At 47.5% G+C, this 84,491-nt stretch carries 82 protein-coding genes, 1 tRNA gene, 1 pseudogene and 1 riboswitch; of the genes and pseudogenes, 41 read left to right on the top strand and 43 right to left on the bottom strand.

Annotation, left to right across the window (positions count from 1 at the left end):
• Positions 1-341: 341 nt before the first annotated feature.
• Both truA and HMPREF3139_RS02330 read right to left on the bottom strand, forming a co-directional pair.
• Entirely contained in the window at positions 342-1,187 is an 846-nt protein-coding gene (gene truA, locus HMPREF3139_RS02335; RefSeq protein ID WP_070460219.1) for a tRNA pseudouridine(38-40) synthase TruA, read from the bottom strand.
• Between the two features lie 160 nt (positions 1,188-1,347).
• On the bottom strand, positions 1,348-3,333 hold the full coding sequence (locus tag HMPREF3139_RS02330; protein ID WP_083290025.1) for a motility hub landmark protein FimV: 1,986 nt from the start codon (positions 3,331-3,333) through the stop codon (positions 1,348-1,350).
• 353 nt (positions 3,334-3,686) lie between these two features.
• On the opposite strand from HMPREF3139_RS02330, the gene HMPREF3139_RS02325 reads away from it, so the two are divergent.
• The 6 genes from HMPREF3139_RS02325 (at position 3,687) to dtd (ending at position 7,070) form a co-directional block, all read left to right on the top strand.
• A complete protein-coding gene (locus HMPREF3139_RS02325) occupies positions 3,687-4,220 on the top strand; it encodes a septation protein A (RefSeq protein WP_070460216.1) in 534 nt (177 codons plus the stop codon).
• Positions 4,220-4,510: a YciI family protein gene (locus HMPREF3139_RS02320; protein ID WP_004519663.1), complete on the top strand. Its 291-nt coding sequence runs from the start codon at positions 4,220-4,222 to the stop codon at positions 4,508-4,510. Before HMPREF3139_RS02325 ends, HMPREF3139_RS02320 begins: the two co-directional genes overlap by 1 nt.
• Positions 4,507-4,779 carry a BolA family protein gene (locus HMPREF3139_RS02315; protein WP_070460214.1) on the top strand — a complete coding sequence of 91 codons (273 nt, stop codon included), beginning with the start codon at positions 4,507-4,509 and terminating at the stop codon, positions 4,777-4,779. Before HMPREF3139_RS02320 ends, HMPREF3139_RS02315 begins: the two co-directional genes overlap by 4 nt.
• Positions 4,780-4,830: 51 nt before the next feature.
• Positions 4,831-5,703 carry a peptidylprolyl isomerase gene (locus HMPREF3139_RS02310; RefSeq protein WP_070460209.1) on the top strand — a complete coding sequence of 291 codons (873 nt, stop codon included), beginning with the start codon at positions 4,831-4,833 and terminating at the stop codon, positions 5,701-5,703.
• Between the two features lie 44 nt (positions 5,704-5,747).
• Positions 5,748-6,512 (top strand): peptidyl-prolyl cis-trans isomerase, encoded by a 765-nt coding sequence (locus HMPREF3139_RS02305; protein WP_070460208.1) that lies wholly within the window; start codon positions 5,748-5,750, stop codon positions 6,510-6,512.
• A gap of 96 nt (positions 6,513-6,608) precedes the next feature.
• The gene (gene dtd / locus HMPREF3139_RS02300; protein ID WP_070460225.1) at positions 6,609-7,070 is read left to right on the top strand and encodes a D-aminoacyl-tRNA deacylase; all 462 of its coding nucleotides are present in this window, start codon (positions 6,609-6,611) and stop codon (positions 7,068-7,070) included.
• A gap of 59 nt (positions 7,071-7,129) precedes the next feature.
• Here the strand turns inward: dtd and HMPREF3139_RS02295 are convergent, their stop codons facing one another.
• The 14 genes from HMPREF3139_RS02295 to hisC form a co-directional block, all read right to left on the bottom strand.
• Complete coding sequence (locus HMPREF3139_RS02295; RefSeq protein ID WP_070460206.1) at positions 7,130-7,648, bottom strand: gluconokinase, GntK/IdnK-type; 519 nt, start codon at positions 7,646-7,648, stop codon at positions 7,130-7,132.
• 90 nt (positions 7,649-7,738) lie between these two features.
• The gene (locus tag HMPREF3139_RS02290; protein ID WP_070460203.1) at positions 7,739-9,124 is read right to left on the bottom strand and encodes a GntP family permease; all 1,386 of its coding nucleotides are present in this window, start codon (positions 9,122-9,124) and stop codon (positions 7,739-7,741) included.
• Positions 9,125-9,680: 556 nt separating this feature from the next.
• The gene (tatC, locus tag HMPREF3139_RS02285) at positions 9,681-10,457 is read right to left on the bottom strand and encodes a twin-arginine translocase subunit TatC (RefSeq protein ID WP_070460201.1); all 777 of its coding nucleotides are present in this window, start codon (positions 10,455-10,457) and stop codon (positions 9,681-9,683) included.
• Positions 10,458-10,472: 15 nt separating this feature from the next.
• Positions 10,473-11,135, bottom strand: a complete 663-nt coding sequence (gene tatB, locus HMPREF3139_RS02280; protein WP_070460199.1) for a Sec-independent protein translocase protein TatB — start codon at positions 11,133-11,135, stop codon at positions 10,473-10,475.
• A 3-nt stretch (positions 11,136-11,138) separates the two neighbouring features.
• A complete protein-coding gene (gene tatA, locus HMPREF3139_RS02275; RefSeq protein WP_003679438.1) occupies positions 11,139-11,342 on the bottom strand; it encodes a Sec-independent protein translocase subunit TatA in 204 nt (67 codons plus the stop codon).
• A gap of 41 nt (positions 11,343-11,383) precedes the next feature.
• Entirely contained in the window at positions 11,384-11,707 is a 324-nt protein-coding gene (locus tag HMPREF3139_RS02270) for a histidine triad nucleotide-binding protein (protein ID WP_003748648.1), read from the bottom strand.
• 118 nt (positions 11,708-11,825) lie between these two features.
• A complete protein-coding gene (locus HMPREF3139_RS02265; protein WP_070460197.1) occupies positions 11,826-12,149 on the bottom strand; it encodes a phosphoribosyl-ATP diphosphatase in 324 nt (107 codons plus the stop codon).
• Positions 12,150-12,180: 31 nt separating this feature from the next.
• On the bottom strand, positions 12,181-12,579 hold the full coding sequence (hisI, locus tag HMPREF3139_RS02260) for a phosphoribosyl-AMP cyclohydrolase (RefSeq protein ID WP_107792367.1): 399 nt from the start codon (positions 12,577-12,579) through the stop codon (positions 12,181-12,183).
• Between the two features lie 53 nt (positions 12,580-12,632).
• The gene (gene hisF, locus HMPREF3139_RS02255; protein ID WP_070460193.1) at positions 12,633-13,400 is read right to left on the bottom strand and encodes an imidazole glycerol phosphate synthase subunit HisF; all 768 of its coding nucleotides are present in this window, start codon (positions 13,398-13,400) and stop codon (positions 12,633-12,635) included.
• Positions 13,401-13,440: 40 nt separating this feature from the next.
• A complete protein-coding gene (locus HMPREF3139_RS02250; protein ID WP_070460191.1) occupies positions 13,441-13,758 on the bottom strand; it encodes a multidrug transporter MatE in 318 nt (105 codons plus the stop codon).
• 164 nt (positions 13,759-13,922) lie between these two features.
• On the bottom strand, positions 13,923-14,660 hold the full coding sequence (hisA, locus tag HMPREF3139_RS02245; RefSeq protein ID WP_070460189.1) for a 1-(5-phosphoribosyl)-5-[(5-phosphoribosylamino)methylideneamino]imidazole-4-carboxamide isomerase: 738 nt from the start codon (positions 14,658-14,660) through the stop codon (positions 13,923-13,925).
• A gap of 73 nt (positions 14,661-14,733) precedes the next feature.
• Positions 14,734-15,378, bottom strand: coding sequence for an imidazole glycerol phosphate synthase subunit HisH (hisH, locus tag HMPREF3139_RS02240; RefSeq protein ID WP_070460187.1), 645 nt, complete (start codon positions 15,376-15,378; stop codon positions 14,734-14,736).
• A 168-nt stretch (positions 15,379-15,546) separates the two neighbouring features.
• The gene (hisB, locus tag HMPREF3139_RS02235; protein ID WP_070460185.1) at positions 15,547-16,500 is read right to left on the bottom strand and encodes an imidazoleglycerol-phosphate dehydratase HisB; all 954 of its coding nucleotides are present in this window, start codon (positions 16,498-16,500) and stop codon (positions 15,547-15,549) included.
• 19 nt (positions 16,501-16,519) lie between these two features.
• Positions 16,520-17,605: a histidinol-phosphate transaminase gene (hisC, locus tag HMPREF3139_RS02230; RefSeq protein WP_070460183.1), complete on the bottom strand. Its 1,086-nt coding sequence runs from the start codon at positions 17,603-17,605 to the stop codon at positions 16,520-16,522.
• Between the two features lie 218 nt (positions 17,606-17,823).
• On the opposite strand from hisC, the gene HMPREF3139_RS02225 reads away from it, so the two are divergent.
• The 9 genes from HMPREF3139_RS02225 to rplS all read left to right on the top strand — a co-directional run bounded on the left by HMPREF3139_RS02225 (position 17,824) and on the right by rplS (position 26,731).
• Complete coding sequence (locus HMPREF3139_RS02225; protein ID WP_049336736.1) at positions 17,824-18,180, top strand: DUF2069 domain-containing protein; 357 nt, start codon at positions 17,824-17,826, stop codon at positions 18,178-18,180.
• The gene (locus HMPREF3139_RS02220) at positions 18,177-20,009 is read left to right on the top strand and encodes a PglL family O-oligosaccharyltransferase (RefSeq protein WP_070460181.1); all 1,833 of its coding nucleotides are present in this window, start codon (positions 18,177-18,179) and stop codon (positions 20,007-20,009) included. Before HMPREF3139_RS02225 ends, HMPREF3139_RS02220 begins: the two co-directional genes overlap by 4 nt.
• A 207-nt stretch (positions 20,010-20,216) precedes the next feature.
• A complete protein-coding gene (gene misR / locus HMPREF3139_RS02215) occupies positions 20,217-20,894 on the top strand; it encodes a two-component system response regulator MisR (protein ID WP_003748666.1) in 678 nt (225 codons plus the stop codon).
• 15 nt (positions 20,895-20,909) lie between these two features.
• Complete coding sequence (locus tag HMPREF3139_RS02210) at positions 20,910-22,307, top strand: HAMP domain-containing sensor histidine kinase (protein ID WP_070460179.1); 1,398 nt, start codon at positions 20,910-20,912, stop codon at positions 22,305-22,307.
• Between the two features lie 55 nt (positions 22,308-22,362).
• Positions 22,363-24,753: a bifunctional acetate--CoA ligase family protein/GNAT family N-acetyltransferase gene (locus HMPREF3139_RS02205; protein ID WP_070460177.1), complete on the top strand. Its 2,391-nt coding sequence runs from the start codon at positions 22,363-22,365 to the stop codon at positions 24,751-24,753.
• Positions 24,754-24,828: 75 nt separating this feature from the next.
• Complete coding sequence (gene rpsP, locus HMPREF3139_RS02200; protein ID WP_003679465.1) at positions 24,829-25,077, top strand: 30S ribosomal protein S16; 249 nt, start codon at positions 24,829-24,831, stop codon at positions 25,075-25,077.
• Positions 25,078-25,092: 15 nt separating this feature from the next.
• Positions 25,093-25,602 carry a ribosome maturation factor RimM gene (rimM, locus tag HMPREF3139_RS02195; protein ID WP_070460175.1) on the top strand — a complete coding sequence of 170 codons (510 nt, stop codon included), beginning with the start codon at positions 25,093-25,095 and terminating at the stop codon, positions 25,600-25,602.
• Positions 25,602-26,351 carry a tRNA (guanosine(37)-N1)-methyltransferase TrmD gene (gene trmD / locus HMPREF3139_RS02190; protein WP_070460173.1) on the top strand — a complete coding sequence of 250 codons (750 nt, stop codon included), beginning with the start codon at positions 25,602-25,604 and terminating at the stop codon, positions 26,349-26,351. Before rimM ends, trmD begins: the two co-directional genes overlap by 1 nt.
• A 14-nt stretch (positions 26,352-26,365) precedes the next feature.
• Positions 26,366-26,731, top strand: a complete 366-nt coding sequence (rplS, locus tag HMPREF3139_RS02185; protein WP_003679470.1) for a 50S ribosomal protein L19 — start codon at positions 26,366-26,368, stop codon at positions 26,729-26,731.
• 211 nt (positions 26,732-26,942) lie between these two features.
• Here the strand turns inward: rplS and HMPREF3139_RS02180 are convergent, their stop codons facing one another.
• Positions 26,943-28,352, bottom strand: coding sequence for a PepSY-associated TM helix domain-containing protein (locus tag HMPREF3139_RS02180; protein ID WP_070460171.1), 1,410 nt, complete (start codon positions 28,350-28,352; stop codon positions 26,943-26,945).
• A gap of 345 nt (positions 28,353-28,697) precedes the next feature.
• Here HMPREF3139_RS02180 and greA point away from each other — a divergent pair, with 345 nt between their 5' ends.
• Both greA and HMPREF3139_RS02170 read left to right on the top strand, forming a co-directional pair.
• Positions 28,698-29,174 (top strand): transcription elongation factor GreA, encoded by a 477-nt coding sequence (gene greA / locus HMPREF3139_RS02175; RefSeq protein WP_003684304.1) that lies wholly within the window; start codon positions 28,698-28,700, stop codon positions 29,172-29,174.
• A gap of 98 nt (positions 29,175-29,272) precedes the next feature.
• Positions 29,273-29,701, top strand: a complete 429-nt coding sequence (locus tag HMPREF3139_RS02170) for a DUF4149 domain-containing protein (RefSeq protein WP_070460169.1) — start codon at positions 29,273-29,275, stop codon at positions 29,699-29,701.
• A 135-nt stretch (positions 29,702-29,836) separates the two neighbouring features.
• Here HMPREF3139_RS02170 and HMPREF3139_RS02165 read toward each other — a convergent pair whose 3' ends face one another.
• The gene (locus tag HMPREF3139_RS02165; RefSeq protein WP_049336752.1) at positions 29,837-30,598 is read right to left on the bottom strand and encodes an OmpA family protein; all 762 of its coding nucleotides are present in this window, start codon (positions 30,596-30,598) and stop codon (positions 29,837-29,839) included.
• A gap of 442 nt (positions 30,599-31,040) precedes the next feature.
• Between HMPREF3139_RS02165 and HMPREF3139_RS02160 the strand changes: the two genes are divergently transcribed.
• The gene (locus tag HMPREF3139_RS02160; protein WP_070460167.1) at positions 31,041-31,991 is read left to right on the top strand and encodes a CysB family HTH-type transcriptional regulator; all 951 of its coding nucleotides are present in this window, start codon (positions 31,041-31,043) and stop codon (positions 31,989-31,991) included.
• An 86-nt stretch (positions 31,992-32,077) separates the two neighbouring features.
• On the opposite strand, the gene fnr is transcribed toward HMPREF3139_RS02160, so the two are convergent.
• Positions 32,078-32,812, bottom strand: a complete 735-nt coding sequence (fnr, locus tag HMPREF3139_RS02155) for a fumarate/nitrate reduction transcriptional regulator Fnr (RefSeq protein ID WP_039862092.1) — start codon at positions 32,810-32,812, stop codon at positions 32,078-32,080.
• 162 nt (positions 32,813-32,974) lie between these two features.
• On the opposite strand from fnr, the gene hemN reads away from it, so the two are divergent.
• The 3 genes from hemN (at position 32,975) to HMPREF3139_RS02140 (ending at position 35,736) form a co-directional block, all read left to right on the top strand.
• Positions 32,975-34,396: an oxygen-independent coproporphyrinogen III oxidase gene (gene hemN, locus HMPREF3139_RS02150; protein WP_070460164.1), complete on the top strand. Its 1,422-nt coding sequence runs from the start codon at positions 32,975-32,977 to the stop codon at positions 34,394-34,396.
• Between the two features lie 69 nt (positions 34,397-34,465).
• Positions 34,466-34,711, top strand: coding sequence for a DUF1289 domain-containing protein (locus tag HMPREF3139_RS02145; RefSeq protein ID WP_070460222.1), 246 nt, complete (start codon positions 34,466-34,468; stop codon positions 34,709-34,711).
• A 38-nt stretch (positions 34,712-34,749) separates the two neighbouring features.
• Positions 34,750-35,736, top strand: coding sequence for a TraB/GumN family protein (locus tag HMPREF3139_RS02140; protein ID WP_070460161.1), 987 nt, complete (start codon positions 34,750-34,752; stop codon positions 35,734-35,736).
• Positions 35,737-35,834: 98 nt separating this feature from the next.
• Here the strand turns inward: HMPREF3139_RS02140 and argF are convergent, their stop codons facing one another.
• The 7 genes from argF to HMPREF3139_RS02105 all read right to left on the bottom strand — a co-directional run bounded on the left by argF (position 35,835) and on the right by HMPREF3139_RS02105 (position 41,598).
• Positions 35,835-36,830, bottom strand: coding sequence for an ornithine carbamoyltransferase (argF, locus tag HMPREF3139_RS02135; protein WP_070460158.1), 996 nt, complete (start codon positions 36,828-36,830; stop codon positions 35,835-35,837).
• A 136-nt stretch (positions 36,831-36,966) separates the two neighbouring features.
• Positions 36,967-37,722: a methylated-DNA--[protein]-cysteine S-methyltransferase gene (locus HMPREF3139_RS02130; RefSeq protein WP_070460155.1), complete on the bottom strand. Its 756-nt coding sequence runs from the start codon at positions 37,720-37,722 to the stop codon at positions 36,967-36,969.
• A gap of 96 nt (positions 37,723-37,818) precedes the next feature.
• Positions 37,819-38,952, bottom strand: a complete 1,134-nt coding sequence (dapE, locus tag HMPREF3139_RS02125) for a succinyl-diaminopimelate desuccinylase (protein ID WP_070460152.1) — start codon at positions 38,950-38,952, stop codon at positions 37,819-37,821.
• A 112-nt stretch (positions 38,953-39,064) separates the two neighbouring features.
• Entirely contained in the window at positions 39,065-39,685 is a 621-nt protein-coding gene (locus tag HMPREF3139_RS02120; RefSeq protein ID WP_070460149.1) for a glucose-6-phosphate 1-dehydrogenase family protein, read from the bottom strand.
• Positions 39,686-39,719: 34 nt separating this feature from the next.
• On the bottom strand, positions 39,720-40,229 hold the full coding sequence (locus HMPREF3139_RS02115) for a hemerythrin domain-containing protein (protein ID WP_070460146.1): 510 nt from the start codon (positions 40,227-40,229) through the stop codon (positions 39,720-39,722).
• Between the two features lie 85 nt (positions 40,230-40,314).
• Positions 40,315-40,884: an azurin gene (azu, locus tag HMPREF3139_RS02110; RefSeq protein WP_070460143.1), complete on the bottom strand. Its 570-nt coding sequence runs from the start codon at positions 40,882-40,884 to the stop codon at positions 40,315-40,317.
• Positions 40,885-41,175: 291 nt separating this feature from the next.
• Entirely contained in the window at positions 41,176-41,598 is a 423-nt protein-coding gene (locus HMPREF3139_RS02105; protein ID WP_070460140.1) for a DciA family protein, read from the bottom strand.
• Between the two features lie 154 nt (positions 41,599-41,752).
• Here HMPREF3139_RS02105 and secA point away from each other — a divergent pair, with 154 nt between their 5' ends.
• The 3 genes from secA to HMPREF3139_RS02090 all read left to right on the top strand — a co-directional run bounded on the left by secA (position 41,753) and on the right by HMPREF3139_RS02090 (position 46,294).
• The gene (gene secA / locus HMPREF3139_RS02100) at positions 41,753-44,506 is read left to right on the top strand and encodes a preprotein translocase subunit SecA (RefSeq protein WP_070460137.1); all 2,754 of its coding nucleotides are present in this window, start codon (positions 41,753-41,755) and stop codon (positions 44,504-44,506) included.
• Between the two features lie 132 nt (positions 44,507-44,638).
• Entirely contained in the window at positions 44,639-45,739 is a 1,101-nt protein-coding gene (gene aroC / locus HMPREF3139_RS02095; protein WP_070460134.1) for a chorismate synthase, read from the top strand.
• A 117-nt stretch (positions 45,740-45,856) separates the two neighbouring features.
• A complete protein-coding gene (locus HMPREF3139_RS02090) occupies positions 45,857-46,294 on the top strand; it encodes a ProQ/FINO family protein (RefSeq protein WP_070460131.1) in 438 nt (145 codons plus the stop codon).
• 333 nt (positions 46,295-46,627) lie between these two features.
• Here the strand turns inward: HMPREF3139_RS02090 and HMPREF3139_RS02085 are convergent, their stop codons facing one another.
• Positions 46,628-48,202: an inorganic phosphate transporter gene (locus HMPREF3139_RS02085; RefSeq protein WP_070460128.1), complete on the bottom strand. Its 1,575-nt coding sequence runs from the start codon at positions 48,200-48,202 to the stop codon at positions 46,628-46,630.
• Between the two features lie 153 nt (positions 48,203-48,355).
• Between HMPREF3139_RS02085 and HMPREF3139_RS02080 the strand changes: the two genes are divergently transcribed.
• Positions 48,356-49,459 carry an anhydro-N-acetylmuramic acid kinase gene (locus HMPREF3139_RS02080; RefSeq protein WP_070460125.1) on the top strand — a complete coding sequence of 368 codons (1,104 nt, stop codon included), beginning with the start codon at positions 48,356-48,358 and terminating at the stop codon, positions 49,457-49,459.
• A 63-nt stretch (positions 49,460-49,522) separates the two neighbouring features.
• On the opposite strand, the gene HMPREF3139_RS02075 is transcribed toward HMPREF3139_RS02080, so the two are convergent.
• The 9 genes from HMPREF3139_RS02075 to rlmD all read right to left on the bottom strand — a co-directional run bounded on the left by HMPREF3139_RS02075 (position 49,523) and on the right by rlmD (position 58,148).
• Positions 49,523-51,082, bottom strand: coding sequence for a TerC family protein (locus HMPREF3139_RS02075; RefSeq protein ID WP_003684289.1), 1,560 nt, complete (start codon positions 51,080-51,082; stop codon positions 49,523-49,525).
• 260 nt (positions 51,083-51,342) lie between these two features.
• Positions 51,343-52,134, bottom strand: a complete 792-nt coding sequence (locus HMPREF3139_RS02070; protein ID WP_070460121.1) for a fimb protein — start codon at positions 52,132-52,134, stop codon at positions 51,343-51,345.
• Positions 52,135-52,332: 198 nt separating this feature from the next.
• Positions 52,333-52,408, bottom strand: a tRNA-Asn gene (locus tag HMPREF3139_RS02065).
• Between the two features lie 98 nt (positions 52,409-52,506).
• The gene (locus tag HMPREF3139_RS02060; RefSeq protein ID WP_070460119.1) at positions 52,507-52,866 is read right to left on the bottom strand and encodes a roadblock/LC7 domain-containing protein; all 360 of its coding nucleotides are present in this window, start codon (positions 52,864-52,866) and stop codon (positions 52,507-52,509) included.
• A 39-nt stretch (positions 52,867-52,905) separates the two neighbouring features.
• Entirely contained in the window at positions 52,906-53,547 is a 642-nt protein-coding gene (locus HMPREF3139_RS02055) for a peptidase M23 (RefSeq protein ID WP_070460116.1), read from the bottom strand.
• Position 53,548: 1 nt separating this feature from the next.
• The gene (locus HMPREF3139_RS02050; RefSeq protein ID WP_003748733.1) at positions 53,549-54,085 is read right to left on the bottom strand and encodes a GTP-binding protein; all 537 of its coding nucleotides are present in this window, start codon (positions 54,083-54,085) and stop codon (positions 53,549-53,551) included.
• A gap of 10 nt (positions 54,086-54,095) precedes the next feature.
• The gene (locus HMPREF3139_RS02045) at positions 54,096-55,199 is read right to left on the bottom strand and encodes a response regulator (protein ID WP_070460113.1); all 1,104 of its coding nucleotides are present in this window, start codon (positions 55,197-55,199) and stop codon (positions 54,096-54,098) included.
• A gap of 23 nt (positions 55,200-55,222) precedes the next feature.
• Positions 55,223-56,698 carry a 23S rRNA methyltransferase gene (locus HMPREF3139_RS02040; RefSeq protein ID WP_070460110.1) on the bottom strand — a complete coding sequence of 492 codons (1,476 nt, stop codon included), beginning with the start codon at positions 56,696-56,698 and terminating at the stop codon, positions 55,223-55,225.
• Between the two features lie 124 nt (positions 56,699-56,822).
• On the bottom strand, positions 56,823-58,148 hold the full coding sequence (gene rlmD / locus HMPREF3139_RS02035) for a 23S rRNA (uracil(1939)-C(5))-methyltransferase RlmD (protein WP_070460107.1): 1,326 nt from the start codon (positions 58,146-58,148) through the stop codon (positions 56,823-56,825).
• Positions 58,149-58,287: 139 nt separating this feature from the next.
• Here rlmD and HMPREF3139_RS02030 point away from each other — a divergent pair, with 139 nt between their 5' ends.
• Positions 58,288-59,349, top strand: coding sequence for a L,D-transpeptidase (locus HMPREF3139_RS02030; protein WP_070460104.1), 1,062 nt, complete (start codon positions 58,288-58,290; stop codon positions 59,347-59,349).
• Between the two features lie 95 nt (positions 59,350-59,444).
• Here the strand turns inward: HMPREF3139_RS02030 and queC are convergent, their stop codons facing one another.
• The gene (gene queC, locus HMPREF3139_RS02025) at positions 59,445-60,104 is read right to left on the bottom strand and encodes a 7-cyano-7-deazaguanine synthase QueC (protein ID WP_070460101.1); all 660 of its coding nucleotides are present in this window, start codon (positions 60,102-60,104) and stop codon (positions 59,445-59,447) included.
• Between the two features lie 3 nt (positions 60,105-60,107).
• Positions 60,108-60,153: riboswitch (PreQ1 riboswitch) on the bottom strand.
• Between the two features lie 71 nt (positions 60,154-60,224).
• Between queC and HMPREF3139_RS02020 the strand changes: the two genes are divergently transcribed.
• Positions 60,225-60,824, top strand: coding sequence for a CDP-alcohol phosphatidyltransferase family protein (locus HMPREF3139_RS02020; RefSeq protein WP_070460099.1), 600 nt, complete (start codon positions 60,225-60,227; stop codon positions 60,822-60,824).
• 139 nt (positions 60,825-60,963) lie between these two features.
• On the opposite strand, the gene HMPREF3139_RS02015 is transcribed toward HMPREF3139_RS02020, so the two are convergent.
• Positions 60,964-62,808, bottom strand: coding sequence for a Pycsar system effector family protein (locus tag HMPREF3139_RS02015; RefSeq protein WP_070460096.1), 1,845 nt, complete (start codon positions 62,806-62,808; stop codon positions 60,964-60,966).
• Between the two features lie 165 nt (positions 62,809-62,973).
• Positions 62,974-63,258, bottom strand: coding sequence for a PepSY domain-containing protein (locus tag HMPREF3139_RS02010; protein ID WP_070460093.1), 285 nt, complete (start codon positions 63,256-63,258; stop codon positions 62,974-62,976).
• A 440-nt stretch (positions 63,259-63,698) separates the two neighbouring features.
• Here HMPREF3139_RS02010 and HMPREF3139_RS02005 point away from each other — a divergent pair, with 440 nt between their 5' ends.
• The 9 genes from HMPREF3139_RS02005 (at position 63,699) to HMPREF3139_RS01965 (ending at position 72,359) form a co-directional block, all read left to right on the top strand.
• A complete protein-coding gene (locus tag HMPREF3139_RS02005; protein WP_070460090.1) occupies positions 63,699-65,441 on the top strand; it encodes a bifunctional alpha/beta hydrolase/class I SAM-dependent methyltransferase in 1,743 nt (580 codons plus the stop codon).
• Positions 65,442-65,506: 65 nt separating this feature from the next.
• Entirely contained in the window at positions 65,507-66,793 is a 1,287-nt protein-coding gene (locus HMPREF3139_RS02000) for a phosphatase PAP2/dual specificity phosphatase family protein (protein WP_234395985.1), read from the top strand.
• A 2-nt stretch (positions 66,794-66,795) separates the two neighbouring features.
• Positions 66,796-67,170 (top strand): hypothetical protein, encoded by a 375-nt coding sequence (locus HMPREF3139_RS01995; RefSeq protein WP_070460084.1) that lies wholly within the window; start codon positions 66,796-66,798, stop codon positions 67,168-67,170.
• Positions 67,171-67,233: 63 nt separating this feature from the next.
• Positions 67,234-67,941, top strand: a complete 708-nt coding sequence (locus HMPREF3139_RS01990) for a lysophospholipid acyltransferase family protein (RefSeq protein WP_070460081.1) — start codon at positions 67,234-67,236, stop codon at positions 67,939-67,941.
• On the top strand, positions 67,938-68,927 hold the full coding sequence (locus HMPREF3139_RS01985) for a phosphatidate cytidylyltransferase (protein ID WP_070460078.1): 990 nt from the start codon (positions 67,938-67,940) through the stop codon (positions 68,925-68,927). Before HMPREF3139_RS01990 ends, HMPREF3139_RS01985 begins: the two co-directional genes overlap by 4 nt.
• Positions 68,928-69,035: 108 nt before the next feature.
• Positions 69,036-69,656: a DUF2238 domain-containing protein gene (locus tag HMPREF3139_RS01980; protein ID WP_070460075.1), complete on the top strand. Its 621-nt coding sequence runs from the start codon at positions 69,036-69,038 to the stop codon at positions 69,654-69,656.
• A gap of 334 nt (positions 69,657-69,990) precedes the next feature.
• On the top strand, positions 69,991-70,998 hold the full coding sequence (locus HMPREF3139_RS01975) for a ubiquinone anaerobic biosynthesis protein UbiU (RefSeq protein ID WP_070460072.1): 1,008 nt from the start codon (positions 69,991-69,993) through the stop codon (positions 70,996-70,998).
• A gap of 10 nt (positions 70,999-71,008) precedes the next feature.
• Complete coding sequence (locus tag HMPREF3139_RS01970) at positions 71,009-71,926, top strand: U32 family peptidase (protein ID WP_070460069.1); 918 nt, start codon at positions 71,009-71,011, stop codon at positions 71,924-71,926.
• Positions 71,913-72,359, top strand: a complete 447-nt coding sequence (locus HMPREF3139_RS01965; RefSeq protein WP_049323906.1) for a ubiquinone anaerobic biosynthesis accessory factor UbiT — start codon at positions 71,913-71,915, stop codon at positions 72,357-72,359. Before HMPREF3139_RS01970 ends, HMPREF3139_RS01965 begins: the two co-directional genes overlap by 14 nt.
• A 136-nt stretch (positions 72,360-72,495) precedes the next feature.
• On the opposite strand, the gene ccoP is transcribed toward HMPREF3139_RS01965, so the two are convergent.
• From ccoP to ccoN, 4 genes are read right to left on the bottom strand one after another with little or no spacing between them, the layout of a single operon-like run.
• The gene (gene ccoP, locus HMPREF3139_RS01960) at positions 72,496-73,860 is read right to left on the bottom strand and encodes a cytochrome-c oxidase, cbb3-type subunit III (protein ID WP_083290024.1); all 1,365 of its coding nucleotides are present in this window, start codon (positions 73,858-73,860) and stop codon (positions 72,496-72,498) included.
• Entirely contained in the window at positions 73,860-74,057 is a 198-nt protein-coding gene (locus HMPREF3139_RS01955; RefSeq protein ID WP_003748776.1) for a cbb3-type cytochrome oxidase subunit 3, read from the bottom strand. The genes ccoP and HMPREF3139_RS01955 overlap by 1 nt, the downstream gene beginning before the upstream one ends.
• Before the next feature lie 4 nt (positions 74,058-74,061).
• The gene (ccoO, locus tag HMPREF3139_RS01950; RefSeq protein WP_063075589.1) at positions 74,062-74,673 is read right to left on the bottom strand and encodes a cytochrome-c oxidase, cbb3-type subunit II; all 612 of its coding nucleotides are present in this window, start codon (positions 74,671-74,673) and stop codon (positions 74,062-74,064) included.
• Between the two features lie 24 nt (positions 74,674-74,697).
• Positions 74,698-76,131: a cytochrome-c oxidase, cbb3-type subunit I gene (gene ccoN, locus HMPREF3139_RS01945; RefSeq protein WP_199900391.1), complete on the bottom strand. Its 1,434-nt coding sequence runs from the start codon at positions 76,129-76,131 to the stop codon at positions 74,698-74,700.
• Positions 76,132-76,463: 332 nt separating this feature from the next.
• Between ccoN and HMPREF3139_RS01940 the strand changes: the two genes are divergently transcribed.
• The 5 genes and pseudogenes from HMPREF3139_RS01940 to HMPREF3139_RS01920 all read left to right on the top strand — a co-directional run bounded on the left by HMPREF3139_RS01940 (position 76,464) and on the right by HMPREF3139_RS01920 (position 84,432).
• On the top strand, positions 76,464-78,215 hold the full coding sequence (locus HMPREF3139_RS01940; protein ID WP_070460061.1) for a M61 family metallopeptidase: 1,752 nt from the start codon (positions 76,464-76,466) through the stop codon (positions 78,213-78,215).
• A gap of 78 nt (positions 78,216-78,293) precedes the next feature.
• Positions 78,294-78,734, top strand: coding sequence for a TIGR01244 family sulfur transferase (locus HMPREF3139_RS01935; RefSeq protein WP_070460058.1), 441 nt, complete (start codon positions 78,294-78,296; stop codon positions 78,732-78,734).
• A gap of 432 nt (positions 78,735-79,166) precedes the next feature.
• Positions 79,167-79,700: pseudogene (locus tag HMPREF3139_RS01930) on the top strand (aspartate/glutamate racemase family protein); the annotation flags it as partial.
• A gap of 137 nt (positions 79,701-79,837) precedes the next feature.
• A complete protein-coding gene (locus tag HMPREF3139_RS01925; protein WP_070460055.1) occupies positions 79,838-81,616 on the top strand; it encodes a transferrin-binding protein-like solute binding protein in 1,779 nt (592 codons plus the stop codon).
• An 86-nt stretch (positions 81,617-81,702) separates the two neighbouring features.
• A complete protein-coding gene (locus HMPREF3139_RS01920; protein ID WP_070460052.1) occupies positions 81,703-84,432 on the top strand; it encodes a lactoferrin/transferrin family TonB-dependent receptor in 2,730 nt (909 codons plus the stop codon).
• Positions 84,433-84,491 lie beyond the last annotated feature (59 nt).

Genomic DNA, 84,491 nt, shown 5'->3' with positions numbered 1-84,491 from the left:
GAGTCAGGGCAATCAGGGATTTTTTCATTGCTGTATTCCTTTTCTATTGTGAAGAAATAACTTAAGCAGACCGGACAATCCGCTTAGGCTTACTTTATCGCTGGAATCAGCGATTCCATGACTGTCACTATAATTGTTCCTTTCTAAAAAAACAAACTTTATTCAATTCCCCCCCACTACCGTAGAAACCAAATAAAGGTAGAGACAACCCAAATAATGGAAATTTATTATTTAAAATCAATGATAAATTTCTTCAAAACCCAAATTTGCATTTTTACAACACTTTATCAGTTTACACATCAATTACGCTATTTTGTTGCTTTTATACCAACAATCCGCAGTCAGGCCGTCTGAAAATCATTACCTAGAACGCTCATCCACTCGGGCAAAGATAGTTGTGTCACCCCAAACTCATCAGGATAGTCAACACCTGTTAAATATAGACCATCAGACATAAAAGTTGGCGGAGCCTTCAATCTGCTTTTTGCATGAAAGACCGACTCAAACTCATCTACACTGATTCTGCCACTACCTACGTACACCAATGCCCCCATAATATTGCGTACCATATGATGCAAGAATGCATTTCCATGCAAATCAAGGCACAGATAGCGAGAAGTTCCACTAATCTTTGTACTATATAGTGTCTTTATAGGGGACTTCGCCTGACATTCGGCCGCTCGAAAGCTGGAAAAGTCATGTTCCCCCTCCAACAAGGCAGCAGCCTGCCTCATCAGATTTAAATCTAATTTCAAATGCGTCCACCCTACTCTGCCAACTAATAATGGAGAACGAACCGGTGAAGATTCCAATAAATAGCGATAATGGCGGCCATAAGCATCAAATCGGGCATGGAAATGAGGTACAACTTTTTGCGCAACCAACACAGCAACACCATCAGGCAAATGTGCATTGACACCACGCACCCATGCTTGCTCCGGACGACTTACTGACGTATCAAAATGCACCACTTGAGCAGTTGCATGCACACCCGTATCCGTCCTTCCCGCAACAATAGTATTAATTTGCTCCCTTGCTATTGAAGACAACGCCTGCTCTAAGGCCGTCTGAACAGTCGGCAAATCTCCCGCCTGTTTTTGCCAACCATAAAAACGGCTACCGTCATAAGAGAGGGTCAAAGCCCAACGCTGCACGAGATGCCCTGTTGTATTTCCTTTTTCAGTCATTTCTTATACTTCTTGTAAATTGATATTGTTGCCTACGCTTAAGTAACAAATATTAAAAAGGCGTGATTAACACACGCCTCTCATGTATTTCAGACGGCCTTCATCTTAATTTACCATAAAAAAGATGCCGTCTGAAACGGCATCTTCATTTTACTAGTACTTATACGCCAAGCTCTTTCATCAGTTTTTGGGCTTTATACAGAATATCTCCTTCAGCCTCTTCAATCAGCGCTTGCAATGTTTCTCGAGCCGCTTCAGGATCACCGATTTCGATATACATCTTAGCCAAATCATATTTGGCTTCAAGCGGTGCAGTCATACCGACTGATTCTGAAACAAAGCCTCTTTCACTATTGCTTTTATCGGCAGCCACTGAAACATCTTCAGCTCCCCATTCCAATGCACCTTCTTCAATCACAAACTCAGAAGCAGCTTCTTCTTTCTCTACTTCTTCTTTGGTTTCTTGAATTTGCAAGTCTTGATCTTGCTTGATATCGAATGGCAACACATGGCCGTCTGAATCTTCAGGGGTATCTACCGTAAACTCGAGTGGCTCTTCATTTCTTGACTCGAAGACTTTTGTTTCTGTCGCAAAATCAAACTCATCAAATGTATTTACCTGCTCTTCTTTACGTTCAGGCATAACAACGGATACCGGCTGATATGGATTTTCCGGTTCAGGCTCGTACACGCTTTCTGTTGATTCGATACTATCCCAATCAGCATAGCGACGTTGCTCTGTCTCTGCATCATGCGTTACTGCACCTGAAAGAATACCTGTCTGACTATTGTCAATCTTACCCAAATCAAGTTTAACATCATTAATAGTGGAAGATTCTTCTACTTCATTGATGACCACATCATCTTCGAAATCGTCTTCGATAAACAGACCGTCTTGAATTTTTTCAGACGGCGTTACTTTAGTTGTAGCAACCGCAGCAGCTGAAGCAGCAACATTTTTCTGTACAGCCTTTTCTTCATCCTTACGGCTTACAGGCGCTGCTTCCGGCTCATCTTTACGTTTACCGGCAGCTTTCAACAACAACCAAGCAGCAATAAGGGCTGCACCGCCTGCCAATAACCATTTCCATAAATTACCATCTGATTCGCTTTCTGTTTGCTCCGCGACAGAATCAGTGGTTGCAACAGGCTCAGAAGCCACTATATTCTCTTGAGCATCGGAAGCCATAGCTTCTTGAATATCGGACGCAGGAACAGTCGATGCGGCTTTTTCATTAACCGCTGCAGATGCTGCTTGTTCTGTTTGTTCAGCTGAAGCTTGTTTTACTTCTTCCTGTTGCTGTGTATTTACGCCAGCATCTTTAACCTGAGCTTCAGTTTGAGCATCAGGCTGAACAACAGGTTTTTCTGTTTTAGCCTCTGTTGTATTAGCGGTTTCATTAGCTTTTTCTGTTGCCGTATTAGTTTTAGCAGGAGCAGAAGCAGCCAAGCGTTGCAATTCGCTACGGTTTGGAATATTCAGTACTTTACCTGCCAACATACGGTTGGCATTATTATCAATAAACACATCCGGGTTGGCATTTACCAAAGCCTGGATGGTTTGATCCAAGGTCATACCTTGCGGACGGATGCTCGACGCAATGGCCATCAGGGTTTCACCCGTACGCACCAAATGCTGTCTGCCTAAACGTGAGGCAGTGTCGTTTTTAGCAGAGGCCGTCTGAACTTGTTTTTTCTCAGCCTTACGCTGCACATCCTTACGCACCTGAGTGGCCTGATTACCTGCTGCTTTATTATTTTTCGTTGCAGGCTGTTGGACATTACGTGTCGGCTCGGAGGATTGAGATTCAGTGGCCGGACGGGTACGAGCAGATGCAGCATCTTTAGAATCATATCCGGCCGGATCGATAATGGCGGTGTATTCACGCGATTGCGCGCCGATACCTACTTGGAAAACCAAAACAGGATCTTTGATGGCTTGAGAAGAGCGGATAGTAACGACTGCCTTATCGCCTGATTTGCGTACCGCCGCGCGCAAATTGCCATTTGAAATAGTGGCCTTACCGCCATTGAGCAGAGCCTGAGCTTCCTCACCAGTCACAGTGATACTGCCTGTAAAAGGCTCACCCAAATGAGATTGAACATTCAAGCCCCCCAAACCCGCAGAGGCACTGAGCGATGTCATTAAAGCGATAGAAGCTGTAATTAATTTAATATTGTGATGTTTTTTCAAAACGGATCCCCTGTTCGAAAATTATGGTACTAACCAATGTGCGCGCATTCAACCATATATTTACTAGATATTACGTCATGATATATTTTTAACCTATTCCTGCCAAGCAATAGAGGCTATTCAGCCTAAAATTCCTTAGCAAATCTATTACTTTTGCATGCTTGTGTTTCTTTTTTACAAATTTCGCTAACCCAAAACAAATATTTTATATAAATATATGTGGTATTAAAGTCATGGGGAAAGGTGCAAAAAAACACATCTCCCTGTATGATTAGCATTTACTCAATTAGTTTCATCATTAATATATGAAGATTTTGAGCGACTTATTCGCCGTATTCTTATTTTTCATCACATATATCATCACCAAAGACATGATTGCCGCAACAGCTGTTGCGGTTATAGTCGGCATTGCCCAAGCTGCGCTGACCTTTTGGAAACACCGTAAACTGGATACCATGCAATGGGTCAGCCTGATTTTGATTGTCTTTTTTGGCGGCGCAACGATTCTGCTGAAAGACAACCGCTTTATCATGTGGAAACCGACCGTTCTGTTTTGGATCGGTGCCATCGTCATGCTGTTCAGCCACCTTGCCGGTAAAAACGGGCTTAAAGCCGTCATGGGCAAAGAAATGCAGCTCCCTGATTTTGTATGGACGCACCTGACTTATGCATGGATTGGCTTCCTGATTTTTATGGGTGCGGCCAACCTCTTTGTCTTTACATATTTTCCAGACCAATGGGTCAATTACAAACTGTTCGGCACATTGGGTTTCACAATCATTTTTTCCATCGCACAGGGTATGTATCTGATGCGTTTTCAGCCTAAGGAGGATCAATAATGGAATATTTCATGCTTTTGGCTACTGATGCCGAAGATGTCCACGAAGCACGCATGGCAGCACGCCCTGCCCATTTAGCACGCTTAGAAGAATTGAAAGCGCAAGGCCGTCTGCTGACTGCCGGCCCCAATCCTCTACCAGATAATCCGGAACGCGTTTCCGGCAGCCTGATAGTGGCTCAATTTGAATCTTTGGACGCTGCACAAGAATGGGCTGAACAAGACCCTTACGTCGATGCCGGCGTATACGCAGAAGTATTGATTAAACCCTTTAAAGCCGTATTCAAATGAGCAATATGCGTCAAATTATCGAGGAACGCCTGCAGGCGCTTGAGCCTGAGTTCTTCGATTTTGAAGATGAAAGCCACCTGCACGCCGGCCATGCCGGTAATAAAGGCGGCGGGCATTACGCCATAGTGGTGGTCAGCAACGCATTTGAAAACATTGGCCGCCTCCAGCGGCAACGTATGATTAAGCAGCTTTTACAGGACTTGTTTTCAGACGGCCTGATTCATGCACTCAGTATCAAAGCAGCCACGCCGGACGAATACTTCCATTAAGATTACTGCCCAAACTTTGATTTCCAATCATTAATTTAAAAGAGAAATACGATGAAAAAAACCTACTTTGCTTCAGCCTTGATGCTTGCTCTGACTTCCGGCACCCTGTTTGCCCAAACTTTGGTGACCGTCAACGGCCAAGCCATCGACAGCAGCGTTATCGATGACCAAATCGCTTCCGTACGCGCCAGCAACCCGAACGTTCAAGACACTCCTGAATTGCGTCAAATGCTGACTGAACGCCAAGTTATCAGCACTGTTGTTACCCAAGAAGCTAAAAAATTAAAACTGGATCAAAGCGCTGAATTCAAAACTGCATTGGAGCAAGCGCGTGCCGATGCCGCCAAACAAGGTGCAGATAAAAAAGCCACATTCAAAACCGAATGGGCAGTTTTCGAAAATGATTTGTTAGGCCAAGCTTTCGCGGCGCATATCGTCCGTCAATATCCTGTCCAAGAAAAAGATGTCAAAGCCGCTTACAACGACTTCAGCAACTTCTATAAAGGTACTCAGGAAGTCCAACTGGGCGAAATCGTGACCGACAGCAGCAGCAATGCCCAAAAAGCCATTGCCGATTTGGATGCGAAAAAAAGCTTTGTTTCGATATTGAACCAATACTCAATTGACGAAGCGGCCAAAAAAGCCGGCGGCATCCCTAAAGCTTATGTTCCGCTTAAAGATTTGCAAGAATCAGCGCCTCCGCTTTACGCTGCTGTCAAAGACCTGAAAAAAGGTGCACACACTAAAACTCCACTGCAAAACGGTAATTTGTACGCCGTTTTCTATGTCAATGACCGTCGTAACGTTACTGTACCTTCTTACGAAGCCGCTAAAAACGAGATTGGCAACGACTTACAGGCAGCCCGTGTTGATGCGGCCATTCAATCATTACTGAAAAAAGCCAGCATCAAAGTCAACAAATAATATAAGGTGCCCGCCGTGATAGCGGCGGGCAATAAGGAACTCACATGAACATCAAGCCCAAAACTGCCGTTTTGGCTATCCTCGCCTTGTCAACCGTGAGCTTAGCAACCGCCAAAGCGCCTGAAATCGATCCCGCCCGTATCGACAGCATGGTCGCCGAAGTATTGAGACAGGCCGATCAACATCCCAACCAGACTGCCAAACCCGATGGCCAGGCAATCCGCAAAGATGTGGTTACACGTTTGCAGACTTTGGAAATTTTGAAAAATGAAGCCATCAAGGCTGGTTTGGACAAAGATGCGGAAGTGCAGAATCAGCTTAAAAACGTTGAAGCTGAGTTTTATGCCAACCAATACGCTGCCTATCTAGAACGCCAAACCGCGGTTGACGATGCTGAGTTGCGCCGTTTCTACGACCAGCAAACACGCATTATCAAGCTGCAACAAGTCAGCTTTGCTTCAGCCGACGAAGTACGCGCCGCGCAAGAACTGCTGCTCAAAGGCTTGTCATTTGAAGAGCTGATGAAACGCTATCCCAACCCCGAACAAGAGTTCGACGGCTTCATCTCTCCGCAGCAGCTCTCTCCTCAACTGGCTACCGCTTTTGCTGACATGAACCGAGGCGATGTAACGCATGAGCCGATTCAGATGGAAAGCCGTTTTTATCTGTTTAAACTCAGTGCAGTAGAACGCGATCCCAATGCCGAACCTTTCGAACTGGTACGCAATCAGATTGCCCAAGCCGTTAAACGACAAAAAGTCGAGAATCAGATCGAACGTATCTTAAAAGAAAACGACATTAATCCGTAAATTAATTCAATGGTTTCAGGCCGTCTGAAACTATATTTAAACCCCAAGGGCGTATCTTACGCCCTTTTTTACAAACTTCTTTTATTCAAAAACATCATGCGCGCTGTTATCCAAAAAGTTACCCAAGCTAAAGTTGACGTTTTGTCCGAAAACTCCTGCGAAACCTGTGGCGAAATCAACAACGGATTTATGATATTGATCGGCGTTACCCACACCGATACAGAAGCGGACGCCAAATACATTGCGGATAAAACCGCCAACCTACGTATCTTTGAAGACGAAAACGGCAAATTAAATTTATCGCTCAAAGATGTCGGTGGCTCGATATTACTGGTTTCTCAGTTTACCCTTTACGCCGATGCGCGCAGCGGCCGCCGTCCGTCCTTCTCCAATGCTGCCCCTGCCGAACAAGCAGACAAGCTTTATCAATACACCGCGCAACTTTTGCGCGAACATGGATTGACTGTCGAAACCGGCAGATTCCAAACCCATATGCAGGTCTCCCTTTGCAATGACGGGCCGGTTACCTTATTGCTTGATTCGCAAAAAACATTCTAAATCCCATAGGAAAAGGCCGTCTGAAATATTTCAGACGGCCTTTCCATTTCTGATCATTACTAAATCAAGCCTTGCGCTTTCACCCAGTTCACAATATCTGCCTCAACGGCTTCAGGCGAACCCGGATTGTCAATTTTGACACCGTACTCATCAGCACCCAGCTCTTCCAAAATCTCCAGCTGAGAATCCAGCATTCCGGCTTTCATATAATGCCCCTGACGCGACAGCATACGCTCAAGATTGATTGCTTGAGGCGGAGTCAAATGGATAAAAGCCACCTTCCCTTCTGCACCACGCAGAATATCGCGGTATTGGCGTTTGAGTGCGGAACAAGTAACGATGGAATATGTTTCCCCATTTTTTGCCTGCTCCGTCATCCAGTCACGCAAATTGCCGAGCCATGGGTAGCGGTCTTCATCCGTTAACGGAATACCTGCACCCATTTTATCGCGGTTGGCTTGGGTATGAAAATCGTCGCCTTCAGCATACGGACATTGGTTGAGATGTTTTTGCAAAGACAGCGCGGCAGTGGTTTTACCGCAACCGCACACGCCCATCATGACAAAATGTGTCGTCATTTTTCTACTCCTTGTTTATCTAGATTTTAACGGTATTTAAAAACGGGCGGATTGTGTTATCTCAAAAACACTATCCGCCCGTTCTTCCGATTAAACCAAAACAAACAACACTGACGATAAAGCAAAACCGATGAGTGCGATAAGTGTTTGGTTGACCGTCCATGTCTTCAAGGTCGTCGGCACATCCATATTCAACAGACGGCCGACAAGCCAGAAACCGGAGTCGTTAAAGTGGCTGCAACCAACGGAACCTGCCGCCGTAGCCAATACCACGCAAGTAATCTGCCAATCGCTGAAACCTGCCGCCGCAACGGCCGGTGCCATCAACGCGGCAGCGGTAGTCAATGCAACGGTCGCAGAACCTTGCGCAATACGCAAAGCCAAAGCCACCAAGAAACAACCCAGCAAAACAGGGATACCCAAGTCCGCCATACTGTCGGCCAAAGCCTTACCGATACCGGAAGCACGCAACACTCCGCCGAACATACCGCCCGCACCGGTAATCAAAATGACCGAGCAAACCGGACCCAATGCGCCATCAATGGTTTTCTCCAAAGCGCTGGCTTTTTCGCCACGTTTGCCACCCAATACATACAGGGCTACCAAAACAGAAATCAGCAAAGCAATCGGTGTCGAACCGATCATGCGACCAAATTGCACCCAGCCTTCATCTGCACTGACAACTTTCTCACTGATTAAAGTGGACAAACCGGTATTTAAGAAAATCAACAGCATAGGAATCAGCATAATACCAACAACGGTAGATGCTTTTGCAGGCGCTTTCGGTTGGTCATTATCTTGCGTACCACCACTGATCAGATCAGGAACAGGTACATGAATGCTGCGACCCAAAACTTTACCCAATAAATAGCCGCTGAAATACCAAGTAATCAAGGCAACAGGCAAACCCAAAATCAGCAGTTGACCAATATTTGCGCCATAGAACTCAGAAGCAGCAATCGGGCCAGGATGAGGCGGCAGGAAGACGTGCATGACCGAAAATGCGCCAATAGACGCCATCGCGTATGGCAGAACGGTCTGCTTCATACGGCGTGCCGTTGCAAACACAATCGGCAACATCACCACCAAGCCGGCATCAAAGAAAATCGGGAAACCAAAAATCAAAGAAGCCACGCCTAAAGCAAATGGTGCACGATTCTCACCAAAAATCTGAATCAGCGCATCTGCCAAAGACTGAGCGCCACCGGAAGTTTCCACCAAACGGCCGAGCATTGCGCCCAAACCGACCAGCAACGCCACGCTGCCGAGCGTACCGCCGAAGTTTTTGACCAATACATCATTAACAATGCTGCCCATAGGCAGACCTGTTACGATGGCAGTCAGCAGGCTGACCAATACCAACGTCAGCAAGGCATGAACGCGCAGTTTTACAATCAAAATCAAGATTAGCAAAATCGCTGCCGCGGCGATACCGAGCAAGGTACCGGCACTCAGCGTTTGAGTCCATCCATCCATTTTGAAGCCTTTCTCTGTAAGAAAAATACAAACTTATTAATGTTTCTTAACACACTTAGATAAGATAACACATTTCACTATGGGTTCATATGGATGGATTTAGTCAAAATATAAATTTCTCTTTTTCAAAACCCTTTTTGCAAGATGCTTGATAACTAAGAATAGCAAAGAAAAAACAAAGGCAATAAAAAGGCCGTCTGAAACGTAGTTAATTTTCAGACGGCCTGACATCATTCTTCTCGATAAAATAGAAACGAATATTTTTTCAATTACCTAAAATCAGTATTTTCGGCTTATGCCTTGGTAAAAATCACCCCATTTCCCAAACGTAATTCCGGCAGTTTGGTATTAAAATCCAGCCCATTGAGGCATGAGGGACTGTTACACATTACTGCTTCGATTTCGGCAAAATCCTCGGTCAAAAATTTTAGCCGAATCAAAAGAATCTGGGCAGTAATGTTTTACGACTCCCCAAACATCCATCATACTTTTTCTTAAAAACTGAAGTGCGATGATACAAAGGCCGTCTGAAAAATTCTTCAGACGGCCTTGATTCTTAAACTTCTGCCGGTGGTTGCGGTGTATCTTCATCTTCCTGCTGCGTTTTCGCTTTGATAAAGCGGCTGAACCAAATGCCTGCTTCGTAGAGCAGAATCAGCGGAACAGCAAGCAGGGTTTGAGAAATTACGTCAGGCGGCGTGATGATTGCAGCCACGACAAACGCACCGACAATCACATACGGACGCGCATTCTTAAGCTGTTCAGTCGAAACAATGCCCATTTTTGCAAGTAACACCACAACGACGGGAACTTCAAACGTCGTACCGAATGCAACAAACATGCCCAAAATAAAGGACAGGTATTTGTCGATATCGGTCGCCATATTGACGCCGACAGGGGTTACCCCGGCCAAGAATTTGAAAATAACGGGAAATACCAAAAAATAGGCAAACGCCATACCGACAAAGAAAAGCGTCACGCTGGACAACACCAGCGGCGTAATCAAGCGTTTTTCGTTTTGGTATAAGGCAGGAGCGACAAACGCCCAAACTTGATACAGCGTGTGCGGCAACGACAGCAGAAATGCCGCCATCAGAGTAACCTTGACCGGCACAAAAAACGGCGCGATCACATCGGTTGCAATCATGCTGGTATCTTTAGGCAGATTGGCCATCAATGGTTCGGCAACAAAGGTATAGAGCTGCTGGGCAAACGGCATCATACCCAAAAAGCAGACGACGATACCGATGACGATCCACATCATGCGGCGGCGCAGCTCGAGAAGATGCTCGATAAGCGGTTGGACGGGTTGTTCGTGTTGAGGTTCGGACACCGGTTGACTCACTTTTTACTTACGGACGCGCAGTTTGGGTTTGGCGTGGAATTTCGGACGCATATCGCGTTTGCGGCTCATCGCCTGCTTACGCAAAGAAGTCGTATGCAGCGAAGGAACATCGGCGACAGGGGCTTCGACATAGCTGACTTCGACCGCCGGAGTGGGTGAAACCGATGCGGTCAAATACTCACGCCAAGCGCGGTCTTGCTCGGACTCGGCATTTTCAGCCCCGACAGGCTCTTGAGTTTGCGCTGCTCCACCCTCTTCAGGAACTTGGGCCGCACTTTCATTTTCAGTGCTGCTTGAAGCCAAATCAGGCAGAGGATTACCGAACTCGTCCACGCCAAAATCGGCAGGCGTTTTCTGTTCGGGCAGGCGTTCCCACGGCTTGAGGCCGTCTGAAATATCGCTCAGATTTTTTTGTGCATCGTTGCCCAAGTCTTTGATACCGTCGCGAAACTCGGATGCGGCGGTTTCAAATTCCTGCTTCACCTTGCGCAATTCGTCCAACTCAGCCTGAGTGTTGAGTTCCTGCTTGACGTTATTGACGAATCCTTGCAATTTACCGACCAAACGCCCAGCCGTACGCGCGGCTTGCGGCAGACGTTCGGGGCCAAGCACTATCAGGGCAACAACGCCGACCAGCAGCAATTCGCCCAAACCGAAATCAAACATGGATTATGCTTTGTCTTCGTCTTTTTTGTGTTCGATGACTTCGTCTTTTTTGGCATCTTTGCCGTCTGTACCTTCGTTCAGGCCTTGTTTGAAGTCATGCACTGCGCCGCCGAGATCTTTGCCGACGTTGCGCAATTTTTTGGTACCGAATACCAAAACGACGATAATCAGTACGATAATCCAGTGCCAAAGAGAGAAGCTACCCATGATAAGTCCTTGAATTTGTTTAATTTAAAAAGAGATAATAATTATGCGGGCGTACCCATGATATGGATATGCAGGTGGAAGACTTCTTGTCCGCCGCCTTTGCCTGTGTTGATCAGGGTTTTGAAACCGTCGGTCAAACCTGCCTCTTGGGCGATTTGAGGGACTTTCAACATCATTTTACCCAACAGGGTTTGATGTTCGGCAGTGGCGTGTGCCAGTGAATCGAAGTGTACTTTCGGAATCAGCAGCAGATGTACCGGCGCGGCAGGACGGATGTCTTTGAAACAAAGCATCTCATCGTCTTCGTAAACGGTTTGTGCCGGAATATCTTTGGCGGCGATTTTGCAGAAAATACAATTATCCATAATGGCTCCAATGGCCGTCTGAAAACGGGTGCAACGGGTTTCGCCAAACAAAGTGAAATCGTTTTTGCCCCAAGAGACGGATTCTGAAACAGGTCAAATACGGGATTGTAATATAAATTCAAGATTCTTTGCGAGAAGCTTTTTCCACCAATCCCGACAAACCTTGACGGCGCGCAAGCTCGTTGACCACATTTTCGGCGCGCAATCCGTGATGCGCCAATAAAACCATGGTGTGAAACCACAAATCCGCCACTTCGTAAACCAAATGTTCGCCGCCGCCATCTTTAGAAGCCATCAAGGTTTCGCCCGCTTCCTCGATGACTTTTTTCAGAATCTTGTCTTCGCCTTTGTGCAACAGTTGGGCAACGTAAGAAGCATCGGGATCGCCGCCTTTGCGCGAATCGATGACGTTTTGGATTTGGGTAAGGATGGTATCGGTCATGGTCGGTTTCTCTTATTTCTTTCAGACGGCCTTAAGGATGTTTATATCCGTAAATTGCTTCTTCGTCTTTCAACACGGCATCCACTGTCTGCCATGCACCCTCTTGCCAAACTTTGTAAAAGCAGCTTTCACGCCCGGTATGACAGGCAATGCCGCCGTTTTGTTCAATCAACATAACCACAGCGTCGCCATCGCAATCCAGGCGCAATTCGTGTACTTTTTGCGTATGCCCCGACTCTTCGCCCTTCATCCATTGTTTTTGGCGGGAACGGCTGTAATAGTGGGCAAAACCGGTTTCTACGGTTTTTTGCAGGGCTTCTGCGTTCATCCAGGCGACCATCAGCACACGGTGTGTCTGCCAATCTTGGGCAATGGCGCAAACCAAACCTTTTTCATCAAATTTTACGGCATTCAGCAGCGTTTCGTTTATATTCGACATTCGCGTTTTTCTCCCATATTTTTCAGACGGCCTTTGGGTAGCAATCACAAACGCACTTCAATTCCTGCTTCACGCATGGCCAGTTTCGCTTCGCGGATACTCGCTTCGCCAAAGTGGAAAATACTGGCGGCCAATACCGCATCTGCCTTTCCGTCTTTAATGCCGTCCACCAAGTGTTGTACCGAACCGACGCCACCGGAAGCAATGACCGGAATATCGACCGCTTCACTGACCGCGCGTGTCAAAGGCAGGTTAAAACCTTGCTTGGTGCCGTCCCGATCCATACTGGTCAGCAAAATCTCGCCCGCACCGCGCCGCTGCATTTCGACAGCCCATTCCACCGCATCCAAACCGGTCGGATTACGTCCGCCGTGGGTAAAGATTTCCCAACGGGTATTTTCAGGGTTGACCGCTTTGGCATCCACGGCAACGACAATCGCTTGTGAACCAAAAAAACCGGCCGCTTCATTTACCAAATCAGGATTGGTTACAGCGGCCGTATTGATGCTGGCCTTATCGGCACCGGCATTAAGCAGGCGACGGATATCGGCAACCGTACGCACACCGCCGCCGACCGTCAATGGAATAAAAACTTGTGATGCGACTGCCTCAATAACGTGCAAAATAGTATCGCGATTGTCGCTGGAGGCAGTAATGTCCAAAAAGGTCAATTCATCCGCGCCTTCATCGTTGTAGCGTTTGGCAACGTCAACCGGATTGCCTGCATCGCGTAAACCCAAAAAGTTGACACCTTTTACCACGCGACCGTCTTTTACATCCAGACAAGGAATAATTCGTTTTGCCAATGTCATACTCAATACCTCTTATCCGTTCTCAGGCCGTCTGAAACCGTCAGGCCAAAAATTTGCTCAACCAATCCGGCAAATGTTGCAACAGCTGAAAATAACCAATCCCCGCCATCATCGCCAAAACGCAGGAAATAATGAAATTGCTGTCGATGCGACCGACGATGGAAAAAATCAAACCGGCAAATGCCCATATTATCCCGTTGAAAATCATCCAATAGGTATCGATAATCGGCAAATCAAACGCCGTCAGCTGCCGCAATATCACTGCAATCAGTGTAAACCACAAACTTTCACTTAGTGGATACACTTCGCGGTCGGATGACCAGATAATCCAAAAACCCAAAACAAACGCTTCAAGCATACTAATCCCTTAATAAAATATCGATTGGGTTGTTTTTATAATTATTTCAAACAGATATAAACCCATGACCTATACAGGCAATCCCTTTGAGTGCATTTTTGTGTGCTGCGTCAGCCGCTGCGTTTTAATGGCCTGCAAGGTCTTATCCGCATAATCTGACACACTTAAGCCAAAGAATCGGCCAGTTTTTGCGCCTGTGCAAAATCAATGCTTCCCTCATAAATTGCACGGCCGGTAATTGCACCGCTCACGCCTTCGTTTTCAACGGCACACAATGCACGGATATCATCCAAATTCGTCAAACCGCCGGAAGCGATAATCGGAATATTCACGGATTGGGCCAATTTGACGGTAGCTTCGATATTCACGCCGCTCATCATGCCGTCGCGGCCGATATCGGTATAAATAATGCTGTTGACGCCATCGTCTTCAAAACGCTTGGCCAAATCGACGACATGATGCTCCGTTACCGTTGCCCAACCGTCTATCGCCACCATACCGTCTTTGGCATCCAAGCCGACGATAATCTGACCCGGAAAGGCCTTACATGCTTCGCGCACAAATTCAGGATTTTTTACCGCGGCCGTACCGATAATCACATCGGTCAGACCCAAATCCAAATACTTTTCGATGGTGCCCAAATCACGGATACCGCCGCCAAGCTGTACCGGAATATCTTTGGCTACGGCGGCCAAAATTTCTTTAATCGCCGGAAAATTTTGAGGAACGCCTGCGAATGCGCCGTTCAAATCAACCAAATGCAAACGGCGTGCGCCTTGATTGCGCCAATGCAAAGCCATCTCTGCCGGTGAATCGGAAAACACCGTCGCCTGCTCCATCAAGCCTTGTTTTAAGCGAACACAGCGTCCTTCTTTCAAATCAATGGCAGGTATCAACAGCATTTTCTTCTCCTCTATTCAATTTCAGTATATTTTACACAAATTAGCGATTTTTAGCAGATTTATGTTAAAAGCCTCAAATCTGCCAATTTAAAAAATTACGCAGCAGCAGCAATCCTGCCTGATGGCTTTTCTCCGTGTGGAACTGTGTGGCAAACACATTGTCCTTACCGACAATGCAGGCAAATTCATTCGGATATTCGCTAACGCCTAAAACAATCTCTTCATTTTTCGGTGCAAAATAATAGCTGTGAACAAAATAGAAATACTCGTTTTGCCCAATGTCTTGAAATAAAGGATGCGGACGGGTTTGGCGCACTGTATTCCAACCCATATGCGGCACTTTCAGACGGCCTCCTTGCTCATCGGTTTGATTGGGCAAAAACCGTTTTACTTGACCTTCAAACCAACCCAAACCATCTGTATCGCCTTCTTCACTGTGTTCAAACAATAATTGCGCACCTACGCAAATTCCAAAAAACGGCTTGTTTTTCAGGCCGTCTGAAACCGCCTCACCCAAACCGCTTGCCTCCAGCGCCGACATGCAATCCGGCATGGCACCCTGCCCTGGAAAGATAACCTTATCCGCCGCCATCACCTCTTCAGGCCGCGAAGTCAGATAAACCTCGGCATTTTGATTAGACAAAACCTGCGCCGCCTGAACAGATTTCAATACTGAGTGCAGGTTTCCCATTCCATAATCAACAATCGCTACTTTCATTGCTTCTCCTCAGGCCGTCTGAAAACATTTAATGATTAATATAATAATAAGAATGATTGTAGCAAAAGATGGTTTAAAACAAAATATTGTCGATATACAAGACAAATAATAAAGGCCGTCTGAAATCCCGATCGGTTTCAGACGGCCTTTATTCATTCACACGATGCCTTATTCTTCAGATGCGGCTTCTGCTTCTTCCTGAACAGACTCTTCGCTCAGCGTACCTTTGGTAGAAGGCGTTTGACCCATCATGCGCGGATCGTATTCAACCGCCATGCGCAATGCGCGGCCGAAGGCTTTGAAAACAGTCTCGGCTTGATGATGTGCATTACGACCTCTAAAATTATCGATGTGCAAGGTCATCATGCTGTGATTCACAAGGCCGTGGAAAAATTCTTCAAACAAATCAACATCAAAACAGCCGATCAGGGCGCGGGTAAAGTCGATGTTGTACACCAAGCCAGGGCGGCCGGAAAGGTCGATGACTACACGGCTCAACGCTTCATCCAACGGAACATAGGCATGACCATAACGGGTAATGCCGGCTTTATTGCCAAGTGCTTGTTTCAAGGCCTGACCCAATACGATACCGATGTCTTCAACCGTGTGATGGTCGTCAATGTGCAAATCGCCTTTGCAGGTAATATCCAAGTCAATCAAACCATGACGCGCCACTTGAGCAAGCATGTGTTCAAGGAAAGGAACGCCGGTATCCAAGCGGTATTTGCCGGTACCGTCAAGGTTGAGGCTAACGGTAATTTGGGTTTCGCAGGTATTGCGGGTAACAGTAACAAAACGGCCTTCAGTTGAAACACCAGCTTCGGCTGTTTCGACAGTTTGTTTTTCCAAACGCGCCGCTTCAACTGCTGCTTTTTCTTGGTCTTTGCTGTGATCACGGTTCAGCCAGCCTTTGCGTTTGTGCATACCGGATTCCAACTTCGCAGCCAGGCTCGGACGAATGCCGCGTGCAGACTCATCGCCTGCTTGTTGTTCCAAACGGCGTTTGAGCTGAGACAAAGAGGCGGAGTTTTCATAACCGCATGCGCGTGCGAGTTTGGTCAATGAGCCGGCTTCTTCAACCAGTAACAGAAAATTGGTCAAATGCAGTTGAGCTTTGTTCATAATGGTAGTTTCCTTGAAATCAAAGATTGGGGTAAAGGTTTCTAATAACGGCCAAGACGGCATCATTTTGCGCTGCCGAGCCTATGGTTATGCGGACACACTGATCCAAAAGCGGATGGCTGCCATGCAGTTTTTTAATCAGTATGCGGTTTTGCTTCAATGTTTCAAACAGCTCGTTCGCATCAGGTACGCGAACGGTAATAAAGTTGGCTTCGCTCGGAAAAACTTCCAAACGGTTTAATTTCAACAATTCATTCATCACGCGCGAACGCTCGTTTTTTAATGTATCAATGTTTTGCTGAATGATTGGATGATGCTTCAATGAGAATTTCGCCGCCGCCAAGCTTAATTGATTCATATTGTAAGGCGGAAGGATTTTGGCCAGTTCACCCATAATGCTTGGGCTTGCCGCCGCATACCCCATCCGTAAGCCGGCAAAGCCGATTTTACTGATGGTGCGCATTACGACCAGGTTTTCGACTTCGCCCGCCCACGGAAGGAAACTGTCATGATGAAACGCACCATATGCCTCATCGACAACCACAATGCCGGTATCCGCACGAATGACCGCCTCTACTTCTTCTCGCTTAAAGCACACGCCGGTAGGATTATTGGGATAGGCAATAAAAATTAATGACGGCTGATGTTGCTCGATAGCGGTCAAAACGGCAGGGAGATTTAAAGAAAAATCTGGATTTAAGGGAACGCCGACATATTCCATGCCATAAAGCGCGGCATTATGACGATACATAACGAAACTTGGCTCAATACCCAATACACGCGCATTTGGTTTGGCAACCAGCATAGTCAAAAATTGGATAAGCTCATCGGAGCCGTTACCCAATGCGATTTCCGCTTTATCGGGAATACCGAAAACCTCCCTCAATTCTTCATAAATACCGCTCTTGGCAGCATGGGGATACAAATGAATCGGCGCCTGCTTTGCCAAGTCCGCCCATTCCGATAATAAAGATTCATACCCGGCGAAAGGATGATGCGGACACTCCATGGCGTCCAACTTAATAAAACCTTCCGGCAAATCAGCAACCTGATAGGCTGTCATTACTTTAATATCATCACGGATAACATCAGCAACGCGATTCATGGTTTTCTATCCTCCTGAGATAAAGTATTTAGAATAATAGCACAATCTTTATTAAATATATATATTAATAAGACTATAAAACAAGATAAAGTTTCATTCGTTTGAAGAAAAAACAATAAATCCTTTCTTCAGCATCTTTAAGCAATATTCTTGGCTTACCCCGCCTTTTTAGCGGTATAATTTTAAGTTTTCCAGTACGGCTTTACGCCCTCAATATTGTGAACAATACACGCTCCCCATTACCTTATCTTGCAACTTCCATAAGCCTTATCCTGCTGATTCTGCTTTCCTTGTCATGGGAATTGTGGATCGCGCCATTGCGCGAAGGCGGCTCATGGCTGGCACTGAAAGCCCTGCCGCTGTGCCTGCCGTTGACCGGCATTTTGAAAAAACGCATCTACACTTATCAATACAGCTCCATGCTGATTCTGATTTACTTTGCCGAAGCCTGTATGCGCCTGGCTGACACAGCCGTCGCCAGCCGGATTTGCGCCGCCGTTTCTGTATTATTGTGCATTGCCTTTTTCCTCGGCTGCCTTGCATTTATCAAACAACAAAAACACACATCAAAATGACCTACCACACTCTTTCAGACGGCCTGACTGAATCTTCAGTAAAAACCTTTTGGCCTTTATGGCTCAGTTTTCTTTGGATTTGCGCCGTCCCTTTTCTCTCGCTCTACCGAGTCGGTCCACTGCCCAGCTTTTATTTGGAAGCCATCTCTCTGAGCGGCTCATTGGTACTGACTTTGATTAGCGCACACAAAAGTCTGCTGAATATCCGCCTTCCTGCACTCAGTATCGGCTTGTTTGCCATGGCCGCATTTTGGTCGCTCCAAGCGCGCCTCATGTATTCCACCTACCCCGGCATGAGCGATATTACCGCCTGGACCTTTGTTATTTTGGCACTGGGCGCATGGTCGGTGCGGGGCTGGGTAGCAGCTTACGGACAGGAACGCGTCGTCAGCATCTTTGCTTGGTCTTTATTGATAGGTGCAACCATACAGGCCGTCATCGTCTGGCTGCAATTTAAAGGCTGGTCTAACGTAGAGTGGTTGAACGGCATCATTGCCCGAAGCAGCGGTACCGTAAACGGCCAACTCGGCCAGCGCAATCATTTGGGACATTATTTAATGTGGGGCATTTTGGCGGCATCCTATTTATGGACGGCGCGCAAAATGTCCAATACAGCAGGTTTTCTGTTTGTATTGGCATTGACTGCGACCCTCGGCCTTGTCAACTCGCGCACCATCTTAGGCTACATTGCCGCCCTATTCCTGATTACGCCGTTATGGTTTTGGCGTACCCGTTTCCAACACAAACGCGCACTGTGCATTTTCCTTCTGACCGCCATCCTGGCCGCCGCTTTCCAATTCGGCATGGGCAGCCTGTTGGATTTGTTTGGCAACATCAAATACGAAACCGCCGTCGAACGCGCAGGCACCAGCGGTTTTGAAGGCTCCATGCGCCAAATCGAATGGAGCAAGGCATGGATTGCCTTTCAATCCGCACCTTGGTTCGGTCACGGCTGGAACAGCTTTGCCCAGCAAACCTTTCTGATCAATGCCCAGCAACAATATTTCCCCAACAATATCCTCGGCGTACTGTTTACCCATTCGCACAATATCGTCATGCAGTTGCTGTCCGAAATGGGCATTGCCGGCACCTTGCTGGCAACCTTAACCCTGCTTGCAGCCGTATGGCGACTATCAGGCCGCAACCAAACACCGGCTTCCCTATTTTTGCTGACTGCCGCCGCCGTCAGCCTCTGCCACAGCATGCTCGAATATCCGCTTTGGTATATCTACTTCCTTACCGTATTCAGCCTGATTCTGTCGCTGACACCTTCTTATCCGAAAGATGTTTCAGACGGCCCTTTATCTACCCGAATCAGACAATGGACAGGCGGTATAGCTGCTTTATCGATTTTAATCGGCATGGCAAACCTCAGCTGGGAATATCAAAATCTGACCCAATATAGCCGTGTAGGGAAAACCGACGATCCGCAAACAGTTCAAAACAAAATTGACGGCTTGCAGCAGCTCTCCAAAGAAAGCCCCATGCTTGCCTATTACGCCGATTTAAGTTTGAGCAGACGTGCCGACCCGACCGATGCCTACATCCGCCCATGGGCGGAAGAAGCCGCACTCAAAGCCCTGACCTACCGCCCCTACTCCAGCGCCTATCAAGTCGGCCTCTACCTATACAGACAAGGCAAGAAAGAAGAAGGTGCGCAATGGATGCAGGCAGTGCAATATTATTACCCCTATATGATGTATTTCTACGCCGACAAAATACGCAGCCATCCGGTATTCTCCCCCCTGCTGCCCAAACTTTTGTCCGATTGCAAAGATTTCATCAACGCACCGAAACACCAAACTGCCAAATCATGTGATAAACCCTAAACAAAACTCACTCAATTGTCAGTTTGTCCTTACAGGCCGTCTGAAAATGTAAAGAGCGACAAGTTTCTATGCAAAAAAGCGCAAAAGCACAGAAAATTACGCTATCAACAAAAGCAGATTGCATGTTAAGATTGAACACAACTCTATTTTAATCGCCGCACTGCCTATTTAGTGCCACGGCGCATACAATCACGAAAAGGAAATTCCATGAGTCGCGTATTACTCGTAGATGACGATGCCCTCTTGACCGAATTGCTGACCGAATACCTGACTGCCGAAGGCCTCAACGTTCACAGCGTTCCTGACGGCGAAGCCGGCGTTCAAGAAATTCTGACCGGACAATACGATGTCGTCGTATTAGACTCCATGATGCCTAAAATGAACGGTTTGGACGTACTGAAAAACGTACGCACCCAAAGCACAGTACCCATCATCATGCTGACTGCAAAAGGTGACGACATCGACCGCATCATCGGTTTAGAAATGGGTGCGGACGATTACGTACCGAAACCATGCACACCGCGCGAACTCTTGGCGCGTATCAACGCCATCCTGCGCCGCGCGCAACATAGCAACGAACAAAACAACGCGCCTAACAGCATTTCTGTCAGCGACGTTGTCCTCTACCCTGCCAAACGCCAAGCCAGCATCAAAGACACTCCGCTTGAATTGACCAGCACCGAGTTCAATCTGCTCGAAGTTTTGATGCGCCACGCCGGACAAGTTGTCAGCAAAGAGACCCTGTCCATCGAAGCACTCGACCGCAAACTGGCTAAATTTGACCGCAGCATCGACGTACACATCTCCAGCATCCGCCACAAACTTGGCGATGCTTCCCTGATTCAAACTGTACGCGGCTTAGGCTACCTGTTTGTTAAAAACTAAAGATTAAACAGATCAATGAAACTGTTTCAACGCATCTTCGCCACATTTTGCGCAGTCATCGTCTGCGCAATCTTTGTGGCGAGTTTTTCATTTTGGCTGGTACAAAATACCCTTGCCGAAAACCAATTCAACCAACGCCGCACCATCGAAACCACATTGATGAGCAGCATCGTCTCCGCGTTTAACTCGCGCGGAGACAGCGGTGCGCGCGAAATTCTTTCCGAATGGAAAAACAATCCAGTTTCCAATGCCGTCTATGTGATTACCGGCGATGATAAAAAAGATATTTTAGGCCGAAACATCGACAGCCTCTCCATTGAGCGCGCCCGCATCTTTGCCATCAACAACCCCGAATCCGATTTGGCACACATCGAATACGACCGTTTCGGCGAAGAATACCTCTTCTTCATTAAAGGCTGGGACAATCATCAAGCCCAGCGCCTCCCTAGCCCGCTCTTCATTCCCGGCCTGCCGCTTTCTCCTATTTGGCACGAATTTATTATTCTGTCTTTCATCATCATCGTCGGCCTGTTGATGGCATACATCCTTGCAAACAACATTACCAAGCCCATCAAAATTCTTGGCGGCGGCATGGACAGGGTTGCCAACGGCGAACTTGAAACCCGCATTTCCCAACAAGTTGACGACCGTGACGACGAATTGTCCCACCTTGCCGTTCAATTCGACAAAATGGCCGAGAAACTTGAAAAACTTGTTGCCAAAGAGCGCCACCTGCTCCACCATGTTTCTCATGAAATGCGCTCGCCGCTGGCGCGTATGCAGGCGATTGTCGGCCTGATTCAATCTCAGCCGCAAAAACAAGAGCAATATCTCAAGCGACTCGAAGGCGAACTGGTGCGCATGGATACTTTGGTCGGCGAATTGTTGACCCTCTCACGCCTGGAAACTTCCAATATTCCTTTGGAAAAAGAAAACCTCAAACTCGTTCCTTTCCTGACCAACTTGATTGAGGACAACCAAAGCATTGCCCACCAAAACAATCAAAGCGTTACCCTGAGCATTGACCCTAAAATCCCTGAAAATGCCGTAATCAGTGCCAACGAAGGCTATCTATACCGCGCCTTTGACAACGTTATCCGTAATGCCATCAATTACAGTCCGGAAGGCAGCACCATTCAAACCCATATCGGACAAGACGGCAAAAACTGGATTATCGATGTTACCGACAATGGGCCAGGCGTAGATGAAATGCAGCTTCCGCATATTTTCACTGCCTTTTATCGTGCCGACTCCAGCGCACACAAGCCTGGTACAGGTTTAGGGCTTGCCTTGACGCAACACATTATGGAACAGCACTGCGGTAAAATCATTGCTGAAAATGTCAAACCCAACGGCCTGAGGATGCGTTTTATCCTTCCCAAAAAGAAAGCCGGAGACAAAAAAGAAGTCTAAAAATAAGGCCGTCTGAAACTTTTCAGACGGCCAAAAACACAAATAAGGAACCATCATGAGTGCAACCGCCCAAACCGGCTACTTCTTCATGCCTGAACACATCATCCTCGTCGGCGCCAGCGAACGTCCGCACAGCCTTGGTGAACGCATTTTCAGCCACCTGCTCGGTTCCTCATATCAAGGCAAAATCACCCCCGTCAATCTTCGACACAGCAGTGTTGCAGGCATTCCCTCCTACTCCAGCCTCAGCAAAATTCCGGGCCAAGCCGATTTGGTTGTTGCCGTTATCCCGCCCGACCATTACGACTCGCTGTTCAAAGCCTGCCGTAAAAAAGACCTGCGCCACATTATCCTGATTCAAGATTGGGAAAACCTGCCACCCGAATCCTGCAAAAACACCCGTTCCATTATTCAAAAACATCATGGCGACGAATTGAACATCACCGTATGCAACAGCGCAGGCATCCAACTCCCCTCGCTCAACCTCAACATCGGCACCCAAACCGACTATCCCGCCGGCCATATCGCGTTACTGACCGGCCACAGCACTGTCAGCCGCAACATCAACCATCTGCTGAACACAATGCATCAAGGCATATCGCGCCACATCAGCCTCAACTACAACCTAAGTCCCACCACATCCGCCGACTGGCTCAACCGCTTCGGCCACAACCGCCATACCAAAGTTGCCGTCATCCACTACAATCCGACCGAAAACCAACGCGAGCTGTTCAGCGCCATCCGCCACTTCACACGTCACACCCCGCTTATCCTGTTGTCCACACACCATACCAACGACACAGACAAAGCCATCCTGCGCAGCCTCAGCCGCCATTGCAATTTCCAACCGGTATTCAATACCGCCGAGCTGGAAGCAGCCCTAAAAGCCCACCTTTCCGGCATTCCCGTCATTACCAACCCCACCATTCTGTCCGACACGCCGATAGAATGGCTGCACACTACCGCCAATGCCTGTGAATTGACCCTCGACCTCCCAACCGATGTACCATCCATCCGACAAGGCTGCATCGGCAGCAACCCCACGCCTGCACGCATCCACCGTCTGGCGCTCGAACAATTACAAAATCCGCATACTCAAGCCCTGCTCGGCATTATTTCGCCAGATACGCCGGATGCGTACAGCATTCATCAAACTCTGGATAATTTGACACAAAAAACCAGCAAGCCCATTCTCGTCAGCTATCGTTTTTCAGACGGCCTGACTCGGTTTAACACGCCGGAAGAAGCCTTACTGACACTTTATTTCCGCAATCAAACCGCCTATTTGCAACAGGTGCAAAATACCCCTGCGCCAGCCAAAACAGGCCGTCTGAAAACACCTAAAAGCAAAAATATCGATAAAGCCATTGCTTCCGGCCAAACCGAACTGATGGCGGAAGCCCTATACCTGCCTCCGTGCCAAACCCAAAAACACAATGCCGTCCAGTTCCGGTTCAGCCGCCATGCCATTTACGGCAACATCCTTTCCGCCCATTACAACGGCAAAACCGAAGCCGCATTACCTCCATTTACCACACTCGATATCCAGCGTTTAAGCCAATTTGCAGAACTCGACAACACTTCCGTTCTCAATCAATTCCTGTATTCCCTAAACACGCTTATCCACAACAACCAGCATATCGGCGACATCATCCTCAACTACAACGGCAGCCAATACAGCAGCACCATCATTCCCGAAATTGTGGAAAAACCAGCCGCGCCGACAACCAAAATCCCCAAAAAAGCCGTCCAAACCTTAGAACAGGCCGCCGCTAAAATGCAAAGTGCCGCCGCCTACCTCCAACAAAAAAATCCGGTCGCAGCCGAATTCCTACGCAACACCGGCGAAGCCGCTTCCGAACTGCTGCACCCTAAAACCGAAACGCCCGAGATACAAAACGTACTCGCACCCTATCCGAGCCAAACCGATACCTTTACCCTGCCCGACGGCAACACACTGCACATCCGCGCACTAGAACCTGAAGATGCCGAAGCCAAACAAAAATTTGTCCGCCAATTACCCGCGGCCGACCGCTATACTCGCTTCATGACCCATACCAACGAGTTACCGCTGCCCACACTCGCACGGCTGACCCGTCCCGATTTCCATACCGAATGCGCGTGGGCAGCCTTCGCTTCAGACGGCCGTATCGTCGCAGTCAGCCGCTACAGCCGCATCAATCGCAATGAGTGCGAGTTCGGCATTACTTTAGCGCCTGAAGTACGCAAAACCGGCTTGGCCGGCAAAATGATGAGCTTCATTATCCAAACTGCCACACAGCAAGGTTACCAAACCATGAATGCGGAAATCCTCAAAGAAAACACACCGATGCTCAAACTCGCTGAAAAATCAGGATTTACCTTTACCCCATCGGAGACCGATCGCGGCCTGTATCAAGCAAGCCTCGATTTGAACGAATGGCAAAACAGCAACAAAAACAAATAAAAACTTGCATAACCCGTGTGAAATATCCTAAAATTAGCGGTTTCTATATATCCGCATTTTTCAAAAGGACTCAAAATGGTAGTTATCCGTTTGGCTCGCGGCGGCTCAAAACACCGCCCTTTCTACAACGTAGTCGTAACTGACTCTCGCAACCGTCGTGACGGCCGCTTCATCGAGCGCGTAGGTTTCTACAACCCCGTTGCCAACGAAAAACAAGAACGCGTACGTTTCGACGCAGACCGCATCAACCACTGGGTTGCTCAAGGCGCGAAAGTTAGCGACGCAGTTGCCAAACTGATTAAAGAGCAAAAAATCGCTGCTTAATCAGCCGAAACGACCATGACAGACACTCAAAAACGGGTAGCCATGGGCTACATCAAAGGCGTATTCGGCATTAAAGGCTGGCTTAAAATTGCCGCCAATACCGAATATACCGACAGCCTGCTGGACTACCCCGAGTGGCAGTTGTGCAAGGATGGCAAAACCCTGGATGTTATGCTTGAGGCAGGTAAAATTGTCAATGGCGAACTTCAGGTCAAATTTGAAGGTATAGACGATCGCGACCAAGCATTTGCCTTGCGCGGCTATACCATCGAAATCCCCAGAGAGTCATTCGCCCCTACTGAGGAAGATGAATACTACTGGGCAGATTTAGTCGGCATGACCGTCATCAACAAAGAAAACATCGTCCTCGGCAAAGTCAGCAACCTGATGGAAACCGGTGCAAATGATGTTTTGATGATTAAAGGCGAACACGGACAAATCCTGATTCCCTTTGTCTCCAACTATATCGAATCTGTCGATACCGACAGCAAAACCATTATCGCCGACTGGGGTTTGGACTACTGATGCTGATTCAAGCCATCACCATTTTCCCAGAGATGTTCGACAGCATTGTCGAATATGGCGTTACAGGCAGAGCAAGAAAACAAAATCTTTGGCAGTTCCAAGCCATCAATCCCCGTAAATTTGCCGACAATAAACTTGGCTATATTGATGATCGCCCCTTCGGAGGTGGTCCGGGAATGATTATGATGGCGCCGCCGCTTCAAGCGGCAATCGAAGAAGCCAAAGCAAACTCGCAAAAACCTGCCAAAGTAATTTATCTCAGTCCGCAAGGTCAGCCGCTGACGCATAAAAAAGCTGCAGAACTTGCCGAACTGCCCCATCTTGTTCTTCTATGCGGACGCTATGAAGGCATAGATGAAAGACTGTTGCAAAGCAGTGTGGACGAAGAAATCAGCATTGGCGACTTTGTCGTCTCGGGCGGTGAATTCCCCGCCATGATGTTGATGGATGCCGTCTTAAGATTGGTCCCGGGTGTATTGGGCGATATACAGTCAGCCGAACAAGACTCGTTTTCAGACGGCCTTTTAGACTGTCCTCATTACACCAAACCCGTAGAATTCCAAGGCATGATGGTTCCCGAGGTCTTACGCTCAGGAAATCATGGCTTGATTGCCGAGTGGCGATTGAAACAATCGCTGCGACGCACTTTAGAGCGCCGACCTGATTTATTGGAAAAGCGCAGTTTAATCCCAAAGGAATCCCGCCTCTTAAAAGAAATCTTGCAAGAGCAACAGGAAATCCAATCATAACTTAGGAAAAACAAATGAACTTGATTCAACAATTAGAGCAAGAAGAAATCGCTCGCTTGAACAAAGAAATCCCTGAATTCGCTCCAGGCGACACCGTTGTCGTATCTGTACGCGTAGTTGAAGGTTCTCGCAGCCGTCTGCAAGCATACGAAGGTGTTGTTATCGCTCGCCGCAACCGTGGCCTGAACAGCAACTTCATCGTTCGCAAAATCTCTAGCGGCGAAGGTGTAGAACGCACTTTCCAACTTTACTCTCCTACCGTAGAAAAAATCGAAGTTAAACGCCGTGGTGACGTACGTCGCGCCAAACTGTACTACTTGCGCGGCCTGACCGGTAAAGCAGCTCGCATTAAAGAAAAATTGCCTGCTCGCAAAGGTTAATCGCTTTCATCAAAAACCCACTTCAATGAAGTGGGTTTTTTGTTTTTATACAAGATCTCCTCATCTTTCTTACACAATCCTGCAAGCCAATCACAATACACTTCTCGCGCATAAACTTAAACAGAATCATAATTCCCTTGCTTCTTTTAACCTTTATACAAAAGGCCGTCTGAAACAAAAGATTCAGACGGCCTTTAATCACATCGGGCGGTTATTTAAACCATCTTGCCAATGCAGGGATACGCGACAACAACAGTGTATCCAAAATCCAAATAACAGCAATTGCGGCAATAGCTGTTGGGAAAATCACAGCCAAAATCAGAAGTGGCACAGCCATTGCCCACCATACCGGCAATTTGATTTTCTGTGCAGGAGGAACCAAACCACGTGCTTCCGAAGGACGGCGTTTCCACCACATCACACAGCCGCTGATGCAGACGAAAATGACTGCCAAGCAGAACAAAACGTTCGCCAGCACACTCCACCAGCCCATCGTACCGATATGCAGCGCAATGCTGACCGCCATGAATTTACCAAACCAGTTGTAATCATCGTAATGGATGTCGGCAAGGACTTTGCCGCTGTATTGATCGATGTGTACCGTGCGGTCGGCGGTCGGACTGGGCATATCGTAGCTCATCGAGTCCTGAGACAGCGTCCACACGCCCGTTTCGCCTTTAGGCAAATTAAGCTTGTAACGGCCTTCAAAACCAATTTCGCGGGCAAAGCGGTCAACTGTTTCCAAAGTCATCGGTTCGCTCGGATTGATGCCGTTTTCGCCCTTCGTCGTACCGGAAACAGGCATAGGCGTAAGCTCCAGAACCCATGGCACTTCTTTGATTTTACCGTCGTTTAACACATCGCCGTGGGTCGGCACGGTAGATACAGGGTTCGGTTCGACGCCCCATTTACCGGCAGGGAATTGGCTCCAAGACTGAACCAACTTACCGCCCCAAATTCCCGCCCAAGCAACGCCCGAGAGACAGAACAGCAACAGAAGCAAAGAAACCCAAGTGCCGAATGCGCCGTGCATGCTACGCCACCATGTACGTCCTTTACCTGCTTTCGGTACAAGCATGGATTTCACACCGCGCTGTTTTGCCCACCACAGGTAAATCCCGGTAATGATCATCAAAATAGTCAGTGAAGCGGCTGTTTCCAGTATATAGTCGCCCACCGTGCCGATCATCATATCGCCATGGATTTCGTCCATGATGTGATACCAGCCGTCATTGCGCGGCGTTGAATTGACGACCTTCGCCGTATAGGGATCAACGGCAACCATAGCAGCCTTATCGTCATTGTTCACGCGGAATACGGCAACCATATCATCTGCGCGCGGCGCAATATACTGCACTACCGAAGCAGTTTCCGGATTTACAAACTGTCTGGCGGCTTCAGCCTGAGCCGATAAAGGCTGAACCACTGCCTGCGGCGCAACATGTATGAGTTCGCCTTCTTTACCGGTGATATTGGCAAATAGCAGCATTCCCAACCCTGTAACAGCCAACAGGGTTAAAAACGGCGCAACCAAAAATCCGGCATAAAAATGCCATCGCCAAACAGTCAAATAACGGCGGTTAGCCTGTTGTTCATTTTGGGGAGTTGGTTTTGTTTCCATATAATCTCTTCGTATAGTTAAAGCAGACTAATTACTACGAATTAGCATCAGGTATTTTAATCAAAAACATTCATTTAAGAAACCGTTTTTCCCATGCAGCTTTGAAATACTTCAATATTTAGTTTTCAGGCCGTCTGAAAAAACAAAATAGAACAGAAAACAACACTTTACTGAAAATCCGTTTTAATCATTGCGGTTTCGGCAGAATTTGGTAGAATACAGGCATTACTTATTTATTCATCAAGCCGCCAAGCTTTGGCGGCTTGTATTTTTATTTCCAATCCGGCTACCGCGCGTGGCCGGATAAAATTTTAAAAGCATCATCATGCTTTCATGGAGAACTCAATGCAAAAAATCCCTTTGACCGTCCGTGGTGCAGAATTGTTGAAACAAGAACTTCAACACCTCAAAAGCGTAGCACGTCCAGAAGTCATTGAAGCCATCGCCGAAGCACGTTCGCACGGCGACTTGTCTGAAAACGCAGAATACGAAGCCGCCAAAGAGCGTCAAGGCTTTATCGAAGGCCGTATCGCCGAGTTGGAACACAAACTCTCTATGGCGCACATCATCAACCCTGCCGAAATCCATGCAGAAGGCAAAATCGTGTTCGGTACAACTGTGACACTGGAAGACTTGGAAACCGAAGAACAAGTTACCTACCAAATCGTCGGTGAAGATGAAGCAGATATCAAAGAACGCAAAATCTACGTTGGCTCCCCCATTGCCCGAGCCCTGATCGGCAAAGAAGAAGGCGACGTTGCAGAAGTTCAAGCACCCGGCGGCGTGCGTGAATATGACATCATTGCCGTACAATATATCTAAATAAACAAAAGGCCGTCTGAAAACATTTTCAGACGGCCTTTTGTTATACCTAAAAACACCATAATTAAAGAAAATAAAATCTTCCCAGGAGAAGCATAATGAATCTACTATACAAAATTATCCAAACCGCTGCCGCCATGTGGCTTGGTATGCAGCTGACAGCAGGCTATGTTACTGCCCCTATCCTGTTCCGCATCCTGCCCAAAATGCTGGCAGGAGAAATCGCCGGCATTTTATTTGCCATCACAGCAATATGCGGCTTAGCTATTTTTGGCGCAGCCTATGCCTTTTTCAGACGGCAACTTGCCTCCCTCTCTTGGTGGATCTTGGTACTTTGGCTACTCTTAGCCTGTAATCATCTTTTGGTTACGCCGGTTATCGAGGCACACAAGTACGGACTGGATAACTGGCTGCTGTCTCTAGTAGGCGGTACATTCGGCATTTGGCATGGCTTATCCAGTATCATCTTTTTGATTTGCACAATACTCGCCGCTGTTTGCGTATGGAAATGGCCCAAGCCAAACTAATCCGTCTTAATAAAAGGCCGTCTGAAAGACTTATTTTCAGACGGCCTTTTATTTTGAATCATGAATTCCCCGACTCTTCAAATATAAACCATAAAAAAATGCCCTGCAATATGCAGGGCATTTTTCACAAACCGATTAAGGTTTAGCGTAACCGTGAACGCCATTGTAAGGAGCTGGGATCCAACCTTCATCAGTAGCAGGCAATTCGCCTTGACCTTCGATAGTTTGGCCTGGAGCAACTTGACGAGTAACAACGCTGCGGATTTTAACATCAACGCGACGGTCAGGTTCGATACAAGCGATAAGGGCAGCACGTTTCTTAGCTTTAGAAACTTTTTTACCCAGTTTAGCAACTTCAGCTTCACAAGTAGCAGTCATTTGAGCTTGAGACTCGCCCAGACCTACTGCAGAGATTTTGCTAGAAGCAACGCCACGGCCTACCAAGTAGTTAGCAACTACGTTGGCACGACGCTCAGACAGAGCTTGGTTGTATTCTTCAGAACCCATGAAGTCAGTGTGACCTTCAACACGTACAGTTTGTACGCTGTCGTTGCTCAGGCGTTGAGCCAAAGAGTCCAAGTTTTCTTGAGCTTCAGGACGCAGGTTGTCTTTGTCGAAGCCGAACAGAGTTTTAGTAGACAGAGAAACAGTTTCATCAACATACTCAGGAGCTTGTTGTACAGGAGCAACTGCTTCGCGGTCACCACATTCAACACGGCCTTCGGTAGCTTTGTCGAAGTAGCTGTTTTTCCAGCATTCGCCGTAGTTGTTACGGACGATTTCTTGAGATTGGCTGCTTACGGTGTAACCGTGTTTGGTGTGCGCTTCGCTGGCCATAGCGGTGCCAGAGGCAACCAAGGCAACGAACAATGCGCTTAATTTCAGCTGTTTGGTCATTTTATTCCCTCATCAAATTGTTATGCGGCGGACTAGGAAAGCAACCGCTGCAAAGTACCAATATACAGGCCGCAGTATCAAAACAGCGGCAAATCGGATATATCAGGTTGCACTATAAAGAAGCGCAAGGCAAACTGTCAATACTCGATGCCTTCAAACAATCATGAAGTGCCTGCTTCCTAGTAGTTAATCATGCCGAAAAATCAATCTTGTGTCATTAATTTAGGGCAAAATCAGACAATTCACCTACCTAAAGTTGTACAAAAACAACAAAACCCCTTTCCCTCTTCTTTCCTGAATTTCCTGTTTTCATATCATTAAAAGATATTTTCATTAAAAACAACCATTTTCAAAACTCGGGGCAAAACTGGGCAAAATATGTTAAATTACATGCCGTTTGTCGCACAAAATCCACAATAACAACGTATTCGGTACTGCTACCATGAAACTGCAACAATTACGTTACGCCCTTGAAGTTTACCGGCACAATCTGAATGTCTCCGAGGCTGCCGATGCGCTTTTTACATCCCAGCCCGGCATTTCCAAACAAATCCGCCTGCTTGAAGAAGAATTGGGTATCCAAATTTTTATCCGCAGCGGCAAACGTGTGGTTTCCGTTTCGCAACCGGGCAAAGCCGTGTTAGATATTTCGGAACGAATTTTGCGTGATGTACAAAACATTAAAAATATCGGCAGCGAGTTTACCGATCACGACAGCGGCTCGCTGACCATCGCGACAACGCATACCCAGGCGCGTTATGCCTTGCCCACAATCGTTGCGGAATTTGTCAAAAACTACCCTAAAGTCAATTTGACCATCAAACAAGGCAGCCCTTCTGCCATTGCGCAAATGGTCAGCAGCGGCGAAGCGGATTTGGCAATTATTACCGAACGCATTGACGATCATCCCGAGTTGGGCAAACTGCCCTGCTATGAATGGAACCATGCCGTCATTGTTCCGCATGACCACCCTCTTTTGGACTGCCGCAATCCTTTAAGCCTTGAAGATTTGGCTTCTTTTCCGCTGGTTACTTACGAATTTGCTTTTAATTCCGGCAGCAGTATCGCGCGTACCTTTAATAAAGCGCATATCGAGCAACCTGATGTTGCCTTATCGGCTGCCGATACGGATGTATTGAAAACGTATGTACGCTTAGGCTTGGGCGTTGGTTTGATGGCCAAAATGGCGTACGATCCCGCGGTTGATCAAGATTTGCAGCTGATTGATGCGGCACACTTATTTGAACCGTCGCCCACTTGGATAGCCTTACGCTCGGATACTTACCTGCGCGGTTACGCGTATGACTTTATCCAGATGTTTGCACCGAAACTGACCAGAGAAGTAGTCGACCGCATTCTGTACACGCCGGTTGTTGAAGATTTTTCAATTTAAAATTTGACTATCACTTGCGCAACTTAACAATTATTCTTTAATTCTTGTTAAAAAGGCCGTCTGAAATATTTCAGACGGCCTCAGATTCAGATAGCGTGTGAACAACCGGAAACCATTTTCTTCAAAGTCGTCGCATCTAGGATTTTGATGTGCTTGTGTTCAACCGAAATCAAGCCTTCGTGATGGAATTTGGATAAGGTGCGGCTGACCGTTTCCAGTTTCAGCCCTAAATAGCTACCGATTTCCTCACGCGACATCCGCAAGATAAAATCATTGGCGGCAAAACCTCGTGAATAGAGACGCTGAGACAGATTGAGTAAAAATGCCGCCAATCGCTCTTCAGCGCGCATATTGCCCAAAAGCAGCATAACGCCCTGATCTCGAACAATTTCGCGACTCATCAAGCGGAAAAAGTGAGAGCGGAGGCTGGGAATATCCTGACCGAGTTCTTCAATATGTGTAAACGGAAGCTCGCATACCTCGCTGTCTTCCAAAGCCACAGCATCACAGCTGTGAATATGGGAACAAATCCCATCCATACCGATCAGCTCGCCCGACATAAAAAAGCCGGTTACCTGATCTCGTCCATCTTGGCTGGCGACTGTTGTCTTAAAGAAGCCCGCACGGATGGCAAACAAAGAGGTAAACGGCTCGCCGGCACGGAACAGGTATTCACCTTTTTTCAGACGGCGGCTTTGACGAATAACCGCATCTAATTGTGAAAATTCGTTAGGCATTAGTCCGACAGGCAAACACAGTTCTCGTAAAGAACATGTGGAACACAAGGTTTTCATTTGATGTGTTGCATTGTGTGTAGCCATAACGCACCTTTAATTTGCTTAATTCTCTCAACCCCTGATTAAGCCGAATAACTATTGACCCATGTCAAAGTCGGCATATCATTATGAGGCATTCTACCAAACTATCGAAATTTTGACTAAAATTTTCCCTAATTTCCTTACTTCATACTACAAGCCCCGACCATGAAAATCATCCCCATCTCAAATAACACCAACACAAACAATGAATTACCGGAATTTGATCGTGAATTAATTGCCAGTTTGCCATCAAGCGGTCCACGTTATACATCCTATCCGACCGCCGACCGCTTCCATGAAGGCTTTAAAGAAGCCGAATATATCCAAGCTTTAAACCTGCGCAACATGGGTGCGCTCAACAAACCCCTTTCGCTCTACATCCACATTCCCTTCTGCAATACCATCTGCTATTACTGCGGCTGCAATAAAATCATTACCAAAGACAAAAGCCGTGCCGATGCCTATATCCAATATCTGGAAAAAGAAATGGAGTTGCTGGCACCTCATTTAGGCGGAAGACACCAGCTCGCACAGCTCCACTTCGGTGGCGGTACGCCCACATTCCTGAGCGATGACCAACTCGAACGCGTCTTCGACATGATTCGTAAATACTTCCAGCTGATTCCCAACGGCGAATACTCCATCGAAATCGACCCGCGTAAAGTCAGCCGTGAAACCGTCCTCAAATTGGGCAAACTCGGTTTCAACCGCATGAGTGTCGGTATTCAAGACTTTGACCCTAAAGTACAGGAAGCCGTCAACCGCATTCAAAGCTACGAAGAAACCAAAGAAGTGATTGATGCCGCGCGTGAAGCCGGGTTTAAATCGGTCAGCGTCGATTTGATTTACGGCTTGCCGCACCAAAACACCGAAAGCATCAAAACCACCATCGATACAGTCTTATCCCTCGATCCCGACCGCCTTGCCCTCTACCACTACGCCCACCTGCCGCATATCTTCAAACCGCAACGCCGTATCGACACCAATGTCGTACCCGGCAGTGAAGAAAAACTCGATATGCTGCAATATTGCGTCCAAACCCTGACTGAGCGAGGCTACGTTTTCATCGGCATGGACCACTTTGCCAAACCTGACGACGAGCTCTCCATCGCACTCAAAGAAGGTTTCCTGCAACGAAATTTCCAAGGTTATTCCACCTATGCCGACTGCGACTTGGTGGCGATCGGCATGTCCTCTATCGGCAAAATCGGCAGCACCTACTCCCAAAACGAGCGCGATATCGATGCCTATTACGCCGCACTCGACGCCGGACACCTGCCGATTATGCGCGGCTACCAGCTCAATCAAGACGACATTTTGCGCCGCAACATCATTCAGGATTTGATGTGCCGCTTCTCGCTCGACTATCGGATTTACGAAAGCGTGTTCGGCATTCCGTTTAGCCGTTATTTTGCAGCGGAACTGGAAGATATGAAGCAACTGGAAACCCTCGGCCTGGTCCACCTCAAACCGCACGGCCTGACCGTTACGCCGAAGGGCCGTTTCCTGATCCGCAACATCGCCATGGTGTTCGACTACCATTTACGCCATAAAGAAACCAAAGCCAAATACTCGCAAACCGTATAAACACTTAGGCCGTCTGAACATATGTGCTATATTTCAGACGGCCTTTTTTCACATCAAAAGCAACACAAAATGGATCAACCCGATTTCTTCCCCATTCCCAGCCCCTGCATCGGCGTTTGCGAAGCCAATGCCAAAGGTTATTGCAAAGGCTGCCTGCGCAGCCGGGAAGAGCGCTTGTACTGGCTCCAGATGACCGATAGCCAAAAACATCAAGTCATGCACCTTCTATCCCTCAGGAAGGCCAAAATCCGCAACCGCAAACTGGAAAAAACCGAAACGGGCGAACATCCGGTTCAAAACCTGCTCGATTTCTAAATTGCCCTTGCCGACCGCACACCACAATAAGGAAAAACATGAAAAAACTGCTTGCCTGCCTGCTTGTACCATTGACCGCCCTTGCCCTGGGCGCCTGCAAACCCGCCGCAACTTCATCCGACAACAAACCCGCCGAACTCAACTGGCAGCAGCCTAAACTCACCAGCAATGTTTGGAAAATCAGCAAAGAAGGCCAACCCGATTCCTACCTGCTCGGCACCATCCATATGGGACGAACCAATCAAACCTTGTCTTCCGATGCAGTCAAACTGTTGCAATCCACCGCCCAACTGACGACAGAAGTTGACGCATTGCCGGACAGCAGCCCGGAAACGGCAAAAATGTATCAAAAATACTTCAAGGAAGTCATGAGTACCGAACCACTCAGCCGTAAGCTCGGCAAAGCAGATTTCCGTCTTTTACAAGAAATCTATTCGCAAAATGAAGAAAGCCGACCCATCACCCAAATTGCCGACAAACTCCATCCGTGGGCGGCATTCATTTTTGCCGGCAGTACATTTCCCCGAGGGTATAGCGCAGAAACCGGTGCAGATATGTTGCTGACCAACGCGGCCGCCGACATCAATAAGCTGCGTGGTTCATTAGAAAGTTTGGACGATGTTACCGCGATCTTCAAAGCTCAGCCTGAAGAAACCATGCTCAACTTTCTGAAAGCCAGTATTAAAACCTATAAAGAAGAAACCGAAGATGTCAAAAAACTCCATCAAGCCTATTCAGACGGCCGCTTTGAAGAACTCATCCCACTTTTGGAAGAAACCGAACAACGCACCCTCAAACTTGTTGATACCAAATACGCCAAAGCTATGTCCGATTGGCTGAAAAACGACCTTCTGATCCGTCGCAACTTGGCATGGCTGCCTGAAATCCGCAAGCAATCTGCCAAACAAAGTACCCTCTTTGCTGTCGGCATTGCCCATTTACCCAGCGAAAAAGGTCTAATCGAACTACTGCGTAAAGAAGGCTATCAAGTAACACCCGAACCCAAAGTCCTGATTTGGCAATAAATCCAATCAAACGACAAGGCCGTCTGAAAGTCTTTCTTTCAGACGGCCTTTATTTAATCTCTATTAAATGAAGCAGTAAGCAATATTGAGCGTAACAATCAATCGCCCAATGCCGCCACCATCACCGCTTTAATCGTGTGCATCCGGTTTTCTGCCTGATCAAACACGATGCTGGCTTCGCTTTCAAAAACTTCTTCCGTTACTTCCACACCATTCAGGCCGAATGTCTCATAAATCCATTCGCCGACTTTGGTTTCGCGATTATGGAAAGCAGGCAGACAGTGCATAAATTTAACTTGCGGATTTTCCGCCGCGGCCATTAATTCGGGCGTAACTCGGTAATCTTTCAGCAAATCGATACGTTCCTGCCACGCCTCTTTAGGCTCACCCATGCTGACCCACACATCGGTATGGATAAAATCCACGCCTTTCACGGCTTCTTTCACATTCTCCGTCAACAGAATCCGTCCGCCGGTCTCTTTGGCAACAGCCTGCACCGTCTCGATAATGTTTTCAGACGGCCACAAACTTTTCGGCGCACCGATACGCACATCCATGCCCAGTTTCGCAGCCAACACCAGCAACGAATTGGCCATGTTGTAACGCGCATCGCCGACATAGGCAAACGCAATCTGGTTCAAAGGCTTGTCGCTATGCTCGCGCATCGTCAGCGCATCAGCGAGCATTTGAGTCGGGTGAAACTCGTTGGTCAAACCATTGAACACAGGCACGCCTGCATACTTGGCCAGCTCTTCCACCACATCCTGTCCAAAGCCGCGATACTCGATACCGTCAAACATCCGCCCTAAAACACGCGCCGTATCCTTAATGCTTTCCTTATGCCCGATTTGGCTGGCAGACGGCTCCAGATAAGTTACCCCTGCCCCTTGATCACGCGCAGCCACTTCAAACGCGCAACGGGTGCGGGTTGATGTTTTCTCGAAAATCAGGGCAATGTTTTTTCCCTGCATCCGCTGCACCTCGCACCCTGCTTTTTTAGCGGCCTTCAATTCGGCGGCAAGGTCGAGATAGGTAGTGATTTCTTCCGGCGTAAAATCCAAAAGTTTTAAAAAATGGCGGTTTTTCAGGCTCATGTCTTATTTCTCTTTTTCTAGCGTGGGGGTTGCCCAACATTTTTCTCCATGCAGATTTTTCCGGGCTTCCCCGACCTTCTGCTGCTCAATTTTTCAGAATGCGAAGCCTGCCCGAAGCGCGGCTCCTTATCCTCTATCAAAACAAGGCCGTCTGAACTTCACCTCGCTCCAAGGCAAGCAACGATTGTTTGCGGTTCAAACCGCCTGCGTAGCCGGTCAGCTTGCCATCGCTGCCGATGACACGGTGGCAGGGAATCAGGATAGACACCTTGTTCTGCCCGTTTGCAGCGGCAACGGCACGAATGGCTTTAGGATTACCCAACTGTTGCGCCTGCTCCTTATAACTGCGCGTTTCGCCGTAAGGAATGGTCAGCAGCGCATTCCACACCTGCTGCTGAAAGGCTGTACCTATCGTTTCCAAAGGTGTCGCAAAAACTTTCAGACGGCCTTGGAAGTATAAATCCAATTCTTGACGCAAAAGTTGCGTTTGCTCATTTTCTTGGAAAATAAACTGTCCGTTCAAAGCTTTTTGGACAGCCATGATTTCCTGTTCCATATGTTTCTGCCCGACAAATTCCAGCAGACACAAACCCTTACTGCCGAACACCGCCAACATCTCACCCAACGGCGTGGCAACCGCGGCCGCAGTCAGTTCGTTCGGACTATCAGGATAACGCGCTTCCAACAGACGGATGGCTCGGCGGATACGGACATATTCTTCGGGCGTGCAGCCGATACGGTCGATAAAATCCTGCTCGAACTGCTTGGCTTCGTGTTCCGTAAGACGCTCGTGCAGCAAGGCTTCGAGAGTAACGGGAAAGTCAGTTTCCAACTGCTCTCGGATTTCATTCCACCTTGATGGAAGGTCGTTTAAAGAAGGCAGAGTAATCATATTTTGCCTTGTCCAATTATCGATAACTTAAACGAAAACAAAAAGAGCAAAAGAATCATATCGCCCTATCGTTTTTCAAAGCCTATACGGCCTTTTTCACTTAAACAAACGTTTCAACATACCTTCATATACTGCCGACAGCTTCGGAATATCTTCCAAACGTACGTTTTCGTTGATTTGGTGGATGGTCGCGTTAGACGGGCCTAATTCGATGAGTTCTTTGGCAATGGCTTTGATGAAGCGTCCATCCGAAGTACCGCCGGTAGTGGACAATTCGGCCTCAACGCCACAAATCTCGGCAATGGCTTCGCGCGCCACATCGGTCAGTTTTCCGGCCTGAGTTAAAAACGGTTGGCCGGAACAAGACCACTGCAAATCATATTGCACGCAGTGTTTGTCCAAAATGGCGTGGACGCGTTGTTTCAGTCCTTCTTCGGTGGACTCGGTAGAAAAGCGGAAATTGAATTTGACGTTCAGCTCGCCCGGAATAACATTGGTCGCGCCTGTACCGCCGTTGATATTGGAAATTTGGAAACTGGTCGGTGGAAAGTATTCGTTGCCCTCGTCCCAGACTTCTTGTGTCAGCTCTAACAAGGCCGGGGCAAAAGTATGCACGGGATTGATTGCCAAATGCGGATAGGCAATATGGCCTTGCTTGCCTTTGACGGTCAGATTGCCCGACAGCGAGCCGCGGCGGCCGTTTTTCAACATATCGCCTAATTTATCCACGGCAGTCGGTTCACCGACGATACAGTAATCAATCAACTCGCCGCGCGCTTTCAACACATCGACGACTTTGGTCGTACCGTCCAGCGCATCACCCTCTTCGTCCGAAGTAATCAGGAGCGCGATGCTGCCTTGATGATTGGGATTTTCGGCAACGAATCGCTCGCAGGCGGTAACAAAACAGGCAATGCTGGTTTTCATATCCGCCGCGCCGCGGCCATACAGACGGCCTTCACGCTCGGTCGGTTCAAACGGTGGCGAATCCCATTTTTCAACAGGGCCTGTCGGCACGACGTCGGTATGTCCGGCAAAGCAGAACACCGGAGCCTGAGTACCGCGTCGCAACCAAACATTTTTGGTGTCGCCAAAATAAAGCTCTTCTACGGCAAAACCGATTTTTTGCAGACGTTCGGCCAGTAGTTGTTGGCAGTTTTGGTCATCCGGCGTAACGGACGGGCGGGAAATCAGCGCTTTGGCAAGCTCTAAGGATTGAGTTTCGGTCATATTTGCTCACTTTGAGAAACAGGCCGTCTGAAACGTTCTGAATATAATTTTCAGACGGCCTTGAGTTTATTTGAAGATACTGAATGGGCAGTCTGCCTTTCGGTATTCTGAGTTATTTTCCATGACAAGCTTCATACAGCGGCAGTAAGTCTTCCACTGTTTCCACTATCCATTTCGCGACATCCTGCTTGCCTAAATCATCGCGTTCGATGTGTTTCCCGATGCAGAAGAAATCTTTGTCGTCTCGAAGCTTTCTATCGCCGTCGCTTTGTTGGGAGACGGTACGATAATCATCATATTCGCTTTCCGCACCGTGCCACATATCGAATGAAGCGTATTTTTCAGTATCAAAATTATCCAGCCAGCGGTTGTAATCAGGCAGCGCAATTGGGGAAACATCGGCTTTATAGCAATGCCAATCCAAGCTGACGCTCAGGCGGCGACGGTTGAGCAAAATCGATAAAATCGCTGCGGAATTTTTATATTGTTCGTATTTGAAATAGGCAAAGAAATGAGCGCGGACCTGCCAGCCGTTACACCAGCGTTCGATATGCGGCGGCGCGAACGGCGCACCCAATTCAGCGGCAACCTGCTGGATCAGCTGCTGCCATACCTGCCAGTTTTCTTTATAGTCTGCCTTGATTTGCGGAATGCTTTCAGGCTGGTATTTTTTAAGCTGGGAAAACTGGAAAAAAGGGATATTGAACAAATTGCAACTTTTTGGGGTCAGCATAGTGTATTCCTTGAGACGATTGTTTCAGACGGCCTTATTTGCGGCGGCGTGCGGCCATAATTTCGCCGATTTCGGTCAATTTTTCTTTGGGGATAAAGGTTTTGCCCATATCAAACAGCGGCTCTTCAATCGCCAGATGGATATCATATCCTGCGACAAAACGCGTGAATGCTTCGGCATCAGGGATATAGGCGTTGTCTGCTTCAAGCTTGGCAAATTCAGCCGCTACGCCGTCCCAGTTGCTATGCAGGCTGACATGTTGGCGCAACAGCTCGTCAACGCTTTCTTGTGCTTGCGGCGCGTATTGCAACAAAAGCGGAAAGAAGTTTTCTTCTTCATCTTCATGGTGCAACGGTGCGGCAATATTGAAATACTGGGCAATTTGGCGGATGGTTTGCAAAACGACTTGATTGCAGCCGTTTTCGGCAATATAGTCCGACAACATGGCAACCTGATTGCAGAAACGGCGCACTTTGCCGTGGCAGGCGTACAGCATTTCAATGGGTTCGGCAAAAGTAACGCTTTTGGTTTCAAACGGATTCATAGGATTTATTCTTAAATTAATGTTTCCAGATTATAACAAAACAGCCTGCGCAAGGCAGGCTGTCTGTTTTCGAACTTGAGGCGGATTAGTCAACCAAAGTAACTTTACCGTTCATCAAAGCACCGTGACCTGGGAAGGTACAAGCGAATTTGTATTCGCCGTCAGCCAGTTTGGCAGGATCCAGAGTCAAAGAAGATTCTTCGCCGCCACCGATCAGTTTGGTGTGGGCAACAACGCGTGCATCATCAGGTTTAACGTAGTCAGTGTCAGCTGCGCCAACGCCATCTTTGAAAATACCGTCCATGTCTTCAGTTTTACCGATAACAATGTTGTGACCCATGCTGGCTTTAGGTTGGGTACCGGTGTGTTTCAGGGTGATGGTGAATTCTTTACAAGCTTTGCTTACTTGGATTTCTTTAGTGTTGAACTGCATAGCGTCGTTGGCTTCAACAGTAGTCGCGCAGTTGCCGGCAGCAGGAGCAGCGGCAGCGTCGGCTGGAGCGGCTTCAGAAGCAGGAGCTGCATCAGCAGGTGCAGTAGTTTCTGCAGGGGCAGCTTCGGAAGCAGCAGGGGCTTCAGCAGGTTTTGCAGCTTCTTGAGAGCATGCAGCCAAGCCGATAACGGCAGCGGAAATCAGAGCCAGATAAGCTTTCATTGATGTATCTCCTAATGATGAGAGTTTTGTTAAGTTCTATTAATAGCACCACACGAATATATTAATAAAAGGCAAACGCCAAACTAAAATTTATCCGCATAGCGTGATGTGAAATTCAGGCGTTATTTTGCTACAAACTTCACACGAAATCAAAGTTTCAAGCCAAGTTTACATCAGTTTACCTAAAAGAAAACAGATACTTTCTAGGTCGTATTTCTTTAGTATTAGATGCTATCATCCGAATGAAATAAGTTTTAACATTTATTAACAATAATCTCATCTGACATAATTTTAACGGCTGTGCTTGCGTACCAATTCTGCCAATGCCGCCGCCAATTCGGGATGTTTGCCTTCCAATTTGGCTGCCGCCTCGTCAAAACTGTCTAAAGCTGCCTCGCTCAATCGCAAACTATTGGTTTTCGGCTGAGTCGGAGGCTTGGGGACTACCCTGACCACCACTTCCCTTACCCCTGCATGCAATGCTTGCAACTTGGGCAACATGGCAGGCAGGATCATCTTCAAACGCGAAGCAGCCATATTGTTGGCGGCAAGCAAGACCAATCTTCCGTCTTCTACGCAGGCCGTCTGAAAATGCAGATGCAGGTTGGCCGGCAAAACCGTTTTGATTTTTGCATCCAATTTCCGCCATTGTTGCGATTGTTGCAACAAGCCCGCCAATAAATGATCGCGCTTGCCTAATTGTGCTAAATCCATATATTTCAGACGGCCTCTCAGTAAATTAACCAAACAATTACAATTGAAATACAGCAAAACCGCCTTTATTTCAAACAGCATTACCGCGTTATACAAGCGCTTGTGTTAAAATCCCAATTTCGCCCACTATTATATCAAGGCGCAGGAATTATTCATGCTGACAAACATTGCTAAGAAAATCTTCGGCAGCCGCAACGACCGCCTGCTGAAACAATATCGTAAATCCGTTGCCAAAATCAACGCGCTTGAGAAACAAATGCAGGCCTTGAGCGATGCAGAACTGCAAGCTAAAACAGCCGAATTCAAACAACGTCTCGCCGATGGACAAAGCCTGGACGACATCTTGGTCGAAGCCTTTGCCGTCTGCCGCGAAGCATCGAGCCGTGTATTGGGCATGCGCCACTTTGATGTACAGCTGATCGGCGGTATGGTCCTGCACAACGGCAAAATCGCCGAAATGCGTACCGGTGAAGGTAAAACTCTGGTGGCCACCCTTGCCGTTTATCTGAATGCATTGTCAGGAAAAGGCGTACACGTCGTTACCGTAAACGACTACCTCGCCTCCCGTGACGCGAGCATTATGGAGCCGTTGTACAACTTCTTAGGCTTGAGCGTCGGCGTGATCGTCGCCGATTTGCAACCTTTTGAACGCCAAACTGCTTATGGTGCCGACATTACTTACGGTACAAACAACGAGTTCGGTTTCGACTACCTGCGCGACAATATGGTGACCGACCAATACGACAAAGTTCAACGTGAATTGAACTTTGCCGTTGTCGACGAAGTGGACTCCATTCTGATTGACGAAGCGCGTACGCCGCTGATTATTTCCGGCCAGGCGGATGACAACATCCAGCTCTACCGTGTAATGAACGCTGTTCCTGCCCACCTTATCCGCCAAGAAACCGAAGAAGGCGAAGGCGATTACTGGGTAGATGAAAAAGCACACCAAGTCATCCTGAGCGAAGCCGGTCACGAACACGCCGAGCAAATCCTGACCCAAATGGGCTTATTGCAGGAAAACGATTCGCTCTACTCTGCCGCCAATATTTCCCTGATGCACCACCTCATGGTGGCATTGCGCGCACACACCCTGTTCCACAAAGACCAACATTACGTCATTCAAGACGGCGAAATCGTGATTGTGGACGAATTTACAGGCCGTCTGATGGCCGGCCGCCGCTGGTCCGAAGGCTTGCACCAAGCTGTTGAAGCTAAAGAAGGCGTAGAAATCAAACGCGAAAACCAAACGCTTGCATCTATTACCTTCCAAAACTACTTCCGCCTGTACAGCAAACTGTCCGGTATGACTGGTACGGCCGACACCGAAGCCTTCGAGTTCCAAAGCATTTACAACCTCGAAACCGTCATCATCCCGACCAACCGTCCTGTACAACGTAAAGACTTCAACGACCAAATCTTCCGCTCAGCCGAAGAAAAATTTGAAGCCGTTGTCAAAGACATCGCCGAATGCCATAAAAACGGCCAACCGGTTTTGGTCGGCACAACCAGCATCGAAAACTCCGAACTGGTTTCTGACTTATTACATAAAGCAGGTCTGCCGCATAACGTTCTGAACGCCAAAGAACACGAGCGCGAGGCATTAATTGTCGCTCAAGCCGGTAAAGTCGGCGCGATTACCGTTGCCACCAACATGGCCGGCCGCGGTACCGATATTGTCTTGGGCGGCAACCTCAAACATCAAATCGAAGCCATCCATGCCGATGAAACCTTGAGCGAACAGCAAAAACAAGCGCAAATTTCAGCCCTTGAAAGCGGTTGGCAAGCTGAACACGACCAAGTTGTGGCCGCAGGCGGTTTGCACATTATCGGTACAGAACGCCATGAAAGCCGCCGTATCGACAACCAGTTGCGCGGTCGTGCGGGCCGTCAGGGCGACCCCGGCTCCAGCCGTTTCTATCTGTCGTTTGAAGACCCATTATTGCGCCTGTTTGCACTCGACCGTGCCGCTGCCATCCTCAACCGTCTGGCACCTGAACGCGGCGTTGCCATCGAACACGGCCTGCTGACCCGTCAAATCGAAGGCGCGCAACGTAAAGTCGAAGGCCGCAACTTCGATATGCGTAAACAGGTTTTGGAATACGATGACGTTGCCAACGACCAACGTAAAGTGATTTACCATCAACGTAACGAAATCCTGACCAGCAAAGACGTCAGCGATTTGACCCGCGAAATCCGCGCCGACGTTATCAGCGACTTGGTTGATTACCACATCCCGCCTGACAGCATGGAAGAGCAATGGGACATTCCGGCACTGGAGCACCAACTTGCCGCCGATTTCCGCCTGCATGTCGATATTAAAGGCTGGCTGAAAGAAGACAGCACTTTGGACAACCAAGACATTAAAGAGCGCCTCATCAAACGCATCGAAGACGAATATGCCGAGAAAGTCGAATTGGTCGGCAAACAGGCCATGTCTGACTTCGAACGCAATGTTATGCTGCAAGTTATCGACAACCAATGGCGCGAACACCTCGCCGCTATGGACTACCTGCGCCAAGGCATCCACCTGCGCAGCTATGCTCAGAAAAATCCGAAACAGGAATACAAACGCGAAGCTTTCGCCATGTTTGAAAATCTGTGGCGCGGTATCAAACAAAACATTGCCGCTTTGCTGACCGCCGTTCAAATCGAGCGCAACAGCGAATACGACCATACTGCCGCACAAAGCGTCAGCGATGTTCAAACCGTCCACTCCGATGCGCCTGATATGGAAGAATTGCTAGGTCAATCGCAAACCGATTTGGTTACCGAAGCATTCGATCCTGACGGCACAGACTTCAGCCCTGAAGCGCTTGCACAAAATGGCCTGATTGTTCACCGCAACGATCCTTGCCCTTGCGGCAGCGGCCTGAAATACAAACAGTGCCACGGTAAATTAAACTAAGCAGTCATCTCAAAAGGCCGTCTGAATAAGTGTAAAAACGAAATCAAAGATTCTCGTTTCACCGTTCAGACGGCCTGAGAATTATCCAAATAAGCAAAAAATTTCCAAACCCAATTTCAAAAGAGTATCCCTATGGCAGGCAATACCTTCGGACAAATCTTTACCGTTACCACTTTCGGCGAAAGCCACGGCGCAGGCTTGGGCTGCATCATTGACGGCTGCCCGCCCGGATTAGAATTGAGCGAAGCGGATATCCAATTTGACCTTGACCGTCGCAAACCCGGCACCAGCCGCCACGTTACCCAACGCCGCGAAGCCGACCAAGTCGAAATCCTCTCCGGCGTATTCGAAGGCAAAACCACCGGTACCCCCATCGCCCTCCTGATCCGCAATACCGACCAACGCAGCAAAGACTATGGCAATATCGCCACCAGTTTTCGTCCCGGACACGCCGATTACACCTACTGGCACAAATACGGTACACGCGACTATCGCGGCGGCGGTAGAAGTTCCGCCCGCGAAACCGCTGCCCGCGTTGCAGCCGGAGCAGTTGCAAAAAAATGGCTGAAAGAAAAATTCGGCACGGAAATTACCGCTTACGTTACCCAAGTCGGTGAAAAAGAAATCCAGTTTGAAGGTTACAAATATATTTCCCAAAATCCTTTTTTTGCAGCAAACCAAAGCCAAATTGAAGACTTGGAAAACTATATGGACAGCGTGCGCAAATCATTGGATTCTGTCGGCGCAAAACTTCATATCGAAGCAGCCAACGTCCCTGTTGGCTTGGGCGAACCGGTTTTTGACCGCCTCGATGCAGAAATTGCCTATGCCATGATGGGCATCAATGCTGTCAAAGGCGTGGAAATCGGTGCAGGTTTTAATAGCGTAACGCAACGTGGCAGCGAACACGGTGACGAGCTCACGCCACAAGGCTTTCTATCCAACCACTCAGGCGGCATCTTGGGCGGCATCAGCACCGGACAAGACATTCATGTAAATATTGCCATCAAACCCACCAGCTCCATCGCCACACCGCGCCGGAGCATTGATATAGAGGGCAACCCTGTCGAGCTTGCCACACACGGCCGCCACGACCCCTGCGTCGGATTACGCGCTGCTCCGATTGCAGAAGCCATGCTGGCATTGGTATTGATTGACCACGCCTTACGCCATCGTGCGCAAAATGCCGATGTTCAGGTTAATACACCAGACATTGCCAAATTGGAAAAATAACCGTTTATTTCTGAATATTCTCAGAAAAATTTAGCCAAATCCCAGTCTTTATACTACAATAGCACCTTATTGCCGTATGACGAAAATACGGATTTATATTAGAGGAATACAACCGCAATGGCACAAGAAACCGCTTTGGGCGCTGCGCTGAAATCTGCCGTCCAAACTATGAGCAAGAAAAAACAGACAGACATGATTGCCGACCACATTTACGGCAAATATGATGTATTCAAACGATTCAAACCGTTGGCCGTCGGTATCGACCAAGACTTGGTTGCCGCCCTGCCCCAATACGACCCAGCACTGATTGCACGCGTACTGGCCAACCACTGCCGCCGTCCGCGCTATCTGAAAGCCCTGGCTCGCGGCGGCAAACGTTTTGACTTGAACAACCGCTTCAAAGGCGAAGTCAGTACAGAAGAACAAACCATTGCCCAACAGCACCCAGCCGTTCAACAGGCATTGGCTGCACAAGCCGAACGTCAAGCCGCTAAGGCTACTACAGAAGCAGAAGTAGCTCCTACTCAAGCCGAGACCAACGAAGCTGCTGAATAATGTTCAGACGGCCGTAAAGGCTTACACTAAATAGAAAAACCCCAATTCAATACGACACTTAAACGTCGATGAATTGGGGCTTTTTTATTACCTTAACCTTATAGCAGACTAATTAAAAATAGCTTTGTTTATCCTCACTAAACCCCAAAATCTTTTCCAAGATATTCCTAATAAGGTATTTCTCTATTACCTTGATTATTCTTGTATCAGTTCAAACATTGAAAAGCATGATTTGTGCATCGTTAAAACAAACTAAAATCTATCCTTTACAAAAATAAGTAAAGGCCGTCTGAAATCTATCTTTCAGACGGCCTTTTGAAATCAAGCAATCAATTAAAACACGGCTTGCAAAACCAAATAGCTGACAACAGACAAAACGGCAGCAGCAGGCAAGGTAATAACCCAAGCAAGGCCGATCGGTTTCATCAATTTCCAGTTGGCATTGCGGTTAACCAAGCCGATACCCAAAACTGCACCTACCAAGATATGGGTACTGGAAACAGGCAAGCCCATAAATGATGCGGCCATCACGACGGCGGCAGCAGAAAGCTCGGCTGAGAAGCCTGACGCGGGATGCATCTCTGCCAAGCTGGTGCCTACGGTTTTAATCACTTCTTTGCCGACAAACCATAAACCGACGATTAAAGCGATACCGAAAGTCAACATGGCAATCGGCGGCACGGCGTTTTGGGCAGTAATGCTGTTGGTACGCAACACATCCATAATCGCGGCAAACGGACCAATCGCATTGGCAATATCGTTCGCACCATGGCTGAATGCGAAACCGCAAGCGGTAAATACCTGCATCCATGAGAACATTTGGAAAGTCGATTTATCCAAATCTTTGCGTTTTAAACTTTTGGCAAATACAAACGTACCCATCCAAATAGCCGCACCGATCATGAAAATGGTCAGGAAGCTGTTGACGTTGCTCATGCCCAAATGCAGATTTTTCAGACCTTTGAAAATCAACATGGCCGCAATCATCATGCCGCCGACAGAAGCGATAAACGGCACCCAAGAGTGCAGGGCTTTGTAAGAATCTACTTCGCCCTTACGGCTGTCAAAGCGGTGCAGACCGCGATAATACTCAGACTGCAATTCTTCAGGATCAAAGTCCGGCTCATCATAAATTTGGGCATCGTGCGCCATTTTGGTGGCGTATTCGACTTTTTCAGATTCACTCAAGGCTTCAAAAAACAGGCGGTGTTCTTCTTTATAGGCTTTCTTCTCCAGCTTGATGCCTTTGAGCGTATTATCGGCCCAAGAGTTGTAGTCCAAAACGTTTTTCTTAATTCGTGAAAACAACAGATAGGAAACGATACCGCCCAATACCGGAGACAAAATCCAAGACAAGGCAATTTCGCCCAACTTGTCCCATTGAATCAGCGCAACGGAATCCACACCGTTCAATGCCGCCATACACAAGGCACTACCGACGATACCGCCGATAATGGCATGTGTCGTGGAAACCGGCAGACCTTTGCGTGATGCGAAAAGCAGCCACAATGCCGCAGCCAAAAGCGCAGACATCATAATAAAGACAAACTGCATCGGATCCAGATGCATGCCATTCAAATCGATAATACCCTTACGGATGGTATCTGTTACCTCGCCGCCGGCAATCACTGCGCCGCTGACTTCAAATACTGCCGCAATCAGCAAAGCTTGCGGAATGGTCAATGTGCCGGAGCCGACACTTGTACCGAAAGAGTTGGCAATATCATTACCACCCACATTAAACGCCATGAAGACGCCGAAAAAGGTAGCAAGGATAAACAGGACTGAGTGGTTGTAGTGGGTATAACCCAAACCCCAATAAATAAAATAGCCGACCATGCTCACAAGCATAGCGGCAAAAACCGTATTAATCAGCTTCAAGTTCGCACTCGACTGAGTTTGAGCCATGGAAAGTTTCCTTTTGGAAAACATGTTGAGTCGCGTTATTTTAACCTTTTTGTAATCTTTCTTGCACCAACTATTTACATTAAATGCCGAAATTCCCGTAAAAACGTCAAAAGGCGTTAAAATGTCGTTTTACCTTCTCTTTCTGTAACCGAAATGCAACCCCAATACTATATCGGCATCATGTCAGGAACCAGCATGGACGGTGCCGATGCCGTACTGATTCAAATGCAGGGCAAGCAATGGCAACGAGCCGTTGCCCACAGCTTTCTACCCTATTCAGACGGCCTGCGCCAAGAATTGTTGGCACTGCAAGACATAGGCGAAAATGAATTGCACAGAAGCAATATCCTGGCGCAAACACTCAGCCGCCTATACGCCCAAACCGTCCAACAACTATTGGCAGAACAAAACCTGTCGGCCAAAGACATTGCCGCGATCGGCTGCCACGGACAAACCATCCGCCATGCGCCTGAACACGGTTACAGCATTCAACTGGTCAACCTCTCCCTGTTAGCTGAACTGACCGGCATTTTCACTGTCGGCGACTTTCGCAGCCGCGACCTTGCCTGCAACGGCCAAGGTGCACCCCTCGTTCCAGCCTTTCACGAAGCGCTGTTTCAAGATGCGAATGAAACCCGCGCCGTACTCAACATTGGCGGTATTTCCAATATCAGTATCCTCCCACACGACAGCCCTTCTTTCGGCTTCGATACCGGCCCCGGCAATATGCTGATGGATGCATGGATGCAACATATTTGGCAGCAGCCTTACGACAAAAACGGGGAAAAAGCTGCACAAGGCAAAATCCTCCCTGATCTGCTCGCTTCCCTGCTCGACCATCCTTATTTCAGCCGCCCTTATCCCAAAAGTACAGGCCGAGAGTTGTTTTCCCTAAGCTGGCTTCAAGGCCATCTGAAAGGTAATGAAAAGCCGGAAGATGTGATACGTACATTGGTCTTTTATACCGCACAAACCATTTTTGACGCGGCCAAACAAGCTGCTCCGGTGATTCATCATCTTTATATCTGCGGCGGCGGCATCCGCAATCCTGTTTTGATGCAAGACTTGGAAACCCTGTTTTCTCCCGACACCAAATTGCACAGTACAGCCAAGCTCCATCTTGACCCGCAATGGGTGGAAGCCGCCGCTTTTGCCTGGCTTGCAGCCTGTTGGTGCAATCAAGTCCCGAGCAATCCCCACCATGCAACCGGCGCACATTCACACCGAATTTTAGGCTCAGGACATTACGGCAACTAAAGTTAAATCAATAAAAAGGCCGTCTGAACATTTTCAGACGGCCTTTACTATATTAGCCTTTCCTTATTCTTCTTCCGGCAAACGATTGATTTTCACACGGGCAATCCGTTGTCCGTCCTTCTCAACCACTTCAAAACGCCAGCCATGATAATCGATGAAGTCGCCCACATCAGGAATACTTTGCAATTCTTCCATAATCAAGCCGGCAACAGTATGGAAGTCCGCATCTTCTTCTTGAGCAGGCAGATTTAACTGGGAAGCCAATTCCACATACTCCAATGCACCATCCACAGACAGCGTTTCATCCTGGCTGGCTGGAGCAGCTTCTTCTTCCTCACGCTCGAATTCCTCTGGGAACTCACCGGCAATGGTTTCCAACAAATCTTTCATGGTCACCATACCCAACACCGCGCCAAATTCATCCACCACCAACGCATAATCCGCGCTGCTTTGACGGAACAATTCAATCGCATTTAACGCCGTCGTACTGTCCGGCAAAATCAATGGCTGGCGCAAGGCCGTCTGAATATTGATTTCTCCCGATTCAAGCAGCTGGTTCAGCAAATCTTTTTTACTGATATAGCCCAAAGGCTCATCTACACCTGCCTTACCGACAACCAACAAACGGCTATACGGCGTATTTTTCAACTGCGCATTTTGTTCTTCCCGACTTTGGGAAATATCCAATTTCTCGATTTCCCGACGCGGAATCATCACGCCCATAATCGGGCGTTCCGCCAAAGTCAGCACGCTGCGAATCATGGATTTTTCGTTTTCTTCAAAATGCTCGTCATCGCCGCCGTTGTCGCCTGCTTTTGCCAAAATGCTTTCGCGGATACCCATCATGCCCAACACATTTTCAGCGGTACGCTTACGCCAAGAAGTGCTGATATAGTCATTTTTACGGGCATTCTTTTGCGAAACCTGATTAAACAGTTCGATCAAAATCGAGAAGCCAATCGCCGCATACAAATAGCCTTTCGGAATATGGAAATGGAAGGCTTCTGCAATCAGGCTGAAACCAATCATCAACAAGAAACCCAAACACAACATCACAACGGTTGGATGCTTGTCCACAAAGGCAGTCAACGGTTTGCTGGCAGAAATCATCACCGTCATCGCCACAACAACCGCACCCATTGCCACCACAATATGATCCACCATCGCCACTGCCGTAATAACAGAATCGATAGAGAAAACTGCATCCAAAATCAAGATTTGCGCCACAACGCCCCAAAAAGCAGAATGCTTCTTCTGCCCTTCAGCAACAGCAAATTGATTGTGGCCTTCAAGTCGTTCGTGCAGCTCGGTAGTCGCTTTATAAAGCAGGAAAATACCGCCGGCAAACATAATCATGTCTTTACCGGAAATCTCCAGGCCGCCCAACTCAAACAAAGGACGCGTCAGCGTCATGATGTGCGCCATAAAGCCCAGCATGAAAATCCGAATAACAACGGCCAAGCCCAAGCCCGTTATCCGCGCCTTATCACGTTGCGACGGCTTAACCTTGTTTGCCAAAATCGCTACGAAAACAAGGTTATCAATACCTAAAACAACTTCCAAAACCAGAAGCGTGGCAAAGCCTATCCAAGTATGCGGCTCTGCCAACCAACTGAAATCCATAATGATTGTGTTCCTTTAAAATACAAAAAGGCAGCCGCTCCGCTTAAAACGGACAGACTGCCAAAGTTCGGACATAAATAAAGGGAAAGAAGCGGTATAACAACTACTCTGCTCTGCGTCTTTCATGAAAAATTTATACCTCGATCAACAATAATGGCAATCAGTTTATCAGTTTGACGAAAGAAAGGCAAAATCTGACAGCATATTTTCTTTTAAAAACAGCCTATACCAGCACTTACCAGCTTTCAGACGGCCTTTTCTTACTTGATAAAACCATCAATCGGCGCATAACCCAAGAAATCTGCCTGTTCATTCAATATCACAACCCATTCTTTACTTCGCGCACTGGTAAACGGCAAGAAATACAACTCTTTCCCATCATTTCTCAGCGAAGCCTGTTCCAAAATTGACTCCTCATTCATGCCACGGGCTTTTGCCAAGACAGACAACGGTTTCATTGCTTTACGAATTTTCTCACGTTCCTGCTGCGAATCTGGCAACCACCAAGAAGGCCTCATACTCGGTTCAACACCTTTCAAAGACAAATCAAGACCTTGGTTAGCTTCGTCCGGGCTCATCGCTTCACGCAACCCAACACGGCGTACGCCAAACCAAGATAAATCCTGCAAATCCTTCGGAGCATGGCTCAAATCATTTACATCAATTTCTGCAGCAGTTACCACATTTATCCTATCGGTTTCGAATGCGGAAACCACTGGACGCGCCAAAGATACGTTGCACAAACCATAAATTAAAGCAGCCAGCTGAATCATGCCGATTAAGGAAAAATCAACAATCCTCTCTTTAAGTTTTTTGCTCGGACTGGCAAGAATCAAAGTCAGCAACGGGCCGCAAACAATATCTACTGAAATGACCAGTTTATATAAAGCCAATCCGCCTGTCAGCTCGGCATACGGATAAGGATACCAAACTCCAAATACTAACAAAGCGGCCAATCCTGCCAAAATCAGACTAATCAACAAATGCCATGCCGCATTTTTTAATGCGAACCGAAAGCGTGGTGAAGAATGTAATGTATGTGCGTTTTCCATAGATAACAATAAGATATTATTTCTTCTATAAATATTATGTATAGCTAAAAAAATAAATGAGATATTTAAATATGCTGGTAGGCCGTCTGAAAATTGAAGCATTAACTGCAATCATCTCACCACGCATTATCAATATATTAAAAATACTAATAAATAGATAAAATAAAAACCACCATGTAACATGGTGGTTTTAAAATTTGGCTCCCCGACCTGGGCTCGAACCAGGGACCTGCGGATTAACAGTCCGTCGCTCTACCGACTGAGCTATCGGGGAATTAAAGATGGAATTATATAGAAAATATCAGAAACCTGTCAAGCAACAATCTATATAAAAACAAAAATATTTTTATATCTTTTTAATTTATAAAAATTTTATAAGATTTCAGCAATTTGTTTGGCTGCACGTTTCGCATCCAACAAAATCAAGCCCAATTTACCGCTTTCTTTTGCCATCAATACCAACACTGCATTTTCACCTGCTTGACTCAACAGAATATAGCCATTTTTACCTTTAACCATTACCTGATCCAACTCACCGCAAGCCAACTCATGTACGGAACGATTGCCCAATGCCAAAAGCGTTGCCGACATCGCACCTACACGGTCTGCATTCAAGTGGGAAGGCAGCATGGTTGCGATCGGCAGGCCGTCTGTAGAAATAACTGCAGAGGCAGTGATATCCGCAGAAGTATTGTTCAAATCGCTTAATACAGAGATTAATAGTTGTTGCATAGTCGCTCCATTCTAAAATAAATATCGGTCAGGCAAAAATCAACGGCTGCCGTATCGGTGATACAGCACTTTAACCAAAGTAACAAAAGCCTCTTTATTTAAGTCAGGCATTCCACCAATTACCAAAATCAGCTTGGTCATGCCAATATACAGGGGGAAAAAGGTCAATTCACTTTGGCCTGAAGGATCACAAATACCCCATGCGCTATTATTGATATGTAGGTTATTGCGAATCAAAAGACGGTGTTTGTCTTCCATTTTGGCTACTTCACTCGCCAAAAGGCCCAACTCTTCCGCAGCCTCGTGATGGAAATTGGCATTGGCAAAATACAAACCGTTTTCATCAGCCAATAAAGCCTTGCCAGAATTAGACAACTGTCCCAACAATGTAGGCAATTGCTCGTCAGTCAAATGGATATCGTCTGTACTGATTTCTTCATCACCATACAAAAATTCCAAGCGTTGGAGCCGATACAGCAGGTTCAAAGCAGTATTGATGTCGCTGGTATCCGCCCATGCCAAGATTTTTTCGCTGCTGATGGTTTCAGACGGCTCTGCACGCAACAGGCCATACAATAAAGTTCTGCTGGCACTGGGCGTATCATTTGAAACAGCATAATACGCACCCGCCGGTGTAATCTTAGGATATAAATTTGCTTGTAAAGAAAGTGTCGCTTCCATCTTATACCTCTAATCCGGGGTCAATTGAGAACAACATGGCAGTAACCAATTGTTTTACATCGTCTTCTCGACGCGCATCAATCTCAAAAACCGGGACATTAAAATTATTCTGTGCTAAATATTTTTGATAAACATCCACGCTTGGTAAGGATCGGATATCCATCTTTGTTACCCCTACAACCAGAGGCGCTTTTTTCAGCAACTCCCGGAATGCATCCAAGAAGAATTGCAGGTCTTTCAATGGATTGCTTCTTGTATTATCCAAAAGAAGCACCAAGCCCATACTGCCTTGGCTCAGAATTTCCCACATGAAATTAAAACGCTCCTGACCAGGCGTACCATACAGATGAACCTTGGTTTCCTCATCCAAATGAATGACACCGTAGTCCATCGCCACAGTCGTGTACCCCTTGCGGACAAGTGTCATATCGGATGCGGATGCATCGGTTTGAACTGGTGGTTCATCAGATAAAGCTGAAATTGCAGTGGTTTTACCTACGCCAACAGGACCGGTAAAGATAATTTTATTTTCTTTCATGACGTGTCCTTTACGATTTACCCAGCAACTTACGCATCAGGCGTTGCAACAGGCCGCGAGGTTGTTCTTTCGACGGACCGGCAATTTTTTGAGCCTCTTTGCTCATTGCTGTTTCAGGTACGTCTTTGCTATTCACATCAATCTGTTCATTCAACGAAGGCGTATTGTTCGCATCAGTTGCAAACTCTGTATCTGTTGCCAAAAAGCCTGTCATATATGTTGCCGATAAATAATTTAAAATATCAGGCATTTCTAAAGGCATAACTTTATAGAGGATGTTCAGATTAACAGACGTTTTTGTCAGAAATGCCGACAGACGCATAGATTCCGGAACATGTGCCAAACGGGTTAAGTTTGGCCACCGCTTGAGTGTAAAAACAGTTTGCGGCGTCATCGGATAAATCAGACGGCCTGATGCAGTCCAAATAGCCATTTGCCACAAGCATGACATAATGGTGACTTTGGCTTTTTCTTTCCATTGAGGATTATCAGGAACAGCCTTACACACGACAGCCAAGTTATCGTTCTTACACAATTTCTCCAACTCATTGGCAGTGACTGTCAACAGTACACGCTGAATACTAGGAAACACGATTAATATCGGCTTGCCTTCATGCAAGACGGCAATATCTTGGTGTCCTTGACTGGCAAATTTCAGCGCACCCAACAAGCCTTTATTTGGATTAAATCGGCGAATGGTTGCTTTTCTAGTGCCATCGGAATTTGATTGTCTTTTATTCTCTTCAGCCGCTTGTTGCTCAGACGGCTCAAAAACATTACCGCCTTGAGCCAGGCTGCGCAAAACAGGAAACAAGGTATCAAATTTGACCGGCTTAGCCAAATAAGGAGTCGTTACTGTCGGCAACTCGGAAGAAAACATAGCCACAGGTACTTCCGGATAAGTTTTCTTCGACTCTTTCCAAGCTTCTACACCTGCCGGAGTATCGGTATCAACCAATACCAAATCCGGTTTTTCATCAGAATCAGGGGAAACGATGACGTAATTCGTCGTATTGTGCATTTTAAATGCCATACGGAATACCGCCTGCTGTTGCTCACCCATCTCCTGTAACATAACCCGTATGGTTTTAATTTTTGGTAAATGATTATTCATCACTCGTACTTTCTACGATTATCTTATTTTTTTGAATATTGGTTCATTCGTTGCAAGAGACGACTCATTGCCAAGACAACCTCTTCAGGCAGGCTGACAACACGTTCACGCAACAAGCGCAGAAATTGTTCCAAACGTCCCCAATCTTCAACGCGTTCGTACAAATCAAACAAGATAATGTACAACTGCGATTCTTGAGGATACTGCAAAACAGCCTGTTCCAAAGTACCGATGGCCAAATCCAACTGACCATAGGCCAACAAAGATTCGACTTCTTTCACAGCTTCATCTGCAGGTGAAGAGCTCGCGCTGATGACTGAAGAGTCTTTTTGAACCAACTCACGATATTTGGCTTTCATCTGCAAAGAACTTGGCTGGATATAACCGCGTTTCAAGCCAATCTCTTTAATTTGCTGTTCAGACGGCCCTTTTTCCAAATCATCAAAAATTTCGTGATAACCAAGGCTATAACCCCAACCAAGCATACGTTCTTTTACTTGACGGCCATATTGACCCAAAGAGTGGTAAAGCTTCCACAGATGCTTGGCAAACTGCCCTACTTCTTCATTCTGATAATCCAGACGCAAGGCATCGATAATGAGACCAGCAGGCTTCGCAGAAGTTTGGATTGCTTTGTTGTATTGATGCAAAGCAGTCTCGTAGCTAATCTTGTCTTTCAGGATTTTTGCACTGCGTTCCGGTTTGGCAAAACCAATAACCGCACCCATCTCTTCAGGGCTGATTTCGCCAAAATCTTTCTTACCTAATACGATAGGCGCATGTTTGCCCATACCAGGAACGACAATACGTTCAACCGAATCGTTCTCAAAGGCAATATGTCCGTCGGAAGCAACTTCGAAACCGCTTTGTTCGCCAATTTGACGATCGACTTCCTGCATATTCCAACCAAGATGATGCTCGGCAAAAACACGCAGGCGCAGGTTAGTAGAATCCAAAGCCAGACCGGCTTTCAGGTATTCGGCTACACTATCTTCTGAAAGTGAGGCACTATGACGCTCAAGTGTATCCGCCAGCATGTCGATATTACCGACCCGCAGATTCAAACCGATTAATTCATGAACCAGCTTTTCCGGAGCGCCGTCTTCCAAAGTATTGAGATAACCGGCCAAAGACTCTGCAGCCTTACTCTCATAGCCGAACTGTTTATAAACCTGATATTCGGTCAACGGATCGACTTCTTGTGCGGAAACAGAAGCTGTTGCATCGTTTGAGCCGCTTCCGCCCCATTCCCAGTCTTGATTATCCGCATTGGAAACTGTCTGGTTCACTTTCTCAATCCAGTCGTTTCCGTCCTCATAGGAGGCTGTATGAGCAGCAGATGTACGGCTGCTTTTTGATGCATGTGCGCTTTGTTTGTCTGAATTGTTACTTTGTTTATGACGAACAAAAAACAACACCAGCAAAAAAAGCACCAGCAAAAGAATAGTTAAAAGTTGATAGTTCAAGAACACCTCCCGGTCTTGTGCTGCAAACTGCATTTATTAACATCTGTTGCTTTACACGCAACTTCAACGCTATTAATTCCCCAAACGAATGATGATAACATGAACGCACCCATTTTCACATTAGAAACCCTACCCCCATAAAGGACTTGATACCAATTTACAACTCAAACACACCAATGGATTCAACATGCGAGGTTTGTGCAAACATATTCATGATTCCTACCGCCTTAAACTTATAGCCCTTATCAACCAAGACACCGGCATCTCGTGCAAATGTTGATGGATTGCACGAAACATACACTATCTTCTGAGGCAAAAACGGCTTGTGTAGCGATTTGACAACAGCATAAGCCCCATTTCTCGGAGGATCCAGCAACATCTTGTCAAATTGCCCCCACGACTCAACAGTTTTTTCATCGGTATCGAACAAGTCTGCAACAGAAAACGTCATATTCTCGGCACAACGATTCAGGCGTGCATTTTCCCTTGCCCTATCGACCAAATAATCGGCACCTTCAATACCGACAACCGATGCACCACTTTTTGCCAGCGGCAAACTAAAATTGCCCAAACCGCAAAACAAATCGGCAATCCTCTCCCCTTTTTGAGGGTTTAAAAGCCTGACCGCCCTTGCCACCATCACTTCGTTCAATTGCGCATTAATCTGCGTAAAATCACCCGGCTTGTAAGGCATTTCCACATCAAATTGAGCAAAAGTATAGTTCAGGGCAGGCGCGTTCTCAGGGTAAAACGGCAAAGACTCGGCATGATCCTGCAGCCATATTTGCCATGCCTTTTCAGCACCCGACAATATCTTATCAAACCAATTACGCAATTCGCTTAATATTTGTCCAAACGGTTGATTTACGAAACGAATGTTGAATACGGTCACATTTTTTCCGCAATAAAACTCAACAAATTTCACTTTCACACCGTCATCATGCAGCTTTTGCAGCAAATTGCGGACATCAGGCAACCTATCGGACACATGCTTAGGCAAAATATGGCAATGGCGGATATTGACGACATCATGGCTTTTTTTGGCCTGAAAACCGAGTTTCAGACGGCCTTGCTTATCCATCGAAACACTTAAACGTGCTCTATCGCGATAATACCAGGAGTAACCATATAAAGGGGGCAAAATTATCTCAGGCTTGACCTTACCTATCCGTTCCAACTGCTCTTCCAAAATCCGTTGCTTTAATGCAACTTGCGCGCCAAAGGAAACATGTTGAAGCGAACAACCGCCACATGTATCAAAATAGCAACAAGCTGGCTCAATGCGTTCGGAAGAAGGTTTTAAAACCGTTTCGACCTGAGCTTCTGCAAACTGCTTTTTTTCTTTATGAATGGCAAACGTTACACGCTCTCCGGGCAGCGCACCGCCGATGAATACAGTCTTCCCATCGACTCTGGCAACACCCCTGCCCTCATAATCCAAAGAAAAAACTTCCGCCTCTTGATACCGTTCTTTCACACTCATACCGTTTCCGTCAGACAGCCGCTTACCGGCCGTCTGACTGTCTTCCAATACCGAAAGCGCATATTTTCTCACAAAAACACAGAGTTTCAGGTATCATGCGCCAAAAACTTTCATTTCAATCCCTACAAAAAAAGACGACATGAAAAAATTATTCCTTGGCCTGACAGCTGCCCTTCTGACCTCGGCCACTACTGCAAACACACTTATTCCAGACGTCTCCCCCGCCTCTTCCGGACAACACGTCGTTATCAATATTACGCAACAGCGTTTGTTCCTCTACGACAACGGCAAACTGAGCAAAATTTATCCTGTTGCCGTCGGCAAAGCCATGACCCAAACCAATCTAGGCGAACATAAAATCGGCGCAAAAGCCTACAACCCGGTTTGGCACATCCCTAAATCCATCCAAAAAGAACGCAATGACGGCGTAAAAAGCGTACCTGCCGGCCCAAATAATCCGCTGGGCCCGGTATTTGTCCGTCTTGGTGACCCTAAATTGAGCCTTGGTATCCACGGCACCAATGCCCCTGCCAGCGTACCCGGCGTCCGTAGCCATGGTTGCGTGCGCATGAAATCGCCTGACGCATTGGAATTCGCCAAAACCATCGCAACAGGTTCTCCTGCCTCCGTTATCTACCAAATGGCGAGCCTGAACGAAGATGCCAACCAAAACTTGTGGCTGGCTGCCTATCGTGACCCATACGACAAGAAAAACCTTGATACGGCTGCCCTGAAAAAAAGCATTGCCGCCTGGGCAAAAGCGCACGGCAAAACCATTCCTGCCGCACGTGTGGATGCAATCCTGAAAGGACGCACCGGCGCAGCAAACTGTCTGACCTGCGCCAAAGGTGTGAAACTCAAATCGCCTTTGAAGTCTTTGGCATGGACCAGCGGCACGGATGCTTACAGCAAACCTAAAGTCATGCCGAAACCGGCTCCTGCTAAAGATGTGGTATTGCCTCAAGGAACTGAAATCGAAGTCGATGCTACCGACGATACAAACAAGGCAGCATCCGAACCGAAACAAAGCGTTCGTCCGACTCCGGTGAAACCGGCAAAACCTGCTGCCAAACCGGCAACCACTCCGGCCGATACTCCTGCTTCTGTGCCTAAAGCCGCTTCCGAACCGGCTACTACCCCTGCCTCTTCCCCTGCGAAAGATGCTCCGACAAGCAGCGAACCTGCAGATTTGTTGTTCTAAGCAGAACAAAATACATAGCCAAAGGCCGTCTGAAATGAATTTTTCAGACGGCCTTTTCGTACAACTGGATATTGGAAATATATGCCCCTCTTAATTCAGACGGCCTTTTTACTTTCCAAATATTCCGACAAACCGCACTCGCGCAAAATACAGCTTGGGCATTCATGACAACCACCAACCACGCCGTTATAACAGGTATGCGTGTGCTCGCAAATATAATCCAATGCACCCATTTCATCTGCCAGCGCCCATGTTTGCGCTTTGGTTAAATACATCAAGGGCGTGTGGATTTGAAAAGCGTAATCCATGGCCAGATTCAGCGTGACATTCATCGACTTGACGAACACATCGCGGCAGTCGGGATAACCGGAAAAGTCGGTTTCGCACACGCCGGCAATGATATGGCGTATCCCCTGACCTTTGGCGTAAATAGCGGCATAAAGCAAAAACAAAGCATTGCGTCCATCTACAAATGTATTAGGCAGGCCGTCTGAAGCTGTTTCAATGGATGCCTTATCATCCATCAAGGCGTTATGCGTAATCTGTTGCATCAGGCTCAAATCGAGTACTGTCTGCTTCACGCCCAAATCTTGGACAATCCAACGCGCGCGCTCCAATTCGATGGCGTGGCGTTGCCCATACTGAAAAGTGATGGCCTGCACATTCTCACGGCCATATGTTTGAATTGCCTGAATCAGGCAGGTTGTTGAATCCTGCCCACCCGAAAAAATAACGAGTGCCTGCTGTTTTTCCATAGTAAATTCCTAGTTTTGTTAACGCGGGAGGTTTGCGAACCGCGTGATTCGAAGATTGACGGATTATAACGGATTTCGTCTATAATCACGGCACTTCATTTTCTTTTATATAGCATAATTATGAGCATCTACGCCCTGAAACCAAAATTTCAAAACCTGTTGCGCCCCATTGTTAAGCGACTGTATCAAAAAGGCATTACTGCCAATCAGGTCACTCTGTTTGCCTGCGCCGTTTCCATTTTGATCGGTTTGCTTTTAGCATTGTTTGCTAGTGTATCCACATTATTCTGGCTTTTGCCGATTTGGTTGTTCGTCCGTATGGCACTGAATGCGATGGACGGTATGCTGGCACGGGAGTTCGGCCAGCAATCGGCATTAGGTGGTTATTTGAATGAAATCACCGATATTGCCGCCGATGCTGCTTTGTACCTGCCTTTTGCCTTTATCGCACCCTTCGGCGGCGTGCAAATTGCCCTGTTTATTTGGCTGGCGGCAATGACCGAGTTTTGCGGCGTTTTGGGACAAGTTCATGGCAACGGACGTCGTTATGACGGGCCATTCGGCAAAAGCGACCGCGCATTCTTTATCGGCGCATTGGCCGTATGGTATGCAATCGACGGTAGCTTCCATTCGACTTTCTATATCCTTATGTGGCTGGCCTGTGCGGCATTGGTTTATACCTGCTACAAACGTGTCATCAATGGCTTGAAGGCCGTCTGAAACTTGTCCACGTTCTTGGGTTAATCATTATTAATTAGAGTATTTAAACCCATCAACCTGTTTTACTGAAAACAAAAAGGCCGTCTGAAACCATAAACTATCGGTTTCAGACGGCCTTTTATTCAGTAGCCAAGATAACTTACTGTTTACCCAGTTGACTGTAATCTACCAACATATACTTGGCAGTAATTTTCTGCGAAGCATTACCTTCGTCACCCATCAGAATCATTTGAGGCTTGCCGTTAACGGTAATCGAATCGACGGCTTCAACGTTGGTGATGTGTTGCAGATTAGGCAGAGAGATTTTTTGCGGTTCATCAGTCGGATTACCGCTCCAAGTCCACAGTTGTGAGAATTTCTGTCCATTCTCATCCTTCACTTCATTGGCAATCACGTAGGTTTTCAACACAGGATCATAGTTGAGGGAACGGATACCGCCGCCATCAATATCAATCACGGCCACTTCATCAAACTCAGGTTTGGCATTGCGCTCAAATACATCTTTCGGATTGCTAATAAACGCGACCAACGCCATGTTGTTGAACTCAGGATCACGGAATCCCAAAACGAGACGTTTTTTCACCGGATCAAACGCCATGCCCTCAATATTGATTTCTTCAAAAGACACTTCTGCCTTGGTTCGCTCGCGAATTAAATCATGCAGTTTGTGATCGGTTTCCAAAACCTGCGTCAGATTGTCGTAGCTGGTCAGCCCCAACACATTGCCGTCTTGGATTTTAAAGCGCATCAGGTGTTCGCGGTCAGGCGAGCGGTTGCCTTTACGGGTGCGCGAGTGTGAAGTCATAGCGTAGATAAAGCCTTCATCGTCACGCGCTAAAGCTTCCAAGTCGCTGAGACGGCGTTTGAAACCGGTAATCACGCGTGTATCCAATGCCTCGTCTTCCACAAACCTGCCGGTTTTATCAATGCTGATGATACTGAACGCATGGTTTGGTTCGTCTTCCGCGATCAGCAACTTGCCGTCCGGAAGCTGTTGTACGGCAGAAGGTTCAAATACGCCGTTAAACATATTGATACCCAGCGAACGCAGCTCTGCCGCGTTGTTGGCCGGAGGCATCAGCAATGACGGCAGTGTTTTCACACCGATAAATGCCGCCAACGAAGCCAGCAAACCCCAGCGGAATACTGCATAAGATAAGTTAATGTATTTAAACTGTTTATCCGCCAACAAACCGAGCCAGTAAAGATGGTCGCTCATCTTTTGATAGACTTGTTTACGGTCGCCCATAATTTCCTGCATCATTTCCCAATATTGATCTTTTTGCAGCTTCACACGGTCTTCATAAATCAAAATATTGGGTTGGCTGCCGCCAAAAAAGCGCGTTTCGGTACTGCTGAGGCGGGTTTTCAAATCCCTCAGCTTAGAACGGCCGCGGACAAAATCCTTAAACCATGTACGCGCCGCCTGCATTTTGCCGATACGTTCAGGAGAAGCAGAAAGCAATGCAAACACGATAGACGCCGCGGCAGTAATCATAAACGTACTGGCCGGAATCAAAAATTCGGGCGATGATGAAAAAATAAACGCGCCCGAAATCATCAGCGCAGAAACAATAAAACCATTCAGCGAAATCATAATATTCGCTTTGGTTGCCGCCAGCGCCAACAATTCCATCTCTGAGCGTACGGCGTTGCGGAACATGGTTTCCACGCCCTTATTCGTACCCAACAGATCAGACGCATTCAAATCCTCGGCTTTATTTTTTTTCTTTTTCGCCTTGTCTTTTTTACGTTTGGCCTTCTTCTCGTTTTTTTCAGACGGCATCTCAGGATGTTCAACCACTTCCTGAATTTCTACCGCTTCAGCCACAACCTCAACTTCGTTTTCAACAACGCCGTTTTGCTTGTGATCCCACAAATCAACATCCTGTTGGGATTCTGCAGATGTGCCGTCGTTTAAAGGTTTTTCTTGGTCGCCCATCTGCTTCGGCTGACCATCTTCCTTCCAATCATTCAAACTCATATCATGACTCCCGACATCAAACACTTTGAACTACATGGAAAATAAAAAACATATTTAGTTCATTTGTTTTAGGTAATTTACATGCTGTTTACATTCTTTAAATTCCCAAATAGCAAACTGTCGCAGGACCAAAAGCCCTGCGACAATCCACTTTATATCAAAATATTAATAATCGATGCGCTCTTTGATAATTTGCAAATCAGGATACGACAAAACAATGTCGTACTCACGGCCATTTTTAAAAGCCTCAACCTCCAACACAGGCTGACCTCGACGGCTATCGGCATCAACATCGTGAACTTGATAGCCGCGTTGTTCCAACATTCTTACGGCTTTAGCACGGTTTTGCTCGAAGTTTTTGTCGCTGTAGATTTTGTGTTCGATGTAATCGCTGGCACCGGCAGTAGCAGCAGACAAAGCAACGATGGCGGTCAATAAGAATTTTTTCATGTTTGATTTCCTTTTAGAATGTGTATTCGGGTTTCGATGGATGTATTAAAACATGACAAAATTAGCAGTTAATTAGTGCTTGGTTAAACGTAGTAAAGGCCGTCTGAAAACTGTTCAGACGGCCTAAGTGATGCCCTTTCAAAAGAAATAAGAGAAAAAATTTGGCAACAATATGATAACGATAAGTCCCATCTGACTGTATTTCGTAAATTAATTGCGAAAAAACGAGTTTATGATGATATGTCGGTAGTAATTTGTAAGGTTATCCAAACACCCTCTATCTAACCTTTTAACAATCACTGTCATCGGTTTTAAGTAAAATTTGGAATCATCTTTTACCATTTCTCTCCATCATTGCATTTGTCCGTCTATCGGATAGTCATTGCTTTTATTTGATATGCCATGATACTGTTTAAAAACATGACTATTAGGAGTTTCTCATGTCCGAACAGCAAAAATACTTTTCTACCCAAGACGGTACTTCGCTTTTCTACCGCTATCGCCCTGCTGCCGATGGTTCTTCCGACAAAGCCATTGTGTTGTTCCATCGCGGACATGAGCACTCCGGCCGGATGATGTTTGTGGCGGACGAGTTGGGTTTTGATGATTTTGCCTATTTCGCTTGGGACGCGCGTGGTCATGGTTACAGCCCCGGTGAACGCGGCGATAGTCCGAGTATTGGCACTTCGGTTTCAGACGTAGATGATTTTATCCGACACATTCAAAGCGAATACGGTATCAAACCTGAAAACATCTGCGTGATTGCGCAAAGTGTCGGTGCGGTATTGGTTTCTACTTGGTTGCACGATTACGCGCCGAAAATCCGTTGCGCCGTATTGGCTTCGCCTGCGTTCAAAGTCAAACTCTATGTTCCGTTTGCCCGTACCGGTTTGAAAATTAAGCAAAAATGGCGTGGCAATTTCTTTGTCAACAGCTACGTCAAAGCCCACTATCTGACCCACAATGTCGAACGTCAAAAAAGCTACGACAATGATCCGCTTATTGCCCGCGCTATTTCTGTGCGCATCCTGCTGGGTTTATATGAAGCGGCCGAACGCGTCGTTGCCGATGCACAAGCGATTACTACGCCTGTACAACTGTTGATTTCAGGCAGCGACTGGGTTGTTCATCACAAACCGCAACACGATTTCTACAACCGTTTGGGCAGCCATATTAAAGAGCGCCATATCCTGCCCGGTTTCTACCACGATACTTTAGGTGAGCAAAACCGTGAAATCGCTTTTGTTGAAATGCGCCGTTTTATCCGCGAGCGTTTCAATCAGCCTTTGCAACAAGTCGATCTGACTCAATCGCACTTATTTGGAGACAGCCGTCGTGAAGCCGACGAACTGGCTACGCCTTTGCCTGTTTGTTCGCCTCGTGGCGCATTTTGGGCGACATATCGCGCCTCGCTCAAACTGGGTTCGCGCTGGAGTGAAGGTTTGAGAATCGGTCAAGAAACAGGTTTTGATTCGGGCAGCACACTGGATTACGTCTACCGCAATCAACCGCAAGGCAGCAACGCTTTCGGTGTATGGGTGGACAAGTACTATCTCAACGCCATCGGCTGGCGCGGTATCCGCCAACGCAAAGTCAATATCGGCAAAGCCATTCAGACGGCCTCAGCTAAATTGCGTGAAGCAGGCAAACCTGTACACGTTTTGGATATCGCGTCCGGTCATGGCCGCTATGTATTGGATGCCCTGACTGCCGACACATTGCCTGATTCCGTACGCTTGCGCGATTACAGCCCGATTAATGTCGAAGCCGGACGCAAACTGATTGCCGAGCGCGGCTTGCAAAACACGGTAACCTTCAATGAAGTCAATGCCTACGACCGCGCCAATTATCACGATTTACAGCCTCGTCCAACGCTGGGCATCGTCTCCGGCCTACATGAATTGTTTGCCGACAATGATTTGATTTTGAACTCGCTCTACGGCTTCGGAGAAGCCATCGAAACCGGCGGCTACCTGATTTACACCGACCAGCCGTGGCATCCGCAACTGGAAATGATTGCCCGTGCTCTGACCAGCCACAAAGCAGGCAGCCCAAACTGGGTAATGCGCCGCCGCAGTCAGCAGGAAATGGATCAGTTGGTTGAAAAAGCCGGTTTTGAAAAAATCCATCAATGGATAGACGAAGACGGTATTTTCACCGTGAGCTTGGCAGTGAAGAAATAAAAATAAAGGCCGTCTGAACAATTTTTTAACTTTCAGACGGCCTTATTTAAACCATGTACCTATCCATGAAACCTACCCTCAAAACCTCCCTACTCAAGCTGATTTCAGTCGGTATCCTGTTCTACACCAGCTACGGCCTATCCAATCATTATGCGGCATCGCTGGACTATGTGCCTGAAATCGCTTTTGCATGGGAGAGCAATATTCCGTTTTGGGCATGGACGATTGTGCCTTATTGGTCGCTGAACCTGATGTATGCTGCGGCATTTTTTCTTTGCCGTGATACACATGAACAAAACCGATATGTAGCGCACCTCGTAGCCGCCCAACTGATTGCGACTGCTTGCTTTGTGCTGTTTCCGCTGCGTTTCGGGTGGCCTAAACCGCCTGCCGATGGGCTGTCAGGCTGGCTGTTTGATTCATTGGCTGCATTTGATTTGCCATACAACCAAGCGCCATCTTTGCATATTGCGTTGGCAATTATCGTGGGTGCATTTTATTGGACACGCTTTCCCCAAATCCGCCTGCCGCTTTTCTTATGGCAAAGCCTAATTGCCTTGTCGGTACTGACGACTTATCAACATCATTTTATTGACGTGCCGACCGGAGCATTGCTCGGCTGGCTGGTGTTGTGGGCTTTCCCACATCAGATGACTTCGCCGTTAAAACTTAGCTCGAGTGATGTACACTCAAGAAATATTGTGCTGCTGTATTTACTTGGCGCGTGTTTGACGGCGTTGCCTGCGCTGCTGGGTGGCGCGTGGCTGTGGTTGATATGGATGAGCGTGTCTTTGCTGATGGTGGCCTTTGCCTATTTGACTGGAAATGCAAACATATTCCAAAAACAGGCTAACGGTAAATTATCGGCGGCAGCGACGGTTTTGCTGTTGCCTTATCTGGTGGGCGTACGGCTCAACATGGCGTATTGGTTACGCGGTAAGGCGAAAATGGCACAAGTCCGCCATGATGTATGGATTGGGAGCGTTTTGGGTATTTCAAACCATCTGCCTGCCGTATTGGATGTATGCGCCGAATATCCCTGCTGTAGCTATCAGGGAGAATATCGCGCCCTGCCTTTACTAGATATGGTAACGCCGTCTGAAAATGATTTGGTTCAGACGGCCTTGATATTGGAAACCTTACGCCAAAAACACGGCAAAGCGCTGGTATGTTGCGCTTTGGGTTATGGAAGAAGTGCCGCAGTGGTGCTGACGTGGCTGCTGGTCTATGGTGGCTGCAAAAACTTGGCGCAAGCGAAGGCCGAACTCAAACAGGCTCGGCCGCAAATGGTATTATCACCGACCGCCGCCCAAGCAGTCGAAGCTGCAGCAAACCGTTTAAAACAAGGATAATGATGGACAACGCAACCGATAGCCGTATTACTGCCCACCTGCTCTCTACCGCACATTATGTTGCCGCCTGTAACGCCTTGCTGCTCGCCTTGTCGGCAAAATATGGCGGCGTATGGTTTGCGGTGCAACTTTTCTTGGCAGCGGTTTTGTTGTACTGCCATATCCGCATTCACTTCGACCGCCGCGTGTTCGAAGACTTTGCCGACAACTGTTACTCTCCTGAAGACTTCGACCACGCCTTACAGCAAAACGGTTTGCGTCAAATTTCAGGCAGCCGTACTTTGCCCCAACGGATAAACGGCGCACTTTCCTTATGGCGCAAAAGCTTATACCTGACCGCCGTACAATTTTTAATTTTGCTTATCCAAAACATTTGATTATTTTTGCTGATTTACCCAAACCAAATCCTTAGCGGTATCTCATTTCAAAAGGCAGAAACAATGAAAAACTTCCTCAAAAAACAACTTGCCTGGCTGACCGACCAAGCCTTGTGTCTGTCGGTCTCTTTTCTTACGGGCGTACGCCCTAAAAGCCCGCGCGAGCTGACATTCAATCAGCACCAAAAAGTCTATTACGCCAATCACGGCAGCCATGGTGATTTTGTATTGGTGTGGATTTCCCTGCCCCGCCGCTGGCGCTTGTCCACGCGCCCTGTCGCCGGTTCGGATTACTGGCTGACGAGCAAACTCAAACGCTTCATCATTCAAAATGTTTTCAATGCCTTGCTGATTCCGCGTCATAGCGATAATCCGCAAGCAATTACCGAACAGATGAAAGACGCGCTGAACGCAGGCGATTCCTTGATTATTTTCCCTGAAGGCACGCGTAATACTGACGATAACACTATCCTGCTGCCGTTCAAGTCCGGCATTTATCATCTGGCGAAAAGCAAACCTAATACCGAATTTGTGCCGATTTGGATAGATAACATCAGCCGCGTACTGCCCAAAGGCAAAATCCTGCCTATCCCGCTTTTGTGTGAAGTCCATATCGGACAGCCGCTTACTTTGCAGGAAAACGAAGACAAAGACAGTTTTTTGACACGCAGCCGTGAAGCGCTGTTGGCACTCAGGCCGTCTGAAAATGACCGCGGCGAGCTTCGCCAAAATGAACCTGAAGTTCAGCAAAACAAAGGAGGACAAGCATGAGCCTTTCTACGACTTCCCAACAAATCATCGTCGAACAAGCCGCAGCTCATCTGACTCCGCAAGCCAGCTATATTTTTGTCGGCGTATTTGCCGTATTGTGTTTTGCCAGCATCATCGGACAATGGTTCAAGCGTAAAAACGGCGCAGATAATGCCACCATCGCCAACCTCAACGCCCGTATTTACGCATGGTGGCTGATGACGCTGGTGTTGCTGGGGGCGTTTTGGTTCGGCAAAATCGGGACGGTTGTACTGTTTTTCCTGATTTCATTTGCCGCACTGCGCGAATTTATGACCCTCGTCTATCGCCGCCGCAGCGACTATTACAGCATGGTAGTCTGCTTTTACCTGCTTCTGCCGGTGCAATACTATTTCGTCTATGACGGCTGGTACGGCATGTTCAGCATTTTTATTCCGGTTTACGGCTTTTTGATACTGCCGATTATTGCCAGCCTCAGCGGCCAAACCGCGCACTTTTTGGAACGCGCCGCCAAAACGCAATGGATGGCGATGATTTGCATCTTCTGTCTGTCTCATGTTCCGGCGCTGATGTTTCTGGACTTGGACGGCTTCGATAACGGCAACAATATCCTGTTGCTGATCTTCCTGATTGGCGTGGTGCAAGTATCGGATGTGTTGCAATACGTTTGGGGCAAACTGATTGGCGGTGCAAAAATCATGCCTTCGCTTTCGCCGTCAAAAACCATTTCCGGCACTGTCGGCGGTATTTTGTCGGCCACAGCCATTGCCGCGCTAATGGCGCCGATTACGCCGTTCTCCCACGGCCAAGCGGCCGTTATCGGCTTTATCGTCTGCCTGATGGGTTTCTTTGGCGGTCTGGTTATGTCTGCCATCAAACGCGATTACGGTGTCAAAGACTGGGGCAATATGATACGCGGCCACGGCGGTATGCTTGACCGCGTGGATTCGATTTGTTTTGCCGCACCCGTGTTTTTCCACATCACCCGTTATTTCTGGAACGGCTAAACTTCAGGCCGTCTGAAAGCTGTTTTCAGACGGCCTTTAATGATCGAAACTTCCAGTTCTACCAATTCGTTATACAATACGTAACCATTGTTATTACATACACACAACATGAATAAACCCTCTCCAATCTTTCCCATTTTTCTTGCTGCAATTATCTTCGCCCTTATTGTTTGGTCAGGCATTAATCCTCATGACCGCGCAGTCTGGTACGCCGAAATTATCCCCGTAGCATCCGTATTCTTCCTTCTGGTTGCCACCTACCGCATTTTCCGCTTCAGCAACTTGGCCTACTTATTCATGAGCTTCTGGCTGATTATGCATTCCATCGGCGCATACTATACTTTTGCCGATGTGCCATTTGAATCCATCAACCGCTTTGTCGAACCGATTTTGGGCGAAAACCGCAATCATTACGACCGTATTGCCCATTACATCATCGGCTTCTACGCCTACCCGATGGCCGAATGGCTGCTGCGCCGCAAGCTGTGCAACCTGCTGTTGGCCTTATTTTTCTCCCTATTCTTCATTATGAGCGTTGCTGCAGCCTATGAAATCATCGAATGGCAATATGCCGTCATCGACGGCGGAGAGGCCGGATTGGAATTCTTGGGTTCTCAAGGCGATATTTGGGATGCGCAAAAAGACATGCTTGCCGATACTTTGGGCGCGTTAACCTCGCTGTTTATTTTTGTGTTTACCCGCCCCGATAAACGTTTGGGTTCCTCTTAAATATATCTCTTTAAAATAAAAGGCCGTCTGAAACCAGATTTTCAGACGGCCTTTTTTCATTTTTCTATTGTTGCTATTGTAAAAATTAATAAATGCGATAGTTAAAAACATAAGCTGATTTTGAAACAAAATCCGTCATCAAAATTTTTAAGCACATGAAATATATAAAAAACCATGTCTGTTAAGATTTTGTAAACAATATGCCTACGTCAACCTAAATTTTTCGATTTGATTTAAATCAGCATATCTTGTGTCATTAATCCATAAAATATCCGGAATTCTACAAAATATTGATTAACCTGATAGATGTTATCATTAAGATGAGAAACACAAAATGCAGAAAATTCCAGAATTAGTCTGCCCAGCCGGCAACCTGCCTGCACTGAAAACCGCTGTGGATAATGGTGCGGACACGGTTTACATGGGTTTGAAAGATGCGACCAATGCACGAAACTTTCCGGGATTGAATTTCGATATGAAATCGGCACGGGAAGGCGTAGCTTACGCCCATGCGCGCGGACGCAATGTACTGATGGCCATCAATACATTCGCACAAGCCGGCCAAGTGGAGCGTTGGCACGCTGCTGTGGATACGGCGGCAGATTTGGGTGCCGATGCAATTATTGTTGCCGACCCCGCCATCATGGCGTATGCGGCAGACAAACATCCGAATTTACGCCTGCATATGTCAGTACAAGGTTCGGCCACCAATTACGAGGCCATCAATATGATGAAAGAGCTGTTCGGCATCCGTCGTGCCGTTTTGCCGCGCGTGCTGACCATCGATCAGGTCAAACATGTAATTGACAATACTGATGTGGAAATTGAAGTCTTTGGTTTCGGCAGTTTGTGTGTGATGGTGGAAGGCCGTTGCATCTTGTCGAGCTATGCAACAGGCGAATCGCCCAATATGCAAGGTGTCTGCTCTCCGGCAAAATCCGTCCGCTGGGAACAACTGCCCGACCGCATGAACGTACGTCTAAACCAGGTATTGATAGACCAATACAAACCCAATGAACCGGCAGGTTATCCAACCTTGTGCAAAGGCCGCTTTGAAGTCAATGATGAAACCTACTATGCCTTGGAAGAACCGACCAGCCTGAATGTTTTGGAAATGTTGCCCGAACTCATCAAAATCGGTGTGTCCGCCATCAAAATCGAGGGACGCCAACGCAGCCCGATGTATACGGCGCAAGTAACCAAATCCCTCCGCCAAGCACTGAATGCAGCCGCAGCCGACCCGTCGCATTTCAAAGTCAATCCGTCCTGGAACAATGCCTTGAGCAAAGTTTCGGAAGGTCATCAGACAACTTTGGGCGCATACAACCGCCCATGGAAATAAGGGGAAGAAAATGAATTCATTGAAATTGTCGCTGGGCCCTATTTTATTTTTCTGGCAAAAAGAAGCCCTACTGGAATTTTACGTTTCCATGCTGGATACGCCGTTGGACACTGTTTATTTGGGTGAGGTAGTCTGCTCACGCCGTCAGAAAATGCGCTTTGCCGACTGGTTCGGACTGGCTGAAGACCTGGCAGAAAGCGGTAAGGAGATTATTCTTTCTTCACAAGTCCTGCTCGAAAGCGAATCCGATCTGAAACGCCTGCGCAAAATTACGGAGCAGGGAAAGTTTAAAGTTGAAGCCAACGACATGGGTGCGGTCAAATTGGCACGCAAACACGGCATCCCGTTCGTTGCCGGTGCAAGCCTGAATATCTACAACGAAACCACTTTAGACGTATTCCGAAAATTAGGGGCATTCCGCTGGATTACACCGTCCGAGCTGAGCCGCGATAAGGTTGCCGAAATCATCAAGGCTTCAGACGGCATTGAAACCGAACTCTTCGCTTGGGGCAAAATGCCGCTTGCCTATTCATCACGTTGCTTTACCGCCCGCCATTACAATTTGAATAAAGACAGTTGCGAGTTCCGCTGCCTCGACCACGAGCACGGTATGGCCATGAATACGCGAGAAGGCCAGCCGTTTCTCACCATCAACGGCATCCAAACCATGTCTTACGGCTGCCAAAACCTACTGCCCCACCATGAAGACTTGAATAAAATCGGCGTGAATATGCTCAGACTGTCGCCACAAATGCACAGCATGGCTGAAATTATCCAAATTCACCGCGATGTATTGGACGGAAAAGCCACATGGGAAGATGTCCGCCCCGAGTTGGAACGACTGACTACCGGAACACTGGTTGACGGCTATTGGCGCGGTCAGCCCGGTATTGAAACCGTGAAGGAGGCATATTATGGCGCTGCCTGAAATCATATTACCCAAATGGATGGCAAAAATCGGTACCAAACTTCCCGGCAAACCTCCACGCTTTGTTTTGGTCTCCGTATTGAATACCATGCTGAAAAAAGGTTTACTACCTGCCGATATGGAACTTTTTGCCGGAAGAAAATTCGAAATCGAAGTTTTGGATGCCGGTATCAAAGTGCGGTTTAGTGCCGATACGGAAAAATTCCTGGACGACAACTTCAGCGGCGCCCCCGATCTGAGGCTGGCCGCCAACGGTATAGACTTCATGCGCATGATGATGCGCGAGGAAGATCCCGATACCTTATTTTTCAACCGTAAATTGCAAATTGAAGGCGATACGGAACTGGGGTTAATTACCAAAAACTTACTCGACAGCGTCGAGTGGCCTTTCAGCGAATGGTTCCTGAAACGCAGTACGTCCACTTTGGATTGATTAATTTTGGTTGAACCAAAAACAAAGGCCGTCTGAATGTTTCAGACGGCCTTTTGTATGTTTCTTCCATACGGTTTTATCAAACATAAAAAAAGCGTACCTAGAAAGGTACGCTTTTTTTCAATCTAACTCAAAATTAGAATTTTGCGCCAGACTCATTTGCCATAAAGTCAACAGCTGCTTTAACTTCATCATCGCTCAGGCTACCATTGCCACCTTTAGCCGGCATAGAATTAAAGCCTTCGATAGCATGTTTGTGCAGAGTGTCTTTACCTTGTTTAATGCGAGGAGCCCAGTCTTCTTTTTTACCTACGACAGGAGCGCCTGGAATCAAACCGCCATGACATGTTTTACAGTTGGCTTCAAAAACAGCTTTGCCGTCTACCTTAACCGGAGCTGCTTCTGCTTTTTCAGCAGGTTTGGCTTCAGCAGCAGGAGCAGCTTTAGCATCTGAAGCAGCTTTAGCATCTGAAGCAGCTTTATCGGCAGCAGGAGCCGAAGCAGCCGCTGGAGCAGAAGCATCGGCAGGTTGAGCTGCCGGAGCAGGCTCGGCTTTTTTAGCAGGAGCTTTTTTACCGTCTTTGTTGGACAAACCCCAAACATAAGCGGTCATGATGTGCAGCTTGTCTTTGTCGAGGAAGTGACCCCAAGCAGGCATTTGGCTGCTGCGACCGTTGGTAATGGTTTCGGTAATCGCTTTTTGAGTACCGCCCCACAACCATACATCGTCGGTCAGATTCGGGCCGAGGCCTTGGATACCTTGACCTTTGTCGCCGTGACAAGTGAAACAGTTGGCAGGTGGGCCGCTAAACAAGGCTTTACCGCGTTCTGCACGTTCTTCGTCGTATTGACCTTTAGGTTTAGAAAGGGACATAACATACTGTGTTACATTTTTCACGCCTTCTTCACCCAAAGCAGGACCCCATGCAGGCATGGCGGCAGTACGGCCTTTTTCAATGGTTTCCTGAATTTTTTCAGGCTCGCCACCCCACAACCAGTCATCGTCAGTCAGATTTGGGAAGCCTTTAGAGCCTTTAGCATCTGAACCGTGACATTGGATACAGTAGGTATTGAAAAGGTTTTGACCAATGGCACGTGCTTCAGGATTTTTAGCCACTTGGTCAATCGGCATATTGGAAAATTTAGCATACACTTTACCGTATTGCTGATTGGCTTTGGCAACTTCTTCTTCATATTGACCATGGCTGCTCCAGCCCCACAGGCCTTTGTAATCGCCGATACCTGGATACATAATCAGGTAGCCGACGCCAAACAGCCATGTGCAGACATAAAGCCAAAACCACCAACGTGGCAGAGGGTTGTTGTACTCCGAAATGCCGTCCCACTCATGACCTGTGGTTTTTACTTCTTCGCCTTTTTTAGGGCGTTTCACAACGTTTTGCGAAAGCAGAAGCCAAGCCAGGCCGATGAAGCTGAGCACGACGATAACGGCAATATATATACTCCAGAAACTACTGGTAAATTGGGATGTTGTGTTCATTATTTTGCTCCGTGATCACGGACTGACTGAGCTTGATCGTCCTTTTCAGACGGCCTTTGTTCGTCATTATCGAAAATACTGCTGGCTGCATCATCATAGTTTTTCTTATTGCGTCTATTGAACACAATATAGAGGACTAAAATAAAGCTGATGAATACCCAAACAGTAAAGAGCGAGCGAGCCCAGTTAGCGTCCATGATGTTACCTTACGTTTTTCAATGCCAAGCCCAAGCCTTGCAGGTAGGCGATAACAGCGTCCAGCTCTGATTTGTTGGCCAGCATTTCAGGTGCTTTGGCAATTTCTTCATCGCTGTAAGGTGTACCCACTTTACGCAGGGCTTTCATATGCGCCACAGTTGCCTCGGCATCGACTTTATTGCGTGCGAGCCATGGAAATGCAGGCATATTGGACTCCGGCACAACGTCGCGCGGGTTCAGCAGGTGGATGCGGTGCCACTCATCAGAATAGCGACCACCGACACGAGCCAAATCCGGACCGGTACGTTTAGAACCCCATTGGAACGGATGGTCATAAACAGACTCACCGGCAACGGAGTAGTGGCCGTAACGTTCAGTTTCTGCACGGAATGGACGAATCATTTGAGAGTGGCAGTTGTAGCAGCCTTCGCGTACGTAAATATCACGACCGGCCACTTGCAAGGCGTTGTATGGTTTCACGCCTGGCGCAGGTTCAGTAACTGCCTTGGAGAAGAACAGCGGGACAGCCTCGATCAGAAGGCCGACGCTGACTACAAGCAGGGTGAATACAATCAGTACACCAACTTTTTCTTCAGCTAATTGTTGCAATTTCATTTTGGTAGCCTATCTTTCTTATTATTAGTGGTGTTGGGTTTGAGAAACCGCAGGAATCTCAGCATCAACCGCTTTACCACTGATAGCAGTACGGTAAACGTTATATGCCATGATGCACATACCGCTCAGGTACAGAAGACCGCCGGTGAAACGAATCATGTAGTAAGGCATGGTACGTTTTACAGATTCGACAAAGGAATAAGTCAGTGTGCCGTCTTCGTTCAAAGAACCCCACATCAGGCCTTGCATCACACCGGCAATCCACATCGCGGCGATATACAGAACCACACCGATGGTTGCAATCCAGAAATGCGCTTCAACCAATTTGGTGCTGTACATTTCGTTTTTACCGAAGAGGCGTGGGATCATGTAGTAAACGGAACCGATGGTTACGAAGCCTACCCAACCCAATGCACCGGCATGAACGTGCGCAACAGTCCAGTCAGTATAGTGGCTCAGAGCGTTAACTGTTTTGATAGACATCATCGGGCCTTCGAAGGTAGACATACCGTAGAAGGACAGAGATACGATCAAGAATTTCAAAATCGGGTCGGTACGCAGTTTGTCCCATGCACCAGACAGAGTCATGATACCGTTGATCATACCGCCCCAAGAAGGTGCGAACAGGATCAAAGACAATACCATACCCAAAGATTGAGTCCAGTCAGGCAATGCGGTGTAGTGCAAGTGGTGTGAACCAGCCCACATATAAGTGAAAATCAAAGCCCAGAAGTGAACAACGGACAAGCGGTAAGAGTAAATAGGACGGCCTGCTTGTTTTGGTACGAAATAGTACATCATACCCAAGAAGCCGGCTGTCAGGAAAAAGCCCACCGCATTGTGGCCGTACCACCATTGAACCATCGCATCAATCGCACCTGCGTAAACCGGGTAAGATTTCATCAAACCGGCAGGGATGCTGATATTATTGACGATGTGCAACAGCGCAACGGCCAAGATAAAGCCGCCGTAGAACCAGTTGGCAACGTAAATATGTTTGATTTTACGTTTGGCAATCGTACCGAAGAATACGATGGCGTAGGCAACCCACACCAGCGTAATCAAAATGTCGATAGGCCATTCCAACTCGGCGTATTCTTTACCTTGGGTGTAACCCATAGGCAAGCTGATGGCCGCAGCCACGATAACAGCCTGCCAACCCCAGAAGGTAAATGCAGGCAGCCAACCGCCAAACAGACGGGTATTACATGTACGTTGAACAACGTAGTATGATGTACCGATCAAACCGCAACCGCCGAATGCAAAAATAACCGCATTGGTGTGCAGAGGACGCAGGCGACCGAAGTGGAACCAAGGTCCGATATTGGATAAATCGAGGGCCGGAGCAAAAAGCTGGGCAGCGACGATAACGCCGACCAACATGCCCACAATACCCCAAACTACAGTCATGATGGCGAACTGGCGCACCACTTTGTAGTTATAAGTTTGTGTGTCCATGGAAGTCTCCATAAATTATGGGTATAAAAAATTTTTATCTCACCCCAACCCCTGCATTTACGAAAAGCGCAATACGGCCAAGGCTCAAATTTTTCTAAATTTAACATAGACACCACAACATGCCAAGCAAAATTACATTCCACATTGCATAAAATATTTAGTAAGACATAAATTCATTTCTTTTATAATCAATAAATTATTAAAACATACGCATTAAATCAGACGTGGTATTTTTTCAAGCCCCCTTTTTCATACAGTTTTATTGATATAGATTAAGCCCACCCCTTAAACCCCCTTATTCTTAATAAACTTTAGCAAATTAACCAATAGTTATGATTAATTACAAAATTACTCCCAACTTTCTGTCTCATGAATGGCACATCACCTTATCATTCACTCAAACTGATGATTCAGAAACAGAAATCAGCTTACCCAACTGGGTTCCCGGCAGCTACCTCATCCGTGACTTTGCCCGCCATATCACGCACATCAGCGCGCGCTGCAACGGCAAAGCCCAGCTGCTGACACAAACCAGCAAAAACCATTGGCAAACCCCTGCTCTCAGTGGAGAGTGGGAAATTTACTACACTGTTTACGCATTCGACTTATCAGTTCGCGGCTCGTTCCTCAGCACCGAGCGTGGCTTTTTCGACGGCGCATGCCTATTCTTAAAAGTACACGGACAAGAGGAACAACCGCACCAAGTCGAATTTCCTACCCTGCCACACACATGGCAGATAGCCACAACCCTGCCACAAATTTCGGCGACCACTTTTCAGACGGCCTCATATGCCGAGCTTATTGATCACCCTGTTGAAACAGGCATCATCGAATTCCTCGACTTTGAAGCACAAGGTATTCCCCACCGTATTGCATTAAGCGGTATCTACCCCGATTTCGACCTCACCCGCTTCCTCGCCGATATTCAAAAAATCTGCGAAACCGAGTTGGCGATGTTCCCTTCCCCTGCCCCGTTTACCGAATACCTTTTCCTACTACATCTGGGAGACAACCTCTACGGCGGACTGGAACACATCAGCAGCACCGCCCTACTCGCCGACCGCCACAGTCTGCCATCTTACGATATGGGCGAAGCCGACAAAGCCTATACCGAATTACTCGGTCTATTCTCCCATGAATACTTCCACGCATGGAACGTCAAATCCATCAAACCGGCCGTCTTCGCACCTTACAATCTCGACCAAGAAAACTATACCGAGCAACTTTGGGCATTTGAAGGCATTACCTCCTACTACGACGACCTCTTTCTTGCTAGAAGCAAAACCATCAGCCCCGAAGCCTACCTTACCCTGCTTGCACAAGGCATCACACGCGTACAGCAAACACATGGCCGTCTGAAACAAACACTTGCCCAATCCAGTTTCAGCGCATGGGACAAGTTCTACAAACAAGACGAAAACAGCCCCAACGCCATCGTCAGCTACTATCAAAAAGGCGCACTGGCCGCACTTTGCCTCGACCTCATCATCCGTGAGAAAAGCCAAGGCAAATACACCCTCGACAGCGTGATGCAGCAACACTATCTCGATTGGTGCAACACCCATCAAGGCATACCCGAAAAACACTGGCAATCCCGTTGCCAAGAAATGACCGGTTTAGATTTAGAAACCTTCTTTCAGACGGCCTTATACAGTACCGATGATCTTCCGCTCGCAGAATGCCTGCAAAGCGTAGGTGTCAAACTCGACTTTATTCCCCTACCACGCCAGCACGGCGGAGCATTTGCCACCGAACCCCAATCGGTTGCCCCCGCCAACGATTTGGGCGCACGTTTCAAACAAAACAGCGATCATGCCGTCCTGACTCATGTATTTAATGGCGGTAGCGCAGAAAATGCCGGACTCTGCCCGCAAGATAAAATCATCGCCTTAGGCGGCTATGCCTGCAACGACCTTGCAGCGCAGTGGGGCAAACTGCCTATCGGCACGCGCACCACCATCCATTTCTTCCGCCAAGGCCTATTGCGTGAAACCAGCATCACAGTTCAAGCAGCAGAAGCCAATACTGCCCTGCTGCACATTACCGATCGCCAAAAACTCGAAAACTGGTTGTACAATCATTAAATAAAACTTCAAACGGCCTGCCACTTCCTAGGCCGTCTGAAATCAACATATCCATTTAATATAAAGAAAGGAAAAACTATGCCTATCCGTAAACTGACCGACACCCTCTATATCGCCCCTCAGCTGACCGAAGCCGACGTCCAAGAAGCCGTACGTCTCGACATCAAAACCATCATCTGCAATCGCCCGGACGGCGAAGAAGAAAACCAACCGGCTTTTGCCGAAGTACAAAACTGGTTTAAAGAGGCTGGCATCAACCAATTTTCCCACCAGCCCGTCGTTGCGCCTCAAATCACCGTAGCCGATGTTGCAGCCTTCCAAAATCTGTTGCAACAATCTCCGGCTCCCATTCTTGCCTTCTGCCGCACCGGCACTCGCTGCTCCCTGCTTTGGGGTTATCATCAAGTGCAACACGGCGCATCTGTAGCCGAAGTAGTTGCCGCAGCCGAACAGGCAGGCGTCAACCTCAGTAACTTTGAAGCCCGCCTGCAAGAAGCCAAAGATAAAGGTTTGGCTTAATACTTTATTTATATACTAAGTAGCAGCCTTCAAACCAATCAGGCCGTCTGAAACCCATTTTTCAGACGGCCTAATGACTTTTATTCACAATCAAACCTTATTTTTAATTTATTTCCACTATCCTAAAAATATATTTTCTAAATCAAGCCCGAATTGACCTGTATCAATACCCTAACCCTATTTTCATTTATAATGCCTTTCAATGCTTCAGGGTCAAGCCCGAATCATCCAGTTTTCCTCTATAAGAGCCAGCTCTCTTATTAAATGATTTTTCTTTCCTCTTGATGTGTGTGTGTTTGGGTGTGGCCGAAAGCCACCCCCTTTTTTTTATACCTACCCTCTTTAAGGCCGAGACCTTTGCAAAATTCCCCAAAATCCCCTAAATGTCTTGGTTGGAATTTAGGGAATTTTGGGGAATTTTGCAAAGGTCTCAATATGCCTGTGTTGGACGTGATTTCCGCCGGCGCGAAAGCCGCGCTGACAACGACGCGCAACAATAAAATCGGCATTATCGCCACCAATACGACAGTCAACAGCAATGCTTATGCGCGCGCCATCCATAGGAACAACCCTGATACGCTCGTCCGCACGCAGGCTGCGCCGCTGCTCGTCCCTTTGGTGGAGGAAGGTTGGTTGGAACATGAAGTTACCCGCCTGACCGTATGCGAATACCTCAAACCATTGCTTGCAGACGGCATCGATACGCTGGTGTTGGGCTGCACGCACTTTCCCTTGCTCAAGCCCTTAATCGGTAGGGAGGCGGGTAATGTCGCGTTGGTTGATTCTGCAATTACGACGGCTGAAGAAACAGCACGCGTCCTTGCGCAGGAGGGATTTCTCAATACTGACAACAATAATCCCGACTATCGTTTTTATGTCAGCGATATTCCTTTGAAATTCAGAATGATAGGCGAACGTTTTCTAAGTAGAACGATGGAGCAGATTGAAATGGTGTCTTTGGGTTAGTCAAGGTTTGCTCAAACACCCGCATATCCGGAGTAAGGATGTGCGGGTGTTTTTTGTGAAGGTACGTCAGAAAATGTTTGCAAATTACATTTTAAGTTAATAAAATATAAACTATTATCATTTTTAAAAAAGTTGATATGAAAAATTCACTTATTGCCCAAGCAGCCGGTATCCTGCCTGTGCTGCTGCTTTCTGCCTGCGCGGGTGGCGGCAGTTTCGATTTGGACAGCGTGGAAACGAAACAGCACAACCCGCAGTCCGAAGCACCGAAATACCAAGACGAACAGACTGAAAAACCGGCAAAACCCGATGAAGCGCAGGCGGCGGAAAACGACCGTCCGGTTTACGGTTTTGCAGCCAAAATACCGCGTCGGAACTGGCACCCGAAAAATAAAGAAGATCATAAGGCATTATCAGAAGCGGATTGGGAGAAATTAGGTGCGGGTGAGCCGGGTGAGTTTCCCCAAAAGAATGAGATTTTTGCGATGGATAAGGGTACGCTGAACGAATCCATCACAACGGGCGATGGCAAAAGCCGTGTGGAAGGATACACGGATTTCCAATATGTCCGCTCGGGCTATATCTACCGCAACGGTGCCAATAAAATCGATTTCAAAAACAATATCGCCCTTTCCGGCGCGGACGGCTACCTTTTCTACAAAGGCAGCAATCCTTCCCAAGCTCTGCCGATGGGCAAGTCGATTTACAAAGGCACTTGGGATTATGTAACCGATGCCAAGGAAAAACAGAAGTTTTCCCAGTTGGGTAATTCGCAAGCGGGCGATAGGTACGGGGCTTTGTCTGCCGAGGAAGCGGATGTGTTGCGCAATAAAAGCGAGGCACCGGAAGGTCAGACCGATTTTGGGCTGACCAGCGAGTTTGAGGTGGACTTCGCCGCCAAGACCATGACCGGCGCGCTCTACCGCAATAACCGGATTACCCATAACGAAACCGAAAATAAAGCCAAACAAATTAAACGTTACGACATTCAGGCTAACCTGCACGGTAACCGTTTCAAAGGTAAGGCGTTGGCTGCAGATAAAGATACTGGGAACGGTCATCCCTTTGTTTCTGATTCTGATAGTCTGGAAGGTGGTTTCTACGGGCCTCAGGGCGATGAGTTGGGCGGCAAGTTTTTGGCAAACGATAAGAAAGTGCTTGCCGTATTCAGCGCGAAACAGAAAGACGGTGCAGAAAAACCATTGGCTGAAACCTTTATGGACGCTTACCGCATCGGTGCGGATTTTGTGAAAAAACAGATAGACAGCTTTGGCAACGTGGCCAAACTGCTGATTGACGGCGTAGAGCTTGCGCTTGTGCCGTCCGAAGGCACTCAGACGGCATTCCAGCATGTATTTGAGAAAGACGGTGTGAAGGTGTCGGTATGCTGCTCCAATTTGGATTACCTGCATTTCGGGGTGTTGGAACACGGCGGTTCGCACGATATGTTCCTGCAGGGCAGCCGTACGCCGGTTTCCGATATGCCTGTAACGGCGGGAGAGGCGGTATATCGCGGTACATGGTCGGGTACTATTGTTAATGGTACGAGCTGGAGTGCCGAACCTTCCAATAAGGAAGGCGGTAACCGGGCGGAGTTTAAAGTTAATTTTGCCGAGAAAACCCTCAACGGTATGCTGACGGCGAAAGACCGCATTGCCCCCGTATTCACCATCACTGCCACGATTCAGGGCAACGGTTTTTCAGGTGTGGCGAAAACCGGTGAAAACGGCTTTGCATTAGATCCGAAAAATACCATCGATCCGAAACGGACGAATATCCGTGCAGATGTGTCCGGCGGCTTCTACGGCAAAACCGCCATTGAGATGGGCGGATCGTTCTCCGGAAATACATTGGAGGGAGAAAGCGGCAAGGCGGCAGTGGTATTCGGTACGAAACGCCAACAGCTTGTCCGGTAAACTGGGCTGCCGGTTGACAGAGGAAAGTTCTTCAGACGGCATATCGGTTTTAAATGCCGTCTGAAGGCAGTAAGTAGAGAAATGATATGAAACAGCAACATTTGTTCCGATTAAATATTTTATGCCTGTCGCTGATGACTGCGCTGCCTGCTTATGCGGATGTTTTACCGTCTGGACAAGTGTGGGAAAAGCAGCTCGATACCGTGCAGGTCAATGCGAAAAAACAGAAAACCCGCCGTGATAACGAAGTAACCGGGCTGGGCAAGCTGGTCAAATCTTCCGAGACGCTAAGTAAAGAACAGGTTTTGAATATCCGAGACCTGACCCGTTACGATCCGGGTATTGCCGTGGTCGAACAGGGTCGGGGCGCAAGTTCCGGCTATTCAATACGCGGCATGGATAAAAACCGCGTTTCCTTAACGGTAGACGGCGTTTCGCAAATACAGTCCTACACCGCGCAGGCGGCATTGGGTGGGACGAGGACGGCGGGCAGCAGCGGCGCAATCAATGAAATTGAGTATGAAAACGTTAAGGCCGTTGAAATCAGCAAGGGTTCGAATTCATCAGAATACGGAAACGGCGCATTGGCAGGTTCGGTCGCATTTCAAACCAAAACCGCAGCCGACATTATCGGAGAGGGAAAACAGTGGGGCATTCAGAGTAAAACTGCCTATTCTGGAAAAGACCATGCCCTGACACAGTCCCTTGCGCTTGCAGGACGCAGCGGCGGCGCGGAAGCCCTCCTTATTTATACTAAACGGCGGGGGCAGGAAATCCATGCGCATAAAGATGCTGGTAAAGGTGTGCAGAGTTTCAACCGGCTGATGCCGGTCGAGGATACCCATCCGTACGCAAATTTCATTGTCGAAGAGGAATGTTCCAATGGATATGCGGCCTGTAAAGACAATGCGAAAAAAGATGCTTTGGCCAAAGATGAGCGCAAAACCGTCAGCACGCAGGATTATACCGGCCCCAGCCGCTTCCTTGCGGACCCGCTTGAGTATGGCAGCCAATCATGGCTGTTCCGACCGGGTTGGCATTTGGACAACCGCCATTATGTCGGAGCCGTTCTTGAACGTACGCAGCAGACCTTTGATACACGGGATATGACTGTTCCTGCCTATTTTACCGAGGCCGATCTGAATGAAAGTGTCCGGAGAAACGGTACGCCGAGCGGCTTTGGCAAATATTCGGGCAATAATAAGGCCGAAAGGCTGTTTGTTCAGGGAGAGGGCGGTACATTGCAGGGTATCGGTTACGGTACCGGCGTGTTTTATGATGAACGCCATACTAAAAACCGGTACGGGGTCGAATATGTTTACCATAATGCTGACAAGGATACCTGGGCCGATTACGCCCGACTTTCTTATGACCGGCAAGGTATAGATTTGGACAACCGTTTGCAGCAGACGCATTGCTCTCACGACGGTTCGGATAAAAATTGCCGTCCCGACGGCAATAAACCGTATTCCTTCTATAAATCCGACCGGATGATTTATGAAGAAAGCCGAAACCTGTTCCAAGCAGTATTTAAAAAGGCATTTGATACGGCCAAAATCCGTCACAATTTGAGTATCAATCTAGGGTACGACCGCTTTAAGTCGCAATTGTCCCACAGCGATTATTATCTTCAAAACGCAGTTCAGGCATATGGATCGAAAATCCCGGAAGGGGCGCAGTCACCCAACGGAAGCCAAGGCAAACCGTATTGGGTGTCTATCGGCAAGACCACGGTCAATACATCGCCGATATGCCGTTTCGGCAATAACACCTATACAGACTGCACACCGAGGAATATCGGCGGCAACGGTTATTATGCAGCCGTTCAAGACAATGTTCGTTTGGGCAGGTGGGCGGATGTCGGAGCAGGCATACGTTACGATTATCGCAGTACGCATTCGGAAGATAAGAGTGTCTCTACCGGCACTCACCGCAACCTTTCTTGGAACGCAGGCGTAGTCCTCAAGCCTTTCACCTGGATGGATTTGACTTATCGCGCTTCTACGGGCTTCCGTCTACCGTCGTTTGCCGAAATGTACGGCTGGAGAGCCGGGGAGTCTTTGAAAACGTTGGATCTGAAACCGGAAAAATCCTTTAATAGAGAGACAGGTATTGTATTTAAAGGGGACTTCGGCAATTTGGAAGCCAGCTATTTCAACAATGCTTATCGCGACCTGATTGCATTCGGTTATGAAACCCGAACTCAAAACGGGCAAACTTCGGCTTCTGGCGACCCCGGATATCGAAATGCTCAAAATGCACGGATAGCCGGTATCAATATTTTGGGTAAAATCGATTGGCACGGTGTATGGGGCGGGTTGCCGGACGGGTTGTATTCCACGCTTGCCTATAACCGCATCAAGGTCAAAGATGCCGATATACGCGCCGACAGGACGTTTGTAACTTCATATCTCTTTGATGCCGTCCAACCTTCACGATATGTATTGGGTTTGGGTTACGACCATCCTGACGGAATATGGGGTATCAATACGATGTTTACTTATTCCAAGGCAAAATCTGTTGACGAACTGCTAGGCAGCCAGGCGCTGTTGAACGGTAATGCCAATGCTAAAAAAGCAGCATCACGGCGGACGCGGCCTTGGCATGTTACGGATGTTTCCGGATATTACAATATCAAGAAACACCTGACCCTGCGCGCAGGCGTGTATAACCTCTTCAACTACCGGTATACCACTTGGGAGTCTGTAAGGCAGACTGCCGAAGGAGCGGTCAATAGGCACAATAATGTCGGCAGGTATAACCGCTACGCCGCACCGGGACGAAATTACACCCTGACTTTGGAGATGAAGTTTTAACCTAAGCAACCGTGCATCAAGGCAATAGGAGACCTTTGCAAAATTCCCCAAAATCCCCT

Origin of the sequence: Neisseria sp. HMSC15G01 (assembly GCF_001808255.1) — a bacterium.
Taxonomy (GTDB): domain Bacteria; phylum Pseudomonadota; class Gammaproteobacteria; order Burkholderiales; family Neisseriaceae; genus Neisseria; species Neisseria subflava_A.
This window is presented reverse-complemented; position numbering and strand designations above follow the sequence as displayed.

What these genes read in the sequence shown, in the direction of transcription:
- HMPREF3139_RS02045 (WP_070460113.1), bottom strand. Translation starts at nt 55,199, where the DNA reads ATGAATAATCATTTACCAAAAATTAAAACCATACGGGTTATGTTACAG.
- HMPREF3139_RS02170 (WP_070460169.1), top strand. Translation starts at nt 29,273, where the DNA reads ATGAATCTACTATACAAAATTATCCAAACCGCTGCCGCCATGTGGCTT.
- HMPREF3139_RS01985 (WP_070460078.1), top strand. Translation starts at nt 67,938, where the DNA reads ATGAGCCTTTCTACGACTTCCCAACAAATCATCGTCGAACAAGCCGCA.
- HMPREF3139_RS02160 (WP_070460167.1), top strand. Translation starts at nt 31,041, where the DNA reads ATGAAACTGCAACAATTACGTTACGCCCTTGAAGTTTACCGGCACAAT.
- tatB (WP_070460199.1), bottom strand. Translation starts at nt 11,135, where the DNA reads ATGTTTGATTTCGGTTTGGGCGAATTGCTGCTGGTCGGCGTTGTTGCC.
- HMPREF3139_RS02055 (WP_070460116.1), bottom strand. Translation starts at nt 53,547, where the DNA reads ATGGAAGCGACACTTTCTTTACAAGCAAATTTATATCCTAAGATTACA.
- queC (WP_070460101.1), bottom strand. Translation starts at nt 60,104, where the DNA reads ATGGAAAAACAGCAGGCACTCGTTATTTTTTCGGGTGGGCAGGATTCA.
- argF (WP_070460158.1), bottom strand. Translation starts at nt 36,830, where the DNA reads ATGAGCCTGAAAAACCGCCATTTTTTAAAACTTTTGGATTTTACGCCG.
- HMPREF3139_RS02015 (WP_070460096.1), bottom strand. Translation starts at nt 62,808, where the DNA reads ATGAGTTTGAATGATTGGAAGGAAGATGGTCAGCCGAAGCAGATGGGC.
- HMPREF3139_RS02145 (WP_070460222.1), top strand. Translation starts at nt 34,466, where the DNA reads ATGGATCAACCCGATTTCTTCCCCATTCCCAGCCCCTGCATCGGCGTT.
- misR (WP_003748666.1), top strand. Translation starts at nt 20,217, where the DNA reads ATGAGTCGCGTATTACTCGTAGATGACGATGCCCTCTTGACCGAATTG.
- HMPREF3139_RS02105 (WP_070460140.1), bottom strand. Translation starts at nt 41,598, where the DNA reads ATGGATTTAGCACAATTAGGCAAGCGCGATCATTTATTGGCGGGCTTG.
- HMPREF3139_RS02205 (WP_070460177.1), top strand. Translation starts at nt 22,363, where the DNA reads ATGAGTGCAACCGCCCAAACCGGCTACTTCTTCATGCCTGAACACATC.
- ccoN (WP_199900391.1), bottom strand. Translation starts at nt 76,131, where the DNA reads ATGGACACACAAACTTATAACTACAAAGTGGTGCGCCAGTTCGCCATC.
- HMPREF3139_RS01935 (WP_070460058.1), top strand. Translation starts at nt 78,294, where the DNA reads ATGCCTATCCGTAAACTGACCGACACCCTCTATATCGCCCCTCAGCTG.
- secA (WP_070460137.1), top strand. Translation starts at nt 41,753, where the DNA reads ATGCTGACAAACATTGCTAAGAAAATCTTCGGCAGCCGCAACGACCGC.
- hisB (WP_070460185.1), bottom strand. Translation starts at nt 16,500, where the DNA reads ATGAACAAAGCTCAACTGCATTTGACCAATTTTCTGTTACTGGTTGAA.
- HMPREF3139_RS01980 (WP_070460075.1), top strand. Translation starts at nt 69,036, where the DNA reads ATGAATAAACCCTCTCCAATCTTTCCCATTTTTCTTGCTGCAATTATC.
- HMPREF3139_RS02050 (WP_003748733.1), bottom strand. Translation starts at nt 54,085, where the DNA reads ATGAAAGAAAATAAAATTATCTTTACCGGTCCTGTTGGCGTAGGTAAA.
- hisH (WP_070460187.1), bottom strand. Translation starts at nt 15,378, where the DNA reads ATGAAAGTAGCGATTGTTGATTATGGAATGGGAAACCTGCACTCAGTA.
- HMPREF3139_RS02060 (WP_070460119.1), bottom strand. Translation starts at nt 52,866, where the DNA reads ATGCAACAACTATTAATCTCTGTATTAAGCGATTTGAACAATACTTCT.
- HMPREF3139_RS02080 (WP_070460125.1), top strand. Translation starts at nt 48,356, where the DNA reads ATGCAACCCCAATACTATATCGGCATCATGTCAGGAACCAGCATGGAC.
- HMPREF3139_RS02265 (WP_070460197.1), bottom strand. Translation starts at nt 12,149, where the DNA reads ATGACCGATACCATCCTTACCCAAATCCAAAACGTCATCGATTCGCGC.
- hisA (WP_070460189.1), bottom strand. Translation starts at nt 14,660, where the DNA reads ATGCTGTTGATACCTGCCATTGATTTGAAAGAAGGACGCTGTGTTCGC.
- HMPREF3139_RS01995 (WP_070460084.1), top strand. Translation starts at nt 66,796, where the DNA reads ATGGACAACGCAACCGATAGCCGTATTACTGCCCACCTGCTCTCTACC.
- greA (WP_003684304.1), top strand. Translation starts at nt 28,698, where the DNA reads ATGCAAAAAATCCCTTTGACCGTCCGTGGTGCAGAATTGTTGAAACAA.
- HMPREF3139_RS02120 (WP_070460149.1), bottom strand. Translation starts at nt 39,685, where the DNA reads ATGCTGACCCCAAAAAGTTGCAATTTGTTCAATATCCCTTTTTTCCAG.
- rlmD (WP_070460107.1), bottom strand. Translation starts at nt 58,148, where the DNA reads ATGAGTGTGAAAGAACGGTATCAAGAGGCGGAAGTTTTTTCTTTGGAT.
- HMPREF3139_RS01970 (WP_070460069.1), top strand. Translation starts at nt 71,009, where the DNA reads ATGAATTCATTGAAATTGTCGCTGGGCCCTATTTTATTTTTCTGGCAA.
- HMPREF3139_RS01965 (WP_049323906.1), top strand. Translation starts at nt 71,913, where the DNA reads ATGGCGCTGCCTGAAATCATATTACCCAAATGGATGGCAAAAATCGGT.
- hemN (WP_070460164.1), top strand. Translation starts at nt 32,975, where the DNA reads ATGAAAATCATCCCCATCTCAAATAACACCAACACAAACAATGAATTA.
- HMPREF3139_RS01990 (WP_070460081.1), top strand. Translation starts at nt 67,234, where the DNA reads ATGAAAAACTTCCTCAAAAAACAACTTGCCTGGCTGACCGACCAAGCC.
- HMPREF3139_RS02250 (WP_070460191.1), bottom strand. Translation starts at nt 13,758, where the DNA reads ATGCTTGAAGCGTTTGTTTTGGGTTTTTGGATTATCTGGTCATCCGAC.
- HMPREF3139_RS02115 (WP_070460146.1), bottom strand. Translation starts at nt 40,229, where the DNA reads ATGAATCCGTTTGAAACCAAAAGCGTTACTTTTGCCGAACCCATTGAA.
- HMPREF3139_RS02180 (WP_070460171.1), bottom strand. Translation starts at nt 28,352, where the DNA reads ATGGAAACAAAACCAACTCCCCAAAATGAACAACAGGCTAACCGCCGT.
- HMPREF3139_RS02070 (WP_070460121.1), bottom strand. Translation starts at nt 52,134, where the DNA reads ATGGAAAACGCACATACATTACATTCTTCACCACGCTTTCGGTTCGCA.
- HMPREF3139_RS01975 (WP_070460072.1), top strand. Translation starts at nt 69,991, where the DNA reads ATGCAGAAAATTCCAGAATTAGTCTGCCCAGCCGGCAACCTGCCTGCA.
- rplS (WP_003679470.1), top strand. Translation starts at nt 26,366, where the DNA reads ATGAACTTGATTCAACAATTAGAGCAAGAAGAAATCGCTCGCTTGAAC.
- ccoP (WP_083290024.1), bottom strand. Translation starts at nt 73,860, where the DNA reads ATGAACACAACATCCCAATTTACCAGTAGTTTCTGGAGTATATATATT.
- HMPREF3139_RS02320 (WP_004519663.1), top strand. Translation starts at nt 4,220, where the DNA reads ATGGAATATTTCATGCTTTTGGCTACTGATGCCGAAGATGTCCACGAA.
- hisF (WP_070460193.1), bottom strand. Translation starts at nt 13,400, where the DNA reads ATGACATTGGCAAAACGAATTATTCCTTGTCTGGATGTAAAAGACGGT.
- HMPREF3139_RS02140 (WP_070460161.1), top strand. Translation starts at nt 34,750, where the DNA reads ATGAAAAAACTGCTTGCCTGCCTGCTTGTACCATTGACCGCCCTTGCC.
- HMPREF3139_RS02020 (WP_070460099.1), top strand. Translation starts at nt 60,225, where the DNA reads ATGAGCATCTACGCCCTGAAACCAAAATTTCAAAACCTGTTGCGCCCC.
- HMPREF3139_RS02005 (WP_070460090.1), top strand. Translation starts at nt 63,699, where the DNA reads ATGTCCGAACAGCAAAAATACTTTTCTACCCAAGACGGTACTTCGCTT.
- HMPREF3139_RS02305 (WP_070460208.1), top strand. Translation starts at nt 5,748, where the DNA reads ATGAACATCAAGCCCAAAACTGCCGTTTTGGCTATCCTCGCCTTGTCA.
- HMPREF3139_RS02310 (WP_070460209.1), top strand. Translation starts at nt 4,831, where the DNA reads ATGAAAAAAACCTACTTTGCTTCAGCCTTGATGCTTGCTCTGACTTCC.
- HMPREF3139_RS02085 (WP_070460128.1), bottom strand. Translation starts at nt 48,202, where the DNA reads ATGGCTCAAACTCAGTCGAGTGCGAACTTGAAGCTGATTAATACGGTT.
- HMPREF3139_RS02010 (WP_070460093.1), bottom strand. Translation starts at nt 63,258, where the DNA reads ATGAAAAAATTCTTATTGACCGCCATCGTTGCTTTGTCTGCTGCTACT.
- HMPREF3139_RS02075 (WP_003684289.1), bottom strand. Translation starts at nt 51,082, where the DNA reads ATGGATTTCAGTTGGTTGGCAGAGCCGCATACTTGGATAGGCTTTGCC.
- HMPREF3139_RS02165 (WP_049336752.1), bottom strand. Translation starts at nt 30,598, where the DNA reads ATGACCAAACAGCTGAAATTAAGCGCATTGTTCGTTGCCTTGGTTGCC.
- HMPREF3139_RS02040 (WP_070460110.1), bottom strand. Translation starts at nt 56,698, where the DNA reads ATGCAGTTTGCAGCACAAGACCGGGAGGTGTTCTTGAACTATCAACTT.
- dtd (WP_070460225.1), top strand. Translation starts at nt 6,609, where the DNA reads ATGCGCGCTGTTATCCAAAAAGTTACCCAAGCTAAAGTTGACGTTTTG.
- HMPREF3139_RS01955 (WP_003748776.1), bottom strand. Translation starts at nt 74,057, where the DNA reads ATGGACGCTAACTGGGCTCGCTCGCTCTTTACTGTTTGGGTATTCATC.
- HMPREF3139_RS02270 (WP_003748648.1), bottom strand. Translation starts at nt 11,707, where the DNA reads ATGGATAATTGTATTTTCTGCAAAATCGCCGCCAAAGATATTCCGGCA.
- rpsP (WP_003679465.1), top strand. Translation starts at nt 24,829, where the DNA reads ATGGTAGTTATCCGTTTGGCTCGCGGCGGCTCAAAACACCGCCCTTTC.
- HMPREF3139_RS02090 (WP_070460131.1), top strand. Translation starts at nt 45,857, where the DNA reads ATGGCACAAGAAACCGCTTTGGGCGCTGCGCTGAAATCTGCCGTCCAA.
- HMPREF3139_RS02290 (WP_070460203.1), bottom strand. Translation starts at nt 9,124, where the DNA reads ATGGATGGATGGACTCAAACGCTGAGTGCCGGTACCTTGCTCGGTATC.
- HMPREF3139_RS02000 (WP_234395985.1), top strand. Translation starts at nt 65,507, where the DNA reads ATGAAACCTACCCTCAAAACCTCCCTACTCAAGCTGATTTCAGTCGGT.
- dapE (WP_070460152.1), bottom strand. Translation starts at nt 38,952, where the DNA reads ATGACCGAAACTCAATCCTTAGAGCTTGCCAAAGCGCTGATTTCCCGC.
- HMPREF3139_RS02295 (WP_070460206.1), bottom strand. Translation starts at nt 7,648, where the DNA reads ATGACGACACATTTTGTCATGATGGGCGTGTGCGGTTGCGGTAAAACC.
- HMPREF3139_RS01940 (WP_070460061.1), top strand. Translation starts at nt 76,464, where the DNA reads ATGATTAATTACAAAATTACTCCCAACTTTCTGTCTCATGAATGGCAC.
- HMPREF3139_RS02030 (WP_070460104.1), top strand. Translation starts at nt 58,288, where the DNA reads ATGAAAAAATTATTCCTTGGCCTGACAGCTGCCCTTCTGACCTCGGCC.
- rimM (WP_070460175.1), top strand. Translation starts at nt 25,093, where the DNA reads ATGACAGACACTCAAAAACGGGTAGCCATGGGCTACATCAAAGGCGTA.
- aroC (WP_070460134.1), top strand. Translation starts at nt 44,639, where the DNA reads ATGGCAGGCAATACCTTCGGACAAATCTTTACCGTTACCACTTTCGGC.
- trmD (WP_070460173.1), top strand. Translation starts at nt 25,602, where the DNA reads ATGCTGATTCAAGCCATCACCATTTTCCCAGAGATGTTCGACAGCATT.
- HMPREF3139_RS01925 (WP_070460055.1), top strand. Translation starts at nt 79,838, where the DNA reads ATGAAAAATTCACTTATTGCCCAAGCAGCCGGTATCCTGCCTGTGCTG.
- HMPREF3139_RS02210 (WP_070460179.1), top strand. Translation starts at nt 20,910, where the DNA reads ATGAAACTGTTTCAACGCATCTTCGCCACATTTTGCGCAGTCATCGTC.
- HMPREF3139_RS02130 (WP_070460155.1), bottom strand. Translation starts at nt 37,722, where the DNA reads ATGATTACTCTGCCTTCTTTAAACGACCTTCCATCAAGGTGGAATGAA.
- ccoO (WP_063075589.1), bottom strand. Translation starts at nt 74,673, where the DNA reads ATGAAATTGCAACAATTAGCTGAAGAAAAAGTTGGTGTACTGATTGTA.
- HMPREF3139_RS02220 (WP_070460181.1), top strand. Translation starts at nt 18,177, where the DNA reads ATGACCTACCACACTCTTTCAGACGGCCTGACTGAATCTTCAGTAAAA.
- truA (WP_070460219.1), bottom strand. Translation starts at nt 1,187, where the DNA reads ATGACTGAAAAAGGAAATACAACAGGGCATCTCGTGCAGCGTTGGGCT.
- azu (WP_070460143.1), bottom strand. Translation starts at nt 40,884, where the DNA reads ATGAAAGCTTATCTGGCTCTGATTTCCGCTGCCGTTATCGGCTTGGCT.
- HMPREF3139_RS01920 (WP_070460052.1), top strand. Translation starts at nt 81,703, where the DNA reads ATGAAACAGCAACATTTGTTCCGATTAAATATTTTATGCCTGTCGCTG.
- HMPREF3139_RS02315 (WP_070460214.1), top strand. Translation starts at nt 4,507, where the DNA reads ATGAGCAATATGCGTCAAATTATCGAGGAACGCCTGCAGGCGCTTGAG.
- tatA (WP_003679438.1), bottom strand. Translation starts at nt 11,342, where the DNA reads ATGGGTAGCTTCTCTCTTTGGCACTGGATTATCGTACTGATTATCGTC.
- hisC (WP_070460183.1), bottom strand. Translation starts at nt 17,605, where the DNA reads ATGAATCGCGTTGCTGATGTTATCCGTGATGATATTAAAGTAATGACA.
- HMPREF3139_RS02325 (WP_070460216.1), top strand. Translation starts at nt 3,687, where the DNA reads ATGAAGATTTTGAGCGACTTATTCGCCGTATTCTTATTTTTCATCACA.
- HMPREF3139_RS02330 (WP_083290025.1), bottom strand. Translation starts at nt 3,333, where the DNA reads ATGACATCGCTCAGTGCCTCTGCGGGTTTGGGGGGCTTGAATGTTCAA.
- fnr (WP_039862092.1), bottom strand. Translation starts at nt 32,812, where the DNA reads ATGGCTACACACAATGCAACACATCAAATGAAAACCTTGTGTTCCACA.